Raw genomic sequence first — 110,475 nt, 5'->3', positions numbered from 1 at the left:
GGCGGGTTTATTGGCGCGGGACGCCGCACGGCTGGCGCGGGAAATCCGCTCCGGGTTCTGCCCGGCCAACAGAGCAGGGTCTGACCCGGTAATGGCCATACGCGCTGCACCTGCGCGAAAGCCTTCCGTCATCCCTTTGGCCAGCCACTCCGCCGCGGTATCAAATGTCTCGTCCTGTGCATAACGGTAACGGGCCAGCGTGGCTTCGGCATCTGAATAGAATGTTGTGACCAGAGACGCCCCGGCTTTGTAGGCATGCTCGGTCACCCGCCGCACCAGCGGAACGGCTTCAAGCGGTGCCGTAATAATCACCTGCTGGCCGGGGGCGACATTCAGCCCGGTACGCACCGCAACTTCACCCAGACGGTCCAGCATGGTTTCCAACTGCGCACTGCCGGGGGCATAGGCCTGTGCGCTTCCTGTTTTCTGCTCATGTGCAGCGTCTGTCATGCCGATCCTTCCTGCTGCGGGAGGACTCCCCTCCCGTTACTCATCACCGCATCCTACCGCCAGAACAGAGGACACAGCTTTACAATCGTGATCGGATACTGAAGCTGATCATCCGTCAACTCCCGGTAGGGACAAGCCTGCCTTCAGAACAGTACACTTCTCAGAAAAAAGCGACGTGAAGCAGGCTTCAGTGCCCCCCACAGAAGACGCAAGGCTCAGGTTTTGGGTAGCAGAACCGGCTTGAGGGCGGCAGGCAGATAAAGAGGATGACAGGGGCGCCCATTGGCCCCTACCCGCATGGCATAAACCGGTATGCCGTGCTGCTGAAGCATGCGCACCACTTCTGGCCCCCGCTCCCACAACGCTTTGAGGTGGGGAGAACCATAAGCCGCAATCACCAAATCAGCCTCACGCGCCATGGCCAGCAAAGCGGCGTCATTCTCCGGGCCAACCGGGTCTGGCGTTTCAAGCAGACGTTTCTGATCTGTACAACGATAGGCAAAGGTATTGCCCACCAGAATGCTGCCATACCCCCATGCCCGCGCATAACGCTGACACTTGGCCACCGTACGGTCATCTCCATATTCGGTCGCAACGGAAGGGTTCATCATCAGCCACATGACAGCGGGACGGTTGGCATCCCACACCCGTTTCAACTGATAACGGTAGCAGCGGTCCGGCCCCCCGTAGGTTGCCGTGCTGACAACATCATCAGACAAAGTCAGTGGGCGGGATTCTCCCACATGATGGGCATCAAAAAGGTCCGTCATGGTTTTTCCGGTTGGTCATCACACAGCACTGTAGCGCGCTGGCCCTGTTTTACCCGGAACGCAGACTGATAAAAGCCACTTAAACGCTGCCTGAAGGGTGGCAGACATAAAAAAACCGCCCTAAAGGCGGCAAAACCGACACCGGACTGGCGTCATTCTCACAGGAATGACGGTCCGGGCACCCCTGCACTGCCATATGGCAGGCGGGCGGTGCATTTGGCTAAGCGGGAAAACCCAACTCAGGCAACGCGGTCTGACACGGCGGTCGCAACCATCAGCGTGGCGACAATCGGCAGAAAAGCAAGCATGGGGGCAACCGTAGCGAAGTTCACAACAGCGGCAACCATTTCATTCACAATTTGCATAGACATTATTTGATATCCTTCGATTTACTTCGGTGAAGGGCTACAACCACACTTCCCCCCGGCGCGACAACAGAAAAGTAGAAGCTGCCAGATATCGAAAAAACGCATACTGAATACTTAAATTCTACGCTGTTTTTAAAGTAACCAAATGGCATTTATTTCGTATCAAATAGCTATACACCATGAAAATATGTAGTTTAAAAAAGATGCAGGCTCGGGAAAGACTCCCCTTCCACCTTGGCTGATATGCCTATTTTTTAATCAAAAGATCACTTCTTGATCCATCACGCTTTTATGATGAAAAAACGCAGTTTTCTGCCATTTCCCGCTTTTTCGTAGGCCGCTTTGTCAGCGCTGAGCCATAAAACGCGCGCTTGTTTTTCCGAGAAATCTGACGATTCGCCCCATGTCAGCGCCCATTGGCGGCGCAGGACCTACTGCTTCCTGACGCTTGCTTCCGGCTGCTTTTCATCCCAAGAACAAAGCCCTTCCAGTGATGATAAGCACGTGATGGACCAGCGATACCGCATTCCCCCTCTGGCAGCCCTGAATGCCTTTGCCGCCTTTGCTCGCACCGGGGGAATACGCCGCGCCGCGGCAGAGCTGCGTGTGGACCATGCGGCTGTCAGCCGCCATATGCGGGATCTGGAACAGATGCTCGGCATCACGCTGCGGGACCGTGCCACAGGCAAGCTGACCCTGGCAGGGCATACTTATTACAGCCAGATTGCCCCGCTGCTGGAAGGGCTGGCGCGTGCCACTGCCGATATCCGCCAGCAAACACCGCACCTGACCATAACCTGCGTGCACGGCTTCGCTTACCACTGGCTGGTGCCCCGTTTGGCCGCGTTCAGGCGGAATCACCCCCACATTGATCTGTTGCTACGCCCGGTTGACGCCAACACGACGTTCCATGGCAACGGCATAGAAACCGATAGTCATGCCGATATTTTCTATGCGCGGGATGATGCGCCATCTGCTGCACTGCGTACCCTGCGCAGTGTTGCCTTTGCACGCCCCCCTGTTTTTCCCGTGGCGTCACCTGCCTGCGTGGCCGCCATGGGGGGCCAACCCGCCCGACTGATTGATCTGTTACACGCGCCGCTGTTGCAGGAAGAGGACGATGCGGAATGGCGTTTGTGGTTCAACGCCCACAACGTGACTATCTCTCATGTTCCGAGTGCGGGCCGTTTGTGGCAGGCACATATCACGCTTGCCGCCGCCCGCGCGGGAGAAGGCATAGCACTGGGCAACGCGTTTCTGCTGGGGGATGATCTGGAAACAGGCCGGTTGGTACGCATCATCCCCACGCGCGAACCGCTACAGGAAACGCCTTTGGGATCTTACGTTCTGCGCGCTTCTGATCGCGCCTGGGAGAAGCAGTCCCTTTCCATTTTTCGCGCCTGGCTGCTGGAGCAGGTGGCTATTCAGAGCGTCCACACACCCTCCTGACAGGTGACGATTTCATACCGGATTGACCCGCAAAGAGCCGTTGCTTCATGAAATGAGACACAAAATGGTGTGCATTGATCACCATAGGTGCGAGAAAAAATCGCCTCCTCCTGTCCCTGAAAGTCGCTTACGAACCAGAGGTGACCACACCGGGCTTATTCCCGGTATCTCTCTTTTTTGCCCCCATAAGGAGCCCCTTTGGCATGAGCACCACCAACAAGGACCTTCTCACCCGCCGCGCCAATGCCGTGCCGCGTGGTGTTGCCACAGCTACACCTGTGTTTGCAGATCGCGCTGAAAACGCTGAACTGTGGGATGTGGAAGGTCGCCGCTACATTGATTTCGCAGGCGGAATTGCGGTGCTGAATGTGGGCCATCGTCACCCCAAGGTGTTGGCTGCGGCCAAGGCTCAGCTAGAGCGTTTCACTCACACGGCGTTTCAGGTTTCAGCCTACGAATCCTACATCGAACTGGCCGAAAAACTGAACGCCCTTGCGCCTTTTTCTGGCCCGGCCAAGACCATTTTCTTCTCCACCGGCGGGGAAGCGACGGAAAATGCCGTTAAAATTGCGCGCGCTGCCACCGGCCGCAACGGGGTGATTGCTTTCTGCGGCGGGTTCCATGGCCGCACGCTGCTGGCCTCTGCCATGACGGGCAAGGTTCTGCCCTACAAAGCACCGTTTGGCACCTTGCCGGGACAGGTTTATCACCTCCCCTTCCCTGATGGAGACGTAACAGTAGAAGACAGCCTGAAAATGCTGCACTTCCTGTTTGCGTCAGACATTGGGCCGGAGCAGGTTGCCGCCATTATTATTGAACCCGTGCAGGGTGAAGGTGGCTTCCGCATCGCGCCGCCTGCCCTGCTGAAGCATCTCCGCAGCCTCTGCGATGAACACGGCATCAAGCTGATTGCGGATGAAGTGCAGACCGGTTTTGCCCGGACCGGCAAAATGTTTGGCATTGAGCACTCCGGCGTTGAGCCTGATCTGGTGTCTGTCGCCAAGTCTCTGGGCGGTGGCTTTCCCATTTCCGGTGTGATTGGACGAGCGGACCTGATGGATTCCGTGCCGCCGGGGGGCCTGGGCGGCACCTATGCCGGGGCACCGCTGGCCTGTGCCGCAGCGCTGGCCGTGCTGGATGTGATTGAAGAAGAAAAGCTGATTGACCGTGCAAACACCATGGGCGAACGCCTGAAGGCACGAATCAATGGCTGGCACAAACGCAAGGATATTCTCCCCGTCAGCACCGCACGCGGACTGGGCGCCATGATTGCGTTTGATATTCTTGAAAACCATGCTGGAGAAGAACAGCGCGCAGGCTTTGCCAGCAAAGTCTGTGCCAAAGCCTGTGAAAAAGGGCTGATCCTGCTCTCCTGTGGAGTAAAGGGCGCCACCATTCGTATTCTCACCCCGCTCACCGCTTCCGATGCGCTGGTGGACGAAGGGCTGGACGTGATTGAACAGGTTCTGGTTGAACTGGCCTGACCGACACATTCTCCTTTGAGACAAAAAAAGAGAGCCTCCCGTGGGGCTCTCTTTTTTGCTTTTGAACTCTCTGCGTCAGACATATCTGCTCAGGCAAGACGGTCTGCAAGCCAGCAATCAAACCAGCGATAACGAGGGCAGCCCCATTATAAGAGGGTAGAAAATCTTCCTGCTCAGTATTTCTGCCTTATCTAATGAAGAAGCTGCATAGCCCCTTCTGCTTTTACGCTTGCTCTGCTGACTTGCCGGAAAACAGTCGGAACAGAGGACCTGTAAGAGAGGTGGAAATAACCGCCAGCACCATCAGAGCAGCAAAGGCGAACTCCGAGATCATACCTTGCGCGTGAAGAATGGTCGCGGCCACAATTTCCATCAGCCCCTTACATTGCAACAATGCTCCCACGCTCAGCCGCTGGCGCGATGTGAGACCGGAAGCGGGAGGGAAAAGATAGACTGCTCCCATCTTGGTCACGATGGAGACCGCCACCAGCGCCAGAGAAGCCGCCAGAGAAGGCCATGTCAGGGCATCGCCATCAATTTTCAGGCCACTATGGCCAAAGAACATGGGAGCAAGCCAGATAAGGGCAAAGGTGCCAACTTCCTCCACCGGCAGGCGACGCACCCAGCTTGGCGGCATGATAGCCCCAGCAAAGTAAGCCCCAATCAGTTCATGCAAACCAAGCTGCTTGCTAGCCCATGATCCGGCAGCCAGATAAACAGGCACTGCGGCCCAGATCACAATAAGGGGGGGATGCCGGAAATGCCGGGCCGCCCAGCCGCCAGCAGAAGCCAGCCCAACCAGCAGAAACACCGCCAGAAATTCCAGCCAGGACCAGCCATGCAGCGCAGAAGGTCCTTTGGCCATGAACTGCAGAATGGCCAACCCGATCCAGAGGGCAGCATCATCCACCACCGCCAGCTTCAGGGCCAACTGCCCCACTGCGCGGTGCACAGGTTCAAGCTCACGCACAATGCCTATCAGCACCGGCAGCGCGCTGACAGCAATACACAACCCCAGGGAAACAGCCCCCATCAAGGGAGAGACCTGCGGAGCCGCCCAGCCGTGAAGAGGCAGAAAGAACTGATAGACCACCAGAGAGCCGATCAGAAACGGCCCTCCCAGCGCTACGACAGCACCGCCAAGCAGCCGCCCCAAAGAGGGCGAAGGAATGGCCTCTTCCGCTCCTTTGCCGTGGTTTGGGTCCACCCACATTTCCAGCCCGGCCGTAAATGCCAGCACAAGCACGGCTACCCAGCCGATATCATCCCCATAAACAGAAGGAATTCCCCACTGCTCAACAGGCACATGCCAAACTGCCAGCAGAATACCCAAAAGTATTGGCAAAACGACTATTGGTAATACTCTACGCGTTACACGCCACAAAACCCACGGAAAGAGAACAAAAACACCAAAATCCGCAAAAAGAGATATTATTTTTTCCATTCTTGCCCTCCCTTTTGGATTAAAAAATATACATTATCTGTCTTTTTATCATTATAAATTGATATTTCCAACCAATACCATCCTATCGACATATTCTCTTCATTTTTTACCTAGAGAGTGCGTTGTATCATTGCACGCCAACACAACGTCACGTTTCGCAGTTTCCCGCGTATTATCTTTATAATTCACTGTATTAAAAGAGAAATTCTTCCCCTCTTTTCTCGCTCAGGCAGGAGAACGAAGACGAAGAGAACAAAATGTAATTTTTCTTTTAATCGGCCGATCCTGTCCGTTGTCGGACAAAAGAGCACCCGCGCCCAAGCTCCGGCTGCGAGCACGTTGCGCAGCGTCTCCTCACTGCTGAAAACCGTCTCAGCCATGCAGTGGGTCACTCATCATCGCTTTTGAAGCATCAGATCACAAGACCGGGTTCGATCTGAGACGACGCAAGCTTTCAAGAAAGCGCCACCGATGAGAGACTTCCCTATCATCGGATAGAATGCACAAAGAAGCTGAGATCAAACGCACCCGTCAACACCCCGCCCCTAAGCATGTGTTACCGGAGAACGGGAGCCACGCCCCTCGTTCACGATGCCCGTTGAGCAAGCACAACCCATTCTTCAAGAAAGAGGCAGAGGCAGGATAACGTGCGGCGTGTTACCCTCTCACGCGGGCAGATGTAAAATTTTCCAGACGTCTGACAAAATCTTGCAGTTCATCATGGTGCAGAAGAAATATCTTGTTTGTTTTTGCCAGTTGCTGCGCGGGAATTGTGTAAGGGGCATTTGAAACAACGGCCGCAAAACGTCCTGCATAATGGTGTCTGGCGGCAGCTACCTGCTGCACGGCATCATTCCCGACAGCCCTTGAATAAAGCTTGCACTGCAGGATCAGACGCAGGCCTTTTTTTGTCGCAACAATATCTGCTCCCTGATCTCCACATTCCGATGTGACGATTGCATCCCACCCCGCTTTTTTAAGCAGCTTTGCGCAATAACGTTCATAATCAAACGGGTCCATATCGGGGGTATAGATATCAGGATTACTGTTCTTGGCCGCAACAGCATGCGGCTCCTTGAAGGCAACCTGATCCAGATATGTCAGCAGTTCCGGTGTGGCTTTTTCAAAATATTTTTCGTACCCATGCTTGCTCAGGCAGGCATACATTTCCCGCCGCATGAATTCGGATTTTTCCTTATTCCATTTATCATAAATGGTTGTGCCATATGCGTTCTGAAAAACCAGTTGCTTGCGCCGGATCTGAAGCCGATCAGCCAGAGTATCAATCAGGCGTTTTCCGGTTTGCACCGTATTTCTAAACGTACGCCGCCGCCGATAAGCTCCTGCCGCTTTAAGCAGAACATACAGACCCACGCCCCATTCAATGACTTTTACAAACCCATTATGCCATCCTATCTGCGCAGACAGTGTGGACATTTTTTTCCAAAGAGCCTGAAAGCTGTTTTTGACACTATCGATTACAGGTTGCCCCCCCACAGAGCGGGCGGAAAATGTCTCACTCTGCGTTTTGTCAGCTTTATGCGAAACAGGTTGCCTTTGGCTGCTGGCAGAATGCTCGGTACGGAATGACTCAACGGTATGAATCAGATCCTGCTCAGCTTCTGACGTTTCAAGAAGAGGTGTGACAGCACGTCTGGCAAAATACAACGGAGGCAAGCCGGGTGTTGGTGGTGTTTTGCGCAGCAACAGCACATCACCATTTTCAGCTATTTCATCCCATCGGCCGGTATCATTTATAATGCGGCAATCATACAGTTTCTGGAATCTTGAGAAATCATGCCCATGCAGCATCGCCTCATTGGCATCCCGCGTGGCGCTAGGGGTGGCGCAGGCCAGAGTTGGCGCTGTTAACCGATAAACCGTTTCCGCTTGCGCCGGGCTCACCACAAACGCAGCAACGCTGACGATATACCGGATTTTCACCTTGTTGCATCCCTTCAGTCTCGGAACCCGCAGTGCGGCGCAACGGACACGCAAAGGCGTAGACTCACAGGCTGCAACAGGATCGGGTAAATTCACTTATCATTTTGGCTCAGATTACAAAAAAACTAAAGCCGGAAAGCGCATAACACCTTGTGAAAACGACTTTTCTTGGAAAAAAGAGGTCCTGATTGCGTCACTTTTTATCTTATGCCGCCCTCTGGATGCCCGTTTTAGGAAAAAACAGGTGAGAGAATCGGAAAAAGCGTTCTTCTCTCACATCAAGTTCAAGCGCTTACAAAGCAAAAGACCCGATCCTGACTACCATCTCCCCTACCCCAGAGGCCTGGTGCACACACCATGGAGACCGATTGAACATCAGAAAAAGACCGGGATGGTTTTCACAAGATGCACGCTGAAAACGTGGGCAACACAACAGCCCTACCCACAACAGAAGGCTATTCGTCTTCTCCCATCCCTTTGCCACCGGACATCCTGATGGCGCCTATCAAGAAGTAGCCATCACCACAGGCATGGGTTGAACAAGGCTTCACAAAAACACAGAGTTTGCAGAAATCTCGCGGCTCTTGAGGTTCTCACTCGGGGCGTAGAGTGCCTGTCATCATTTCAACGCATCTACGCGTATGTGAATAACAATACATTCTGCCTCGACAACAGAAACACATTTTCAGGCGACCAAGAACCCTCCCTACAGAGGAGGTCTTTAAGACACTGTTTGATGGTCAGTGGCTGTAGCAGAGGCAGAGGCAGAGGCAGAGGCAGAGGCAGAGGCAGAGGCAGAGGCAGAGGCAGAGGCAGAAACTGACGAGAGTTATTTTAGGCTGAAAAGGCAAATTTGCAGGCTTGAGAGGGCCATAGAAACAAAAAACCTACATTTTCCGCCTCACCGAGCCTCATCTGACCCAACCTGACTGATTTTTCAAACTCCCGTAGCACATCCCCTCAGACGTATGGGCGGCGTGACCCGCGATAGCGATACGGGAGAATATCTTTCTAACAACGCTGATCCTATCGCATGCAGCACATCAACACAGACTGCGAAAGCCGAGACTGCCTTCTCGATCATCCCATCGCCTTTTAAGCTCATCTCCCCCGGGCTCCAATTCGGCCGTTCAGAAGCAACGGATACGCGGGTATCTATGTCGCTCTCGTCACGTGCGCCACAGCAGCGTTAGGGTGACGGAGCAAAACTCTCCCTAGGCTACCCGCAATAGCGGAACAGGAGCGCGTCCAACTCGCAACGAAACAAGGGAGTATGGAACTCACCAACCTCACAAAGGCCCCCACATGCCATATGAGGAGGCTGAGAAAAGCCCCCACAAAACCCATTTTATGAGGCTTGGATGCCGTGACTTAAATCAGGGAGTTGTTGGCGGAGGGGAAGGGATTCGAACCCTCGATACAGTTTAACCCGTATAACGGTTTAGCAAACCGTCGCCTTCAGCCACTCGGCCACCCCTCCGCAAGAAGAGTGTAAAGATACACGACGTTTGCATTGGTGCTTTTAGGAGGTTCTTTGCTTTCCGTCAAACCCCCTAAACGCTTATTTGAGGGGATTTTTTACATCCCCTCACCCCTTATCCGTTCAGTTTGGCTTTCAGAGCCTCGTTCACCAGAGCTGGGTTGGCTTTGCCTTTGGTTTCTTTCATGACCTGCCCCACAAAGAAGCCGAACAACTTATCCTTGCCAGAGCGGAATTCTTCCACCTTGTCCGCATGTTTGGCCATGATGGCGTCCACAGCGGCGTCAATCACGCCGGTATCCGTTACCTGCTTGAGGCCTTTTTTCTCAACAATGGCGTCCGGGCTTTCCCCCGTTTCCACCATGTCTTCAAACACATCCTTGGCAATCTTGCCGTTGATGGTGCCATCGGAAATCAGGTCCAGCATCTTGCCAAGCGCTTCCGCGCTGACAGGACTGTTTTCAATGGTGCGCCCGGTGCGATTCAGGGCAGCAAACAGATCCCCCGTCACCCATGTCACCGCCAGCTTACCATCACGCCCTTTGGCAACGGTTTCAAAGAAATCCGCCACAGACTGTTCCGCCACCAGCACCCCGGCATCATAAAACGGAATGCCGTAGTCTTTCTGGAAACGGGCACGCTTGGCGTCCGGCAGCTCCGGCAGGGCCGCTTTAAGGCCATCCACCCAAGCCTGTTCAATCACCAGCGGCAGCAGATCAGGGTCAGGGAAGTAACGGTAATCATGCGCGTCTTCCTTGGAGCGCATGGTGCGGGTTTCCCCACGGCCGGGATCAAACAGGCGGGTTTCCTGATCGACCTCGCCGCCATTTTCCCAGATTTCCACCTGACGCGCAGCTTCCACTTCAATGGCCTGCATGACAAAGCGGATGGAGTTGACGTTCTTGATCTCGCAGCGCGTACGGAACGGCTCACCCGCTTTCCGAACAGACACGTTCACGTCCGCCCGCATGGAGCCTTCTTCCATGTTGCCGTCACATGTGCCCAGATAACGCAGAATCTGGCGCAGCTTGCGCAGGTAGGCCCCGGCTTCTTCTGGCGCACGGATATCGGGTTCGCTGACAATTTCCATCAGCGCCACACCGGCGCGGTTCAGGTCCACAAAGGAACGGGTGGGGTCCTGATCATGCAGCAGCTTGCCCGCGTCCTGCTCCATATGCAGCCGGGTGATGCCGATCTGGCGGGTTTCACCCCCTGCCAGTTCAATTTCAATCGTGCCTTCCCCAACAATGGGGTGGGCAAACTGGCTGATCTGGTAGCCCTGCGGCAAATCCGCATAGAAGTAGTTCTTGCGGTCAAACCGGCTTTCCAGATTAATGCGGGCATTCAGGCCCAGACCCGTCCGGACAGCCTGCGCCACACATTCCCTGTTAATAACCGGCAACATGCCCGGAAAAGCCGCATCGACCAGACTGACCTGCGTGTTGGGCTCTCCGCCAAACTTGGTGGACGCGCCGGAAAACAGTTTGGACTGGCTGATGATCTGGGCATGCACCTCCAGCCCGACCACAATCTCCCAGTTTCCGGTTTTACCTTCAATAACGTAGCTCATGCACCTGCCTCCGCATGCAGGGTGGGCGTGTGGGCAAAGCCCGCAGCAGCCTCAAGCGCGCCGCCAACAGACAGCACGGTTTCCTCATCAAAATGCCGACCAATAATTTGCAGCCCCAACGGCAGCCCTTTTGCGTCCAGCCCCACGGGCACGGACAGCGCAGGCACACCGGCCATGCTGGCTGGCACGGTAAAGATGTCGTTCAGATACATCTGCACCGGATCATCCATATTTTCACCCTGCGCAAACGCAGCACTTGGCGCGGTTGGGGTCAGCAGCACGTCCACCTGTTCAAAAGCCTGCACAAAGTCACGCTTGATCAGAGTGCGCACTTTCTGGGCCTTGAGGTAATACGCATCATAATAGCCAGCGGACAGCACATAGGTGCCCATCAGGATACGGTTGCGCACTTCTTCCCCAAACCCTTCGGCGCGGGTCCGCTCATAGATGCCATCCAGCGTGGGGGCGTCCTTGCGGGCACCAAAGCGAATGCCATCATACCGGGCCAGGTTGGATGAACACTCAGCAGGTGCAATGATGTAGTACGTGGCAAGCCCATATTTGGTGTGCGGCAGGGAAACATCCACAATCTCGCACCCGGCATCCCGCAGCCAGGCAATTCCCTGCTCCCACATGGCGGCAATTTCAGCAGGCAGACCAGGCGCACGATATTCTGCCGGAATCCCGACCCGCAGGCCTTTTACACTTTTGCCAACAGCCTGAGCAAAAGCGGGAACCGGGCGGTTGGAACTGGTGCTGTCTTTTTCATCAAAACCAGCCATGGCTTCCAGCATCAGCCCGGCATCTGCCACGCTGCGCGTCATGGGGCCAGCCTGATCAAGGGAGCTTGCAAACGCAATGGTACCCCAGCGACTGCACCGGCCATAGGTAGGTTTAAGCCCCACAATACCGCAGAAAGCGGCAGGCTGACGGATTGAGCCCCCCGTATCCGTGCCCGTAGCCGCCAGAGCCAGACCAGCCGCTACCGCAGCAGCGGAACCACCGGAAGACCCGCCCGGCACCAGCGCGGTTGCCTCATCCCCTTTCCGCTGCCACGGATTGAGAACCGATCCGAACGCGGATGTGATGTTGGCCGACCCCATGGCAAATTCGTCCAGGTTGGTCTTGCCCACAAAAACAGATCCGGCATCCAGCAGGCGCTGCGTCACGCTGCTTTCATACGGCGGTACAAAATCGGCCAGCATCTTGCTGGCAGCGGTTGTTTTAACCCCTTTAGTGCAGAACAGATCCTTCACGCCAATGGGCAGCCCTTCCATGGGGCGGGCTGTGCCATCAGCATAACGGGCATCTGCGGCATCAGCCGCTGCCAGAACATCTTTTTCCGGCAGAACGGTAATGTAGGCGTTCAGTTTGGGGTTCAGGCGCGCAATGGCCTGCATGTGCGCCGTGGCGAGGTCTCGCGCAGAAAATTTGCGGGCGGCAAGGCCAGTGCGCGCTTCGGTCAGGGTCAGTCCGGTCAGCATCTTATTCAACAACCTTGGGTACAGTGTAGAAGGGGCCAGATGTTTCCGGCGCGCAGGACAGAACGGCCTCACGGCAGTTTCCGTCTGTCACCACATCTTCACGTTGGCGCAGGGCTTCCATCTCCGTGCCCACCATGGGGGGCACGCCCTCAACATCCACCTCGGACAGTTGATCAACCCAGCCCAGAATGCCATCCAGCTTCTGGCGGACGGATTCAAGCTCAGCATCTTCAAGGCCGATGCGGGCCAGTTTCGCAATACGTCGGGTGGTCGCGAGGTCAAGCGACATGAAAGCAGACTCTCTTCAGACTGTTTAGGGGAAAAAAGCCCTAGCATAATCGGGCGCAAGGCAACATACCGTGCAGACATGGCACTCCTTAATCTGACCGACCTGACCGCCGCTCTGGCCCGCAATGACCGTCTGCTGGGCATAGATCCCGGCCGCAAGCAGGTCGGCCTTGCCCTTTCCGATGTCTCACGCATGGTGGCCACCCCGCTGGAAACCGTAAAACGCGGCAAACTGGGCGCCATGGCGACCCACATCCGCACGCTGGCCGACCGGCACGGCATTGGCGGAATGGTGATCGGCATTCCTCTCTCCCTTGATGGCTCGTTCGGGCCAGCCGCACAGGCGGCAAAGGACTGGGCCATGGCACTTTCTGATCAGACCGGTCTGCCCGTCTGTCTGTGGGATGAACGCCTTTCTTCTTCCGCCGTAAACCGGATGCTGATTCAGGAAGCAGACCTGTCACGCAAAAAACGGGAAGGTGTGGTGGACCAGCTGGCAGCCGCCTATATCCTGCAAGCCGCGCTGGACAGCATACCCCGGCCTGCTCTTTTTTGACGGCTCCCGCCCTGTGACACAGGGTCGGCACAGCCTGTTCTCATATTTGCCATAAACAGTTTCCATCTTCATACGATTGAACGAACAGCATTTGGAGATTTTTTATGGCGCTTATGACGATCCGTACGTTCGCAACGACCCTGCTTGCCACCGCGGCGTTTACTCTCTCCCTGCCCGGTGCGCACGCTGAAGAACAGGGACCGATCAACCGCGCCTGGAACGATACCCGCTCCACCACCACCAATGCGTGGGACAAAACCAAGCAGGGTACCGCCAAAACATGGGACCGCACCAAAGAGGGGTCCGAAAAGGCTTGGAACAAAACCGAAAACGGCACTTCCGAAGCCTGGGACAAGACAAAGCAGGGCACTGCCAAAACGTGGGACCGCACCAAGGATGGGTCCGAAAAGGCATGGGATAAAACCAAAAACGGCACTTCCGAAGCTTGGGACAAGACAAAGCAGGGTACCGCCAAAACGTGGGACCGCACCAAGGAAGGGTCCGAAAAGGCATGGGACAAAACCAAAAACGGCACTTCCGAAGCCTGGGACAAGACGAAGGAAGGGACCAATCACGCTTGGAACAAAACAAAGAACGGCACGGAAGAGGCTGCTGACTCCACAAAGAACTGGAGCAAACGGACCGGCAAGAAAATTGGCAACTGGGGCAAGGAAGCTGGACAGGACATCAGCAATACATTTTCTGGCAACAGCAAATAAAACAAACGGCCCCATTGTTTGAGGGAAGAGCAGCACGCTCTTTCCTCCCGAACAGAGAAAACCCCCACTTCCAAACGGATGTGGGGGTTTTTTATGGACCTGCGGGAAGAAGGTTAGAGATCACAACCATGCTTTTCTTCTCCCTCGTCTTTTGATCAGTTTTCGCCAGAAGACAGAAAAACTTCGGGAAAAGACGTTTTTCAGAGTTATCCAATAGTCTTGAAATGCTGTCATCAGCCACTCCTTTTTCTTTTGTTTTCCAATAATTTCATATCTCCATGGCACGAATATGACCGAAGTTCTTTTTCAGTTCATTTCCGAAAAGACAAGAGAGTTTCATGGAAACGTCACACCGTTGGAGGAAAAGAGAGGCTAAAAGGCCCTCGCACGTAAGCGCACAGGAAAGCACAATGCCCCGTTTTAACGAGCAGTCCCTCACCCCTGCCCCCAATGAAAAATGGCGCGAAGCCGTTCGGGAAACATGGCGGCAGACACTTCTGTATATCTGGGAACAGCCGACCGATCTGCCTGCCCCCCGACCAGCCCGTGCCAAAAGCGCGTCCTCCCTGGAACGGCTGACACCTGCATATAGCCAGAACTGAGCTCCATAGCGGCCTTTCGGCGGCTGAGACACAGAGCAGCCTCAGACAGTTTTTTATACAAACATCCGCTCCGGCTCTCTCCTGTTTCTCTTCTGGAAAAAAGACACAGAGAGCGATAACGACCAAATAGAGCAGGCGTTCTATAAAATAAAAGTTACGCTGCCGCTTGACGATTTCATGCGGAGTCTTTCTACAGCATCCAGTATGATCGTGTCATAACAACAAGAACAGAAGTTCTGACAATGGCACAATCTGACACACTCCTTGCGAACCCCGCCCCCCTTGGGCTGATGGGTTTTGGCATGACCACCGTCCTGCTGAATCTGCACAACGCAGGACTGGTGCCCATGGGCGCCGCCATTCTGGGCATGGGCCTGATGTTTGGCGGCTTTGCCCAGATTATTGCGGGCATTTTAGAATTCCTTAAAGGAAACACCTTCGGTTTAACCGCCTTTACGGCCTATGGCGCTTTCTGGCTGTCCCTTGTGGCGCTGATCGCCCTGCCCAAGCTCAACATTGTTGCTGCAACTGACCCCAGCCTGATGGGTAGCTACCTGCTGGTATGGGGGCTTTTTACCTTTGTCATGTTCCTCGGCACGCTGCGCGCCACCCGAGCACACCAGACCATTTTTGCATCGCTTGTGGTCCTGTTTGTTCTGCTGGGGCTGGGGGATCTGCTTGCCCAACCCAACCTGACCGTAATTGCCGGTTATGAAGGTATTTTCTGCGGTTTGTCAGCCATGTATCTGGCGGCAGCAGAAATTCTGGAAGCCCAGTTCCACTACGCAGTTCTTCCCGTAGGCCACGCAGGCCCCCGCCTGCGTGTTGCGATGGCCTGAAGCATCAGTCTGCACTCAGGCCACTTAAAACGACGCATTGCTCCTGCCGGAGCAATGCGTTTTTACAGGAACACCCCACGCCCCTTCTCCCTTCGGCGCATACCGGCTCCGCCCAATACGGATGGAACCCCTTCGGCAAACCAAACGTTTTTCCTTGTCTTAGCCAATCATGATTTTGCGTGAGAAAGGAAAAAGGCCCGGCATGCATGCTCTTGCCCGAATAACGTTTGGTGCCGCCAGTGTTCTGCTTATGGTTCTGGCAGTCCTTCTAGTGGGCTTTGGCATTTCCGACCTTATAAAGCAGCTCTTCAGTCATTCCTGGCAGACAGCCCAGACCGCCGTGGTACATGCCATCAGTTATGTGGTGATTGCTTTGGCTGTATTTGACGTAGCCAAATATTTTATGGAAGAGGAAGTCATTCTTTCACGCGGCAAGCATACTCTGGCAGAAGCCCGCGTCAGCCTTACCAAATTTATTACCAGCATTATTATCGCGGTGTTTGTAGAAGGACTGGTAGGGATTTTCGAGACACGAGGCGATGGTCCCGCCACGGTTATTTATCCAGCTTCCCTGCTGATTGTGGCCACGCTCATGGTTTTCTCTCTGGGCATCTATCTCAAGTTGAGCGTTCAGGCTGAAGGCGAAAAGAAGAAAGAGCAACTGGAGGACTGAGGCCCTTTCTTCCTCCATAAAGCTTTTGGGCCCCGAAGAAACCTCTGCCCTCTTGGGAACACAAAGCGGCACTGACCTGAAATGGCAGCAGCTCTGGCGCAATACCAAGACAACAACAGCTTACACAAAGCAGAGGGCAGTGGCGTACCGAGAAAGCATTATCGACTGGTGATAAATCGGATTACCGCTTAATCCTTGGACAAGAAAAGCTGTAACCAGCTTCTAACCAGTTTGTGCATAATTCCGCGAATAGTTGTGCATCGACGCGTAACGTTACACTACGGATCGCACGCAACACCTCGACAGAAAGTCTAGAGAAACCAACTGTCAAAGGGAGCGGATGAGCAGCAATGAGTAGCGCTGCCCGTTGTGCAGAGAAGATACGTGGCCCCGTATAAGGTGGGACTCTAGGCATGATAAGACTGCCACAACGTCACGGCTCTGGCACGGATTCCGTAGCCTCTTGGGTCCATTTCATGGTGCCAGACAGCATGAAGCCGACAATGAGGATGGGAAAAGAAAACACCAGAAATGGCTGTTTTCAGCCGGTCAAAGATGGTGGGCGCAACAGGGATTGAACCTGTGACCCCTACCATGTCAAAACCGGCTGACCCCAACAAAATCAGAGACTTACAGAGTCAAACACGTTCAAAAACGGCACGCACGATCAAGGAAAAATCGTGCAATGCGTGCGAGCAGCGTACTAGAAACTAACTCTATTGTCACGGATCTCCGGGCCTTTCAGGCAAGTTTTTTTCATCGCGTTCTGGTTTCGACCGGGAGTGCAAAGCGATGAGCCGCCATGCTTCCGTCAAGGCGGCTTTCCGCAAGCAGGTTCTGAGCCTCTATTTTGACCACCAACTGAAGCCTTCCGAAAAATCTGTGCTTATGACGCTCGCCACCTTCCTCGGGGCGGACGGCCTCTATCCGAGTCATGATGCCATCGCTCGAGCCTGTCGTTATTCGGTGCGGACGGTCATCCGGGCACTTGAACGGGGCTATGAGCTTGGACTGATCGAGCGAACCCACCGGCGCAAACGGGTTGAAGGACGATGGGTGAGAACCAGCAATACTTACAGACTGCTTATCAAAGCCAGTGATCAGGTTCGCGCGGCCGGAAAGCATATGGCCCGCGCCATTTTCCGTGGCGTGCAGGTTGTAAGTGACAGGATGGCGCAGAAGGCGTCCAGAGATATACATATTGAGGAGAAACGGCTGCTTTCAGGGCGTCGATACCCGGAGCCGCACGGTCCAAGCCAGTTTTCACCTGGCGAATGGATCGAAATCATCAAAGGCTGGGAAACCATCTGACCTGCAATTCAGTCTGATCAGCATTGCCAAAGGGGTATTTGCGCTTGTCACCCCTGATGCGCTCCTGTTACGTATTACGACATGTAATATGGAGATGAACCCATGGAAACGGTCGTCGTTCGCAAACAGGGTAATTCTGTGGGTGTCACCCTTCCAGCGGAGACACGTATCCGCCTTGGTCTTGAGGTCGGGCAGGAACTCACGCTGGTCGAAATGGCCGACGGAATCAAGCTCGTGAAACGTAATCTCAGGCTTGAACGCCAGATGCAGATGGCGCGTGAGACACTGCGTGAGCAGGCAGACGTTCTTCAGGAGCTGGCCAAGCGCTGATGCCGGATGTGCCTGAGTTTCTGGAACCTGACGCGGTGCTGTTCATGCACGATCAGGCCCTGAAGGAATACGGCGGAACCCACGGGCTCAAAAGCGAGGATCTGCTGTTCAGCGCGTTAGCCCGCGCGGAAAACCGCTGGCACTATGCTGAAGAGCCTCCGCCGGACACCGCGACTCTGGCTGCTGCCTACGCTTATGGCATCGCTCGCAATCATCCCTTCAATGACGCCAACAAGCGGACAGCATGGAGCTGCTGCGTCCTTTTCCTGCGGTTGAATGGCACGCGTGTGCAGGTCGGCGCTCCGGAAGCTGTCGAAGCCATGGTAGCTCTTGCGTCTGGCGCAATGGAGGAAGACGCGTTCGCGGTCTGGCTCCGGCAACATTTTCAAAACTAGTGATTCCACACTTTCGATATCGGACCAGATTTTCTCATGAGCACGCCCTCCCGGACCGCCTCCCTGTCCTCCATGATCTGGCAGGTCGCCGATCTTCTGCGCGGTGACTTCAGACCAGCAGAATACGGTCGGGTCATCCTGCCCTTTACCGTTCTGCGCCGCCTTGATGCCGTGCTGGCCCCAACCCGTGACAAGGTGCTGAAGGAAAAGGAGAAGTGGGAGAGTAAAGGCATCGACGCCATGCCTTTCATGGAGAAAGCCGCCGGTCTGAAGTTCGTGAATACGTCCGACTTCACTCTGAAAGGCGTGCTGGGCGATCCGGATAACCTGACCCAGAACCTCTCCGCCTATATCAACGCCTTTTCACCCGCCGCCCGTGACATCTTCGACCACTTCCGCTTCACCGAGCAGACGGACCGTCTGGCAAAGGCCAACCTGCTCTATCTGGTGCTCGAAAAATTCGTCAGCTTCGACCTTAGCGATAAAACCGTCGATAACCACCAGATGGGGCAGGTGTTCGAGGAACTGATCCGCAAGTTCTCGGAAGCTTCCAATGAGACGGCCGGTGAGCACTTCACCCCGCGCGAAGTCATCAGGCTGATGGTGAACCTGATCTTTGCCGAGGATGACAGCCTGCTGACCCCCGGCAACGCCGCCGTTCGCACCATCTACGACCCGACGGCGGGCACCGGGGGTATGCTCTCCGTCGCGGAAGAGTTCCTGCTCGACCACAATCCGGACGCCCGTCTGACCATGTTCGGGCAGGAACTGAATCCGGAATCCTACGCCATCTGTAAGGCCGACATGCTGATCCGCAATCAGGATGTCAGCAACATTTGCCTCGGCAACACACTCTCCGATGACGAACTGGCGAACCACAAATTCGATTACATGCTCTCCAACCCGCCTTTTGGCGTGGAGTGGAAGAAAGTCGAGAAAGCCGTTCGGGCCGAGCATGAAAAGCTCGGTTATGACGGGCGCTTCGGCCCCGGCCTGCCGCGCATCTCGGACGGCTCCATGCTGTTCCTGCTCCACCTCGTCCATAAGATGCGTCCGGCGAAGGACGGCGGCGCTCGCTTTGGCATCGTCCTGAACGGCTCCCCCCTGTTCACGGGCGCAGCCGGGTCCGGCGAGTCCGAAATCCGCCGTTTCGTGCTGGAAGAGGATCTGGTGGAAGCCATCATCGCGCTGCCAACCGATATGTTCTTCAACACCGGTATCGCCACCTACGTCTGGGTGCTGACCAACCGCAAGCCGAAAAACCGCAAGGGTAAGGTGCAACTGATCGACGCCTCCTCCTTCTGGCAGAAAATGCGGAAAAGCCTTGGCTCCAAACGCAAGGAAATGGGGGAAGACGACATCACTCTCGTCACGCGCCTGTTCCAGGACGCGCAGGAGGCTCAACTTGCCACCATTACCGCCACAGACGGCACGCAGACACGCGCAGTCGTGATGCAGGATGAAGCGCCACCGGAAGCGCCCGAAGGCAGCAAGGTCCGGCTCGCGCCGCTCAGCCGCATCTTCAATAATGAGGATTTCGGTTATCAGACCATCACCGTGGAACGTCCGCAACGCGACGAGGATGGCAATATCGTCCTCGGCCAGCGCGGCAAGGCGAAGGGCAAGCCCGTACCCGATAGCAGCCTGCGCGATACGGAAAATGTGCCTCTGAATGAGGACATTCAGACCTACTTTAAACGCGAAGTGCTGCCCCATGCCCCGGATGCGTGGATTGATGAGGACAAGACAAAGATCGGCTACGAAATTCCGTTCAACCGATATTTCTATGTGTTCGAGCCACCGCGTCCGCTTGCAGAGATTGATGCGGATCTGAAAGAGGTGACCGCAAAAATCATGGCTATGCTCGGGGAGCTTTCGGTATGAGTTTTCCGAAATATCCAGCGTATAAGGATAGTGGGGTTGGTTGGATTGGAGAAGTTCCAATCGGGTGGAATATCGTACCACTCAAACGAATATTTTCTTTAAAAAACGGAGCAACTCCAAAATCCGATCAGAGTGATCTCTGGGATGGTGAAATTACGTGGATAACCCCTGCAGATTTAAATTCTGAACAACCCGAGATTATCACGCATTCAAAAAGAACTATTTCTGCAAAAGGAGCTGAAAGCTGCGCTGTCAGTATTGTTCCTAAAGGCAGTATTATTATTTCAACACGAGCGCCGATAGGAAGTATCGGGCTTTCTGGGATCGACCTGTGTACGAATCAGGGCTGTCGTTCCCTAGTTCCTGACGAAGGAGTGTCGTCCAAATTTTTCCTCTATTTTCTTTATTCAGCAGTGTCTGAATTGCAAGTTCTTGGAAAAGGCACGACCTTTCTCGAATTATCTTCTGATAGTCTGGCATCATTTCCATCATGCTTTCCTTCACTCCCCGAACAGCAGGCAATAGCCAGCTTTCTGGACCGTGAGTGCGGGAAGATTGATGCCCTGATTGCCGAACAGGAACGGCTGATTGCCCTCCTTGCGGAAAAGCGGCAGGCCGTCATCTCCCACGCCGTCACAAAAGGCCTGAACCCCAACGCCCCCATGAAGGACTCAGGCATCCCGTGGATCGGGATGGTACCGGAAGGGTGGGAAGTTAAAAAGGTTTCTCATGATTTTACAGCAGAGAAAGGGAAAAATGGACAACTCCTAACAAAAGAATATTGTTCTGAAATTTCTGGTGATTTCCCCGTTTACAGTGGTCAAACGGAAAATAACGGAGTTATGGCATCCATAAATTCTTATGAATTTGATTTTGATAATGGTGTTATTTTTTCAACGACAGTTGGTGCTAAAGCCATGTCATTAAAATTCTTGTGCGGAAAGTTTAGTCTCTCTCAGAACTGCATGATAATTTTTCCAAAAAATAATATTATTCCTGAATATTCGTATTATGCATTCATGCCGTTATTTGATTATGAGCGAAGTTTGATCCCTGATCATATGCAGCCGTCTTTCAGAATATCTGATTTATATAATTTTTCTTATGTGATGCCTCCTTTTGATGAACAAATAATGATATTGAATTTTATTAAGAAAAAAGAAATGAAATTAACATCAACAGAGAGAGAGGTGCAGAGACAAATCACTCTCCTCAAAGAACGCCGTGCTGCTCTCATTTCCGCCGCTGTTACGGGCAAAATCGACGTGCGCGCCGAGAGCAAGGCCCTCGCAGCATGATCGACACCAAGGGCCGCTCTCTGGAGCTTTTTTACATCGACGGTCATCCGGACGGCATGATCACCGCCGAACTCTTCAACTGGACGGGGCATGTGTTCGTTACGCCGCGCACACGCCTGACCGAAGCGCTCAGACGGGAGGAGGCCGGTTATGCCGGGGTCTACCTGTTGCTTGGCGAGAAGGATGGGCAGGACTTCGCCTATATCGGGGAGGCCGAGGATCTTGGTGTCAGGCTGAAACAGCACGCGGCGGCGAGTGACAAGGACTGGTGGGAAACCGCTGTTCTGGTCTCCGCCAGCGCGAACCGGCTGAACAAGGCGCATGTGAAGTATCTGGAAGCGCGGCTTATCGTCATGGCGCGGGAGATTGGACACACACCGCTGCACAACGGCAACTCTCCGAAACCGCCGGGGCTGACGGAGGCAGATATTGCCAAGATGGAGGCGTTTCTTGCCAGTCTGATGGTGGTGCTGCCAGCCATCCGGGTGGATATGTTTATCCAGCGCAGCCGTCCAGCAGGGTCCACAAATGCCGTCCCCCCTCAGCAAACAGTCAGCGTCAATAGCCTAAACTCAGATCCGGTAGCAGAGTTCACGCTCAAATATCCGAAATACGAAATAGAGGCGCATGCTGTTCTACAGGATGGGGAATTTATCGTTCTAACCGGTTCCCGCCTTTATGCGTCTTGGCAAGGGAAAGAGGGAACGGGCTATCACCCGTTACGCGAAGAACTTGAGAGAGGGGGCGTTATAAAGCCTGAAGGGCAATTTGCTGTATTTGTGAAGGATTATGCTTTTTCCAGCCCAAGTGCAGCTGCATCAATCATATATGGACGCCCCGCTAACGGCCAAGAAAGTTGGCATGAAATTCGCTCTGGCGTCACTTATAAAGAATGGGAAAACCGTCAGCTTGATGCACTTCCCGTAGAGGACGCTGAAGCATGACCGACCTTCACAAAGAGCATCATCTGGAATCCGAAATCTGCGAGTATCTTGGTCGTTCCGGCTGGATTTACGAAGACAGTTCGGCGGCCCGATATGACGTGGGGCTCGCACTGTTCCCTGAAGACCTGCTGGCGTGGGTGCGCGAATGCGAGCCCGAGGCGTGGGAAACGCTGGAAAAAACGCATGGAGCCTCGGCTAGCGCAGTTTTATGCCAACGGGTAAGGGACGCGCTGAACACGCGGGGTGCGCTCGTCGTCCTGCGGGACGGGCTGGACATTATCGGGCTGACAAAAACGCTGAAGATCTGTCAGTTCCGTCCGGCCCTGACGATGAATCCGCATTTGCAGCATCGTTACGATGCCAATCGCCTGCGCGTTGTGCGGCAGGTGCGTTATTCGGCCAGTAACGGCAATGAGCTGGACCTTGTCCTGTTTCTGAATGGCGTTCCGGTTGCGACCGCTGAGCTGAAATCAAACTACACTCAGTCAGTTCAGGATGCGGTGGAGCAGTATTGCACCGACCGACTACCGAAACCGCCCGGTAAGCCTGCTGAGCCGCTGCTTTCGGTGCCGGGTGGTGCGGTCGTGCATTTTGCTGTCAGCAACAGTGACGTGATGATGTGCACCCATCTGGATGGCGCGCACAGCCGCTTCCTGCCGTTCAATCAGGGGAACGATGGTGGTGCAGGCAATCCCGGCACTACGGCGTATCTGTGGCGGGAGGTATGGCAGCCAGATTTATGGCTGGATATTCTTGGCCGTTACATCATTCCGGCAAAAAAGAGGGGGAAGATCACGGGCTGGATCTTTCCGCGCTATCATCAGCTTGCCGCCACACGGCTGCTGGTCTCCACCATTCTGAAGGAGGGGCCGGGGCAGCGTTATCTGATCCAGCACTCTGCCGGGTCGGGCAAGACAAACTCCATCGCGTGGACGGCGCATTTTCTGTCCGATCTGCATGACGCGCACAATCACAAGCTGTTCGATACTGTCATTGTGGTGTCAGACCGCACGGTTCTGGACCGGCAGCTTTCGGAAACCATCGAGAGCTTCGAGCGCACGCGCGGGGTGGTGGCCTCGATCTCCGGCAACGGGGGCAGCAAGAGTCAAGAGCTTGCGGCGGCTCTCCATACCGGCAAGAAAATCATCATCTGCACGATTCAGACCTTTCCGTTCGCGCTGGAGGAAATCCGTCAGCTTGCGGCGGCAGAGGGCAAGCATTTCGCTGTGATCGCTGACGAGGCTCATTCCTCGCAGACTGGAACATCGGCCAGCAAACTCAAGGCGGCTCTTTCAGCCGGTGAACTGGCGGAGCTTGCAGACGGTGGGGAGATCAGCACCGAAGACCTGTTGGCGGCGGAAATGGCGCAGAGGACTGCGGCGGATGCGGGCATTTCCTTTATTGCTTTTACGGCGACGCCAAAGGCCAAAACGCTGGAACTGTTCGGGCGTCTGCCGCATCCGGATCAGCCCAAGGGGGAGGGCAACAAGCCTGAGGCGTTCCATGTCTACTCCATGCGGCAGGCTATCGAGGAAGGCTTCATCCTTGATGTGTTGCAGAATTATGTGTCCTGGAAACAGGCGTTCCGCCTGAGCCAGAACGGGCAGATTCTGGATGACGCGGAAGTCGAGGCTTCGGAAGCAAAGAAAGCACTGATGAAGTGGGTGCGACTGCATCCCACCAACATCGCTGCGCGGGTGCAGATCGTGGTGGAGCATTTCCGCCAGAATGTGCAGCCGCTCCTTGGTGGCAGGGCGCGCGCCATGGTGGTGACGGCCAGCCGCAAGGAGGCCGTGCGCTGGAAGCTGGCCATGGATCGCTACGTGAAGGAAAAGCATTATCCCTTCGGGCTTCTTGCGGCATTCTCGGGCGAGGTGGATGATCCGGAAAGTGGCCCGGAGCCGTTTACGGAAAGCAATATCAACCCCGCGCTGAAAGGGCGCGACCTGAGGGAGGTTTTTGCCGAAGATCCGTGGCGGATTCTGATTGTGGCGAACAAGTTCCAGACGGGTTTCGATCAGCCATTGCTGTGCGGCATGTATGTGGACCGGAAGCTTGGCGGGATTCAGGCCGTCCAGACGCTCTCGCGCCTGAACCGCTGTTATCCGGGTAAGGACATGACCTTCGTGGTCGATTTCGAGAACGACCCGGAAGACATCCTCAAGGCGTTCCAGCAATATTACACGAAGGCCGCACTGGCTGATCTCAGTGATCCGAACTGCGTGGTGAACCTGCGGCACAAGCTGGATGATGCCGGGCTCTATGATCAGCCTGAAGTGGATCGGGTAGCTCATATCCTCACAAATCCGAAAGCGTCACAGCAGCAGCTTGATGCGGCCATTGTGCCGGTCAGTTCCCGTGTGCTGGGCCGCTATCGTGAGGCCCGGAAAATCGTTCGGGATGAACCGGAAGGCTCACAGGAGAGGAAAGGGGCAAAGGAACGCATTGACGGCCTGGTTCAGTTCCGGAGCGATCTGGCGTCCTATGTGCGGATGTATGAGTTTTTCAGCCAGATGCTGAACTACGGCAATCCGGATTATGAAAAGCTGTACCTGTTCGCAAAAATGCTGTGGCCGCTGCTGAAGTTCGACCGTGAGCGCGACACGATCGACACCACGGCCCTGCGTCTGACGCATCACCGTATGAAAGACCTTGGCAAGCAGAAGCTTGGGCTGAAAAACGAAGCTGGCGACGGGCTGGAGCCGATAAAGGAAGCCGGATCGGGGCAACCGCAGGACAAGATGAAGGTTCAGCTTTCCCGCATCATTGAGGCAATCAATGACCTGTTTGAGGGCGATCTGACGGACGGAGACAAGGTGGCGTTTGTCGCCGGGCTGGAAACCAAGCTGGCGGAATCTGAAAAACTGCGGGAGCAGGCAAAGGCTAATACAAAGGATCAGTTTGCCAACTCACCGGATCTTCAGGAAGAAGGGCTGAATGCGACCATCGAACTGATGGAGGCGCATGAAAAAATGGGCAAACAGATGCTGAATGACAGCTCGCTGTTGCGTGCCGTTATTGCTGCTATCGTGAAGCAGGGCGGGCTATGGGAGGGACTTCAGGGGTAATAGCTGGCCAGAAAATCTGGGGCTGGTCATTTTGAGTGTGGGGTAATGGCCCCGACGTATTTGTACAGCGTTGTCCGTGAGACATCATACCGGCGCGCCACGTCTGCTACCCGGATATCAGGATCGCGCAATAACGCCCTGATTTCTCGTAACTGCTTGTCATGGAGTTTGGGTTTCCGACCTCCAGAGCGCCCTCTGGCGCGCGCTGCGGCAAGTCCGGCGTAGGTTCTTTCACGGATCAGGCCGCGCTCAAATTCGGCCAATGCAGCGAATACATGGAAGACTAATACCAATTTGTCTTTGCTATGACTTATGAGCCCAGTTGCGTAATCCGAGTGACATGATTCTCCAAGGTTGGTCGATAAGTTTGTTCCATGCGTGACAGCAGATATCGACGATATCGTCATAGGTTTTGAAGATTCTGTTTGAGAGCCATGTATTACGGATAAACTGCCAGACGTTTTCGACCGGATTGAGTTCGGGAGAGCGTGGTGGCAGCGGCATGATGGTGATGTTGGCGGGAACCGTCAGTTTCAGACTGGTATGCCATGCGGCCTGATCAAGGATGAGGACTGCGTGACTTTGCGGAGCAACCGCCTGGGCGATTTCTTTGAGGTGGAAATTCATCGCATGGATGTTGCATGAAGGGAGAACAAGAGCGGCCCCTTTCCCCTGAGCGGGGCAGATTGCTCCGAAAATCCAGGCAGATCTGGTCCGTAGGTCGGCTGTCGCACGGGGGCGGGTGCCACGCTTCGCCCAACGCCGTGTCAGCTTCGTTTTCTGGCCGATCCGCGCTTCGTCCGCCCACCACAGTTCGATATCTTTTCCGGGGTGACATGCCCTGATGGCAGCAAGGGCTTGAGGGAAGTTTTTTTAAAAACGCTCTGGGCATCCGGGTTCTGGGCATAGTGCCGGGGACGAGCTGTCAGCAGACGAAAATTCTCACTCCGGACGATCCTGTTCAACCAGGAGACAGACACGCTGACCCCATGTTCCTCATGAAGCCAGGCGCACAGATCACACAATCGCCAGCGCACAACACCATGAGCAGCAGGAATGGGGCCTTCTTCAATCCGCTGCGCCAGAGCCTCCATGACAAAAGGTGTGATGCGGCGGGCAGCACCCCCACCATGACGATCAATCAGACCCGCAGGTCCCTGTGCGTTAAAGCGCAGAACCCAGTCCCGAACAATCTGTCGGTCCGTTCCCGCAAGACGGGCCGCTTCACCACGCGTCGCCCCGTCATAAATCGCCGCAAGGGCCAGAAGCCGCCGGGACTGGGCCGCGTGTCTGCTTCGTCGGGCAATACTGCGCACCCTCGATGCGTCATAATCCTCGCGCAGTGCAATAGCCTTGCTCATCTCGGATACCTTCCTTCTTCAATGGTATCCGGTGAATCACATTTCTACCTTTTTGGGTACCCCCCATGAGTCACAACCACGACAAATTGGTATAACTTCCCAGCGGCACTTTCCGTTTCTATCTTCTCGGAAAGGCTCTCAAAGCTCACTCCACCGCGTTCAAGATCTGCCACGATATTTACGAGGTCAGGCAGACTGCGGCCAAGTCGGTCAAGCCGCCAGACGACAAGCGTGTCACCACTCCGCAAAGCCTTTCGGCATTGCTCAAGCTCGGGGCGTGCCGCATTTTTGCCGCTGGCGGCCTCCTCATAAATAACGCGGCAGCCTGCCTTTTGAAGGGCATCGCGTTGCAGGTCCAGGTGCTGGTCTTCCGTAGAAACACGCGCATAACCGATTCGTTGATTCATTGGCATATCCTGAACATAGAAAACCGGACGGGAATGTTGACAATTTGAGTACGATCACGCGACATCAAAAAGCGCATTTTTGTGATGTCCAGAAAACCACCGTTTTCTGCACACGTGTTGCTGGGCGGCCCCAAATTTGTTGATTCTAAATTGTCTCGGGGGATGCTGCGTTCACGTGAGCCAGCCAAACCTTTTTGACATGACTCGCACTGCATCCTACCAGGCGGGCCGTTTCTAAAATACTGGTGCCGCCTATTCGGAGAGCCACAATCCGTTCATGAACTTTAATGTTGGGCTTTCGCCCTCTGTATCTTCCGGATGCCTTTGCCTGCTCGATACCTTGCTTTTGACGCTCGCGCCGGTCTTCGTAGTCTTCCCGTGCCATTTGCAGAGAAAGACGCAAAAGCATTTCCTGCATGGCCTCCAGGACCAAACGGGTTACGCCTTCAGCTTCTGCAAGAACCTCAGACAGATCCACCAGTCCGGGAACGGCAAGCTTCGCCCCACGCTGCCGGATTGTCTGAACCAATCTATCTGCTTCACCCAGTGGCAAGCGACTGATCCGGTCCATTTTTTCGGCAATCACCAACTCTCCCGGTTGGAGATCTGCGATCATCCGCATCAGTTCTGGGCGGTCGGAGCGTGCGCCCGATGCCTTTTCTCTGTAAACTGCTGCCACATAACATCCAGCCGCACGGGCGTCTTCAATTACCCGCTCCTGCCTTCGTAAATCCTGTTCATCAGTGCTGACGCGGAGATAAATACGGGCAATTTTTGGATGAATGACTTCACTTCTCTGTTGGTTGATATTTGCCTGGCTCATTAGGGTATACCCAATTGCGCCATGTGAGATTACATGGCTCTTTAATGAAATTCCCATTCCATAAGAGCTACCCTCTACGGGCGGACACAAAGAAGCCTATGGTTATGGAATACGGCGTCAACTTTCTTCTCTTCTCATGCCCTTCTCGCTTGCTGGCAAGTGATAGTAAGTGCGGGCGATAACGCCTTCCTCATCCTGTTCGCTTCCTGATGCAGCCGTCTTATGATTGGCGTCTTTCTGGATACCCATCGAATTTCTTCATCTGCTCGCATTTCACGGGTCAGGGCTTGCATGCAGTCGGTGAAGACGATCTTCCGCGCCGGAAGGCGTCTGTCGCGCCTGACTTGCCGTATGGCACAGTTTACAGCCCAGAGTTCTGGGTAAGCTGGTCCCGTCAAAGTCCGCATGACCTGGCCGATGGTCGAGATTTTCATCTCACCGTCGCGGAAATGGGCGATGATTCCCGCATAGGAGGCGCGGTCACGGTCCGCTGATGCGTCCACGGCGATCAGAGTCGCCAGTGGGTCAAACAACTCTTGGAACTGAATTCCCCATTCCAGGGCGAGGCGGTAGGCATTATCCATCTTTCACGTCCTGAGTGGAGAGGGAGAAGCAAATTAATGCTTCTCCCTCGGACCTGTTGACCGGTCAGCCATTCCCAACGGGACAGCCGAAGGACTACCCGCGCAACGCGCAGGCCCCAGGAAAGGGGCGTCCTCTTTTACCGCAGGTTTTGCCGGTTACCCGGCGTACAGAACTCGACATCCTCATAAGATCATCTCCTTATTGCTGCATGTGTATTGATTGCTGACTGTTGAAAAACAGTCAGTTTTAAGGGGAATGCAGCCAACATTCCCTTTTCCCTCGGTCGATCGTGGTGCCACCCACGAGGACCAGGAACATCGTCACCGGGTGCCGCCAAGCACCCTTGTATTGCGACTCTGTCGCATGGACCTTTCGAGACTTTGACAGGACGAGGAACCATCCTCGAAATCCCTGCCTCTCCCCAACGCTTCGGATAAACCGCGAAGGGGATTTTCACTCTACTCAGACCGCTCCCAGGCATAGGCTATCGCGTCGGGACCACCCGACGCAGCCCTTAGCCCTTCCCGCGTTATTCAGACGGATTTTAACGAGCAGTACGCGAGCATCTCACCATGACTGCTAGGCTCTTGGAGCCTTTCGACCGTGCCAGGGCACAGCCGATTTGGGGGGACCGAACATCCAAAGCGTCTCCCTTACTCACATCATGGTTTCCAATTTTACCCACCGGAACACTGTAGGCCCCGGCACTCGCACTTTCTCTCCGCGCAGCGTCCTACTGAACGCCGTTACAGGCTTGAGCTATCCGACGATCCAGGCGGCTTGCGCCCCCTGGTACCGCCTCATCCAGGTTTCCCCTCTGAGGCCCATGACGGTTTCCCGCCATGCCGTCGCCCACCTGCGCGGCACACGTTCGACAATCCCTTGCCGCCCGTGGAACGGACTGGATACCGTTTCTCCCATCTAACAGGCTCACCCCTTGCCGAAACCGGCAGGGGTGGCCGTGTCCGCGTCGCCCATCTTCATCTTGAAATGTCAAAGAGCGGATTGGATCGAACGGGGGAGTTTCACCCCCGAGCGCCCGTTGCAACCGGACGAGCCCGATTAAAGGCATCCGGCTACAGCAACAGATCGGGCGGGGCTGGTTAGGCCGCGCCCTGCTTGCCGATGGTTAGACGGCAGGCGTGCCCCGACTGGGGCGGCAATACGAAGTGACGTGCTGGGGTGGTGGTTTGTAGCCTGGCCCTCTCCTTTCATGGGGCCGGATTGGTGGGGTGCTGTTGGCGCAGCACCGGAAGGATGGCGAGGGTCGGTCCTGATGCTTGGCGGGCATCGAAGATCGACCACGAGGGACACGATTTCGACGACCAGAATCAGGAACCGGAACGCCGGTTCTTTCGGTGTGCCAGCGACCGGCACGCATTACGGCTTTCCATGTGAGGATCGGGTGTCGGCATCCAGCCGCCCCGCGTATGTCAATCAACGCACATGCAGGACGTGGAGGCCCTGCCAGGGCAGGATGCCTCACCCTGATTCCGCCCATCAAGTAATTTTTTATAGGATGTTCAAGTTATGAAGTATCCGAACGGCCTGCCGTTCGGATTCCGCTTATTTTATATGAAGTATACAACCCACCTCGCAAGAGGTGGGTTTCTGCCTGAAATATCATTTTAAATCAATTAGTTATTCTAAATCGAACGCAAATGAACATATTTGAACGAAAATGAACGTTTCTGAACGCCTGCCGCGCCTTGGTCGCCCGCTCACTCCGGGCATTCCTCGATTCAAGTATATATCTCTTAATGTATCGCGATACATTAGGAATGTATGGTCAAATCCCTGTATCTGTATTTTGACACTACCTTATTTTTTAATTTCTGTGTTACGGTTCGTGCGCGGATTTCTCAAACTTAAAGTGTATTTAAGTGAGTATTTTATTGCCGCTTAAATATGCCGGTTGAACATAGAAAACGCGGCATGAACATGACTGAGGATATGCGCGGGAGTGCAAAAAATATGACCGTAAATATGTTCAAAGGTGCTTTGGCAGTCACGATTTTTGCGCTGTGCAGCATATCCGTTGATGCAAAAGCGCAGGTCATAGTGACCGATCCAAAGACCGAAATTAGTACCGACCTGGGCTATCTTGAAGCTGCCAAGTCCTACCTGCAACAAGGTCAACAGTACTACATGCAGGGAGAGCAGTATTACGAACAGCTAGAGCAGGCGACGCAGGAAATACAGAACGCTAAAGGTCTAGCTAATATCGCTTCATTGGGAGGCGGATCACTGGATTCCGATATTTCCCGCCTTGAGAGCGTCACGGATGACCTGAGTGATCTTTATTCACTGAACGGGTTTAGTGGGAATTTCTCTCAGGAAGCGAGAGAAGTTCTTTCCAGAACCTACAATCTGCCGGGAAGCACCAGCGCCCAGGCGAGTGCGGCCAGCCTGATGGGCCTGGCATCGGATAGCCCGACAGATGCCGGATACGATCGGGCGGCCCGTGATACCAACCAGTCCATGCGGGAGGCCGCATCTCTGGCGTCAGTGAACGAGTATCGTCAGGCATCGGCCCAGGCGATGCAGCGACAGGACGAGGCTCTGGCCGACCTGGGGGATGATGATGTGGGGGCGTCCACGCAGCTTATCGCGGCCGAGCAGTCCACTGCGTTGCATCAGAACGACGCCAGCTTGCAGCTACAGCAGACCACGGCGGACATGGCTTTTCAGCAGCACATCCGGCAACTGGAAGTCGAGAACGACATTGCCGAAAAGAATCTCAAGCATCTGCAAAAGGTGCAGGCTTTTACAGCATCGAGTGACTGATATGAGACAGGCTCTATTGTTGGCCGTAGTGGTGGCCGGGTTGGGTGTGGGCGAGATCCACGCGGCTCACGCGCAGGTCATAGATCCCGAGTGGCAGGCGACACAGGCGGCCATGAAAGCCGATGAGCAGCGGCAATGCCGGCACATGACACTGACACGCAAGTTCCAGTGCCAGGAGCAGCTACAGGAGACCTACAAGGCAAAGGGGCTTGTGCCAGGCACGATGCCCTATGTGCGTCGGCGGTTTGGTGGGGAGAGCGTCCAGGGGCTCGACCAGGAGATACGATCCATCAACCGGACTTACGGCCAGGTGCGCCGTTTGAATGGTTACGAGCATCCATTGCCGGGTGAACTCACCGCAGACATGCAGCAAGACAACGTCAGCTATCTGAGCAAGCTGATAGAGGAAAAGGGCGGTATGCCGCCGCTTCTGCCTTTCGGGAACCGATAGGGGCCGGAGAGAAGGCGAAGAATGCACCACGCCCCCAATGCTCAGACGATCTACTGTATCCCAACCCTTACCGGAGTGACGCAGTAAGCGCGGAGCAGCAATAAAAATCTTACTCCTCTGTCTCTCGTGGAATTTGGCCTTTAAATACAAGGAAAGAAGGAAAGAAGGAAAGAAGGAAAGAAGGAAAGAATACTTCGCGTGAAGAAGTAAAGAATAAATATACGTCAAATATATTTTTGACACGCCTTAAAACGCTTGATAACGTTTGCTCTTGATACTCGTAAACTTTGATTGATCCAGGTGATCGCAGCGAACCGATGGGCGTGCTTCAGAAAAAACCTAACTTGCCAATTCCAAATGGTACGGGCGCATGTCGTTCACTTCTTATCCGCCACGTTGACGACCTGCGCCGTTTTCGTGACGAGGAGTGGTCATACGAATCGATTCATCGGGCATTTTTGGAGTGCTACGGTGAAGTATTCGCGATGTCTTTGCAGGTTTTTCGAGAAAGAGCGAGGCGCGTTCTCAAAAAAAGAACAGAAAAAGAAGTATTCCTTCCCAGGCAGGCACAATGCGCGAGGTTGCGTGAATGATGGCGAATTATCTATTATACACAGAGCCGGAAGCCGCTTCTCGCCTTGGCATTTCTTCAATTACACTGCGGCGAGAAAGGCAGGAGGGCCGGATCGGTTATCTGAAAATCCGTTCGCGAGTGCGCTACGCCGAAGTTCATTTGATAGATTACCTCGCAAGGAATGAAAGATGTCCGAGACTGACGCCGTGTTCCGAATTGGACAATACTTCCTTGGAAAACGTCCAAACTCGGATTCATGGTGCGCGTGCTGGTATGATCCCAAAACCAGACAAACAAAGCGAGCATCTCTTGGCACAAATGTTCTTCAAGAAGCGAAAATAAAGCTCGCAGAATATGTAACAGAATACGCCAAGAGAAGAAACGAACCAACGTCAGAGACGGGTTTGGCTTCTGTTTTTATGCGATATTTCAAGCATCATAGCGAGAAAACACGGAGTGCTGGTCCAAACAGAAGGGCGCTGGAGTTGATGCTGGATAGCATGGAGCCAGGCGCTTCCGTTGCTGGGTACACCGTGGCCGAACAAAAACGCATCGCCTCGTGCTTGCGTGGCAAGGGTTATTCTGCCGGTTATACCCGCCGCGTCATGGGTATCGCCGCTGCCGCCGTGAACTGGGCTTGGAAGAATGGCGAGATCGATCGTCAGATCCCGATTGTGCTTCCACCTGAAGGCGAGGGGCGCGAGCGCATTATGACGATTCAGGAGATGGCTCGGCTTTGGGAGACAAATATGCCGCCCCATCTTCGCATGTTTCTTGCACTTCTGATTGGAACGGCGTCACGCCCTGAGGCGCTTCTGCAACTCACTCGTGAGCAATGCGATCTGGGGCACGGAGTGATTGACCTTAACCCGCCAGGCCGTGCTCGAACGAAGAAGCGGAGACCACGTATCCCGGTGCCGGAGTTTTTGAGGTCATGGATTGAGAGCGTGGCCTCGGGTCATCTCGTGACCTACAAAGACAAGCCGATTCTCAAGATCAATGGAGCTTGGCGCGCCGCGCGTGAATCAGCAGGACTGCCGTCAGAAATCGTGCCCTACACAATTCGCCATACTATGGCGACCGAACTGATTACGCGTGGCGTACCAGAGATAGAGGTTGCCTCTCTCATGGGCCATGCCATGCCAAATCTTCGCACCACAGGACGTTATGTGCATGTGCGTCCGGACTTCCTCGCAAACGCCAAGCGGGCTATTGACGAGGTCGCAAGCGCCATCGACCGGGTGGCAGCCCGATCGATGGTAAATTTCAATATGCGTGCTAACAGCGTGCTAGACTCAAGTGCAAAGGATGGCAGTCCGATGCATAAGCCTCAGAAAACCGTTGGTTTTCTGCCGGAACGGATGGTGGGCGCAACAGGGATTGAACCTGTGACCCCTACCATGTCAAAAAACAGGACAAGCCATAAATCACCAAGGGTTCCCCTTGGTCCCGTATATTTTATGGCCTAACTCCTCGGATTTTCCTCGCTTTTATTTTTCTCTTGTACGTCCTCCAAGATGCAGAGGCTCACGGGGATGGCAGCTTCCAAGCCTGAGCCTTGATATGATCAGACACAGCAGGGAATGGATCGACACCGGTGTTGCGTATAAGGGTCTGGATTGTCACTTGTGTGCAATGCGGATGCTGTTGTGCATTACGGCATACGTAGGCGCCCGCTCGCCGTTTATTCGGCGAATAGACCGCCTTCCATGTCGAGCTGGGAACATATACGCGGTCATGCCCAAGTGTTTCGATCGGCTTGAGGTGGAAGGCGGGGCCGGTGACGACGTAGAGGTCCCCTTCTTTCTCAGCTATACTCCTCACCCGTCGCTCCACTCTGGCCCAGATACCCTCATTGAGGCTAGCAGTCTGCGGGACAATGTTCGTGAGTGCGTACGTCTCAGCCTGTGCCTGCTCAGTCGGCTGATCTCCGCTGGGTGCCATGTGGCCGCGATCGTAAATCGAGTTGTAGTAGTCCAGCAGATCTGAACCGCCGGAGACTCGCGTATCCTGATAGAATCGGCCTGTCCTCTTAAGAGACTGAGCCGTCTCTACATCATCCGACCACAGATGCTCGGCTGCCCACAATGGGCCATGTGACACACTTGACGCCAGAACGGCGTAGCCTCGGTTGCACAAAAGCTTGGTGCCAATGGCAAGCTGCTTATCGACTAACTCGGGAAGGTGGTTACCTGAGCCGAATGCAGAGCAATTGGTTTCTTCGGCGACAGCATAGACAGGCACAACAGCGAGTATACAAAATAATAGCAACGTTCTCATGCCAAGCCGCTGCCATTAAGGCAGACAAGTGTAAAGACTAATCATTACACCATAGGGAAGATACTCCGAAAGCGAATCGTGTCACAGCACTGGCTGGGACGGTTTGGGGGGGAAGCGGACCGGCAGCTTTTGGGCAGCGAACGAGAGAAACCGCTACCAAATTAATGACGTTTTGTGCAGATCGTCTGGGCAGACTTCATTATGGGATGATATTGGGTCACAGACTGAAATCATAGGGCGGTTCAGGTCGATTTGATCATCAATGAACAACCTTCTGCATTCAATAATGTGCCTCAGTCGAGTTGTTGTGCCATGTAAACAGAGAGGGTTACCTTGCAACTTCTGTTTGAGTGCTCAAACGCACTGGGGCGCCCTTGCATGACAAGAAATTTGATCTATTGAAATTTAAGAGAATATTTCGGAGGACGGAATGGCCACATCAATAGCGTTCTTTAATAATAAGGGCGGGGTGGGAAAAACGACATTGCTATGCAATGTAGCCGCCTATACAGCTGACGAATACAAACTTCGCGTCTTGGTGATTGATGCAGACCCACAGTGCAATGCGACCCAATATATGTTTGACGACAGGAAACTTACTTACTTTTATGATGAGACTTCATCTTTCACGCTTCAGAATGTGATACGGCCGCTCTCACTTGGTAAAGGCTACAGCAAAGAGTTCAATGTCAGCCCAAGCCCACGTTTCGGCGTGGATGTATTGCCAGGAGATCCTAGACTAGCTCTAGCTGAAGATTTGCTTGCGAAGGACTGGGGGGCGGCGATTGGTGGCGACCCGCGCGGCATGCGAACGACGTTGATGTTCGCAGAGCTCATGAAGCGCTGCGAGGATTACGACCTCGTATTTTTTGATGTGGGCCCATCACTTGGTTCTATCAATCGTTCTGTTTTGTTGGCTAGCGACTATTTCGTGGCCCCCGTGTCCATAGACATCTTCAGCGTTAAGGCGATCGACAACATCGCTGCATGGATGTCTAGGTGGCGAAAGCAATGGATTTCTGGCGTTGAGAACGTCGATGATCCTGATGACGTCGGCACAAATCTCGCTAGGAGTATCGGATTTCTCGGCTACGCATCTCAACACTATATTGCCAAAGCAGACGCTTTTGGTACGAAACGTGCTGTGAATGCTTATGAGAAAATTATGAAGCAATTCGAGAGCATAGTGTCTTCGAATCTATCAACAATTGCTCCGCCTCCCAGTACAATTACTCGCTTCCTACTAGGTTCAATTCCCAACCTCCATAGTCTTATCCCCATGTCGCAAACCGCTCGCGCCCCGGTGTTTGACCTTAAGGCGAGTGACGGCGTAAGAGGCGCGCACTTTTCGAAGGTAAAGGGTGCTCGTGAAACGTTTGGCATAGTCGCAGAAGAAATTCTTGCCCGGGCGGGGTTGAAGTAATGATCAATTGGCCAGAACAGCTGAAGCGCGATCTTATATCTAGGCGAGTTGTCGTTTTCCTCGGTAGTGGTGTTAGCAAAAACTCGGTGGGTAAAGACGGTAAAACGCGTCCTCCATTATGGGGCGAGTTCCTTGAACGTGGTTTGGCCAAGATTGGACCTCAGGGCACGGCTCATATCAAACGAGCGATCAAAAATAATGATTTGCTACACGCTTGTGAGTGGATCAAAAGCAGGATGGAAGAGGAATGGGAACACTTTATTAGGGAATGTTTCATTACGCCTGCGTATGCGCCTTCTGAGATACACAAGCTAATATTTAACTTGGACCAAAGAATATATTTGACGCCAAATTTCGATCAAATATTTGAAAATTATGTGCTGGGCGAGACTGGTGGTCAAGTGACGGTTAAACGGTATTTTGACCCAGACGTGCACAATTTCTTGCGAGAGGACCGGACCCACATTATTAAGGTCCACGGATCAATCGACCACCCCAATGAATTGATATTCTCAAATCACGATTATGCTAAAGCGAGAGTATCTCACTCAGCGTTTTATGACGTTCTAGATGCTTGTCTCTTGTCTCATACTTTTTTAATTATTGGATGTGGCATCTCAGACCCCGACCTCAATATGCTTCTCGAAAACCAGCGTTTCAATTTTCCAAATTCACGACCACATTACTTAGTAACATCATCGCGCATAGCGCCAGACATGGTGAAATCGCTGCGGTCAAATCGGAACTTAAAGTGTTTGTGCTATGATCCTGCTGATCACCACGCTGATCTGGTAAAGTCACTCGAAGAGCTTGCCGACTTGATGGATCAAGTGCCTGCCCAGCCCCTTATCAACTAGCAATTGTTGCGAGTTCTCTTACGTAGTTGTTGTCATCCTCTACTGCTGACACCTACTCATCGGCCTCGTCACACCGGAAACTGAGCTCGGATAAACCGGATCGTAGTACTAGAATTTCAGATATCGTCGTCGAAGGCTGCTATTCTGGATGCTTTCGATGCATATCACAGGAATTCGATAGGTTCTCTACTTTGTCGATTTGACATAGTAGATGCTTGAGCAGAACGACTGCTTTTTAGGAATTCGCATAGCTAGGCTGAATGGCAGGAATGAGGGCGATAGCTGACATGGCTACGTCTTTCCCTTGGTAAGGGAGAGGTCGACAGTTCAATCCTGTCCAGCAGCACCATGATTTCCCTAGGTTTTTAAATTCGGAGGCGTCTAGTTCCCTCGTCCAAGAGAACTAGAAAACATCATCATAGAATCCAGTGATGATGTTTGTAGGCCTCTGACCCTTCCCTTTAGTATCACCCCGCCTGCACAGCCGCATTAGCTGCATCAAGCTGCTGGCGGGCAAAAGCCCATTCATCGGCCGTTGGCTCACGACCCTCCTTCAGCGGGCGTAGCAGAGCGGAGATATCCTCCACAATCGTGGGGCCATTCGTAACCGGCCGTTCTGTGCCGCCTTGATTATGCGGCCTTTTTGTGAAGCGTATTCGCGGGTTGCCAGTTCCATGGCAACAATTCGTGGAGGCGGTTGATCTTGTGTTCGTTGATGCGGGCGAGAACATCGGCGAGGTAATCGTGCGGGTTGAGGCCTGAAAGTTTTGCGCTTTCGATAAGCGTCATGGCATCAGCGATGTTGTCGCCCCCGGCGTCTGAACCGGCAAACAGATAGTTTTTCCGCCCGACGCATACCGGTCGTATGGCCCGTTCGGCAGGATTGTTGTCGATGGCAACACGACCATCTTCGAGGAAGAGGGTAAAGGCTGCCCACCGGTTGAGCGCATAACGGATTGCTTTTGCCAGTTCCCCCTTGCCAGGGATACGGGCGAGCTGTGTTTCGCACCATGCGTGGAATGCTGTGACACGAGGGCGGCTTTTTTCCTGTCGGACAGCCAGACGATACGGAGCAGGAGACCCGGTGAGCTGCCGCTCGATATCGTAGAGTTCCCCGATCTGCTCGAGTGCTTCCCTTGCGATTGTCGAATCACTGCCCTTCCAGACATCATGGAAGGCCCTGCGGAGATGAGCCCAGCAGGCCGCTTCGCGCACATGCACGGTTCCCGTTGCATCGGGTTTATACAGATCCCTGAACCCCGCGTAGGCGTCAGCCTGCAGAATGCCCCGGAACTGTGCCAGATGGGTCTGGGGATTGATCCCCTTGCGATCGGGAGAGAACCAGTAGGCCACGGCGGGCGGATCACTCCCGCCCCAGGGGCGGGGATCGCGCAGATAGGTCCAGATCCGCCCTTCCTTCACACCACGTGGTTTCCCAGCCTGGCGCAGACGGGAATCAAGAACCTGGATGGGTGTATCATCGGCATGCAGCAGGTCTGCCTTTACGACATCCTGACGGATCAGATCTGTGAGAGGACGCAGAACGGCAACGGCCTGACCACACCAGTCGATCAGGGTTGAACGGGGAATGTCCACACCCTGACGGGCAAAGATCTCGTTCTGACGATAAAGCGGGATATGGTCATCGAATTTCGAGACCAGGATATGGGCCAGAAGCCCGGGGCCAGCCATCCCCCGTGGAACAGGGCGCGACGGTGCTTCAGGCTGCACCATCGTTTCGCAATGGCGGCAGGATTTCTTCAGCCGTGCCGTTTCGACAACTTTCAGTTTTGCCGCAATAAAGTCCAGTATTTCGGTGACATCTTCGCCTACAAGACGCAGAGGACCGCCACAGGCAGGACAGGCCTCACCCGGGTCGAGAACAATACGCTCCCGTGGTGTCGTGTCAGAAACCTGTGGTTTGCCACGCTGCCGTGGGGGAGAGACTGCATCATCGCTGACATCATGCTCCCTGATATCAGGAGAAGGATCGGCTGCCGCGATGGCGATTTTTACATCTTCAAGGAGCAGTTCGAGCTGTTCAATCTCACGGTCTATCTTTTCTGAACTGGCCCCGAATTTCTGTTTCTGAAGGCGTGCGATCCGGATTTTGAGAGACTGGACAAGAGCCTCATACGCACGGGCCGACGCAGAAAGCCGGGCCACTTCGGTCTGCAGGGAAACAATCATTTCCCTCAGGATATCCGGATCATCAGGCAGGACCACGGGTGCAGGCGTCATTATGAAAAAATAGCAGAAAATCTAAGAAAATTCAAAAGGTTCTACACGATCACGCCATAAAAATCAGGCTACGCGAGACGGTGGTGCAGACCAGGAAGGGCGTCTCCACTCCATGCCTTCCCACAGCATGGCCATCTGTGCTGTCGTCAGGCGTGCAACGCCCTCTGCCGGAGACGGCCATGGAAAACGTCCCTTCTCAAGCACCTTGTAATAAAGACAGAACCCCTGACCGTCCCACATCAGAAGCTTGATCCTGTCGCCACGGCGACCACGAAAAGCAAAGAGCGCCCCTGATGTCGGGTTCTGACGCAGCACGTCCTGTGCCAGTGCTGCCAGACCCGATATGCCCTTGCGCATATCGGTCACCCCGCAGGCCAGATAGACACGCACGCCGTTGCCCACGCCAATCATGCCGTCTCCGCAATCTGGATGACCCGGGCCAGAAGATCTTCGGCAGGATGTCCCGTCACCCTGATACTACGGCCATTGCGCAGCACTATGGCCAGTTCGTCAGGTCCACCGCCAGATGTCACAGCAGGTGTCGTCACTGAAGCAACAGGAATAAACGCCACAGACTGATCTGGCGAAGATAGTCTTTGACGGAATGAACTCCGCCATTGGTAAAGGTGTTGGCGGGTCAGGTCATGCCGACGTGCCACATCCGATACACTCGCTCCATCCACACCAACTTCAGACAGTATCGCCAGTTTGCGTTCATCCGACCAGCGGCGACGGCGTTCAACACCAATCAGGATTTCCTGGGCCATTCTTACCTCTCAAATGACGTCAATAACGACGTCGTTAACGACGGTAAGTTACCAGTCACAATCTTTAATCATAAGGCGGCCTCAAACGGCCGGTTACGGCCATTCTGGATCAGAGCTTCAACGGCCGAAATAGCGATCTGAGTGTAATTCACTGTCTGTCTTCCTTGGTTTAATGCCGATTTTTGGCGGTGCATGAAAGGGTGTCGCTATTACCGACACCCTTGGCGATCATTTTCCCGACGCCAGAAAAATGATCAGTTGGCGGTGGACGGCAACAACTTGCGGGCCGCATCGAGCGCAGCCTGCGCCGCCTCAACCGTGGCCTGCGGCAGCGGATCACCCTTGGCGGCCGCATCATCCAGCGGAGCAATCAGGTCATGTGCCTTTTGAAAAGCAGGCTTGAGCTTGGCGACCACGGCAGGATCCGCAGCCACGTTGTGCTCATAGTCGGCCGCCATCTGGGCAGCGGCTGAGTAGGACAGGCTCAGGCTGTAAACTGCCTGCTTGCGCTGGATAAGCTGATCACCGCTGCACGCCACCAGACTACCGGATAGGCCGATCAGCAGGAGCAGACCAGCCGTACCGCCGCCGATTCCGCTGGCCTTTTTGGCCGGCGCGCTGGCGGCAGCCTGCTGCTGGACCAAGGCAGATGCGGCCGCCGCAAGCAGCGCCCCACCCGGCACAGTATCGGATGCTACCTTGATGGCGGCCGGACCAATATCCTTGTGGGTGGTGAGGGCATGCACAATGGCAGCCAGACCATCCCGATCTGCCGAGAGTTTTGCCAGGATTCCGCTAGTGTCGGACACAGCCAACAGCGGCAGGGATGCAGCCAGCAGGGCAATGGAGGTGCCTTCTGGCAGCGCGCCAAACCAGTCGGCAACGCCCGTGCCAAGGACAAGCCCCAGCGCAATGAGGGTGGTAGGCTGGCGGAGATAAGCGCCGATTTTTGCGAGTTTCATACGTCTTCCTTCACGCGGCTCAGTTCGGCCGCGTTGAGATCATCAGTGGGATTGGAGGGAGTGGGACTGGACGGCACGGAGGATCCGGCACCAGTTGCCCCGACATAGAGATGCCATTCGGCCTGCCTGCGCCTGGTCAGACCAGGCACGCGGACCAGATGGCCGTTACGGTGCATGTGATCCCACAGCAGCAACTGCTCTCCGGCCGCGATGGTCTGGCCGGAATTGAGCAGCCGCAGCAGCGTGGATCCGGCAATCACGCCGGTGCCCAGATTGTATTGCCAGTCCAGGAGCGCCGCCTCCTGTTTGGCTGTTACCGGCACATGGATCAGGGCACGCAGTTTCACGCGCAGGCCTGCGAGGGTAAACAGCAGCAGATCTTCCGCCTGCTGTCTGGTGATCGGCGGCGTGCGCGCCGTGACGGCGGACCCGTCGGCCAGGCAGCGGTTGCCGTAGCCGATGGTCCAGTAACCGGCCGGACAGACGTACGGACGCAGGGACAGGCCTTCGTATTCGCGCGCCAAAGCAGCCGCGAGAGCGATGGAAGCATTCATTTGGATTTCCGGGTATAAAAAAACCGCCTCAGCGGGCGGTCTGTTGATCTGGGTCAATGTGGAAGCGGGGCGGCTCCGGCACGGTGATTCTGGGTGTGGGAGCACCTAAACTGGATGAGTGAGGCAGGACGGTCCGCAGGGGAGCGGGCCGTTCTGTTTTTATGGCGCGCTCCCCCAACCCAGGACATGCATGATGCCCTGGACGAGCCCCCAGCCGACACCAATGCCGCCGGTGATCAGGAACTGCCTCCAGCCACGCATGGTCTTCAACTCCGCCTGAATGGTGGCGATGCCGCTCTTGATGCTGGCAACGTCTGATTTCGTTTCCGTCTGATTGGCCTTGGCCAGAGCCATATCGCTCTCAAGGATCCGCACGCGACCATCCATCATGGCAAACTCACCCCGGCCGATAAAATCACCGGGCGGATAATTGGTATCAGGCATCTGGGCCCTTTCGGCAGACATAAAAAAACCGCCTCACCGGGCGGCAGAAACAACAGCAGGACGCTGTATCAGCTCATGATATTTTTTGGCCTGTCCGGCAGTTTTGTGCTGGCAGTGTCCGTGCCATCGGCAATAGCCTGAACCGCCTTCACATACGCTTTCATATCAGATGTAAACGTCTCTCCCATGGCAGCCGCCATTGACGCCTGTGACGCAATCCATGTCTGTTCGCCCTGCGCCTGGATAGGTAGCGGGACAGGTGGTGTGTAATCAACAATCTTACCGTCCTGCACACCTTTGCCTGAGTATGCGTGAATTTCAGGGTTATTCCAGTCCGCCTGCGATACAGCCAGCATCTGCTCGGCGTCCGGGAGGAGCGATACGTCACTCAGTGCCCATGTATCAAACCAGCCGGTAATGTCCGTTGGCTGTGCAGCTGTTGTGTCATACCGAACGTAATACCGTGCCGGATAAAGCAGTGCACCATTCTGGATGCGAATGTTGTTAGCACCTTGCGCCATTACATACTGATCTGCTGTCAGCGCGATCATGTCGCTTGCTGCAGGAAGCGCGTTGACTTTTGTATCAGACGCCTGTGTGTCGATAACAGCGGTTGCATGCGTCACACCTGTAGCTGACTTATCATATTGTGCATAATACCGTGCAGGATATGCCGCTTTAACAATATCAGCACCTGTTTTGGGTGTTGTCGTAGTTGATGTGTCAGTCATTATCGTGGTCCCCATGCTGTTACACCAATATTACCAGTCCATGTGTTTGCGTTCCAAAAGGTGAACCCACCGGAATCTAAATCCGTCCACCAAGTATCCGTATGGACCGTTGGCGTCAGAACAAGGCAAGTAGGGTATCCGCTAAATGCCTGAGGGAAGTTCACGCGGCCCCCCGAGCCAGCAGACACAATGAAATGAACACATCGCTGCCCGTGTGGCAGGTTGGTGACCTGAGAGCCCCCATCTGGAAAATCGTTGTTAAAAAAAGACTCTTTGTAGATATCCGTAGGAATATCACTGATGAAGGCTACATTGCCCTTTGTGGACTGCCCAATGGACCCATCAGGACCGAACCACCAAAATTGCTGCTGCTGTCCGTTCCACTCATAGACCAATACACCGCAAGCCGTTGAGCCATCCCCCACCTTGTCCTGAGAGAACAAGGAGAAGCCTGCACGGGAGTTCGTATATGACCGGAATGAAGGGGAATAGTTATAGACCCCCGTGGTCAGGTTGGGGTCGTTCCAGTTATTAAGCTGCCCCTTCATGCTATCCCCGGAGCGATTGACCTTGGCTGCATCCAGCCCCGCAACAGCATTCGCTCGGGCCGTCACCTCAGCATTGACTGCCGCGTTAGTGGCGTAATCGCCTGCCTGTTGCAGGTTGGTAAATCCGCCGCCTGTATGCAGCCATGGCACGCCAGTCTGTTTGTTGATGCCAGCACCATCAACCCGGCTGTTGGCACTGTCATTTACAGATTTGACATACCGCCCCTCTGCATCCGCTGCACCCAGCGCCTGCCGCTGTGTCCAGTCCGTGATGGATTTGACGATCAGATGGCCGTCCGCTTCCAATATCGGCACATATTCTGCCGGTATTTCGTTATAGACTTCCACGGAGCCGGAGAAATTGAGCGCCGATGCGCTGCCGCTTGTGGTGCCGATAATCGTGGTGCGCGAGAGCGTGCTGGGCGTGCCGATGGTCAGCGTGCCCACACCCCATTCGGCGCTGGATCCGTCATCAGCAAAGTAGAAAACGCTGCCGCCGTTGGGAAATGCGGAAGAGAAGCTGCGGCGGCTGGTTTCCGGGCCGTTGAGGGTAAAGCTGCCCGTACCGGGCGCTGTGGCTGTCTCCAGCACATAGTTGCCAAGCTGTGGTGCCATTACAGGCGCTCCGTGAGGGTTAAGGTCAGGGCATGCCGGTCAGCAGCGCCAAAGGGATTGGACAGATCACTGCCGCTCAGGCCGCCAAACAGCGCCTTCGCTGCCAGCACGTCTGGCGTGGCGGATGGGTCTGGCAGAAACAGGATGTTTTGGCCGGTGGCTGCCACACGCAGGATCCTGTCCAGGACAACGGCGTCCGCATCGCCATAGGATTGATGGGCGATGCTCAGCTTGCGCTGATACCAGCGGGTGGAGACAAACTCAGCACCACCGAGGGTTGTCACGCTATCCTGCCCCAGCGTGCGGTCTGCCGTGCTGTCCGTGCTGTAATTGCGCATCGGTTGCCAGATCGGGCCAGCATAGGCCAACGGGATAGACAGAAACCCGTCCGGATTGGCGGTATCCGTGATCTGGATGGTGGCTGTATCGCCCGTAACGGCCATTGGCGCCACCAGCAGGATCTGCCCATTGGCTACCGCCTGCGCCGTGCCCTGCCAGACCGTGTTGCCGCCTGACAGGACGGTGACGGTGATCTGGGCCGTTGCTGTCAGGTTGGTCCGGAACAGGCCAAAGGCGCGCCAGGGACCGGCAGGCGGGTGGCTGATGGTGAGCGTAGCCGCCGTGCCTGGCACCCGCCAGCCAAGGCTTGCCGCCCCCTGCTGGTTGCGCAGGTTTTCGACAGGCAACGCCGAGACCTGCGCAGAGGCCGTGAGCGCCGCGTCCAGAACGCGGTTCTCCCAGCCCAATCCACAATTTTCCATTTTTATCCGTCTTTAAACGAGGATCTGAAAGGTGACGGTCTGATCCGTGGCCTGCATGTGCTCACTCACCACGCGGGCGAGCTGCCTGTCTTCCAGCCCCGGCGCCGGCGCGGAGATGCCGATGACATCCCCCAGATCAATCCCCCAGGCGAGATCCTGCGGGATGGTGACAGCCCAGAGCCGCCGCTGCGTGCCCCACAATGCGCCATGCAGTTTGGCAATGGTGGTGGCATCCGTCTGGCGGGCCAAGGCCGTGGTGACCAGTGCCGGATCATTGGGCACCCGCCAGCGGCTCTTGATATCCGGAGACCACCAGATGGCGGCCCGATCCGCCACCGCGATGATGGCCTGCCGTGCGGCCGGAGCCTGCGGGTGCAGATTGGATCCAGTGGTCTGCACCGTGAAATTATGCTGCCAGCCAATGCGCCAGCGCCATGTTGGCGGATCCAGCGAACTGTCCAGCGTGGCGGCTGCAATCTCCGTGATCACATCCGCATTCAGCTCGGCGGCCGGTGTCTCGGCCGGGTCCGGCGCTGTCAGCAGGATGGGCAGCAGCGTGCCGGTGCGGGTGGGCACCAGGGTGATGCACAGCCCGCTGAGCAACGTACTGACCGCCTGCTTGCCGGTGATGGTCTCCGAACCATCCCAATACCAGCCACCCGGCCAGGGCGCGATCGAGGAGGTGGCAGGCCATGCGGCATCAAGATAGGCCGCAGGCATGACCAGATCCTCCAGCAGCATCTGCCGCAGGATATCCAGCACGTTGGCGGGTGCAGCCCCGGAGCGGAATTTCCCCACGGCGTCCACCGTGATGCCATAGACCGGCTTGGTGCCCAGCCTTAGCCAGGTGCCAGCGGAGCCGGTCTGCACGGTGTAAGTGCCGGGGCTGGGGCTGGCGGCATAGATATCCGCCACCGTGCCAGCCGAGGCGATGCCACCCGGATACCCGCCCTCATACAGCGCCGTGACCGAGGCCGGGCCGTCCGAGATCTGATAGACATAATTGACGCTATCAATCAGCACCGGCGTGATGTTGCACACACTGCCCCGGATCCGGGGCATGCCCTTGCCCGCCACGTTGCTGTCTCCATCCAGCTTGCCTGCCCCGCCATAGACGGAGACAGGCATGCTGCCCTCAAGCCAGTAGGTGGCGTCCAGCAGATCAATGGCCACGGATGTGCGGTCCGGCCGCCAGCTCCTGCCCAGACCGGCAAACACAGGCCGCAGGCTGGTGCTGGCAGGATCTTTCCACACCCGCCGCACCCCATCCCAGATCTTGCTGCCGGTGTGGATCCGCACCGGCAGATGATCATTGACGCGGGTGGTCAGCAGGCTGTCCAGCACGCCATCAGGATTGGCCAGCGTGATGGACCCGGCCGAGAGCGCACCGCCCATGGCGTCCGCCGTGAGGGTCAGCCCCCGGTCCAGGGTAAAGGCATCCGTCACATAGGGCGGATACGGCGTGCCTGACTCATCCACATACCCACAATCAGAATAGCGGATGGTGTCCGTGGCTTCCGGATTATGGGCGCGCCGACGCAGAGTGCCGTGCGCCCGCGTGCCGTGGCCATAGGTGGCCGCAAGCGTGCCAGCGGCAGGCTGGACAATGTCCAGCTCTACCGTGCGGATAACTGCCATTTTATGCTGCCTTTGCGCCTACGGCCTGCATCCGGATCAACCGTTGCAGGGTCGCGTTCATGGTCTGGATTTCCTGTTTGACCTGGAGCGTTGCATCCACCTGCTGCGCTGCCAGTTGTTTGGCCAGGTTGGCCGTAAATGTGTCAGCGCCCAGATTGCCGATGGCCTGCAATTTGGTCAGCATGTCCTGATAGGCCTTGCTGTAATCCGTGCCGGAGCCCAGCCATTGCTTATCGACGGACAGAGCCGTCTGGGACTCTGACTGGAGGCGCGTCAGCGCATCGTAATCCCCACCCATGGCTGCCTGATAATCCGTATCAAAATTATCATTGGCCAGTTTGTACTGATCCTGCACGGACAGGGGCGAAGCATCGGACGTGCCCAGACCCTGCACATAATCGGCAAGGTTTGAAAACGCAGACGCGACCGAGGATTGCGCCTGAGAGAGATATTCCGCCTGCTTTTCGGCCGCTTCCTGCTGCGCTTCTTCCTGATCTGCCAGGGCCTGGGCTGCATAAGTCGCCTGGATCTTGAGGCGCTCGGCCGCAAGGGTCTTGTCCAGGTCTGCCATCTGATCCGCATATGTCTGGCTGCTCGCGTAACTGTCCCCCAGATAGCTACGCCATTCATCATCCAGTTCCTGTTTCTGCTGGGCTGCCGATACATCAAAATTAAGGAGATCAGCGCCTTCCTGATCCCCCGTTGCGGCCAGATAACGGGCCTGCACGGACTGATCAGACTGCTCCAGCTTGCGGTTTTCATTGGCGATGGTCATCTCCGCAATGGCGTTGCCCTTGTCCAGGATGACCTGATAATCCAGCCCATAGGCTTTGGCCTGATCTGCTGCCTGCTGGTACTGGACCTTGAGGTCCTGCACCTGGTCAACAATGCTTTCAGCCCCGCTGGCCGTAACATCCAGCAAAGTCTTGAGGCTGCTGATCTGGCTTTGCAGCACATCGGTCGAGACAGTCTGACCGTCGAAACCGGACAGCACCTTGGCCAGATCTCCGGTATAACCGCTGATGCTCTCAACCGACACATGGGTCGCGTCCGTAAACTTGCTGACATGGACACCAAGCGCATCCAATGCGTCAGACGTCTGCTTGAGCTGCTGCACCGTCTGCGCGTAAGTATCAACGCTGTCAAAGGATGATGGCATGCCGCCTGCCAGCGCTTTTGCAAAAGTCGCATCAGAACTGGTCAGATCAATATCCGGCAGGATATCGGCCAGCGTCTGGTTGCTATGCTTACCCCTATAGCGCTTGGCATAAACCTGCCCGACAACCCCACTGTCAGACACGGACGCGCCAACGTCCGAATAAAGCTGATTCAGACTGTCCAGATCATCCTGCAATCCGGATGTGATCGTATCCGTATTGCGATGGTTGTGCACCCGGCTGATGCTGAGAGTCCCGTTTTCAGCAGAGACATCATCAATCGTGTAATGATGTTTTCCGCCAAAGAGACTTCCGAGAATACCACCGCCAGCACCGCCGATAATCCCGCCCAGCACCGTGCCCACAACCGGGAAGATGGATCCGACGATCGACCCCACACCCGAGCCTATGGCGCTGCCCAGCGTGCCATCGGTGCCCTTGCCGACATGACTGAACAGGGAGCCAACCGCCATGCCAGAGCCGACACCGGTCAGCAGGCTGCCAACGCTGGCTGTGCCGAACAGCTTTGTGGACATCAGGCCGCTCAGGCCGGAGCTTCCGCCCTGACCTGCGCCAAACAGTTGATTAAGGGCGCTCTTGTCCTGCTGATCAAGCCCGTCGGTTGAGCTCTGGCTGCCGCTTTGTGTTTTCTCACCAAACCAGTTCTGCAGGGCTTCCTGATCCTGCTGGTCCAGACCCTTGTCTGTGCCCGCGTTGGACGCTGATGACGATCCGGACAGCATATCCGTGACATCATCCATCGTGGTGCGCGTGCCGCCATCAATCTTGTTGAGCAGCGGATTGATCAGCGCCATTTTGGCCAGCATGCCCACAATCTGGGTTGTAATCCCCTGGAGCGTGGACTTGAAGGACATCCCGGACGATGTGCCCTGCAAAAACCCCTGCGTGACGCCATCCGTCAACTGGTCCGTCATGTTTTCCAGACTGCCGGTGACATCCTGAAGCACCTGCTGATGATGCTCATAGGCGGTGGTGGCATCCGAAAGCGCATCCACACTGGCCAGATAAGCCTGCACAGACTGGTCTTGCAGAGAGTTTCCTTTCTCCGTCTCTGCATTTTCAGCCTGCATGCGGTTGATGAGTTTGGTGCGCGCATCCGCATTCATGCCCAGAGTATCGGTTTCCAGGCCGATCAGCTTGATCTGGTTGTCGTTGGCAAATGTTTCCTGACTGAGAGCAGTATTGCGCTTTGAGGCCGAGAACGCATCAAGTTCTGCGGCCATGGCTTTTACTTTCTCATTGAAATCAGGCGCATTTTTACTGAAATGATCCAGAGCGTAATTATAGGCCTCCACATAGTTGGTTGCATGATCGGCCGCTGCACCACCTTTGGCCCAGGCAGCCGTGATGCCATCCTGCAACTGCGTGTTGCGGTCTATGACTGTCAGGTTGGTTTTGTATTCCGCCGCCAGAGTGCGGGCCGCAGCGGCCTGCACCAGCGCTTTTTCGCTGGCTGAGGCCATGCCACCCGAAAGCTGGCGTGCAGCATCGTCCGCCTGCTGGGACGCCTCTACCATCGCCTTGTCATAGCCTGTCAGCGCTGCCGCAGACTGGGCAGCGTGGTCCTGCTGCTCAATCAGATCCGCAAACGGCCCACGCAGGCCGCCCAAGGCAACATTGGCCGCGGTGAGCTGGCCATTGAGGTTACGCATGTCGGTGGCATATTCTTCATCAGCGATCTTTCCAGCCGCATGCAGTTCATTCAGGTCAGATACAGCAGTTTTCAGACCTTGAATTTTGCGTCTCTGATCATCCAACTGGCCGCTGAGGCTACTGTCAGAACCGATTTCCGCATCCACGGTCTTTTGTAGGTCAGCCCAGTGAGCAGAGAGGCTTGTTACGGCTGCATCCTGTGCTTTTAAGGATTGAGTAGACGGCACATTACCAGAACTGTCATTTGTTCCGCGGACATCCCCCGTAGCGTTGGTATTGGTGGGCATGGAGAACTGCGGGTCAGCCGTAGTTCCCTGTGCCATGAGGTGCGACAGATTGGTGGCCCCCAGCAGGTTCAGGCCACCCTCTACTCCCCCTTCCAGCTTTCCACCGACCCACGTCATGCCGGAGGCTACGGAATCCCAGATGGATTTGGTGGCTGTTTCAACCTTGGGCGCAATCTGTTCGATGAGCTCAATCAGCCCTGTGAGCCCTTTGATCCCGGCCGTGGCCATACCGACAATGCCATCCCCCATATGCTGAAAGGAAGAGACCACGGCATCTCCCACACCGCCGGTTTCATCTTTCAGATCCTTCAGGGACTGCTGAAACGGTGTGAGCGCCTGCTCTTCCGCGTTTTTAGTGGTCTGCTCCAGCACTTTGAGAACGCTATTCAGAGCGCCGGTGCGATCCCCTGCCTGCGCCATATGTTGGACCATGAGCACCAGACCGGCGTTGAAACCAGGCATGCCCTGCTGGGCAAACCCTTCCGCTGCCTTGGCAGGATCCTGCAAGGCGGACGCCATGGTCTTGGCGGCCTCCGGCACCGTCTGCCCCATGACGGCCGCCAGATTGCGGGCGTCCGTCATGTAACGCTCAATCTGGCTGCTATCCACGGTTGGCACGGAGACAATGGTCTGCACGGCCGTGCGGCTGTCTGAGAGAGATAGGTCACTGTCAGACTCATGCAGGCTGCGCGCCGCTTTTTCCGCAGCATCCGCCATATCAGCGTAATCCGTTCGAGTAGCCCGCAGATGGGTGCTGAGCTGCGTGAGCTGGGACTGCTCGCTCTCGGCATAGGAGCCGAGTTTGTAGATGGCCGCACCCGCTGCGCCGGCTGCCAGAGCGATACCGGCCGGACCGACAAGCAGACCGCGCACGAGCTGGAGGCTGTTGCCAAGGCCGCCCATGATCTGGACGGCATTGGGCACCTGATAGAACGCCGCCTGGAGCGGGTTGCCCCCTGCCAGGATCTGATCAAAGAATTTGTGCGCCTCATCCATCAGGATGCCAATCTGGTATCCTTCCAGCTTTGTGGCATTGGTGCTTTTGGACTGCACAAGCGTCTGCTCTTCCAGCGCCGTTGTCAGTTCATCGGCTGCGGCACGGGCCTGCTTTTCCAGGTCAATCTGCTGCTGGAGCGCATCCACACGCGCCTGCTGGGCCGCTACGCCATAGTTGGCATCATCATCGGATAGACCATTGGCCGTGGCAGCGCGGGCCTGAACCTGCATCTGCTGCAAGCGATCCTGCGCCGTTTCCAGCCGCAGGGTCAGCTTGGCGACTTCATCCCCCGCAGAGGCGGCCATACGCAGGAAACTTTTGACGGACGTATCCATCCCGGCAGACAGGCCAGTGACAGCAGCGTTCTGGGCGTCAATCACCCGAGACGTACTATCTCCCAGGGAGACCATGGCGCTGCGGCCTTCTGTCAGCTCACCATTCCATGCTGCCTGGGCATCTGCCGCTGCATGGGCCTGCCGCTGCGCCCGGTCCATCTGGATGGTAACGCGCGAGATCTCGGCATTGATGTTTTCCAGCTCGGTGGCCGTGCCCTCTGTGCCCAGACCGGACGCACCTGCGTTGCGGGTGGCATCCAGAAGCTGACTGCGTTTTTCCGTGAGCAGATCCAGCTCTTTGCCGAGCTGATTGACACGGGAGGCGGCAGTGGTGCTCAGGCCGTTGAAGGCATCCGATGCCGCACCAACGCCTTCAGCCAGCGCCCGTGTGGCCTTGCCCCCCGATGCGCCCATTTCGGCCATGGAGCCACAAACGGCCTCTGCCTTGCCCTGCAAGGCATCCATATTGCGGGCCGCACTCTCGGTACCATCGGCAGTCTGATCGGTAACATGGATGATGTTATCAATCTCATTGATCTGCTTGATGGTTGCCATTTTACTGTCCTGGCTCGGTAAGAATTAAGGTGGGATAGAGCATCTGCTGGCCAGCCTGCCGATCTGCGCGGTTGCTGGCGTAGGCCGCGTGCTTGCGGCTCCATGTTTTCGCTTTTTTGTTCCAGGACATGCCGGATGCGATGCCAGCCTGCCTGAGGACGTAAGGGATGGGCTCACCACGGGCATCACGGCCGCCCTGGAGCGGCTTGTAAGCCTTGTCCGCCCTGATGCTGCCAAAGCGGCGTTGCGTGGCCTGACGGACCGCCTCCACGATGCCTGGTGGCACACTGACACGCATGCCGCCGACTTCAATCTTGCGGGCATAGGGCATGGTGTTGACGATCCAGACCGTGCTGCCCTTGGGTATTTTTGCGGGAGCCTGCTGCCAGGCTATGCCATCCACCAGGATGACCCAGCTATCCCGATACGCACCGCTGCGAACGGGCGAGCGCTTGCGGCACTGATCCAGCGCCCAGTTGGCGGCCTGTGCCAGGGCGCTGAAAACGTAGACGACAAGACCGCCTTGCAACATGGCGGTTTCTTCTGCGGCATCGCGCTTGCCGTCCACGTAGGTGGTGTAAACCGGAGAGGCGCTGCCCTGCGCGATAAGATCATCCCGGTTCTGGCGGCATTGATCGGCCACCATCTCATGCAGCGCCGTGCTGGAAAGCGCCTTGGCGGTGTTGAGGTGGATCTGCTCACGCAGGACATTCGACCATCTCATTTGCCAAGGCTCCTTTTCAGTTTTTCTGACCAGTGCGCGATAAACACCGCATCCATGGCGATGAGGCAGCGATCCAGCAGCGCCATTTCCGCCTTGCTCAGATCATGATGACCTGCCCACGCCAGCACGGCGCGCCAGGGGATGGCCGTTGGCCTTCCCTTGATGATCATGCCGCCCATGGGGACGGAAAATCCCTCAGCAGGCCACTGACGTTCCGAGGAGAGCCGGTGCCAGGCGCGCCAGATCCAATGCCATTCCGGCAGGGGATCAACGCGGGCTTCATCACCTTCCAGCTCCGGCCAGATGTCCTCATATTCCGGGTCACCCCAGACCAGCCACCATCTGAGGGCGCGGGTTAGTTTCCCTCAGCCTTCTCCACCTGCTCGGCTGCACCCGTGTTGACCAGGGCAGCCGCGTCCCAGCAGGCATCCGCCAGATTGCGGTAATCCGGATTTGCCAGGAGGTTTTTGAACTCTTCCAGCGTGACTGGAACGGTTTCCGCATCATCACTGTAAAGGCCATCAACATTCACGATCAGAAATTCTGACAGCAGGCCGCTGTTGATCTGGCGACGCACAGCAAAGGGGATACGGCTGACATCATTGCGGAATTTCTGGGCGGCCTGCGCCAGACGGCGTGCCTGGGCATCGCGGAAGGCATCGGTGAAGCCGCGCACGGTGATCTTGAGGCCCGGATACTGCTCAACAGGGACAGTCACACCATCGGCAATGGCGGCGGAATCAATCTTGATGTCGGAAAGACGAGCCATGAGGGCTTACTCCACTAAAAAAAGGCCGCTCAGTGGCGGCCTGTGAGGATGGAAAGAAGAAAATTCAGAAAGAACGCAGACCGTCAGGACGTTGGCGTGATGCGCGTAATGGCGAACGTGCCGCCGCCCGGCAGCGGGTTGCCCGTGACGGAAATGGTGGTGACAATGGTGGCATTCTTGCCGCTGATCGGGTTTTTCGGGTTGAATATCCGGCCATTGAGGAGGGTGAACTGATAGCCGTAGCCATCACTCCCCTTGATTCCCACCGAGACTGGACCCTTTTTCCCGGCCTGCCATGCCAAAAATTCGGTATAATCCTTGAAAAAATACTCGATATCCATGGACGCCTTGAGCGCGCCGAACTGGATACCGCATGCTCCAACATGACCCATGCCAGTATCCTGCCCGGAGCCATCGCGTGCCAAGGTAATGGTGGCGGACTGAATGCACCCGGCTGGAGACTGGCCAAAAACGGAACAACCCAGAAAACCACCCACTACGTCCATCAGCGGGCTTTTGGTTGCCGCATTGACGGCGCTGGAGACATCCACGGTGGTGACGGTCATGTCTGAGCCGATAAAATCAATCTGGACGGTAGGAACCTGACCCTTTTGCAACTGGATCTGGACCTGATTGACCATATTCCCGGTAAAGACCTGCCATTCTCCGGCAAGCTTTTTCCGGATAGTATAGGTTTTGCCAAGACCGCTGTTAGTCACCCCGTTGTAGATAATCGACATGGTGGCCGAGGGGCTGATTGATCCAATGGCAGACAATGCCCCCGCCTGGAAAATGAGGGTGGAACCGGCATTTTTACCGATAACAACTGCATACAGATCGATATTGTTGGCCGGGTCCAGTATGCGGACATATGCCCCAACCGGCACGCTGCCAAAAACTGACAGCGACGTTCCTGCATTACTTGCCCAGATGGTGGGCAACCCTTTCCATTGCCCGGATCCACCTGCTGCACGGTAAATTTCCCAGGGCTGGGCGTGATAGCCGCCAGAGAGGTAAAATCCGCCCCCAGCACACCCGCAAGGAAATCATCATAGGTGCCGTAGGAGAGCACGCCGTTGACGCTGCCGCCGGTAGAGCGGCCAGTCAGAACTGTTTCGGCCACCTCTGGCAGATTGTTGATTTCGTCAGGCGTGGACGTACTGTCCTGCGCAGCGAGACTTTCTCCCGTTAACCGCAGACGCTGATACGTACCGGCCGGTGCGATGTTGTAGGTGACTTCCTGCGCGTAATCGACAGGGCTGGTGTTGGTCTGCTCACCGGCCGCATAGCCGGTTGTGGCACCCGTAGCCATTGCGTTGCTCCAATAAAAAAGGGCCGCACTGGGCGACCCTTGAGAAAAACAGAGATGTGAGGTGGCGGATTACGCAGCCGGGGCGGCTGTGCCACCAGAGACGACGGAGCCACCATCAGACGGCGCGGATCCGCTGCTGCTGGTGCCGGAACTGACCGTGCTGGATCCTGTGCTGCCCGTGTCAGGCTGAACGGCCGCAGGCGCTGCCTTTGCATCCGTAGGGATCAGGCCCAGCCGGTAACCGAAAAACTTTTGGAGCGACAGACACATGCCCGCAGCATCGGCCCCGATGGAGGCAAATACCTGCCCATTGGGCGAAAACTGGCCCGCAGTGCCCCCCGGCTGGGCCAGAACGTTATATTGCCGACCATTTTCGGCATCCGTTGGCGCAACGGCGGATGGCGTGCCAGAGATCATCTGGTACGGCCATACACCGGTGCGGCAACCTGCCGGAGCAGATTTTTCCGCCTGGGTGACGGCATCAGATGTGCTTTCAGCCTCAAGCTCGGTGCTGCCCAGAGCATACAGGCCGGTATTGGCTCCGGTTTCGTAGAGAGCGAAATACTTCATGTGAGGATATCCTGAAATTCATAATCTATGCCGAGAGAAAACCGGACACGGTTTCCGTCCTGGTCAAGATCGGGTGGGTCAAAACTATGGCCGTGATAGTAGAGACCAACTGGCAACCATGCGGGCCGGATGGTTTCGGCCTCTTTCATCACGGCGCGGAACGCATCTGACATGGCCTTGCGGCTGGTCAGGGCCGTGAGCGTGCCTGTGCCGCGCGGCACCATGAGGTGCAGCCAGACGGTGCCATCCTCCAGGTTGACTGGCTCACCGGCTCCGGCACGGTCTGACGTGCTGGATGCTGTTTCCATCAGCCAGTAGGGGCCTTCTGGCACGGATTGTTTCTGGGCTGCTGGATCCAGCAACTCCCGGCCATCTGCCTGCGCGGCTGCCAGGGCGATGGCCCAGGCGCTGGCCCATACTGCGGGTGAGGTCATGATGTTTCTCCGCCCGCCGCTATGAGCGTCCATCCGCAGAGGGTTGGGCCGTCATAAACCGGCGTGGCATCCGTCAGGGTGTAGAGTTTGGGGCCATCCTTGAGCCGATCCATGGCCGCAGGTGAGCCGTAGCCGGAGGAGGCAAGCTCATCATTGGTGATCTGGCAGATAAAGGAGGCCTTGACCGTGGCATCCATGATGTCAGCCGATTGAGCTGGGGGTGCGTATCCCTGCACAGTGACTGAGGTGTTGCCATCAACCCGCCTGAGCACCATCTGGCGGCCCTTGGCGCTGATCTGGCGGCGACGAGAGGTTGTAACCCAGCCCATTACATCAGCTCTCCGCGAAAGTTATCCAGAAGATCGGCAGCCGCCTGCGGCATGCCGCCAGTCCCGGACGCACTATTCCAGGTTGTGGCGCCCACACCCTGCACCGTTTCTGATTTCATGTTCGGATCTCGGCTGCCGCCCAGAAAGAGAGCGGAAGCAGTCATGAGAGCCGCCTGGCTGATGACCCTGGGCAACGTGCCTAGTTGAACCACATTGTTTGCATCAACCGAGGGCGGCACGTATCCAGCCTGAAAGGTGATGCCGTAAAGGCCCGCCCGCCAGAAGGGATGCCACTTTAACGGCAGGGACAGGAGCCCTGCCCTCTTGTCCAGGATAAGGTCTGCCATCTGATCCGCAGACCAGTCGGTCCCGTTATGGGATACCGTCTTGATCTCCGTTACCGGCACAACACCCAGAACGATCTCTTCAATCCGTTCTGAGGGACTGAGACGGAATTCCTCAGTCCACTCTCCCGACAGGATCGGACGGCCGATATAGGCCAGCACCATGCTGGATGCGGTCAGCAGAAGGCGCTCAAGGCGCAGATCATCGCTGCTGTCCGTGATGTCCAGATCCGCCTTCAGGTCCGCGACAAGCGCCAGCGGGACATCTGCCGTCGGACCATCAAGGGAAAGGCTTATCATGGGCTTTTCCGTAATCAGCCGCCTGCTGTGCCAGGCATGACCAGTTTCTTGATCGGCTGGGCCGCAGACGGCAGGCCACCACCGAAGCGGGCATATCCGAAGTAACCGGTCTGCAAATAGTCAGCATACCGCTCATTCAGGCGCACCACGGAGACCTGGTTGACCATGCGGAACTTGTAGTTCTTCAGGTTGCCAAACAGGATGGGCGTGGCACCGGCCGCAATGTCCGGCATGCTCTCATTAACCTCAATCGGGTAACCCGCAAACGTATCGGGCATACCGGTGACGAGGCTCGGCACCCACAGCGGGCGGCCTTGATTGTCCTTCAGCAGATGCAGGGCCTTGGTGCTGTTGTCATTCATCATGAAGACGGCACCGGACCGGTAAGCCCGGTTGACGCTGTGGATCAGCTCCACAAAGTCATCATACACCAGGTCTGCACCCTTGGCCGTTGGTCCGGCCGCTGCTGCTGTCAGAACACCCTGCGGCATCCCCACACCAGTACCGATGGTCAGATCATCAGCCAGTGTGCGCCCGAACGCCGTGGCAATAGCAGTCCGGATGAACGCATCCAGATCCATGAAGCTGTCCTGCATCAGCGTCCAGGGCACCAGAATGGCGTCCGTCGCATACAGGAAGGCCTTCAGGCTGACCTGCCCGAAGTTCATGTTCCCCTGACCGACCTGCTGATTTTCGCCAATGATCTTGGCGCGACGGGAGGTGTCATCATTGGTCGGCCACGGAAGATCCGCACCCGTGCCGCCTGTGATTTCATCAAACAGGTTCAGGGCCGTGAAGTAGTCCTTCAGCGCAATCAGCAGTTGGGCTGCGAACGCAGGCGGGACGAGATAGCCGCCACCAGGGCCGGTGCCGGTGCCCATGTCACCTGCGTTCTTGAAGTTCGCCTGATAAGCCTGAACACGTTGCATGGCAAAGGCGCGATCTTCACCCGCAAGCGCATCAATGCCGCCACGGAGCCACGCCACGAACACCCGTTCATGACGCTTCTCGTCCTCTTCCTGCTCATCAGGACTGGTGCCATTGTTTTCAGCACGGGCTGCAATGCCTGCGGCCAGTTCCTTGTTGGCCGCATCCGCTTTTTCAATACGGTCGATCTGGCCCTTGATCTGATCCGCTTCGGCCATCATGGCATCGAACTGGGTGACCTGCTCGGCTGTCATTGTCTCGCCGTTGGCCAGAGCGCGTGCGTCTTCAATCAGCTTCGCCCGTTTGGCGCGCAGTTCCTTGGATTTCATCAAATTGTCTCCGGTGAGGGAATGAGAGTGAACTGTCCGGAAAATCCGGAGAGGTGGGCGTCAGCTTTCGGCTTCGGCCAGGCGGACCATGCGGCGACGCGCTGCAATGTCCGGTACGGAAAGAGTATTGGATGGCTGTGCTGGCTGGTGCTCAAACACACCGTTTTTCAGGGCGGGCTGGGCCTTGTTCTGGCTGGCATCCAGAATGGTGTCGATGAACCCGGCATCCTTGGCTTCCTGCGCGGTAAACCATGTTTCCGCGTTCATCATCTGAGTGATGGCCTCCGGCTTCTGCCCGGTTTTATCGGCATACAAACTGACAAGCTGACCGTCGATCTTGCCCAGAACATCGGCCGTATCCGTCATGTCTCCCTTGTTGCCGACCACCACGCCCCAAGCGTTATGGATCATGAGGAAGGCGTTAGGAGCCATGCTGATGGTGCTACCAGCAAGCGCGATAAAGGAAGCAGCAGAGGCCGCTAGACCATCCACCACCACGTTTACCGGGCCGTCATGCGCTTGCAGGGCTGCGAAAATTGCCAGCCCGTCAAACACATCTCCGCCTGGGCTGTTGATATGCATGTCAATCGGCCCGGGCCCGATTGATGCAAGGATCTGGGTAAAATCCTTGGCTGTGGTGCCCCATAAGCCGATTTCATCATACAGATAGATGATTGCGGCCTCATCCGCTGCTGCACGTGGCCGCATATCAAGTTTCTGAGGAAGTCCGGTCTGGGCGTACGTCAGCAGCGCGCGGTTGGAGAACCGTGCCGCCGGTGAATGATATCGATACATATGGCCTCATGTTTTTTGAGGTGGTGAAGGCCTCTGTGGCTGCGGATCAGCCTTCTTGCTCGCCTGCTGCTCCAGCGGCACGTTAGTGCTGTTCACCAGCACGGTGTCACCGCCTTGCACGGCTGGCAGGTTCCGCTTCTTTCGGCTCTCGTTAATGGTCAACTGGCCGCTGCTGATCTGCTGTGCCGTTACAGCCGCTGCTTTCTGCGGGTCCATGGAGAGCAGGCCATCACGGTCAAACTCCACAAAATACGGTGTGCCCAGAAACAACTTCGCATTGAGCTCCCCTTCAATGCGCTTCAGATCCGCATCAAGGGTGAAAATCAGATACGCCAATGTGTTTTCAGAAAGGCCGGATCCCCACGATGTGGTTTTATCCGTCTCATTCAGCAGGTGTAGCGGCACGCCAAAAAACCGGGAAATGTCCGCAACCTGATAGCGTCTGGCCTCAATGGTTTGCAGATCCTGTGGGCTTAACTGGAACGGCGTATATTTTGCCCCATCATCCACAATGATCGTGCGGCCCCATTTGGAAACGCCTGAATAATTGTTCTCGATCTGCGCTTTCATGCGCCGGAACGAGGTATCATTCATTTTGCTTGGCACCTGCATCACCCCGCTGGGGAGTGCTGCATTCTGATGCAGGCGGCCGGTGCGTTCCTCCATGGTCTGCGCCAGACCGACTGATCCACGCGCAAAGGACTGGATGCGGGAAAGTCCCTTGACCCCATCAAAGCCCGGCCCCGGTATGTGCAGCATATCTTCCTGCAGAACCGTTTCCACCCGACCATCCAGATGGGTGCAGACGTAGAAATTCACGCCAGGCATGGACGGGATCCGGACAACCTGAACCTGCCAGGGCATGAAGGTTTCAAACCCGATCACACGGGCGGCACCATCATACCGGATGGCGCTGTAGTGGTTTCCCCACAACAGCAGGTTGAGCCCCCAGAGTTCCCGCCAGGAGAACGCCGTCAGGGATCTGCCCGGATAGGGCATGACATTCAGGAGCGGAGCGAGCCTGTGCCTGGCCGCTTCTTCCCGTTCCCCGTTGTCCTTCTGCTTCCAGATCTTCAGCGGCAGTCCGGCGATCACCCCGGCTTCCAGCGTGACGCAACGGTAAACGGCGGAGCATGCCATGGAGGTGGTTTCCCGCACCCGTGGCATCCACTCCTGCCCGCTTCCAGGCGTGCCGAGAAAATCCTCCCAGCTTGCGATATCGCTGAGCGGTGTTGTTGGATTTTCCGGGTTGCCCGCATTGCTGAAATGCGGCTCCTGCCGATCTGCGGGTGGTGCAGGCGCGCTACCGAACAGGCGGTTCAGGAGTCCCATAGTTCCTCACGATCATAGATGCTTCTGGTAGGAGGCTCCGGATTGCGCGCCATGCAGGAAACGGCATCAAACAGGGCCATCAGCGGATCAATCTTCTTGCCGCCCGCCATCTGCTTGGTGATTTCCACATTGTTCCCTTTGGCCTGCGCCTTGGCATTCCCGACAGCCCACGCCATGATGGGGCGGTTGCCATGAGAAAACGTGCCGTCAGCCAGCTTGCGCTCCAGCGTCTTGATGGCTCCGGTCATCTTCCAGCCCTGACTCACCCCGACAATGCGGTCCTGCTCAATGCCCTTCGCATGCAAAGCGAACACGATTTCAGCCACACCGGCTGGATCCAGACCAATCAGCGCCAGCTTGTCGGTCTCGTCGATCTGCTCAATCACATCCGCCAACTGCTGGTTGTCTTCTCGCATCTCCTGGGTGATGACGAGATCCCCCTCCTTCTGGAAATCCAGATAGCGCGGGGCCTCTTCCTTGCGGTGCTTCAGCACGTCCTTGAAAACCCAACTGCGCTGCCAGTGCAGCCAGTCCTGGCTTTTCGCGTCCCGGCCCAGAACAGCCAAGGAGAGAAAGTCATCCAGACCGCCGCCGTCGATACCGCAGACAATCACGTCCGAGCACTCCAGCAGCAGTTCCAGCGTGACCTGCGCATTCCCCTGGCGCTCCCAATACTTGGCTCCGGCCCAGGCCTTTTCCCGCAGGGACATGCCCACCTGGACGTTCAGGTGCTTGGCCGTCCACACGCGCAGCACTCCCTCCCCTGCCTCTTTGGCCTGGGCGTATTTGTCACGCAGGAACTCTTCTGACACCGACACACCCAGATTGGGGTTGGTCATGTACCAGTTGTCCGGGTTGTGCTGGCCGTTCTTATCCAGAACCTTCTGCGGGAATTCATAGATCACCGGCAGGAAACGCGGTGCCACGATCTTCCCGTCTCGCACTGAGCGGGCATAGTCCAGACGGCTCTTGAACACCCCGGCCGGTTCTTCATCCGACTGGGTGCTGAGATAGATGACAAAGCCTTCCGGACGGGACGCAATGCCGCCGGTGGCTTCCATCAGCATGTTTTCAGCAGTCGGTTTCTTCCCGAACTCCCACAGCTCATCCACCAGAATGCCGGTGGCCTTCTTCCCCACAACCGAGGATCCGTCAGCCGCTACCACCTTCAGGGTCGCACCCGTTTCCAGGTGCGTGATGATGCGTGTGTAATCCTGCACATGGAACAGGGCTTCAAGATCCGGATCCGCCCGGATCATATCCCGCGCTGGCTTGAACGCGTTGTCAGCAGCTTCCTTGGTAGGTGCCAGAATCAGGAACTCAGCGGACTGCCGCCAGTTCAGGATCAGCACCGTCAGCATCACACCGGCCGCAATGGTGGACTTGGTGTTTTTCTTGCTGACCAGCAGGAAGAACTCGGTAATCAGACGGGTGCCGGTATCCGGGTCATATGACCCGAAAATGGCAGCCGCAAAGTCCTTCAGCCAGTCCCGGCAAGATTCCCCGATGGTCGGTTCATACAGAACGTCCACGATCTTGAGCGCATTGAAGACCGCCATGCCCTGCTCGGCCGCCGCTGGAAAAAGCGGCTTGCACGGCACAAGGCTTTCGCCTGCCGTGATCCGCTTTTCCCAGTCCTTGCACGCCGTGCTCCAGACCGGCTTTCCGCTTTTGTCTGGTAGCGTCACAGCCCGCTTGCGTGTCCGGCTGGTTGTTGCCTTCTTCTGGGAGGCCGGAGCAACCTTGCACGCACCTGATCCTGTCTTCTTGGGAGATTTACTTACCATTGTTTACAACCAACTTCGGGGAAGGCATGCGGGCAAACCGGCCCTTCGCAGCTTTTTCTGCTGCTTCCTTGCGTTCTTCCTTCACGCCTTTCTTTCCCGCCTTCCCTGATTCCATCATGTCGATCTGCTTCAGGGTGCGCAGCGTCTCGGTCCGTTCTCTGGTGCTGATGGCCTTGAGCATGGCCTGCTTGCGGCGGGTGCTCCGGTCTTCAGCCGTTTCATCCTCAATGGCGTCCGCGATTTCGCCCAGGTAAGCCGTGGCATCCTCCAGTTCACCCATCAGGCGTGATGCCAGTGCGCTGATCCGCTCATTCAGGGGATGATCGGCACTTTTCCGGGGGATGCTGGCCTGTTTTGCAGGGGCTGAGGGACTGGTGCGCACAGGTTGGTGCGCACTTTGCGGTTTAGTGCGCACTTTGGAGGCATTGGTGCGCACCCATCCCTCAGCCTTGATGCGCTTGCGTATGGAGCTTTCCGCAACGCCATACTTCTCCGAAAGTTGGCGGTTTGACTGGCCTCCGGCGCGAAAGTCAGCTTCAACCGCTGCCCAGTCGATGCTTGATTTTCTGGCCAACAGCCCCTCCCTTTGCGCTCAAAGTGCGCACTTTAAAAACCCAGAAACGGAAAATTTTTCACGCGTGGGACGGGCGCGGTTACGCCCCTATGCGCCGGGCGAAGATTTACCCTCCCCCCCCATGCTCCACGCGCATGTCGCAGATCACCAGATTCGGGCGTTCCGTTCGGCCCGCACGCTGGCTGTTTTGGCCGTGTGACAGGAGCCGCACAGCAACTGCACGTTGCGTTTGTCCAGCTTCGCGCCGCCGTCCTTCAGCTCCACGATGTGGTCGCCAAAGAGACGCGTGCCGCTCCGCCCGCAGCGTTCGCAACAGTTGGGCCTCTCGCGCTTGATCTCAGCCATAAGAGCCCGCCATTCAGGGCTCGTATAAAAGCTGTCAGCACGCTTGGGCGGCTCCTTGGCTATGCTGGTATCCAGAACACCGACAAGCGGCTTCAGGCAGCTCAGTGAGGCATGTTTACGGCTCACGCTCACAGCTTGGCCATGTCGAATGGCACAAGCTCCCACTTACCTTCTACGTTGCCGCGACGATGCAGGCGCACATAGTCCTTCGTCACGTCTAGACGCACGCTGTCAGAAATGGCGTTCATGGCGCGCAGCCACCGTTCATCCTCAATGTTCAGACGACGGAGCCCAAGGATCTTGCCAGCCTGGAGCTTGCCCTGCTGACCAACGTCAAAGGCGTCCATGACGATAGCTTCAAGATTGGGGTTGCCGCCCTTGGTCCACTCTTTGAGGCATTCATCAATGATGGTCTTGGCCGACTGAATTTCCGGGCCGAACGAAATGCAGTTGCCAACCGCAACCGTGACGCGGAGCGTGCCATCGTAACTGGTGAGCGTGACGTTGCCTTTCTCACCACCGATCTTGGTCGCGTACTGCTCCGCCACCAGTTCAAGGAACGCATGCACTTCTGTGAAACAGGTGCGCTTGAATTCCAGCATGAACTGCCGCACCGGCTCACCCTGAGCATGCAAACGGCGTACAAGATCATCCTGCAGCTTGTCAGATGGCCGGACGTTCGCCTCTGGCACCAGCCGCCCGCGACCGTCCCGCATGTAACCGTCAGGCACGGTTGTCATTGTCGTCCTCCGTCGTTGTCTGATGTGCCCGCGCTCGGTGCGTCAGGCGAGAAGATCCGCGCCAACGGTGTCCGCGCTGGCGTGGCTGTAGCGTGTTGTCGTGGCGAGCGAGCTATGCCCAAGCTGGGCTTGCACCCAATGCACGTTTTGCCCGGCATCCAACTGGTGCGACGCGAAAGCGTGGCGCAGCCAGTGGGCGGACGCATCCGGCGCAAGCCCAGCCCTCTTTGCGGCCCGCTTCACCACGCGATGTGCTGCGCGGATGTGAAGCGGGCCGCCATCGTGGCCGGGGACAACAGGCGCATCCGGCCCGTCATCAACCCTGAGCGCCACGAGCTCTTTCCACAAAGACGCCGCGACCTGGACGTGCCGGGTCTTGCCGCCTTTGCCGAAAACCGTTGCGATGCCGCCAGACTGGCGGCGTGTCATGTCGCGCCAACGCAGTGTGCAGGCCTCCGAGAGCCTCACGCCGGTTCCATACAGCAACGCCAGCAAACCATGACGACGCGGATCAGCCTCGCCCGCAATCATGGCGAGCACCTGCGGCCGCGTGAGAATGCGCTCGTTCAGACTGTCCCTGCCGCGCTCCAGGCGAAACGCCATTCCCGCGTCATGCGGAAGGAAGTCCAGCTTGTGGCCGTAGGTCAGCAAAGACTTCACGGCGCTGAGCTTCCTGCGCCGCGTGCTGTCTGACGCATCGCTCATGCTGTCATGCCACGCCTGGAGATCCTCCAGGACAACATCAGCCATGGGCTTGGCAACAAAACGGGCGAACTCTGCAACGTCCGCGCGGTAGGCCCGCACTGTATGGCTGCTGCGGTTATGGAGCCACGTTTTGACGAGCGGAATGTCTGCCCTGTTGAGACCGTCATCCGGGGCTGCTGGCGCGGCCGATCTGGGCTGATCACCGCTAACCATTTGATATTCCTAAATTATAGGGTCGTTTCCAGACCTCAAAAAGCGTCAGATAACTGCCGTTATCTGACGGGTTTGAGAGGGTATCTGCGGGTTATCTGACACATTGCCCGGCAGGCGGTGTCAGATAACTCCGCGTTATCATGACGCTTTTCAGTCCGAAGGTGGGCCGCCGACCTTCCGGCCACGGCTCCCAAAAATCGGGCGGCAAGTTGACTTGATGATACCGGGTGGCAGTTGCTCACCTACGCGGGAAACGATCTCTCGACGGATGGCCTCATCCACGCGCGCCATATCCTTCTCACCGAAACGCACACTGGTGGTTTCGTTAAGCGGATTCAGACGCGAAAAAATTTCGTGTGATAGATCCGCGCAACGCGCTGCTGTCATACCAGGCCCCGCAAGCGGTGGCACGGTCACATCAGCACGATGGCGCGGGAGGCTTGCAGGCCGAAGTGGGACAATAATGGCCCCGGCTTTTGAGACTGCCACAACCAGAGATGGCTTCCCGGAAGACAGAACGACAGCACCACGGCAGAAATTCTGCCCGTGTTTCATTGGCTCTACTTTTCAGGAAACATAAAAAAAGCCGTGAACCCAGATGGGCACACGACTTCGAAGATTTTATAAAAATATGCCGATTAAGGGGGGCATGTCAACAAAAGAACCGGAGCAGTCGTTCTCTTCTGACTAATCAGCCGCACCTCACCTCATCGTATTCCTGTTCGGTTTCTGTGCTTGCCAGCTCCAGACGCAGCTTCTTTATCTCTTCTGGATAGCGATTAATGAGAAGAAGGTAAGCACGCGCACCACCGAGCGGCCGAGAACGGCCCTGCTCCCAATTTTTCACCTGATCGACATTAAAACCGAATGTGGAAGCAAAGCTATCTTGGGTAAGTTCTGTTTTCTGACGAATCGCCCGGACGTCAATCTCAGGGGCGACATGCATGCGGGCAGGTTCGGCATCTCCCTTTGCCACGGAGAGAGCTTCGACCAGACCCGCCTGGATCTTTTCGAATGCCGTCTTTTTCATGCTCTTGTGCTCACTTTCACGATTTTCTGTGCATATACTTCTACAATCTGAGACGTTAGTTTCGACAAAGAGTTTCGCTCAGACTGTGAAAGATCATCACACTCCCCCTTGGAGAAAACGGTAATTAAAAAAAGTGGCAAATTTGGTCCGGAAAAAAAAGTTATGGTTCTGTAACCGCCGCTTTTCCCTTTTCCTCTTCCAGCCACTCTTACCTTACGACATCCTCCAGTTCCCTTAATTACGTCTCCTGCCTCTGGATCTGCTGCAAGCATATCCACAAGGTTGGAAATCTCTTCTTCCGTCATGCCGGCGTCCTGAGCATCTTTCCGGAAGGTTTTCAGCTCACAGACAGAGTGAAGGGGAGAGGTTTCGTCCATACAGCGGACGCTATACGCATATTACGTAGCACGTCAACAATAACGTGGGCTGAGCGATATGACATTTTTGCGGGGCACTCTGCGCAACGACAGTTACTGCGGAGTGACAGCCCCCGTGGACGCTTTCCACATTTCAGGAGAATAAACGCTATTAGACTTGTCTTGTAATGAGGCAATTCTGGCCTTCAAAACGATGTTAGATTGCGCGCTGAATTGGTCCTGAATAACCCTGTCATCATATTGTAAACAGACCTCGGCTAAACTCCAGATGGCACTGCAGACCAATCTGCGAAGAGATTCTCCGGCATGTTGGTATAAGCCTCCGCTAACTGAACCAGCAGTAGGTCCAACATGCCTGCCACACGGAGTTTATCATATCGTGTAGCTACTGGCTTTTTAGGGCGACCCTCGTCATCTACTTCCGGAGGATGGATTGCCATTGCCATGTTGTTTAAAGACAATCCGTCGATCATAACTCTGATCAGCAAAGTCTCACTAAAAGCCCCGAGAGACTTACGGATATAGCGGCACCGATCTGCTGCGGCTATGCGCGAAAGAATGGCATATTCTGCATCCGGACACCCACTCTGCTTGGATGCTTCCGGATCCTTCCCGCCTAAAATCCCAGTTTCATAATCACGAGCCCAATCTTCCGCTGCCCCTAGCTGCGCATCAGAAATACTTCTGGCCGCATGCAGAGCATAAACTGCCCCCACACGGCTGCACATGTGCGGTTTTGACCTTTTATCAAATGTCACTTCTACAGTCGTGACATCACTTTTTTCTAAACGTTCTGCTGTTGCTTTAATCTCTCGCATCTTGCCCTACCGCCTGTTCGCGTATACCGTCCTCTGGCGTCACGGGGTTGTGGGCGTAAATTTAAGCGGTGCGCCATGCTGGCTTCCAATTCGGCATTGGCGCGCCGCTTTTTTTGTTCCATTCGCTGGGTGCGCAAAAACTGCACAATTTTCTGCCTGATCATGCGGCCTCTGGTGGCGGGAAATAGTAAGCCCGGTAGGCGTCTCGGCTGAATGGAATATCTGGCAGACCATTTTCCTGAGCAAGAGTTGGCCATTGCCTGGTAACGGCACCAAAATCCCGGTTTTCCGTAAATGCCGTCTTCCATAACTGGCTTGCCCGCGCCCAGTTATCCTCAAACTCCTGCTCCTGAGCCGTAAGAGCACGCTGTTCCGGCGCATCAGATGCAGCCTGTTCCACAACGCCTTGGGCTTCAATGGCCCGCAACACCGCTGCCTCAAACACCTTCAGGCGTCTGGGTGTTTCGCCATTCTTGGCCATCGTGCTCTTGTGCGCCCGAATAGCAGCAACAATGCAATCCGGCGTTGCCCCTATGCCCAGCCACCTTTTGGCGAATGACACAGCATACCCGACCTGATCATCCCCAAAGCCCGATGCGGTGAGGATCTTTGCCGCAGTCTGCTTGACCAGAGCTTCTGGGATCTCCGGTTTTGGGTTTTCGGTTTCCCCAGAAATAGAACCAGAAGGAATATATGTATCTCTCTCTGCTTCTAGATCTATGGAAACCGAAGAAACCGAATTTTCTGAAACCGAAAACCCATTGGGTTTTTTGTTTGGGTTTTGGGTTTCGGTTTTCCCGCCAGCAACCACGCCCATGAGCGGCATGTTCCGCTGAGCCTGTTGCGCAGCAATTTCACGGGCGCGGCGCGCATCACGTTCTTCCGGGCTCTCACCCTTGCGGCACCGGCCGCCCTTCATCCCGTTCATGCGTGCTGATATCTGCTTGCGTGTAAGCCCCGGTGGTAGATCACCTGTTTCTTGCACATGCTGCCAGGCTAGATCTGCCTGAGCCTTGCGCGCTTCCCGATCTTCCTTGCGCAGCAACCGACCGTATAAATGCGGGCTGAACAGAGCGCCTTGATCATCGCGCGCCATAAACCCCGCCTTGATAATCTCAGGCAGCGCCCACTCAAGATCTGAGAACTCTATCCATGCCTGCCGCGCTATCTGCTCGTCTGTCAGCACAAGGCAGCCTGCCCGGAAAACACACGCCCGCAACTCCTTGAGCGCATCATGCAGATTTGTCACGATCCCCCGCAACGCAGGTGACATTGAGCGCAACATTTTGAACGGCGTAACAGCGTCCAGATCAAATTCAGCCACATCTGGGCGTATCATGGCACTAGCCATTTTTTACCCTCCCAGGCGTAATGGGTTTCTTGCGGCGGAACATTTCAACACGTTCCAGGCCCAATGCTTCCAGGCAAGCGTCACTTACCTCCCGGTTGCAATTGGTCCAGTTGGAAACTGTGCCCTTGTTCCGGCCATGGAGGCGGGCAAAGGCGTTGTTTCCGCCAGCGCGCGCCACCTGTGTATTCAGTTCTGAAAACACTTGTTGCAGTGTCAGCAATTCCTCAGCCATGAGCGGCCTCTCTATCAGAGACTATGTAAGGCTGGTTGTCTTTCTGCACCCGATGCACGCGCGCCAGGGCGCGTTCAAGAATATGCTTGCCCTGCATCAGTTTGGGCGCGATCTCACGCGCCTCATGCGGATCTATGCGGCCGTCCTCAAGGATACGCACTGCCGTGCCAAGCACATCTCCAGACGTACGGGCAAATTCGCTCATGTCCTGGCCAAAATCACCTGGGCCGACATGCAACGGGATAACAACAAAGCCCAGTGCATGTGCCATTTCCATCAGGTGGATTGGCTTTTCTGCACAATGATCAAGATCTATCGCCACATCCAGCGGCACCACGCTGGGCTGGTTGCGGCTGGTATAAGCATGCAGTTGCGTTTCCTGCACGCGGGTGAATCCTGCAGCAGAACGAAAGTCCCCTACAGCCTGAACGGCCGTTTTGGTTGCCGTCTTGATAGCTGCGAGGAAACGGGCGGAAAACGGAGCCGTCATGTATCCTCGGAAAGAATGCTAGAAGGAAAAAAGCTTCTAAGTGTTTTCATTTTTGAAAACACCTTGGTCTGTTTGGGGCAGTTCCTTTGCTGGCAGCGGCATTGGGCGGTACGTTGCCGCACCGCCCGCCATCGTCCATCATGCGCTTGGAACCAAACATGAATGGAGACGATTCTTTATGAAACCCGATTTTATTGCGCATCCAGAAGACCAGATTACGCGCGAAGGCCTTATTGCTCGGTTTTACAATGCCTACAGCACAGACGTAAAAACCAAGGATGAAGCCCTTAATCTTGTTTCGGAAATTGCTCAGGCAGTGGATGGCCGCAGAACAGATGCAAGGTACAAACCTATGCAGCCGCCCACGAACCCTCCCAAAACTATTTGAGGTAGGCTTTAGCAAGCCTTCTACCGTGTTTATTTTGTGCTTCCATTCTTCGTAAGAAGCGGAATGCTCATCTTGGCACAAAACAACGGCACGGTATCTGCGCTGTTCACGAATGATGCGGGCAGTGCAGATAAAGGCACTGCTGGCTAACACTAGGCCCACATAAACAACCCGAACACCGTTCAGATGACAGGCTTCAGGCCCTGCGGCATGGTTGGTCCCATTATGGCCGCTCATGCCGCAACTCCTGATTGTTTTTCAGACCTTTTCGCATCAGCGGCATTGGGCGGTACGTTGCCGCACCGCCCGCCATCGTCCAATGTGTGATTGTCGAAAAACACAACTGGAGATTCGAATATGACTGAAGGCGTCAAATTACAGTCTGTAAAGATCCGTAAAGACGGCAAACTAAAAGCCAAAATTCCCTTTAAATGTAAGAAAACCGGCATCTCCTTCGTTCTGACCGCAGTGTATCCAGCCCATGAAGATGGCGGATTTAAAGAGATCTCACTCTCAGCGAAAAACACTCTGGAAGCAGGTAAAACTGCTATCCTTGATTTGTTCCGCGCTGAATAATAAAAGTTATGCATCAGGAAACACCTGAAACTGACGGCGTTTTATAGTCCCGAAACAGTATTTCTATCTTAGAGTATCCGCCTTCCTGCATAAGAATAACACCTGAAACGCGGGAAGAGCGGATCATACCGTTTAATCGCTCAACCACAGCCTGAATAACAGCGTCAGCTTCATCTGAAGTCAGGTTCTGGAATTCAAGCCACTCTTCACCGCAGAATTTCTGGCTCCAGAAATCCAGGGCGCGTTTAGCCGCAAGCTTCCGCTCTTGGGCAAGGACCTCTTGCAAAGCCGCATGCATCTCAGCCCGAACACCGTTCGGCTGACAGGCTTCAGACCTTGCGGCATGATTTTCCTCATGAGATGTCATGCCGCAATTCCTTTTCCCATTTCTGATTTCTTCTCATGCAGGTAATCGTAGGCAGCTTGGAAAGTGCGCAGCGTCACGTTTCCTGCTCGAAGTCTGCTAAGGAATTTTGGGTTTCCTGTTGCAGCAAGACTGAAGGCACGCTCAGACGTCGCAGTCTCTGCACAATAGGTATCAATCTCTACAAGCAAGCGTTCGCGGTACGTCATAGGACATATATGTCCTATTTCTGCCGCGCCAGCAAGAACATTCTTGTCCCATGCGCTTTAAGCAGGTGTGAGGCATAATTGTCCTATGAAGGCACCCACCACCATCTTAGGAACACGCCTCCTGCGTCTTATAAAAGACAAGGGAACAAGCATGCGAAAAGTCAGCTTGGATGCAGGTTTAAGTGAATCGGGCGTAAAGCATATCATATACGGGTCATCCGTAAGCCCGCGCATGTCGACTCTTGAGCGTATTGCAAGCGTTCTAGGGGTGTCTGTAGCCGAGATTGTTGGCGAGCAATCTTTCTCTGCGGCTGAACCTATGCCGCTTTTGAGGGTGCCTGTTATAGGCAAGGTGCAGGCAGGTGTGTGGCAAGATGCGCTTGAAGTGCCCTTCGCAGAGCGCTACGCCATTTCAATCCCGAACGTCGGAGATTACCCCGGCCTTCCCCGGTATGGGCTGAAGGTGGTCGGTGATAGTATGAACCGCGTTTTCCCTGAAGGTACAATCGTAATTGTAATCAACTTCTATGATCTTGCGCGACCGCCCCGGCATGGCGAATATGTGGTGGCTGAACGCCGCTCGCCAGGTAGCGACTGCTTTGAGGCTACGGTCAAGGCCGTACAGATCCGGGACGATGGTAGAATATTCCTTTGGCCAAAAAGCACGGATCCAAACTTCCAAGCTCCTATTGAGGTCGACAATGGCGGATGGGAAGACGGAGACGGATGGGGTGTCCCAGATGTGATCATCAAGGGGCTTGTTGTTGCTGTGTATCAAGTTCCCACCATAGCCACATTCTGAACAACCGTTAAAAAACGCATAGGACATTTCCGTCCCGAGTAGGACATTTTTGTCCTTGCATTCACGCTCAATGTAGGTCATTTATGTCCCATCACAACCCGTGATGGAGAAAAGCGGTGACAACCAAGCGTAGCTACAAGATCGAACAGGACGGTGAAAACTTCGTTCTGGTCGAAACATCAGACACCTACGGAAACCCCGTAGTGCGTGTGCCCTATTCCATTCAGCAGGAAGCGGAAAGCGGCATAATCGCTGTATCTAAATCACATGATTTCGTTAAAACCTGCCGCAAAAAGACTGCGCTCGATGTCGCCAGAGGTTTGACCGATTTTTTCATCAAGTCTGATGTGACAGCAGAAAGCCTGCTGAAGATCCGCCAGCGGGTGGAGATTCTGATTACGGCATCTATTGCTGAAATCCGCAAGAATGCAGGAATACCTACGCTATCACAGGAAGTGGCGGAACAAGATATGGAACCCTCTAACAAGGATATCATGCGCGAAGTACGCAGAAATAGAGCCCTTGCCAGAGGGGGTGCTTAATTCACTCTATGGAAAACGTTCCATCTTTGAACTTGGCGCGTAATCCCTCAAGAACTTCACCATAACTTTCAAGTATAGATTCAAGAGTGTTATGGCGGTTTCTTGCTTCTGATACGCGCCTTCCAAGTTCTTGGTCTGGAATATTAAGGTCATTTTCGAGCCCCTCAATATCTTTTTCTGCTGCCGTCATCGCTTTGTTTCGATGATACGTGCGTGTCAGTGCGCCAGCGGCCTGAATAAGAGCGCATTCGATATCTCGAGGTAATTCTTTTGTCATAGGTTTCTCCTTCTGATGACCAGACATCTTCAGAATGAGGGAAAGAGGGAAGGTCAGGCAACTGACTCTCCCGCATGGGAGCCAATAAGGATGAATATCCAGCCTTCTACACAGCCCCGGTCTCACCTGGCATCAAAACAGAATGGAAGAATTGTGCATGCCGTCATGCCAGTTAATATGGCGGTATCAAGGATAGGTGGAATTTATGGTGCAGCAACCAGAAAACGGCAGCCTTTGGCGCTTTCAGGAAGCGCTAAGGCAAGCAGAGAAATGCGTTACTGCCCAGCAAACGCAACTTGCTTGGGTGCAGGGACGCGCAACAACAACACTAGGCTGGATCAGTGCCGAACTATTGGGAGCTTTGGCACTGGTTGGGGCCAATATGTCCAAGGGCCTGCACAACTCGGAAACCTTATATTGGCTGGTATTTGGGGTAAGCGTTCTTATCCCGGCTTCTATTTCAACGCTCTACCTCATCAAAGTTCTTCCTCTTATGGAATGGAACTTCGAAGGGCTACAGCCAGAAGGCATACTCTTCACAAAAGGCATAGAAACCCAAGAAGAGATGCTGCATTCAACGGTTCTTGGTCTGGAAAATGCCAGACAGGAAAACGATGCAACCATCCGCAAAATGGTAAGAAGCTTGCGGATAGGCTGGATATGGTTTCTTGTCATACCGCCCATAGCCATTCTATCCGCACTTCTCCTGGCAGTCGTTACTCTTTACCGTTAGCACTGCCCTTTGTTGGAATAAGACCACCTAAAACACTTTTATTGGGTGTTTGTGGCGGCGGTGGCGGCTTGGGTTTTGAATCACCAGACAAAGTTTTCCTCCTCGAGTCTTTTGACAACCCGAGAATGGAAAAAAAGGGAGGGCTGGGCAACCAGCTCTCCCACATGGGAGGCGCTGCATGAACACGCAGGCCGCCCCCACAAAGCGCAATCACGTCATCAGCGCCGAGGACAACGCGCTGATTGAAAAGATCGCTGCACGTGTAGCGCCCCGCAACAGCCACAAACGCGCGTTTGATCTGGCCTGCACAATTCTGACGGAATGCCACCGGCTGTGCCGCCCTCTAGCGTTGCAGCAGATGGCTACGGCGGATGCTGATCAGATCCGTACCGATCTGAGCACGCTGCGCCAGCACTTTGACATTGGCAGTTGCACCCTGCCCCACACCGTCAACCTGCGCTTTGAAGCCAGATTCTGGCTGGAAAAATCATGACCCCCGAACAGGAACGCCAGCAGCATATCTGCGCGGCCTACCGGGCTGCACAGAGCGCTATCCCCATGTTTGTGGTCTATCGGCCCATCACGTCTGACCACCCCGGCAAATGGGTGGCCCGGATGCATCTTACTGAACCTGCCGCCGCAACTGACTTGCTGATTGAGGCAGACACACTAGTCGGTATCCGCATCCAGTTGCCGCCAGAAGCCGTGAATATTGGCCGTTATTTTTACGATAATCCCGTAATCGAGGAGGTCTGGCTGTGATCCCGACCACGCAAAACAACGCCCATGTCCCTGTCCTGCCCAACATACAGGCCCGCATTCGTGCCGCAGGCATTCTCCGGGCGCAGGCAGATACCCTCTTTATTGAGTCTGACCGCCTTGAGAATTACCGCCGCAACTGTGCTGCCAGCAACAACCCGCGTGGCGCCGCCATATGGCAGCGGCTGGCCAACCATTTCCGTACGGAGGCAGAAGCCTGCGTGTTTGAAGCGGATAAGCTTGTGGGAGCCCGGCCATGAACACGGTGCCGCAGACAAACACACTGCAGGTGCAGGCAGACCGCGCCGCAGAAAATACACTTGCACACTGTGCGGAACGCGCCCTGATCTGGGCCGCAACACTGGCTGGCAAGGCTGTGGTCACCTATCGCGGGCTATCCCGCACCATAGTGGGCGAGATCACCAACGCGCTTGCCTTTATCGCGCTGGGCACCGTGCTGATCTGCTGCACGGATACCGGCTGGTGGCTGCTTGGCCAATGGGCAGATGGCGTAACGGCCGCAGTCCTCTATCTGGAAGGCGTGTCCTGATGGTACCGCACCATGCACCTGCCCTTAACCGTGCTCGTCCGCGCTTTGGCTTTGTGTCTGCTCAGGCTCTGCGCCTTGGCGCTCCTGCGCCACGTGGCGCCACGCTCATTGATGACGGCCGACAGATCGACCTGGAGGAAGCAACAGGCCGTTTCCGGCCCAATGAAGCCGCAGAACTCAAGATGCACCGCCACATCGGAAGACGCCTGCGCCAGAAACGGCAGGAACGCGGCCTGAGCCTGCCAGCCCTAGGCAAACGCGTCGGCCGCTGCGGTCAGCAGATCCAGAAATACGAGATAGGGCGCGATGCCATTAAGGCCGCCACCCTCTTCCAGCTTGCCGATGCCCTAGGCGTGCCCATGGCATGGTTTTTTGAAGGGTTGATGTGATGACCACCGTCACCATTGATGTGGATGTTGATGTCGATATTTCCGACCACCTGGACGAATGCACAACATCTGAACTGGCAGAGGCGCTTTCTGACAAGCCGCGGACAGAAGCAATGGCAGCATTGCAAGCGGTGGGCCTCCTCAGTGTCACTGACGAAAACCCGGAAATGAACGATCTGGAAAACATGATTGCCGCTTTCAATTCAGGTGACAGAGACCTGTTTGAAATTTCGCTGCGCAATCTATTCCCAATCGCCAAAGAGCAGATCGCATTTGCGATGTGCCACAAGCAGTTGAGCCTCGCAGCATGACGTTTGAAGAAGAAGAAGACTTCGACGGCCAGAACGATCCTGACCGCGTTACTGGCGGGATCTCTGCTGATCGGCTGCGCAGCATTATTGAGCGCGTTGAACGTCTGGAAGAAGAACGCAAGGCTTTGGCTGGGGATATCAAGGATATCTACACAGAAGCCAAGTCTGCCGGGTTTGATGTGAAAGTCATCCGGCAGATCATCCGCCTGCGCAAACAGGAACCTGCAGAAATTGAGGAGCAGGAAACCCTGCTCAGTATCTACCGCCGCGCACTGGGTATGTGAAAATGAACGAAGACCAGAAAAAGAAGATGATGGAGCGGCTCAAGAAGCTGCTTTCTCTAAGCCGCAGTGCCAACGAGAATGAAGCTGCTGCTGCCCTGGCAAAAGCCCAGGCGTTAATGCGTGAACTGGAAATCACGGAAGATGACCTGCAACTGGTGGACTATGCCACGGTTGAAAGCCCGGTTATCCTGATGCGTCCTGGTCACCGCCTGCCAATTTATGGCGGCATGCTGACTGGCACCATCGAGAAAGCGTTTGGCTGCAAGGCTATTTTCTCGGATAGCACAATTATCTGGCTCGGCCCGAAGTCAAAAGCAGAGATCTCGGCATATAGCTGGACCGTCCTGGCTCGCTTGCTCAGCTCCAAGCGGGCAGAATATTCCTTTGTGATCATGCTCCAGGAGCGGAACCCCGGACGCCGTGCCGCCAAGGCTGACACCAACTGTGAAGGATGGGTGTATGGTGTTGGCCAGAACATCATTGAGGAAAAACTGTCTGAAAAGGAAAAGCGCCTGACGAGCCTTTTCACAAAACAGAAATTTCCCCGCCTGCGCACAATGCAACAGCGCGGATCCGGCCTCAGCAGCGACGATTCAGGCGATGCCTGGCTAGACGGCATAAAGGACGGCAAAAACACCCGTCTGCACTCCGGCGTCCAGGCCGACCACAAAGGCCAGATCCGCGAAACCCGTTACCTGGGAGCGGGCGCATGACAAATCATCTTGCAAAACAGGAGAAAATCGAAGCAGCACTGGCGCACCCCGTTGAGCTGGGAGGGGAGTATGGGTGAAACACTGCCTGATCTTATGACCATCAAGGACGTGCTTAGCCGCCTAAAAGGCAAAATAGGCCGCTCCAGGCTGGTAAAGCATTTGCATGAAACACCCGAATACAATGGTGGCCCCACGCATAGAAAATGGGGCGCAAAGTATCTTTTTTCCGCTCAGGATTATGAAAGGCTCATTGAGAGCATAGAATGCCCCTCAAGCTCGTCAAAACACCAAAATCGCAAAACCTGTATCTCCGCGGCACTGTCTCCGGCAAAAGCGTATTCGAAAGCACTGGAACGTCTGACAGAAGGCTCGCAGAGGAAATCAGGCGCAAGCGCGAAGCGGAACTCTGGAACGAAACAATTTATGGGAAGCGTGCAGTCATAACCTTTGCGGAGGCTGTGACTGCTTACATTGACGAGAAACCCAGATCACCCGCCACCAATCGTTACCTGCTGCGGCTCCTCAAATATTTTGGAACACGCAAGCTCACAGATATTAATCAGCAGTCTTTGAAGGGCGCTTACGAAGCAATCCTGCAGGATGGAGAGAACGCGAGTGCCGCCACTAAGAAGCGTGCCGTGCGTACGCCATTGCAGGCCGTTCTGGAATTTGGTGCAGTGCAGGGATGGTGTGACAGGCCAGCCTTCGCGCCGATTTCCATCAAAGCAAAACCAAAAAAATTCTTACGGCCCGAAGAAGCAACACGCCTTGTGGAGAACGCGGCTCCTCACTTGCAACCCCTATTCGTGTTCCTGCTAGGAACTGGGTGCCGGATGTCCGAAGCCCTAGACCTTGAATGGAAGGATGTTGATCTCTGGGGCGCACGCGCCATCGTGTGGCAAAAGCAGGGAAGGCAACGCCACGTAGATCTGCCGCCAGTTGTAATAAAATGGCTCACGACAATTGAATGGCGTGATGGTCATGTGTTCCGACCAGTAAAAACCACCCGCAAAGGTTCGGAGATTGGAGAACGTTACCATGATTCCGGGCGTCAATATGGTGGCCAGATCAAAAGCGGTTGGTCTGGAGCTTGCCGCCGAGCGGGCCTGCCTGGCCGCGTAAGGGAATGGATTCCTAAAGGGGAGGAGAAACTAAAAGAATGGTTTGTGCCTGATTACACCCCGCATGCTCTACGTCACACTTGGGCGTCTTGGCACTACTGCGTGCATAGGGACATTGTCCGGCTCCAAGCCGATGGAGATTGGAGCGACATCAAGACCGTGATGATCTACACCAAGCTTATGCCCGATGCTTACAAAGAACAGATTGAGGAGTGGTGGAGAATCGGGCCAGATGCAGGAAATGCGGCCTAGAAAGCTCCACGGATTTTCCACAGTGACAAGTGAGAATCGGGGAGAAAATACACATATTTATGGAAATGTATGATGGAAGAATTTTTAGGGAATAAATTCTCAAAACCCGCAGAAAACTGCCGGTCAAAGATGGTGGGCGCAACAGGGATTGAACCTGTGACCCCTACCATGTCAAGGTAGTGCTCTACCGCTGAGCTATGCGCCCATCCTTAACCGTGGGCGCGTTCTATCCTTCTTGCGTTCAAAGCGCAAGCCCACAATGATACCCGAATGAAAAATATTGCCCACACGCTTATCCGACGTGGCCTGAATCGCGTTTTTCCTGGCGGTGAGGGCACGTCTCACCCAGAAACGGACCGGGTTGCCGCGCCGCCGCCTGTGCTGGTTTCGGGCGCTGTGGAAACGCCGCTGGTGCTGGCCTCGCCCCATTCCGGCTGTTTTTACCCGGAAGCCTTTGTGCAAAATAGCCGTCAGCCGCTCCATCGTCTGCGCAGTGGGGAGGACAGTTATGTGGAAGAACTGGCGGCAGGCGCCCATGCGTTGGGGCCGGTCCTGTTATCCGCCACCTTCCCCCGTGCGTTTTGTGATGTAAACCGGGCCGCGTGGGACCTTGATCCGCGCATGTTTGACGGACCCGTGCCCAGCTTTGTCAAAGCCACACATCGGGGACTTTCCGGGTTGGGTTCCATTCCGCGTATTGTGGCCGATAACCGCCCAATTTATCACACCCGCATCCCGTTCATGGAAGCGGCGTTGCGCATCCGTGACTACTGGATGCCTTATCACGCAACTCTGGCGGAAACTCTGCGCCTGACCCACGCCCGGCATGGCATTTGCCTGTTACTGGACCTACACTCCATGCCGGATGCGCCTGAAGCAGGATCACCCGATTTTGTGTTGGGAGATGGCCACGGCACAAGCTGCGACAGCCGCTTTGTGACTACGGCGGAAGATACGCTTACAAACCTTGGCTACAAAACCACACGCAACAACCCGTATGCAGGAGGGTACATCACCCGCCATTATGGACGCCCACGTGAAGGGCTGCATGCCTTGCAAATAGAAATCCGGCGCGGTCTGTATATGGACGAGGCAACACGCACGAAAAACCAGGGCTTTGAGACCCTTCAACACACATTGACCACCCTTACGGCACAGCTTCTGCAAAGCCTTTCCCGCCGAACGATGACATAAACCCTTCTTTATTTTAAACAGATTTGAGGAAAACTGACGGAATACGATGCAGCGCACTTTCAGTTCCGGTTTCAACAAGTGCGCGTAGATCCAGACTATCCAGATCGGCCTCCTGCCGTTTGCCCTGAAATCCTTCCAAGAAACGGATCATGCTGCGATTGGAAACCCGATGTGAGCCACCATGCCCTGTTTGAAGGGCCCGTGCGCTCCATTTCAACTGGCGGGTCAACGCCAGACGCTCCAGCATATGGGTCTGATCTGCGTATTTCAGATGAAACATCCATAAATCCGTATCCAGCACGCTCGGCTGCTGACAGGTATGGAACCCCGGATTCCACGCCAACGGCACGGAAGACAGCAACGTTTTGCAAGACCATGACCGCACGGCCCCATAAGGACGCTGCGCCAGAATTGGTGCCTCCCACTGCACAGGGGGCAAACCGGCTTCCTGCTGCATGACATCCACCCCCACGCACCGGATGGTTTTATGAGGGGTGTGCGCCACATAATCCTGCAAGGACAGATAGTGAGACGGACGCGCCACCAGAAGTTCATCACAGTCTGTAAAAAGAACAAATTTGTAGCGCTCAAGAAGGGTCTTCTGAAATGCAGCCACCTGAGCAGCACGGTCTATTTCATCCAGCTCATCTCTTGGCAGTGTGATGATCTGGCATCCCGGCAAGTCAGGAAGATGATCGCTGCCATGATCCAGCACATACACATTTCCCGCCCCCGCCTGCCTGACATAATGGCGCGCCCATACCGGCAGCATCTGATGCTCATTATAGACCATGGTGAAGACTGCCAGACTCTTCCGGCCTTCCTGAGGCGTCTCCGCTGCCTTGGCAGAACGGGACGACTGCCCTCTCCCGGAAAACCGCTGACCCAGGCCCTGAAGGACTGACTTGACTGCACGCCACACTGAACGAAACTCCTTTCAGACCGTTCTGTCATTCTCTCTCGGTTTTGTTTCCGGCGCCACCTTTCATCACCAGCGTCTTCCGCAGGCGGCTGACGCGTGCGACAGAGGAAGGGTAAAGTCATCCATTTCAGGAATTATTCTTCCATGAGACACCCTTTGTTTTCCGGTTCGTTCCTCTCCCGCCTTCGCACCGGGGCCGCACTGGGGCTATGCCTTTCCGCTTTGGCTGCCTGCCAGACACCCTCACCCGCCACGGCAACCCCGACCGAGCAGACCAACACCTCAGCGCCCCCACAGGCAGCGCAGGCTGTCAGCCCCGAGGTCAAATCCCGCACGCCGGTAATTGGCATGGCCAACCCTGCCTCCGTCCATTGCCAGAAGGCCGGTGGCACTCTTGAAATCCGACAGGGAACAAAAGGAGCTTATGGCATCTGTCACATGCCTGATGGCCGCATGTGTGAGGAATGGTCCTTCTTCCGCACAGGAAAATGCAGTGCCGAGTCTCTGAAAAATTCGTAACCTTCGGGCTCGGAACCTATTGAAAACGTTTTCCTTTCATCACATCTCCCTAGAGCGCTGTGCAAACAGCGCCTGAACATATGCAGAAGGCGGTAGTCTTTGGCCTGCGGGTGAAGGGTGCCGTGCTTGTGACGCAACAGACGACGCAAATTTGCGAGGACCACGACTGATGACAGATACAGCCAAGGCTGCAACCGGCAGCGAAACACGGGAATTCAGCGCCGAAGTCGGGCGGCTTCTCGATCTGGTTGTTCATTCCCTGTATTCCGAGCGGGAAATCTTCCTGCGTGAACTGGTGGCCAACGCGGCTGACGCCACGGACCGCCGACGTTTTGAAGCCCTGACCGACGGCGCACGCGCCCTGCCGGAAGATGCCAAGATCCGTATCAACCCGGATAAGGACGCCCGCCTTCTGACCATCAGCGATGATGGCACCGGCATGACCCGGGAAGAGCTTGTTTCCAACCTTGGCACCATTGCGCGCTCTGGCACCCGCGCATTTGGCAAACAGCTTCAGGACGCAAAACCGGAAGATCGGCCCAACCTGATTGGCCAGTTTGGCGTGGGCTTCTACGCTGCGTTCATGGTGGCGGACAAGGTCGATGTGGTCTCCCGCCGGACGGGATCTGATGAAGCCTGGCGCTGGACATCAGACGGCAAGGGGTCCTACACGCTTGAACCTGCCACGCGCGAAAAAGCGGGCACCGACATTACCCTGCACATCAAGACCGATGCGGACGAGTTTCTGGATAGCTGGCGCTTGCAGGCCATTATCCGCAAATGGTCTGACCATATTGCATGGCCGGTTTCCATTGTTCGCGACGGCAAGGAAGAAGCCGCCAATGAAGGCACTGCCCTGTGGCGCAAGCCCAAAAATGAAGTAACGGAAGAACAACTGAACGAGTTCTACCGCCATATCACCCACAATTTTGATACACCGTGGGACACGCTGCACTGGCGCGCGGAAGGCACGCTTGAATTTTCAGCCCTGCTGTTTATTCCCGGCAGCCGTCCCTTTGAATTTGCCGAGCAGACGCGCGAGAGCCGCGTAAAGCTACATGTGCGCCGGATGTTCATTACAGATGAAGCCGATATCCTGCCCCCATGGCTGCGCTTTGTGCAGGGTGTGGTGGATACGGAAGACCTGCCCTTGAATGTATCGCGTGAAATGCTACAGGCCACCCCTGTTCTGGCGCGCATTCGCAAGGCTGTGACCAGCAAGGTGATGGGCGAACTGAAAACCCGCGCCAAGGATGCTGAAGCCTACGCCACCTTCTGGGAAAACTTTGGCCCTGTGCTGAAGGAAGGCATGTGGGACGATGCCGCACACCGTACAGAAGTTGCAGGCATCAGCCGGTTCCGCTCCAGCGCGGTGGAGGGGCTTACCTCTCTTGATGATTATATCAGCCGCATGAAGCCAGAACAGGACGCCATTTATTACCTGACTGGCGATAACGCGGAAACATTGGCAGCTTCTCCGCAGATTGAAGGCTTCAAGGCGCGTGGCGTGGAAGTTCTGCTGCTGTCTGACCCGGTTGATTCCTTCTGGCCGGACCGTTTGTCCAGCTATGAAGGCAAAGCACTGCGTAACGTGGCGCAGGGCCAGAATGATCTGGAAAAATTCGGCGCACCTGAAGAAACAAGCGCCGAAAAAGCCGATATGGACACCCTTTTGCCTGCACTGAAAACAGCACTGGGCGATGCGGTATCAGACGTGCGCGCCACAGATCGGCTGGTCAACAGCGCCATGGTGCTGACTGCGCCAGAAGGCGGCCCGGACCTGCAACTGCAAAAACTGATGCAGCGGAGCGGCCAATCTCTTCCGGCCGTAACACCGGTGCTGGAACTGAACCCGGCCCACCCGGTTGTTCATAATCTGGCGGAGAAGGTGAAAGCGGGTGAGCCCATAACGGATCTGGCCCACATCCTGTTGGATGTCGCCAGTATTCAGAGCGGAGAACCCCCCAAGGATGTCAATGCGTTCTCCCGCAGGCTGATGGATTATCTGGCAGGCTCCGCTCCCGCAAAGGATGCTGAACCCGCCTGATCTTCAGACCGTTTTTCTCACGTTCAAGAAGCGTCCGGGTAATGCCCGGGCGCTTTTTTTATGGTGTAAGGAGAACAGATACCCCTTTCCCTGCCAGGAGACCTGCTGCAATGGGCGCGCCGCCAAAGCTCATCCAGTCCATTGAGCGTTCCGCTGCCATTCTGGAAATTATTGCACAGGAAGGCGGGGGCGCACGCCTGCAACAGATTGCCGCCATTGCAGGAATAGGAAAAACCACAGCCCATAACATTCTGCAACCGCTGGCCCACCTGGGCTATGTGCAGCGACGGCCCGGTGATGTGCGCTATCATCTGGGAGGCCGCATTCTGAATCTGGCCCGCATTGCCGGAGATGACAACACTCTGCGCCGCCGCCTGCGCCCCGTTCTGGAAACCATTGCCCACAAGAGCAATGCTACGGTGTGGCTTGCCGTGCCCAGCGGAGATGAAGCCACCTATCTTGATATTCTGCCCGCACCCGGCCACCCTGATCCTGTTTCTTCAGGTGTTCAGCAGCGGGAAAAACTGGAAGGGTCCGCAGTAGGGCTGATTTTTCTGGCCTTTGTTCCGGGTCTGGGCAAACGCGTTCTCACAACCCGCACGCCGCAAACGAATGACGATATTCTTGCAAGAATTGAGACCGTACGCACCAGAGGGTACGCGCTGGACCTTGGGGGGTACCGCCCCGGCACGCATGGGGTTGCCATTCCCTGGCGGGAGAAAGGAGAGGTCCGGGCCAGTATCTGCCTTACCGGCACAGAAGACCACCTGCCCCGCGCGCGGCTGGTCCGGTTGGCCTGGATGATGATGAAAGAAGTGGAAACCGTGCCGTTCAGCAATGTTGAATAAAGAAAGATTTGATGACGTTATGTATTCCCACTCTCACCATCATAGCTAATCTGCGCCTTTTTCTTAGAGAACAAAGATCAGCCCCATGAAACTTTCCTGCGCCACTGCCATGCTGAATACCGCACTCGCCGAGGCGCAGCGGATGGGCGTGCAGGTTTGTGTCTCGATTGTAGATGCAGCCGCCTGGCCTGTCGCTTTTGCCCGGATGGAGGGTACACCACTTGGCTCCATTGATGTGTGCAACAAAAAAGCCCGTACGGCCGTGCTGTTTCACATGGACAGTGCAGATTTTGGCCGCATTGCTCACCCGGATGGCCATGCCTACTCTTTGGAAAACACCAATGGCGGCCTGACCAGTTTTGGCGGTGGTCTTGTTTTGAAAACAGCCGATGGTGCTGTTGTGGGCGCAATTGGTGTTTCTGGTGCCAGCACGGAAGATGATATTGCCATAGCGCGCAAGGCAGCCAGCGCCCTGACCACCTGACGACAGCCCTTTTTTAATCCGAGACCCGTTTATGACAACAGAAACCGTGCTGCCTGAAAACAGTGTTCCCCTGGTCGTGCCCCCGCGGGGCAGAACGGCTGCCCTCCTTACCCTTACCTTTGGCACCTTTGTTGTCGGCACTGGCGAATTCGCCATTATGGGCATGTTGCCTGAATTTGCCGCTTCACTTGGTCTTTCTGATGCCGATGCAGGCCATGCCATTACTGCCTATGCGCTGGGGGTTGTGATTGGTGCGCCACTCATCACCATTCTGGGGGCGCGTCTGTCCCGGCGGGAACTGCTGCTCAGCCTGCTGCTGCTGTTCTGCTTTGGCAATTTCCTCAGCATCGCCATGCCCTCGCCGGGGCTGGTGGAAGTCGCCCGCTTTATAACCGGGCTGCCCCATGGTGCCCTGTTTGGTATTTCGGCGCTGGTCGCTGCCTCCATGGTGGAACGCTCCCGCCGAGGCTGGGCGGTTGGGCGCGTGCTGTCTGGCATTGCCATCTCCACCTTGGTGGGCGCGCCTTTTTCCACATTCGCCGCAGACCATTTTGGCTGGCGCATTGCCTATCTGATTATCGGGCTGTTCGGCTTCCTGACCTTTCTGGGCGTCTGGCGCTATATCCCGGCAGACCGACCCAACCGCTCCAACTCGCCATTGCGGGAAGTCACCGCCATTGGCAATACACAGGTGCTGCTCACTCTGCTGACTGCGGCCGTGGGGTTTGGTGGTATGTTCGCCATCTACACCTATCTGACCAGTGTTTTGCAGAACGTCACGCTGGTGCCGGAGTGGGAGATCATGGTGTTCATGGTTGTCTGGGGGCTTGGCATGCTGGCGGGAGCCAATGCTGGCGCATGGCTGGTTGACCGCAATCTGGATCTGGCGGCCATTCTGGCCCTTTCTGGCAGCGCTCTGGCCATGCTGGTGTTTCCCGTTGTTCTGCACAGCACGGCAGGCCTGATGCTGGACGTGTTTCTGGTGCCCACCTTTGTCAACGGTCTGGGCCCGGCCCTGCAAACCCGCCTGATGGATTTTGCCGGAGACGCCCAGACTCTTGCCGCCTCCCTTAACCATTCTGCCTTCAACATCGCCAACGCACTGGGGGCGTCACTGGGCAGTGTGCTTCTGGCCAACCACTACGGATATGGTGCTCTTGGCGTAGGGGGAGCGCTCCTCTCCGTCGGTGGGCTGCTGGTTTACCTTCTTGCCATAGTGCTGCTGAAAAAGAGTGGACTGACGGAAATACGCGGCCCCATCACCTGAGCAGGCTGAAAGAAGAGACACCCTGCCTTTGGTTATGGAAGGGTGCTTTTACAGGTTCACTTGATCGAGATAAAAACCGTGCTGCCCATTATCCCAAAGCGCCCCGCCTCTTATACGGACGCTTTGGAAGCCTGTTTCCAGTCGGAAATTTTCTAAACCGCACCCGGCAACCTAGAGGGTTCTAAAAACCCTCTTTTTCCGCCTGTGTGAAAATCGTAACCCATTGATATTGCAGCCATTAGAAAAATCAAAAATAAGGGTTTTAGAACCCTCCACCTGAATAATTACAGATCACTTTCTACATCATGCGCGGAGCGTATCGTCCGCTGATGACGGCGATGGAGAGCCGGGCACAAACCCTTCATTTTTCTGTTCGCTTGACTTCGTTCCAGATGGCATCAAGTTTTTCCACCGTCTGATCCTGCATGGACAGGCCTTTTTCCGCCAAGCACGCTTCTACACCTTCAAAACGACGGGTGAATTTGTCACATGCCCGCCGCAGGCATGCTTCCGGGTCCAGATCCAGCCTGCGGGCCAGACTTGCCAGAGAGAACAGCACGTCTCCCAGTTCGTCCTGCATGCGGTCTTTGTCACCCGCTGCCATTTCCACGGCAAATTCGTCCATTTCTTCATGAACCTTGGCCACCACTCCCTCGACCTCAGGCCAGTCAAACCCCACCCGTGCAGCACGAGACGCAATTTTGGAAGCACGGATCAAAGCAGGCAACTGCGGCGGCACACCAGCCAACGCACCGGGCCGTTTGCCCGGAGCAGCGCCAGCCCTGCGTTCCTGTTCCTTCAGCTTCTCCCACTGGCCCGGCACTGCGGCTGAAGCCTTGCCGCGCACCTGTGACTGACCTGCCTGCGGGCTTGCATCATCCTGTGCGGCATCATTCTCTTGTTGTGCGCAGTCTCCCAATATATCAGGGCCAAACGTGACATGCGGGTGCCGGCGGATCATTTTCTCTGTTACCATCCGTGCAACGGTCGCCAGATCAAACTGCCCTGCTTCCTGTGCCAACTGAGCCTGATACACCACCTGCAACAGCAGATCTCCCAACTCATCGGGAAAGGCCTGCCAATCCTTGCGAGTGATGGCGTCAAGCACCTCATAGGCTTCTTCAATGGCGTAAGGCGCTATGGTTTCATGCGTCTGCTCCTGATCCCACGGGCAACCTTCCTTTGGGTCACGCAGGCGCGCCATCAACGCAGCAAGACGCGTGATCTCCCGCGCGACGTTGTTCCCGGTTTCATCCGTCATGGTTGAAGAGCAGACGCTATCAGCCCCTGCCACGGAGCCTTCATGATGCTGTGAATCCATATGTATCTGCCCTCGCTCCAGACTTTTTCAACACTGCGGCCATTGGGGAGCAGAAACACGGTGCCGCCCTCCGCCTGTTTCTCCCCTAATGGGTCTTTGCCCCATACCGGCCTTTGCAGAACAGGTGTGCAGGAAACGGTTTTGGAAACTGCCCCCTTTTACCTGCCGACTATTCCCCCGTATATGCGGTAGAAGACACACGCAACAACCGCAACCAGCGGAACAGCCCCAACCGGCACAGAGTCCCCCGCTCTGCAAAGGAGAAAAGGTATGACACAGCACCCCGTTGTTTTTATTGATGGCGAAGCTGGCACCACAGGCCTTGGCATTCGGGAGCGCCTGTCTGCCCTGCCTGTTACGCTACATTCCATTGACCACGCCCGCCGCAAGGACCCCGCGGCCCGCAAGGAGGCCATGGCCGCGGCAGATGTGGTTGTGCTGTGCCTGCCAGACGCGGCCTCCCGCGAGGCCGTGGAAATGGCGGACACGCTAGGAGAGAACGCCCCCCGCATTCTGGACGCCAGCACGGCTTTCCGCACGGCACCGGGCTGGGTGTATGGCTTTCCCGAACTTTCCGCAGCACAGGCTGCTGCCATTACGGGCGCACCACGGGTTTCCAACCCCGGCTGCTACCCAACGGGAGCCATTGCGCTGCTTCGCCCCCTGATTGACGCCGGTATTCTGGATGCCCGCTACCCTGTGTGCATCAATGCCGTCAGTGGTTATTCGGGGGGTGGCCGCACCATGATTGAAGCGCATGAACGCGATGGTGGTCCGGCTTTTGAATTGTACGGGCTGGGCCTTGAGCACAAACATGTGCCCGAAATTCACCTGCACGCCGGGCTGGAACGGCGGCCGGTTTTTGTTCCCTCCGTTGGCCACTTTCCACGCGGCATGATTGTATCCATCCCGCTGCATCTGGATGATCTTAACGGAGGTGTGACTGGCGAAGACCTGCACACGGCCCTTGCAACCCGTTATGCGGGGCAGGCGAACGTGCACGTGCTGCCGCATGACGCAACCCTTTCAGCCGAAGCGCTGGCCGGAAGTGACAAAATGGAACTGCGCGTGCATGCCAGCACCCATAACAGGCAGGCCGTGTTGACGGCCCGGCTGGATAATCTGGGCAAGGGGGCCTCTGGCGCGGCCCTGCAGAATATTGCCCTGATGCTGGGGCTTTAAAAAGATCCTTCCTAGCATTTTCAGACATTTAAGGAGACTGACATGACAAACCCTGTCGCTATTGTAACAGGTGGTAGCCGCGGTATTGGCGCGGCCATTGTAGAACAGCTTGCAAAAGACGGTTTTGATATTGTGCTGTCGTACGCCCGCAACGCTCAGGCTGCGGAAGAAACCGCCGATAAGGTGCGTGCCCTTGGCCGCAAGGCGCTGGCAGTCAAGGCAGATGGTAGCTCGGTTGCTGGCAACAAGGCCGTTATTGCTGAAACGGTGAAGGAATTTGGCCGTTTGGACACACTGGTGTGCAACGCGGGCATCTACCCCTACGGCCCCATTGATGAAATGAGTGTGGAACAGATAGAACAGGTGCTGAACCTGAACGTGCGTGGCGTTATGGTGGAAACGGCCGAAGCCGTGAAACACATGAAAAAAGGTGGCCGCCTGATCTTTATCGGGTCCGCTTTTGGCGCACGCGCACCCTTCCCCGGAATTTCGCTTTACGCGGCCACCAAGGCAGCCCTGCGTGGCTTTACGCAAGGTGTTGCGCGTGATCTTGGGCCAAAGGGCATTACCGTAAACGTGGTGGAACCCGGCCCCATTGACACAGACCTTAACCCGGCCACCGGAGAAGGGGCAAAGGTGATCAGCAGCTTTGTCGCCACTGGCGCTTACGGCACTGTGGACGATATCGCCAACATGGTCTCTTTCCTTGCCAGCCCGAAGGCCGGTTACATCACGGGGGCAGCCCTGCCTGTGGACGGTGGTCTGGAAGCCTGAGGCAAACCGCCTCTCCGTCACTCTGTCCTGCCTAAAGAAAAGGCAGAGCGGCGGAGAAGCTTTGAACATGGTGAGCAAGGCTTTCAGCCCCTCCACCATTGGGTCTGCAGCTGGATCACCCTGCATCTTTACCCAAGATGCAGGGTTTTTCTTTTGTCAGCCGGTTATACTCGAAGCATCCCGGCTTTCGGCAATACTCTCAGGGGGTTTTTACAACCACCCGCCCCCTGACTTTACCAGCCAGCAATCGCTCGGCCGTGGACACAACCTCTGAGAACGGAATTTCAGAGGTCATCTCCTCCAGTAGGTCCTGATCCACAAGCTCAGCCAGGGCGCTCCAGGCCGCACGGCGTTCCGCATTGGGGCAATTTACGCTTTCAATCCCCACCAGCGTGACACCGCGCAGAATGAAAGGCGCAACCGTTGCGGGAAAATCCATGCCTGCGGCAAGTCCGCACGCCGTAACAACACCATAAGGCAACATGGACGCACAGACCGCCGCCAGAATGGCACCCCCTGCCACATCCACCGCCCCGGCCCAGCGCGCTTTTTCAAGAGGGCGCGTCATGCCCCCAAAAAACTGACGGGGAATGACGTCTTTTGCTCCCAGCTTTTCCAGATAAGGCTTTTCTTCCATGCGGCCCGTTACGGCTGTAACCGCATACCCCAGCTTTGCCAGCAACATGACCGCCACGCTGCCCACACCACCGGAAGCCCCTGTGACCACGACTTCTCCACTGCGCGGTGTCACACCCTGCTTTTGCAAAGCCTGTACGCACAACATGGCCGTGTAACCAGCCGTTCCCAGCGCCATGGCCTGCCGGGGGGTAAATGCTTCCGGCAAGGGAACAAGCCATTCACCCGGCACCCGAGCACGGCCTGCCAGACCACCCCAATGCTTTTCTCCCACCCCGTACCCGTTCAGCAGCACTTTCTGCCCAACAGAAAAAGCGGGATTGCTGGAGGCTTCAACCGTGCCTGCAAAATCAATGCCGGGGACCATGGGGTAAGACCGAATAATCGGCCCCTTGCCAGTAAGGGCCAGCGCATCCTTGTAGTTGAGGGTGGACCACTCCACCCGCACCGTCACCTCTCCGTCGGGCAACTGGTCTTCTGAGAGAGAACGCAGGACGACTGACGGAGTGCCTTCCGCATTCTTCTCCACGACATACGCATCGAACATGCTGTTTTTCTTTCCTGGGGTCTGACGGCTCATCTGATCTGCATCTGAGGCCATTGGCTCCTCATGAGCAAAACACGTCCTGTTTACGGACACGCTACCGGCCGCAACGCGAAACAGACGGAGGGGATGCTGCCCAGCCCTGAAGACGCGCGATTAGCTGCCACCTGGCCGAATATGAAGCCTGCGGCTTCCCCCGTGCTCACCACAGAAAGGCCGGAGGTGTTATCCGTTTCCGCACATGCCACAAGAAAATGGTCTTAAAAGAAGAGAAAGAAAAAGATCAGCCGGTAAACCGCCCGCCTCTCAAGGGAAAAGAAACTAGGCGGCACGCGCTACACAAGTTATAGCTTACGGGATATTTTCATTTTTCTCTCGTTTGCAGAGTTTTCTCTTGATCCTGTTCCTGCTGGGCATTCTGGCCCTTGTCCTGCTGATTGCGGTCAGCATCCTGATTTCTCTGTCCGAGATTTCCTTCGCGGCAGCGCGGGAAGTCAGGCTTCGCTCCCGTGCGGAGGCTGGAGACAAGCGTGCGCAGGCCTTTCTGGCCCTGCGTCGCAACAGCGGGCAGGTGATGACCGTTCTTCAGATCTGCCTGAACGGGGTTGGTATTCTGGGCGGTATTGTCAGTTCGGAAATGCTGGCGCCCCCCAGTGCGGCCCTGTTGATGCAATGGGGCCTTTCCTCCGGGCTGGCGCAAAATCTGGGGTCAGCTTTCAGCTTCGTGTTGGTGACAGGTGTGTTTGTCCTGTTTGCTGACCTACTCCCCAAACGGGTGGCCATGAATGCGCCGGACAAGGTCGCGCTGGCCATTGGGTGGTTCCCCAAATTCGCACTGCGGGCGCTTTACCCTTTTGTCTGGATTTTCTCCAAGGTGTCCGATGCTGTTCTGCGGGCCCTGAAAATCCCTGCGGCCTCAGCCGTGGAACCGGTTACCCCGGAAGATCTACGCGCCATTCTGGCCGCAGGCACGGCCTCTGGCGTGTTGCTGGAGCAGGAACACCAGATGATCCAGAACGTGCTGGGCCTGCAGGACCGTTCCGTTACTTCCGCCATGACCCCGCGTGATGAGATTGTGTATCTGGACGTGCAGGACACAGCCCAGAGCAACCATGAAAAAGTACGGGCCAAACCATATTCCCGCTACCCGCTGTGCAATGGCGGGTTGGATACGGTTATTGGCTCCATTCGCTCTGAAGACGTACTGGCCTCCGTGGTGGACCCTTCCATTACGCCCGCTGCCGGAGAGATTGCGTTACCCAACCCCATTTTCCGCATGCGGCGCGATGTCCTGTCCGTGCCGGAAACCCTCAATTTATGGGATACGCTGGCTCAGTTTGATACGCATGGTGTGGGGTTCGCCCTGATTGTAAATGAATATGGGCTTGTTGTGGGGCTGATCACCTTCAAGGATATCATGGGGGCGCTGATGGATGGTCTGGCCAACCCCTTTGAGGAACAGGCCATTGTGCGCCGGGATGAAAATTCCTGGCTGATTGACGGCGCGGCCCCCATTGGCGATGTGATGCGCGAACTGCATTTGGCCGAACTGCCTGACAGTGCACAGTTTGATACCATCAGCGGCTTTGTCATGCATCGGCTGCGCCGCATGGCCCGCAAGACAGACCGGGTTGATGAAAGCGGCTTCCGGTTTGAAGTGGTGGACGTGGAAGGCTTCCGCATCAACCAGCTCCTGGTGACCCGCCTTTCCTGACAGAACGCTGACCTGATTTCAGCAATAGCACGGGGGCTGTCGCCTGCCCTTATTTGCAGGTGATCCTTCAGCCCGCATACACTGGCACCTTTCTTCTTCTGCTGCTGTCTGGTGCCATGCCTGTTCTGTCATTTGCCTATCTGCGCTTTCTCTCCGGGCAGAGGCATATCTTCCCGACTGTTTTGCCCGGTCTCCTTCTTTGCCTGCCGCTTTTACTCCCGCTCAAAGCTCAGGCTCAGGCTCAGGCTCAGGCTCAGGCTCAGGCTCAGGCTCAGGCTCAGCAAAATACTGAACAGGGTGCCGTGCTCAAACGGGTTATTCTGGTAACCCGTCACGGTATCCGTAGCCCGACCCAAACGCCCGAATCCCTTGAAGCCAAGACAGGGGTTATATGGTCTGCATGGCCTGTCCCTCCCGGTGAACTGACCGAACATGGCCGCACGGATGTAGCGCGTCTGGGTGCATTTCTTCACCGCTATTATCAGGCTTTTCTCCCTCAGAACGCTCGCCCCTGCGCAACACCTTCCTCTCTCTTTGTCTGGGCAGACGCGGCAGATAACCGCACACGGGAAACCGGAAATGTGCTCTCAAAAACCCTGAGTGCCGGGTGCCTGAAGACGGCAGCCTCTCTCCCTGCCGGGCAGAAAGATCCCCTCTTCAACGCTCTCGCCAGCGGCCATGAAACCCTTGATGAACACAGTGTTCTGAGCACTCTCACTCAGACACTACCGCACGGTGAGGCTGCACCGGAGGACGTGAGGCAGGCGACATCTTCCCTCCAGACGCTCTTCGCGCCACAGGGATGTATCCAATCCAAAGGCGTCTGTTTTTCCGCCCCGGCCAAATTGTCATGGAAAAAAGGAGCGCCGCATGTAACCGGCGGGCTGGCGCTCGCCTCAACCGTTTCCGAAAACCTGCTTCTGGAATATTGTGAGGGCCTTGCTTCCACCGTTCAGACGTCTGCCGTCACAGGAGAGCATGTCTCCTCCGCCTCCCCCACCCTAGGTAGCCACGCGCTCCCGCATCAGGCTGCTCTGTTGGCCACGGTCGTTCCCGCACATACCTACCTGAGCCATCTGACCCGACGCCTCCCAGCCATCGCCATACCGCGCGGCAGATATCTGGCGGACGCCATCGGCAGTTTACTGACAGACCCAATCACCCGCCTGCCAGACAGAAGCACCATACCCGCCTCCAGCCGCATGGTTGTTTTTGTCGGACATGATACAACGCTGGATATGCTGGCCACGCTGTTCGGGCTGGACTGGACCTTCACTGATCAGCCAGACCCAACCGCGCCGGACACAACGCTGGGATTTGAGCTCTGGCAGGATGGTACGGGCGCGCCATTTGTCCGATTTGTGGTGTTTCATCAAAGCCTTGAGCAACTTCGCAACGCAAGCCCGGTTGAAGACCGCACGGACGGCGGAAACCCTGTCATTCTGCGCAGTTCTCTCTGCCCGAAAGGGAAAAAGGATGAGAAATGCAGGCCATTAGTCCTCATGCACTCCCTGCGGTCAGAAGAGGGCCGGATGCTTCAGAAATCTCCCTGATTCCCCGCTGTTTTCAGAACAATCTGGTTGGCATGATGAACTTCAGGGACTGCCGCGCGTTTGAAGTCTGTTGTTTGAAAATGGTCGGGGTGCCTTAAAAAAGCTAAACTAATCTGATACTTCGCTACCAACTGACAATAAGAGTTTAAGACCTATGAAACTTGGACATGCCGCCTTTTTCCTGGTTCCTGCGCTGCTGCTGGCAGCCTGCGCGGAAACTCCCATGGGCCCCACCGCCCTGGTACTGCCAGGCCCGGGCAAGGACTACGCAACGTTCTCGCAGGAACAGAATTTCTGCCGTTCTCAGGCTGCCAGCAGCGTTAGCGGGCAAGCTGAACGCCAGAATCATCGCGCCATTTATGGCGGTCTGGCCGCTACGGCGCTGGGTGCCGGGCTTGGTGCAGCCGCAGGTGGTGGTGTGGGCGCTGGTATTGGTGCCGGTGCGGGCGCGCTGGCTGGAACGGCTGGCGGCGGTGCTTATTCCAACTCCCGCCAAGGCAGTATCCAGCAGCAGTATGATAACGCATACGTTGCCTGCATGATTGCTTACAAAAACGTCCTTCCGGCCCGAAACTACTAAAACCCTCTCTCGAAAGCCACGTTCTGCGGCTACCGTATGAACGAGACTTTTCTAGCTGAAAGCCCCGCATGGTCGGGGCTTTTTGCTGTTGGTGCTGCTCAGGCCCCCGCTACCATCAGCCAACGCAGGAAGCGGGCGCAAAAGATCTTGCCCTATCCTGCGGCGTACAGGACTCTTGGCGTATGATATCTTTCCCTTCACACCCCCGCGTTGCCGCCATCATTCTTGCTGGTGGCAGGGGCCTGCGTATGGGTGGGCGCGATAAGCCACTTCTTGCCCTGAACGAAGAACCTCTCCTCACGCATCTCATCCGCAGCTTGATACCGCAATGCACGGCTCTGGCCCTGAGCGCCAATGGAGATCCCTCCCGTTTTGCACCCTGGGGCATACCGGTTCTGCCAGACACCATGCACGACTGCGGTCCCCTTGCGGGTGTATTGGCCGGGCTGCAATGGGCGCGAACCCAGAACTGTGACACCTTGCTGACCGTGCCGGGAGACACTCCGTTTATTCCCCCAACACTGGCAAGCGCCCTGCTGCCAGCCCCTGCTGTTGCTGTCTCGGGCGGAAGAGAACACCCGCTGGTGGCAACATGGCCCACCGCGTGCCTGGAGCAGTTACAGGACTGGCTGGCACAGCCGCCTTCCCCCCACAGGCTACGCGTGCGTTTTTTTGCAAAAACTCTTGGCGTGCGAGAAGTCCCTTTTGCAGACCAGACACCTGATCCGTTCTTCAACATCAATACACCTGAAGACTACGCCGCAGCATGCCGCATGATTGAAAAAGGACTGATCAATGAGTGACCCACTCGTGATCTCATGGCCAGCCGAGAAACTGACTGACACAGACCATACGTCTACCCACCTGAGTCTGGCGGATGAGACCCCGGTGGGGTTTGTTTTCAACAGCGTGCCATATGCTGTGATGATGGCGACAAAAGAGCATCTTGAAGATTATGCTTTTGGTTTTTCCATAACAGAACGGCTGGTCTCTACACCTGCGTCCATCCGCTCCGTACGTGTGGAGGAGGCCGAAGATGGCGTGACGCTGCATCTTTCCATAGCGGGAGAGGATTTCAGACGCCTTCTCCAATCACGCCGTGCCATGACCGGCCGTACAGGATGTGGCATCTGCGGCAGTGATGATCTGAAAAGCCTACATACGCAACTTCCAAAAGTGCCGGCGGCCCCTCCTGTTTCCCTCAAAGCCATACAGAAAAGTCTGACGGAACTTGCCAGCCATCAGGCTTTGAACGCACAGGTCCATATGGTGCACGGCGCGGCATGGTGCGATGACACAGGCACTGTAAAGTTGATACGGGAAGATATTGGCCGTCATAACGCACTGGATAAACTGATAGGCGCAGGCTTACGGCAGAAGGCTGATTTTTCCAACGGGTTTTGCGTTATTACCAGCCGTTGCTCTTATGAAATGGCACAAAAAGCCATTATGGCGGGCTTTACAACGCTGGTCGCTATTTCCGCCCCCACCGTACGAGCCCTAAATCTGGCAAAAGAGGCCGGCCTGACCATTGTTGGTCTGGCGCGGCCTCCTGCACAGTTCTTATTTACCGGCACAGTAGGATGATACAGAACATCTGCATCATCCTTTTTAAAGCCGGAGGATTTTAGAAACCGGCCTGAACACGGGCGGCAACAGAGTTGCCCGTGCGCCCATAAATGTTGGTTGCCTGCTCGCTGCGAGACACGATGAAGTGGCTGAAATCAAGCATCAGACGGAAGTGACGGTTGGGATACCAGTTCAGGCCGCCCGTCCATACTGTCTGCTGGCCTCCACGGATCACGTTCTTGGCGTTTGCATCGCCCAGGTTGCTGTTCAGGTCGATCACGCTGTAATGACCCACAACTTCAAGCGCGCCCCAGTGGTTAAGAGCGGGATTGAATTCCTCGTTGTCTTTCACACCCGGAGCGGTGAACGCGCCGCTCTTTTCGCTATACATACGCGGTGTGCCGAAAATTGTGTAAGCTGCTGAACCATACCAGCCCTGGAACCCGGCAGATTTCAGGCCAGCACCTTCGCGCTGAACACCGACATGATAGTATTCGCCCTTTACGAGCAGACGGTTCCAACGCACCCCGAGTTCCGGACCTGCTGCCCAGACCTGCTTGGCGTTGCTGATAGCACCCGTTGCCGCAAGATTGGCTTCCCCGATATCAAATTCAGGACGCTGCCCAAAAGACGTGGAGCGGGAGCAGGAAGTCGCCGAACCGGAGTTAGATGACGCTGCGTTACACGCCAGACGGAAGGCGGAAATACCGGATGCACCAACGTGAACATCCCAATCTTTCGTGGCAACCGGACGACCGGCAACACGCAATGTGGCCCCTGTCTGGCTATCCATGGTGGTGCCGCTGCCGCCACCATAATAGGTGGAGCTGCTGTCAGACGCGTTGCGGTGGCCCCATTCCTGTCCGGTAAAGTAGCCTGCAATCCACCAACGTTTTTCGTAATGCAGAGCACCCACGCTGAAGCGTGCGTCACCCGCCGCAATGTTACGAACCATGTCGGTAATGCTGGGACGTTCAAGGGTGAAGAAGTCGTTGGAGCTTTCAGAATCTTCTTCAGTAACGCGGGGCTGGAAGTAACCAACCGTCAGAATGGTATTCCGCAAGCCGGTGTAGTTCAGGTTTCCTTCATACAGGCCGACATACCCATCATTATGGTTGGCCCCGAAATCTGGCGTAACCGCAGCAACAAAGTTTTTATAGCGGAAGGTAAACGGAATACGCAGGCGCCGCATGTTGCTTGTAAAGCTGTTGAAGGCACCGCGGCCTTCTCCACGACGCGGGCCAGCATTAAAGAACCCACCAAAATCTTCATGGAACGCTAGGCCAATGGACAATGCATAAGCTGCGTCTTCAGAAGCGATGGTAAAGCGGCCTTTGGGGAAGCCGATGATCATGCCACCAACATGCACATCTTCATCACTTGCCGTAGCTGCCTTGAAGGACTTCCAGGACATGATATCCCCACGGTCACTTGTGGGGGTGCCTGAATTGGCAAGGTGAATACGGTTTGCGCCGGGAGCAGGCTCAGCAAACTGCACGCTTGGGTCAACCGGCCCAGACGTGATCACGCGGCGGGTGGCCCGGCTATTCTCAGCGGCAGTGGTGGCAGTGCCTGCACGCCCTGCATGATGAGCCGTTGCTTCACTACGTGCCAGGCGAACTTTCAGGGTAGAAATCTGCCCCATCATTTCCTTGCGCATTTGCGCCATTTCCAGACGGAGCGCACGGATCTGCGCGTCATCCGAAGGAGCCGCAAAAGCGGAGGATGCTGCGCTGCTCAATAAAAAAGAGGCAAACGCAAAGGAAGAAACAACAGCTTTACAACGCATCAGGCCATTCCCTGAGAGAAGACGATGAGCGCTGAATACGTCGTATTCTGTTTCTTGTGCGTGATGGTTTCGTGATGGTTTCTTTACAGTTTTATGAAAAAGGGCCGCCTGATATTCAGACGGCCCTCACTTATTAAAATAACTTTTATTTATTACGATAATCTAAAAAATAAGTGCTTATTTCCAGGAAGACAGAATGGCGCTTTTCACTGCCTGCGGCAGAGCCACGTAGTCAAGTTTGGCAGCAATGGCATCACCCTTTTCAAAGCTCCAGGTAAAGAAGCTGCGCACGGCCTTGCCGCGGGCTGCATCTTTGGGCGGAACCGGGGTCAGCACATAGGTGGCGGACACGATGGGCCATGCGCCATGGCCTGCGGTATCCAGCAGATCAACAGCGAAGTGAGAGGCATTTTTCCAGTCAGCAGATTCAGCGGCATGCGCAAAGCTGGTCTGGTTGGCTTCAACATCTTCGCCCGCATGGTTGCGCAGCTTGATGGTGGTCAGGTGGTTGCGGCTGGCATAGGCATATTCAACATAGCCAATAGCGCCTTCCGTGTTCTGCACGGTAGCGGCAACGCCATCATTCCCACGGGCACCCAGACCACCGGGCCAGGAGATGGACGTGCCAGCACCCAGATTGTTTTTCCAGGAGTCAGAAGACCGGGCCAGGTAGGATGTGAACACAAACGTGGTGCCAGAACCATCAGCACGGTGGATCGGCGCAATGGCCAGATCAGGCAGTTTTACACCCGGGTTCAGGGCTGCAATCTTGGCATCATTCCATTCCGTGATGTCACCTGCATAAATACCAGCCAGCACTTCACCGCTCAGGCGCAGCGCGTTGGCCTTCATGCCCGGAATGTTCACAACAGGCACAATGCCACCCATAACGGTGGGGAACTGGAACAGATGTGCAGACTCAATTTTCTGCGCATCCATCGGGGCATCAGACGCACCGAAATCCACCGTTCCTGCCAGAACCTGATTCTGCCCGGCGCTGGAGCCAACGCTCTGGTAATTGACAGCAACACCCACAGCCGTTTTGGCGGCTTCACCCCAGGCTTCATAGATCGGGGCGGCAAAGCTGGAGCCTGCTCCCGTTACGCTTTCGGCCTTGGAGACGCCAGGCAGCGCAGCAGCAAGGCTGGTTGCCGCGAGCAGAATGGCAAGTGGCCGGAATGAAAGATGCATTTCGGTATGATCCCTGAACATCATCAAAAAAACACAGCGAAGCTGCGTCTGCCCTCTCCCTTAATGGGTCTGCCCCTTAAAAGGTAATGACGTCTTTAAGACAGTTTTATTACGTTTTTATGACAGCCGTCGCGTCACCCAAGGGCAGCCAGATTTTGCAGGTTGTGCCCTCTCCCACAGTGCTGTCCACCACAAACCGGCCGCCATGGCGGGTGATGATATGCTGCACAATGGCAAGCCCCAGCCCGCTTCCCTGCACGATGGCGGATGTTTTGGGCACCCGATAGAACCGTTCCGTTAAACGTGGCAGATGCCGCGCGGCAATACCCGGCCCATTATCCGCCACCTGCAGAACAACGCCCGGCCCCGTTGGCCAGCCGCCACCCGATGGCACCTCCGCACAGCTTACGGTTATTTTCAGCGCGCTCTCCCGTCGGTCCTTGCCATGGCAGGCGCCGTATTTCAGAGCATTTTCAACAAGGTTGATCAGCACCTGCAACATCTGGTCTTCATCGCCCGCCACACACAGGTGCGGATTATCCGGGGGCACAACAACCAGTTCTGCTGCATTCTTCTGCCGAAACAGGATGCTCGTCTCGCTCTGGAGTCTGCTGCACAGTTCCACCAGCCGTATCTGTCCGCGCGGGCGCTGATGTTCCAGCATCTGCACACGGGAGAGGTACAGCAGACCATCAAGCAGCCGCTGCATGCGACGACCCTGCGCGGCCATGATACCCAGAAACTCCTTTTGGGCTTCCGGATCATCCGCTGCCGGGCCTTGCAGGGTTTCAATAAAACCCATCAGGGCTGCGAGCGGGGTTCGGAGTTCATGACTGGCAAAGGCGACGAAATCCGCATGCTGGCGTTCCGTGATCTCGGCCTCGGTCACATCATAAAGAACAACAAAGGTCAGCAGAACGGTGCGGCGTTCCTCATTCCTTTCCTCTTCAGACGCAAAAATGTTCTTGGGAAATGCTTTTTTCTGGAAAAACCCTCGCACGATGCGATGCATGGGCACATCGAGAACAATGCGGGCTTCTTCTATTTCTTCTCCCCGGGTGGGACTGCGCGTCGCCAGCCGGTCCAGCGCCCCCTGAAACGCCGGATGCCGTTCAATACTGCCTACGCTTTCTCCAAATTGTCGGTATGCCTGGGGGGAAGCATAAAGCTGGCGTCTGTCCTGATCGAGCACCAGACTGGCCGCCGGGAGAGAAGACACCACCTGCTCCACAGCCATAAGCAGTCGCGCTCTGGCGGGAAGAAAGGGCGGAGGTTCCGGCAGTTTTTCTGGAACAGGGTCCTGACCACGCCGTAAAGCCAGCGCCGTCAGTCCGCTTGCCAGCAGCCCCCCCGCCAACGCACCACCAGCCGCAAAAAGCAGGGCGTGCATCATGAGTCAGGCCAGTTCGGGCAATCGGACAAAATCAGTCCTGCGGCAGATCAAGCGCGTAACCGCGCGCCCGCACTGTTCTGATCAGGTCTTTTTCATCCCCTTCATTCAGCGTCTGGCGCAGACGACGAATGTGTACATCCACAGTACGTAGTTCAACGTAGGAACTGCGCTCCCATGCGTGCTCCAACAGTTCCTCGCGGGAGAAAACCTGCCCAGGATGGCTCATCAGAAATTCGAGCAGCCGGTATTCGGTTGGGCCAAGCGCCAGCAGACGACCATTGCGTTCAACCTTGTGCGCTACCCGATCAAGCACCAGCGTTTCAAACTGCAAGGTTTTGCTGGGGGGGGGCACACGCCGCAAAATGGCCTTTACACGCGCAAACAGCGTTTCCATGCCAAAGGGCTTGACCAGATAATCATCCGCGCCGGTATCCAGCCCGCGCACGCTATCAGTCTCCTGCCCACGGGCACTGAGCATGATCACGGGCAGCGTACGGGTTTTGGGCTGCTCCCTCAAACGGCGGCACACTTCAATGCCGGAAACCCCAGGCAGCATCCAGTCCAGCAGGACAAGATCAGGCATACGGCGCGCAATCTGCTCCAGCGCGTCCTGCCCATCTGCTGCCAGCCGGACCTCGTAATCCTGTTTTTCAAGATTGTAACAGATAAGCCGGGAGAGTGCCGGATCATCTTCAACCACAAGAATGTTCGTTTTCTGCGTCATGACCTACCCATAACGATTCGGACGGAGAATAGGCTGTGGCCGGACAAAAAAACAACTGCATGGCGGAAATCCGCCACCGCTGCCGCCCTTGCGAAAAACACCCTGCTGATGTGCAAAATCTTTATATACATCACCAGACTTCCTGGATTATGGGACCGGAAAGGAGCTGGACCGGCAATCGTGCCGGATGCACCTCCAGGATACGCTCGCATGAGTATTTTTCGCACTTCTCTGCCGCATAGCGGCAAAGCGTCCCGCCCCTCCGTGACAGTTTTATTAAAAACCTTCGGGAAGCAGTTTTCCCAGGCTTTCTCTGCACGCGGCATGCTGCAACTGGGTATGCTGGAAGGCATTGTTGCCACGCTGGATGAAAATGCCCGCAAAGAGCGACTGCATGCCCTTTACCCCACATCCCGCGTGTTTGGCGGGTTTGCGGAAGGTCCGGCTGCCACGGCCATGCAGCAGAACCCTGCCCAGCCGCGCTGATACAAAAAGCCCGGCTCTGCCACTTCCGCGCCAGAACCGGGCCTTCACTATACCTTGACCCAAACGTGCTTCCCTTAGCCTTAGCTGGCCAGGGGAAGCTGTCTGTATGCCTCAGTCTTCAAACGGGTCACGCATCAGAATTGTATCATCCCGGTCAGGACTAGTGGACAACAGGGTGACCGGTGCACCTACCAGTTCTTCAATCCGACGCACATATTTGATGGCCTGCGCAGGCAGTTCTGCCCAGCTCCGTGCTCCGTGGGTTGTATCTTTCCAGCCTTCAACCGTTTCAAACACTGGTTTGATACGGGCCTGAGCCGCCGGAGAGGACGGAAAGCGATCAATGGTCTTGCCGTCCAGTTCATACCCAACGCAGATACGGATTTCATCAAACCCGTCCAGCACATCCAGCTTGGTCAGAGCCAGACCGTTCACGCCGCCAACACGCACGGCATGACGCACCAGAACAGCATCAAACCAGCCGCAGCGACGCGGGCGGCCCGTAACAGTGCCGAATTCATGCCCACGCTCACCAATCTTGCGGCCCACATCATCATGCAGTTCAGACGGGAACGGACCTTCCCCCACGCGGGTGCAGTACGCCTTGGCAATACCCAGTACAAAACCGGCAGCACTTGGGCCCATACCTGAACCCGTACCTGCGTTGGAGGCAACCGTGTTGGAGCTGGTGACAAACGGATAGGTGCCGTGGTCCACATCCAACATGACAGCCTGAGCGCCTTCAAACAGGATACGGCTGCCTGTGCGGCGGGCTTCATCGAGAATGTCCCATGTGGGGGCGGCAAACGGCAGCACCTTGGGGGCGATATCCGTCAGGAAGGCCAGCAGGTCTTCCTTCTTGAAGGTTGGTGCGCCAAGCCCCGCCAGAAGGGTGTTATGGTGCAACAGCAGTTCGTCCAACTTCCAGTCCAGCGTTTCCGGCTCGGCCAGATCACACAGACGGATGGCGCGGCGGGCCACTTTGTCTTCATAGGCGGGGCCAATGCCACGGCCGGTAGTGCCAATCTTGCGATCGCCGCGTGCTGCTTCACGCGCACGGTCAAGCGCACCATGCACGGGCAGAATCAGCGGTACGTTTTCCGCAATTTTCAGGGTATCGGGGGTCACAACCAGCCCCTGTTCCTGAATGCGGCCAATTTCTGCCAGCAGAGCCTGCGGGTCCACCACCACGCCGTTGCCGATCACGCCAATCTTGCCGCTGACAACGCCGGAAGGCAGCAGGGAAAGCTTGTAAACCTGATTGCCCACCACCAGCGTATGGCCCGCATTGTGGCCGCCCTGAAAGCGCACAACAATGTCTGCCCGGCTGGCCAGCCAGTCAACAATCTTACCTTTGCCTTCATCGCCCCACTGGGCGCCAATTACGGTGACGTTGGACATAAACAGTCTGCTCCTGGAAAATCTGCCTGATTACGCCCCGCATGGGGCAGAGAGGCCGCCTGAGGCTGGCGGCCGTTACTCAAGCTCCGTGCACGTGGCACCTGAAAGAATATGGCTGCACCCAAGGCGTCTGGCCTCGACCCGATCATACTCCGGCCCGTGGGCTTCTGCCTGTGTGGAAGCGGCTCCCTTTGCCCCGACGGCAGAGACGCCTCCAAGGGCCGCAAGCGTGGCATAGCCCTGCTTACGCAGGCTGGCCGCAACCTGACGGTCCGCCCCTGGGGCCAGATAGACACGCGGACGCGCTGCAGCGGGCGGAATCATGCGGAACAGCACGTCTGGCCGGAACGTAAGGCCACAGGCGGGTTCGTTATCATTGCACAGGTAGCGTCCGCCCCGGCCCAGTTCTTCAGACCGAGCAACGGCAAACACCGTAACGCATACGCCGGTGTGGTACTTCCAGCCCCGAAACTCAACCGGATCAACTGTCAGGCGCAGGGTGGGGTTCAGCGCCCGAACCGCTTCCACCGTATCAGCGAGACGCTGGATAATAGCGCGGGAGCGCGGCGGCAGATTGATGCGCGCCAGCAGGCTGACAGCTTGTTCCGCCGGGCCAGCCGCACGCAGCAGGGTAATCAGCGTTTCAGCCAGAGTTCCCCCAAGTTCCGCCACGGCGGCGGCATCCTTGCGGTCCAGCGCACGCATCAACGCAGGGCGCACGGCCGCAGGAACCTTTGCCTCTTCAAGCAAGGCAGGCACAAAAGGAGGCATGGTCAGGTCAAACGAGACACCCGGCACACCCAGTTGCGCCAGCGCTTCTGCCGCAACGGAAACGACTTCCGCATCGGCCTGAGGCGTATCCGGCCCGATCAGCTCGATCCCTGCCTGCATGATTTGGCGGCCGCTTTCTTCCGCCGCTGCAGGCAGAACCACCACGCAGGAACCGGAATAGGACAGACGCAGCGGGCGCGGGGCGCCACCAAGGCGAGTCGCAGCCATACGGGCAATCTGGGGTGTGATATCGGGCCGCAGCACCATCATGCGGCGCGTATCCGGGTCCATCACCCGGAAGCTCTGGTCAGCCAGAGAGGCCCCAGAGCCCGCCAGCAGAGTTTCTTCAAACTCCATAAGCGGCGGCCGCACCCGGTTATATCCGTGTGAGGCAAATACGCCCATAAGCGCGTCCACACCTTCTGCCTCGGTCCGGGCATCAGGCGTGAGCAGATCTACAAAGCCGGCCGGCAGCAAGGCCGGGCTGAAAGGCGGGTCATCCGTCATGCTCCGGGCTATAGCACCGCAGGCCGCGCCCGTCATGCCCGCAAGGCGGCACTTTTTTGCGTATTACGCCTGCGGCGCGCCGGGCAGGGTTTCCCAACCCGGACCAATGACCGTAATCACCCGGCGGCCCATGCCATCCGCCTGCAAGACAATCACGTTGCGGTCTTCCAGCCATTCCAGCAAACGGCGCGCTCTGCCTTGCGAGACAGTGCCATACACCCGGGCAATTTCCGCATCTGAGGGGCACGGCTGCCGATCAATGGCCGCGCGGGCCAGAAACAGAAACACGGATTGCAGATCTTCCGGCAGAGCATTGGCCAGCGCTTCTGCCTGCTGCCATTCCGGCGTGACGGACAGATCTTCTGTCACACCGCTCCGCGCCGTGGCCAAAGCGCGATTGAAGCCTTTCAAGTCCAGCGCATTGCGGCCCAGCCCGGCAATACGGCACCGCACCAGAAAATCCTGATACAGCACGGCAGCGGAGCGAAATGCTGTTTCATCATCCGCCAGCATGTCCCGCACAATGGCGGCCATGCGGGACTCGCGTTCGCCCTGATCTTCCGGCGTTTCTTCCTGCTCCTGCTCCACCTGTGCGGCTGCCGCCTGCGCCTCGCCATGGGCGGCAAGCTGGGAAAGCAGATCAGGCGGTGGGGTGGCAGGCGCTTTTCTGGGGCGCACAAATGCTTCCGCCGCAGGCAAAGGGGCCAGAATCAGATCATGCAGCGGCTCGGAAGGGGGCTGAAAGGGTGTAAGTACCGGCCCGGCGGAGCGGCTTTCTGTTTCAACCGAGCCTATACGCACGGGTGTTGGCCTACGGCACATTGCCGGACCCAGCGCCACAAACGTGCCGCGGGGCAGATCACGGAAGGCTTCCGCCTGCCGCCGCTCCATGCCCAGAAGGTCTGAGGCACGGGCCATATCAATATCCAGAAAGGTGCGGCCCATCAGAAAGTTAGACGCCTCGGCCGCCACGTTCTTGGCCAGTTTGGCCAGACGTTGGGTGGCGATAACGCCTGCCAGCCCACGCTTACGGCCACGGCACATCAGGTTGGTCATGGCCCCCAGCGAAGACCGCCGCGCCTCGTCCGAAACCTCAGCCGCCGCTGCGGGAGCAAAAAGCTGGGCTTCGTCCACCACCACCAGAACAGGGTACCAATAGTCACGCGGGGTTTCGAACATGCCCCCCAGAAACGCGGCGGCCCATTTCATCTGCTGGTCGGCATCCAGCCCTTCCAGATTCAGCACGACAGAGGCGCGATGCACGCGCATCCGCTCACCCGCCGCATGCAGCGCCATTTCAGAACATTCGGCCCCATCAATCACCAGATGGCCGAATTTGTCGGCCAGACTGACAAAATCGCCTTCCGGATCAATAATGGCCTGCTGCACCAACCGCGCAGACTGCTCCAGCAAACGCCGCAGCAGGTGCGACTTTCCTGAACCGGAATTGCCCTGCACCAGCAGGCGCGTGGCCAGAAGCTCGGCAAGGTCCATCTGTGCGGGACCGCCGCCCGGCACTTCCCCCATTGTGATCATGTTGGTCATGGGGCATCCGATACCGTCAGGAACGGGTTTCCCGCAACCATTGCAATGCACCCTTTGCGGCAGCGCGCCCCGTAGCAAGACAGGCATGCAGCAGATAACCGCCGGTTGGAGCTTCCCAATCCAGCATTTCGCCTGCAACAAAAACACCCAGTTTGGCGTGAAGCATGAAATTTGCCTCACACGCGGCCTGAGCCACACCCCCAGCCGAGGAAATAGCCCGTTCAATAGACTCGGGCCCAGTGAGGAGAACGGGAAGTGCCTTGAGCCGCTCCGCCAGCGCCTGAGGGGTGACGGGAACCTCACCCTCCTCACGCAGTAACGCCGCGACCACGGGCGGCAAACGCAACGCCTTGCGCAAACGGTTGGACAAACTCTCGCGCGGGCGCACTTTGGCCAGTCGGCTCGCCAGAGTCGCGACACTCAGATCAGGCCGTAGATCAAGAAGCAGTTCTGCCTGCCCATGCTGGGAGATGTGGTTCCGCAGCACGCCAGACAGCGCATAAAGCGCGCCGCCTTCCAAGCCAGTGGCCGTCACGACCACCTCCCCACGCACGGTATGGTCACCAAACCGCAGGGCCACAGGCTTGAGCGGCGTTCCAGCAAAACGGTCCCGCATGACCGCGGACCAGTTGGTACGAAATCCGCAATTGGCTGGCTGCAAGGGCACCACGGTCGCACCCTGCGCCTGCAATGCTGGAACCCATGCGCCGTTGCTGCCCAACCGGGGCCAGCTTGCGCCACCCGTAGCCAACATCACGGCATCCGCTCGGCAGGGTTCTACAAGGTCAGGCGGCAGATCAGAGCGCCCTTGTGCCGGTGTAAAACTCAGCCTTCCGGTTGTGGCATCCCAGCCGGTCCAGTCCACGCGGGTATGAAACTGCACGCCCTGCTGCTGCAAACGGGCAAGCCACGCCCGCAGAAGCGGAGAGGCTTTCATGCTTTTGGGAAAAACACGCCCGGAGGAACCGATGAAGCTTTCCTGCCCCAGTGCGCTCATCCAATGGCGGATATCATCCGTTGTCCATGCTGCCAGTGCCGGGGCAAGCCACGGGGCTGCCGCACCATAACGCGCCAGCAGCTTTTCCTGCGCTTCAGAATGGCTGATATTCAACCCGCCCCGCCCGGCCATAAGGAATTTACGGCCGAGGCTGGGCATGCGTTCCACAACATGAACCACACACCCGGCATCAGACAGCACTTCAGCGGCGGCCAGACCGGCTGGGCCGCCCCCAATAACGAAAACCCGATACGGTGTGCTCATCCGTTCAGGGCTGAACTGCGCAGGGTCATCAGGCGGTTTGGTCCGCAGCGGGAACACCGGCGCGCACGGCAGCAGCCAGATCGCGGATCTGCTCCAGCACGCGCGGCAGGGTTTCCGCTGTGGCTTTGCCATCCGCATCCAGCGTTTCAGCCAGAGTTGCCAGCAGGACAGAAGCGACAACCGCGCCATCTGCGATACTGGCCGCCGTTGCTGCCTGTTCCGGAGAGCGAATACCAAACCCGATGGCGACTGGCAGATCTGTTGCCGCACGCAGACGTGGCAAGGCTTCTTTCAGATCATGCTTGCTTGCCGTGCGGGTGCCCGTAATGCCAGTGATGCTGACGTAATAGACAAAGCCAGAGGCATGGGAGAGCACGTAGCGCAAACGCTCATCAGACGTGGTGGGCGCCACCAGCCGGATAATGTCCAGCCCCGCTTCCTCGGCAGGTTTTTCAATCACATCCGCTTCTTCGGGCGGCAGATCGACAATAATCAACCCATCCACACCAGCTTTGGCGGCGTCTGTGCAGAACCGGTCGTACCCGTAGGCTTCAATCGGGTTGAGGTAGCCCATCAGGATGACGGGCGTTTCCGCATTCTCCTTGCGGAATTCCGCCACCATGGCCAGCACGCCCGGCAATGTGGCTCCTGCCTTCAGTCCCCGGCGTGCTGCCGCCTGAATAACCGGCCCATCTGCTGACGGATCGGAAAACGGCATACCAACTTCAATCAGGTCCGCCCCAGCGGCAGGCATGGCCTTGAGCAGCGCCAGAGACGTTTCAAGATCCGGATCATACGCTTCCAGATACGGGATGAGCGCGCCGCGCCCTTCGGCGGCCAGAGATTTAAAACGGGCGGCGATGCGGCTCACAGTTTCACTCCCAGATGTTCGGCTACGGTGAAGATGTCCTTGTCTCCCCGGCCGGAAATATTCACAACCAACAGCGTGTCCTTGGGCAGGGTGGGTGCAATCTTGGCTGCATAGGCAATGGCGTGGGCGGATTCCAGCGCGGGAATAATGCCCTCCGTGCGGGTGCAAAGCTGGAAGGCATCCAGTGCTTCCGTGTCCGTCGCGCCCACATATTCCGCACGACCGATGTCACTCAGCCAGGAATGTTCCGGCCCAACCCCCGGATAATCCAGCCCGGCACTAATGGAGTGCGCCTCATCAATCTGGCCATCTGCATTTTGCAGCAGGTAGGTGCGGTTGCCATGCAGAACGCCGGGGCGGCCACGCTCAATGGAGGCCGCAGTCTTGCCGCTATCCAGCCCACACCCAGCGGCTTCCACGCCGATCAGCCTTACGGAAGAATCATCAAGGAACGGATGGAAAATGCCCATGGCGTTGGAACCACCGCCAATGGCCGCCACCACCACATCTGGCAGACGCCCTTCTGCGGCCTGCATCTGCTCCTTGGTTTCTTCCCCGATCACGCTCTGGAAATCACGCACCATGGCGGGGTACGGATGCGGCCCAGCCACCGTGCCCACCAGAAAATACGTATCCGCAACGTTGGCCACCCAGTCCCGCATGGCTTCGTTCATGGCATCTTTCAGCGTGCCGGCACCTGCCGTAACAGGCACCACTTCCGCACCAAGCAGCCGCATACGGAACACGTTGGGAGACTGACGTTCAACGTCTGTCGCACCCATGTAGATCACGCATTTCATGCCAAACAGCGCGCAGACGGTGGCCGTGGCCACGCCATGCTGGCCTGCCCCGGTCTCTGCCACAATGCGGGTGCGACCCATGCGGCGCGCCAGTAAAATCTGGCCCATCACGTTGTTCAGCTTGTGGGAACCTGTGTGGTTCAGTTCCTCACGCTTCATGTAAATCTTCGCGCCGCCCAATTCTTCCGTCATGCGGCGGGCGAACCAAAGCGGGCTGGGCCGCCCCACATAATCCCGCAGGTAGAAATCAAGTTCTTTCTGGAAAGAGGGATCAGCCTTGGCGGCGTTATAGGCCTGCTCCAGCTCCAGCACGAGCGGCATCAGCGTTTCCGCCACAAAGCGCCCGCCATACCAGCCACCAAAATGCCCACGCTCATCCGGTCCATGCCGGAGGGAATTGGCCTGATTTGCTGTTATGCCGTGTTCTACCGGGTCCGCCATTGCTGGTTCTACCGCTCCTGTGCCGCGTTATGCCGGGGCCACCCATGGCCACCTGGCAGTGTTCTGGCTTACCAGAAGCCATTGCAGCTTGCACAGCCCCCGCATGCGCAAAGCGCCATACCCTTGCCAGCCGGATGCAGACACGGGCATATCCCTCAATAGTCTTGTGGGCGCGGCACCCCGCCCGGTTCCACACCCGCACGGCCCGCAGGCTTGATGTGAATGCTGCTAGAATTTCAGGGAGATTTGCATGTTCCTGGCCCACAGGCCCGGCATGCCCGCCCGGGCGGTCGAAAACGAGGCAGACGCCCATGGCGTAACATGGCTTGATCTGCTGAACCCCACCCCACAGGAACAGGCTCTGGCCACCGCCCTGTGCGGCCAGCCCATTCCCACATTTGATGATCTGAATGAAATTGAAAGCTCATCCCGCATAAGTGTCCGCAACGGGGCGGCTTTTCTGTCCACCCCCCTGCTCAAAAAAATTGGCACCGAGTTTCAGACCTCGCCCGTCGGGTTCATTCTTACAGCGGAGCGGCTGATCACCATCCGCTTTCAGGCCTATCCCTCATTTGAAGCCGTAGCGCAGATGGTGGCCGATCACGCTGCCCCTCCCGAACATCGTGCTCCCGAGTCCCTGCCCGAGACCACCATGGCGCTTCCCCCCGGCCATATGGCTGAATCCCCCACGCCTGCGGCCGTTGTTGCTCCCCGGGCAGAAATCACACTCGGTAGTGGTGAAGTGCTGGTGGCCCTTATTGAAACCATTGTGGACCGCTTGGCCGATATTTTGGAAAGTGTGGGCAATCTGCTGGACAAACTCTCGCACGATATTTTCCGACGCCAGCGTGAACAGCCACCTTTGCGCAACGTTGCCGCATGGCAGCGGGATCTTTTGCAACGCGTTGGCAGTTCAGGTGATTTATGCTCCCGCATGCGGGATACACTGCTTGGGCTAGAGCGCATCACCATTTTTCTGGGAGAAAGCAAAAAGGACGGCGCAGCACCAGCCTCCGGCTTTCCGCTGACAACACGCCGATTTGAAGCGGGCGTAACCACCCTGCCAACGGAAAACGCGCCCTATGCACTCTCCGGCATGTTGCGCACCCGCATGACAACCGCCAACCGGGATCTTTCATCCCTTACGGATTATGTTTCACAAGCCGCAGGCAAGGTAGAGTTTCTGCTGGACGCCACATTGGGCTTTATCAGCATTGAACAGAACGGCGTAATGAAAGTTCTGACTGTTGTCAGCTTCATTGGCGTGGCCCCGACCCTGATCGCCGGGGTTTATGGAATGAACTTCAAGGATATTCCTGAACTCGATTGGCGCTTTGGCTACTGGTATTCTCTGGGGCTTATGGCGGCCTCAGTCATTCTTCCACTTCTCTGGTTCTGGCGCAAAGGCTGGCTAGGAGGCATCAAATGAACCGTTCCCTGTTTTCATTCCGCCCGGGTTTTGCGCTGGGCGCTGCCGTTGCCCTGCTACTTTCAGTCCCGGGAGTGACCACACCAGGACGGGCTGCCTCCTCTGCTGCTCCGCAGGAAAATTATCAGGCGTTTTTCAACCAGATGGCGGCAGAGCCCCTCCGTTATGGTGGTCTTTCCTCGCATGGTGATACGCGCATTCTGCTTGGCATGCACCAGACGCAGGGTGGTGGGCTGGAAGGGGAAATGATGCGGCTGGATTCCAGCATGCGCCCGCTGGTTGCCGGTCGCCTGAAAGGGCATATCAGCGCCACGGCCCTGAGCCAGACCTCCCGCTGCACGTTCAGCATCGCCCTGCCCCACCGCACATTGACACTGGATGGCCCCTGTTCCGAGGCCCAGATGTCTGGCGCGCTAACCAACCACCCTCGCCCGACGCAGCTGTGGTCTCAGGTCACGCAGTTCATCTCACCTGATACGTCCATTTCCGAATACTGGCTGACACGTTCGGCATGGCAGGCCGCAACCACATCAGCCACCGCCCGCTGAAAACGGCCCGCCGCGCCATGTTGCAACACGCGGATGGTTGACGAACGGGCCGGTTCCCACTATCTTCCCGGCCCAGACACTGGCTGACTTCACCTGTCCAGTGGCCCTCCTCCCTAAGTCAGGACCATCCTGCGTCGGCACGCTGGCGTAACACGCTGTTGTTATGCACCGGCACCTCCGATGGCAGGCTTTTCCCGGTCCAGACCTTCCCCTTCTGAACTATTGCCAGTCAGGGCATTCCTAGATGCATCTTGCGGAACTCAAGGCCAAATCACCGGCCGATCTTTTAGCCTGCGCCGAAGACCTGAATATCGAAAACGCATCGTCTCTGCGCAAACAGGACATGATGTTCGCCATCCTGAAAGCCTTGGCCGATAACGACCAGGCCATATACGGCGACGGCACGCTCGAGATCCTGCATGACGGGTTCGGTTATCTCCGCTCCCCCGAATCAAACTACCTTCCCGGCCCGGATGACATTTACATCTCCCCCACCCAGGTGCGCCGCTTCGGCCTGCGGACAGGGGATACGGTTGAAGGCCAGATCCGCGCCCCACGTGATGGCGAGCGCTATTTCTCTCTTCTGAAAATCAACAGCATCAATTTTGAACCGCCGGAGGCCGTACGCCACCGCATCAATTTTGATAACCTGACCCCGCTTTACCCTGAGCGCCGCCTCCAGATGGAAGTGGAAAACCAGGCTCCGGCCGTAAGCGAAACCAAGGGTAAAAAAGGCAAGAGCACGCAGGATTTCACGCCGCGCGTGATTGATCTTGTTGCCCCCATCGGCATGGGCCAGCGCGCCCTGATTGTGGCGCCGCCGCGTACCGGTAAAACGGTCATGCTGCAGAGCATTGCCTCCTCCATCAGCGCCAACCATCCGGAATGCTTCCTGATTGTGCTGCTGATTGACGAACGTCCGGAAGAAGTGACCGACATGGCCCGCTCTGTGCGGGGTGAAGTGATTTCTTCCACCTTTGACGAACCAGCCCACCGCCATGTGCAGGTCACGGAAATGGTGCTGGAAAAGGCCAAGCGTCTGGTGGAACACAAGCGCGATGTTGTGATCCTGCTGGATTCCATCACGCGTCTGGCCCGTGCCTACAACACCGTTGTGCCATCATCCGGCAAGGTGCTGACCGGTGGTGTGGACGCCAATGCGCTGCAGCGGCCCAAGCGCTTCTTTGGTGCAGCCCGTAACATTGAAGAAGGTGGGTCACTCACCATCATCGCTACGGCGCTGATTGATACCGGCAGCCGCATGGATGAAGTGATCTTTGAAGAATTCAAAGGCACCGGCAACTCCGAACTGATCCTTGACCGCAAGCTGGCTGACAAGCGCACCTTCCCGGCCATTGACATCACCAAGAGCGGCACCCGTAAGGAAGAAATGCTGGTTGACCGCGCCACCCTGTCCAAAATGTGGGTACTGCGCCGTATTCTGGCACCCATGGGCACTATGGACGCCATGGACTTCCTGCTGGACAAGCTGAAATACAGCAAATCCAACAATGACTTCTTTGAAGCCATGAACAACTGACCATGCGCAGGCGGAAGGGGGCCATGTTTCCCTTCTGCCTGCATCAAGGCCAGCCTGAGTGCTGGCAGTGGTCTCAGGCGGTCTTCGGGCCGCCTTTTTTCTGGATGGTCAGAACCACGCTGCCATCCGCTTCTTCCTCTTCAGAAAGAATAAGATGCCCAAGCGCCCGCACGGACCGGCTGACATTCCTGCGCGGCTCCTCCCCTTCCAGCCTGACAGCCAACAAGCTACCAGGAGGCAACCCATCCAGCGCCAGACGGGTTCTGACAAAGGTCATGGGGCACTTCTCTGCCGTGATATCCAACATCATGGCACTTGGACTGGCCCCATCCTGATGGTCGAAAAGGGCATTATGCATTGTTT

General features: G+C 56.4%; 120 protein-coding genes, 3 tRNA genes and 2 pseudogenes (1 of these 125 cut by a window edge). 54 read left to right on the top strand and 71 right to left on the bottom strand.

Annotation, left to right across the window (positions count from 1 at the left end):
• The 3 genes from ASN_RS09055 to ASN_RS20430 all read right to left on the bottom strand — a co-directional run.
• Positions 1 to 450 carry the start of an aminopeptidase gene (locus ASN_RS09055; RefSeq protein WP_006559599.1) on the bottom strand. Its footprint begins 846 nt before the window's first position, so the window shows 450 of its 1,296 coding nt (coding positions 1-450); it begins with the start codon at positions 448 to 450; the stop codon falls past the left edge of the window.
• Positions 451 to 665: 215 nt separating this feature from the next.
• Positions 666 to 1,220, bottom strand: a complete 555-nt coding sequence (locus ASN_RS09050; protein WP_058987978.1) for a DUF1643 domain-containing protein — start codon at positions 1,218 to 1,220, stop codon at positions 666 to 668.
• A 239-nt stretch (positions 1,221 to 1,459) separates the two neighbouring features.
• Positions 1,460 to 1,591, bottom strand: coding sequence for a hypothetical protein (locus tag ASN_RS20430; RefSeq protein ID WP_254909384.1), 132 nt, complete (start codon positions 1,589 to 1,591; stop codon positions 1,460 to 1,462).
• 504 nt (positions 1,592 to 2,095) lie between these two features.
• Between ASN_RS20430 and ASN_RS09045 the strand changes: the two genes are divergently transcribed.
• Entirely contained in the window at positions 2,096 to 3,037 is a 942-nt protein-coding gene (locus ASN_RS09045; RefSeq protein ID WP_058987977.1) for a LysR substrate-binding domain-containing protein, read from the top strand.
• A gap of 203 nt (positions 3,038 to 3,240) precedes the next feature.
• Entirely contained in the window at positions 3,241 to 4,521 is a 1,281-nt protein-coding gene (gene gabT / locus ASN_RS09040; RefSeq protein WP_058987976.1) for a 4-aminobutyrate--2-oxoglutarate transaminase, read from the top strand.
• 223 nt (positions 4,522 to 4,744) lie between these two features.
• Here the strand turns inward: gabT and ASN_RS09035 are convergent, their stop codons facing one another.
• From ASN_RS09035 to gatC, 7 genes are all read right to left on the bottom strand, one after another.
• Entirely contained in the window at positions 4,745 to 5,965 is a 1,221-nt protein-coding gene (locus ASN_RS09035; RefSeq protein WP_006559593.1) for a cation:proton antiporter, read from the bottom strand.
• 185 nt (positions 5,966 to 6,150) lie between these two features.
• On the bottom strand, positions 6,151 to 6,345 hold the full coding sequence (locus ASN_RS19655) for a hypothetical protein (RefSeq protein WP_157765162.1): 195 nt from the start codon (positions 6,343 to 6,345) through the stop codon (positions 6,151 to 6,153).
• A gap of 277 nt (positions 6,346 to 6,622) precedes the next feature.
• On the bottom strand, positions 6,623 to 7,909 hold the full coding sequence (locus ASN_RS09030; protein ID WP_058987975.1) for a restriction endonuclease: 1,287 nt from the start codon (positions 7,907 to 7,909) through the stop codon (positions 6,623 to 6,625).
• Positions 7,910 to 9,297: 1,388 nt separating this feature from the next.
• A tRNA-Ser gene (locus ASN_RS09025) sits at positions 9,298 to 9,389 on the bottom strand.
• A gap of 115 nt (positions 9,390 to 9,504) precedes the next feature.
• Positions 9,505 to 10,959 carry an Asp-tRNA(Asn)/Glu-tRNA(Gln) amidotransferase subunit GatB gene (gene gatB, locus ASN_RS09020; protein WP_006559087.1) on the bottom strand — a complete coding sequence of 485 codons (1,455 nt, stop codon included), beginning with the start codon at positions 10,957 to 10,959 and terminating at the stop codon, positions 9,505 to 9,507.
• Positions 10,956 to 12,443: an Asp-tRNA(Asn)/Glu-tRNA(Gln) amidotransferase subunit GatA gene (gene gatA, locus ASN_RS09015; protein ID WP_035382089.1), complete on the bottom strand. Its 1,488-nt coding sequence runs from the start codon at positions 12,441 to 12,443 to the stop codon at positions 10,956 to 10,958. The genes gatB and gatA overlap by 4 nt, the downstream gene beginning before the upstream one ends.
• A gap of 1 nt (position 12,444) precedes the next feature.
• A complete protein-coding gene (gene gatC / locus ASN_RS09010) occupies positions 12,445 to 12,732 on the bottom strand; it encodes an Asp-tRNA(Asn)/Glu-tRNA(Gln) amidotransferase subunit GatC (protein WP_006559089.1) in 288 nt (95 codons plus the stop codon).
• 78 nt (positions 12,733 to 12,810) lie between these two features.
• Here gatC and ruvX point away from each other — a divergent pair, with 78 nt between their 5' ends.
• From ruvX to ASN_RS08945, 12 genes are all read left to right on the top strand, one after another.
• Positions 12,811 to 13,287, top strand: coding sequence for a Holliday junction resolvase RuvX (ruvX, locus tag ASN_RS09005; protein ID WP_058987974.1), 477 nt, complete (start codon positions 12,811 to 12,813; stop codon positions 13,285 to 13,287).
• 104 nt (positions 13,288 to 13,391) lie between these two features.
• Positions 13,392 to 14,006, top strand: coding sequence for an endoglucanase (locus ASN_RS09000; protein ID WP_197603271.1), 615 nt, complete (start codon positions 13,392 to 13,394; stop codon positions 14,004 to 14,006).
• A gap of 410 nt (positions 14,007 to 14,416) precedes the next feature.
• A complete protein-coding gene (locus tag ASN_RS08995) occupies positions 14,417 to 14,608 on the top strand; it encodes a hypothetical protein (RefSeq protein WP_045542060.1) in 192 nt (63 codons plus the stop codon).
• Between the two features lie 242 nt (positions 14,609 to 14,850).
• Positions 14,851 to 15,447, top strand: a complete 597-nt coding sequence (locus tag ASN_RS08990; protein WP_058987973.1) for an acetate uptake transporter — start codon at positions 14,851 to 14,853, stop codon at positions 15,445 to 15,447.
• Between the two features lie 202 nt (positions 15,448 to 15,649).
• Positions 15,650 to 16,120 (top strand): hypothetical protein, encoded by a 471-nt coding sequence (locus tag ASN_RS08985; protein WP_035382084.1) that lies wholly within the window; start codon positions 15,650 to 15,652, stop codon positions 16,118 to 16,120.
• Between the two features lie 792 nt (positions 16,121 to 16,912).
• The gene (locus tag ASN_RS08975; protein ID WP_058987971.1) at positions 16,913 to 17,431 is read left to right on the top strand and encodes a helix-turn-helix domain-containing protein; all 519 of its coding nucleotides are present in this window, start codon (positions 16,913 to 16,915) and stop codon (positions 17,429 to 17,431) included.
• Positions 17,432 to 17,533: 102 nt separating this feature from the next.
• Positions 17,534 to 17,761: an AbrB/MazE/SpoVT family DNA-binding domain-containing protein gene (locus tag ASN_RS08970; protein WP_003630907.1), complete on the top strand. Its 228-nt coding sequence runs from the start codon at positions 17,534 to 17,536 to the stop codon at positions 17,759 to 17,761.
• Positions 17,761 to 18,156 (top strand): type II toxin-antitoxin system death-on-curing family toxin, encoded by a 396-nt coding sequence (locus ASN_RS08965; protein WP_058987970.1) that lies wholly within the window; start codon positions 17,761 to 17,763, stop codon positions 18,154 to 18,156. The genes ASN_RS08970 and ASN_RS08965 overlap by 1 nt, the downstream gene beginning before the upstream one ends.
• Positions 18,157 to 18,228: 72 nt before the next feature.
• Positions 18,229 to 20,040: a type I restriction-modification system subunit M gene (locus ASN_RS08960; RefSeq protein WP_058989249.1), complete on the top strand. Its 1,812-nt coding sequence runs from the start codon at positions 18,229 to 18,231 to the stop codon at positions 20,038 to 20,040.
• Positions 20,037 to 21,338 (top strand): restriction endonuclease subunit S, encoded by a 1,302-nt coding sequence (locus ASN_RS08955; protein ID WP_082666630.1) that lies wholly within the window; start codon positions 20,037 to 20,039, stop codon positions 21,336 to 21,338. Before ASN_RS08960 ends, ASN_RS08955 begins: the two co-directional genes overlap by 4 nt.
• A complete protein-coding gene (locus tag ASN_RS08950; protein ID WP_058987968.1) occupies positions 21,335 to 22,282 on the top strand; it encodes a GIY-YIG nuclease family protein in 948 nt (315 codons plus the stop codon). The genes ASN_RS08955 and ASN_RS08950 overlap by 4 nt, the downstream gene beginning before the upstream one ends.
• Complete coding sequence (locus tag ASN_RS08945; protein WP_058987967.1) at positions 22,279 to 25,350, top strand: type I restriction endonuclease subunit R; 3,072 nt, start codon at positions 22,279 to 22,281, stop codon at positions 25,348 to 25,350. The genes ASN_RS08950 and ASN_RS08945 overlap by 4 nt, the downstream gene beginning before the upstream one ends.
• A gap of 26 nt (positions 25,351 to 25,376) precedes the next feature.
• On the opposite strand, the gene ASN_RS18715 is transcribed toward ASN_RS08945, so the two are convergent.
• The 6 genes from ASN_RS18715 to ASN_RS19650 form a co-directional block, all read right to left on the bottom strand.
• The gene (locus ASN_RS18715) at positions 25,377 to 25,643 is read right to left on the bottom strand and encodes a helix-turn-helix domain-containing protein (protein ID WP_269148855.1); all 267 of its coding nucleotides are present in this window, start codon (positions 25,641 to 25,643) and stop codon (positions 25,377 to 25,379) included.
• Between the two features lie 10 nt (positions 25,644 to 25,653).
• Positions 25,654 to 26,711 (bottom strand): IS630 family transposase gene (locus tag ASN_RS18710; RefSeq protein WP_099048300.1). Its coding sequence is split into 2 segments (ribosomal slippage): positions 25,654 to 26,219 and positions 26,219 to 26,711, totalling 1,059 coding nucleotides; the frame shifts between segments, so codons are not numbered across the junction.
• A 44-nt stretch (positions 26,712 to 26,755) separates the two neighbouring features.
• Positions 26,756 to 27,118, bottom strand: a complete 363-nt coding sequence (locus ASN_RS08930) for a recombinase family protein (protein ID WP_231948152.1) — start codon at positions 27,116 to 27,118, stop codon at positions 26,756 to 26,758.
• A gap of 145 nt (positions 27,119 to 27,263) precedes the next feature.
• Positions 27,264 to 27,998, bottom strand: coding sequence for a recombinase family protein (locus ASN_RS08925; RefSeq protein WP_231948151.1), 735 nt, complete (start codon positions 27,996 to 27,998; stop codon positions 27,264 to 27,266).
• 77 nt (positions 27,999 to 28,075) lie between these two features.
• Positions 28,076 to 28,525: a hypothetical protein gene (locus tag ASN_RS08920; RefSeq protein WP_058987963.1), complete on the bottom strand. Its 450-nt coding sequence runs from the start codon at positions 28,523 to 28,525 to the stop codon at positions 28,076 to 28,078.
• Positions 28,526 to 29,588: 1,063 nt separating this feature from the next.
• A complete protein-coding gene (locus ASN_RS19650; RefSeq protein ID WP_157765161.1) occupies positions 29,589 to 29,903 on the bottom strand; it encodes a hypothetical protein in 315 nt (104 codons plus the stop codon).
• 597 nt (positions 29,904 to 30,500) lie between these two features.
• Here ASN_RS19650 and ASN_RS08915 point away from each other — a divergent pair.
• The 5 genes and pseudogenes from ASN_RS08915 to ASN_RS08900 all read left to right on the top strand — a co-directional run bounded on the left by ASN_RS08915 (position 30,501) and on the right by ASN_RS08900 (position 33,807).
• Positions 30,501 to 31,313, top strand: coding sequence for a hypothetical protein (locus ASN_RS08915; RefSeq protein ID WP_099048366.1), 813 nt, complete (start codon positions 30,501 to 30,503; stop codon positions 31,311 to 31,313).
• A 1-nt stretch (position 31,314) separates the two neighbouring features.
• A complete protein-coding gene (locus ASN_RS08910; RefSeq protein ID WP_058987962.1) occupies positions 31,315 to 31,764 on the top strand; it encodes a hypothetical protein in 450 nt (149 codons plus the stop codon).
• 287 nt (positions 31,765 to 32,051) lie between these two features.
• Positions 32,052 to 32,357 carry a hypothetical protein gene (locus ASN_RS19935; RefSeq protein ID WP_167541308.1) on the top strand — a complete coding sequence of 102 codons (306 nt, stop codon included), beginning with the start codon at positions 32,052 to 32,054 and terminating at the stop codon, positions 32,355 to 32,357.
• Positions 32,354 to 32,461: pseudogene (locus ASN_RS20535) on the top strand (hypothetical protein); the annotation flags it as partial. The gene ASN_RS19935 and the pseudogene ASN_RS20535, both read left to right, overlap by 4 nt.
• Before the next feature lie 65 nt (positions 32,462 to 32,526).
• On the top strand, positions 32,527 to 33,807 hold the full coding sequence (locus tag ASN_RS08900; protein WP_082666629.1) for a tyrosine-type recombinase/integrase: 1,281 nt from the start codon (positions 32,527 to 32,529) through the stop codon (positions 33,805 to 33,807).
• A gap of 58 nt (positions 33,808 to 33,865) precedes the next feature.
• Here the strand turns inward: ASN_RS08900 and ASN_RS08895 are convergent, their stop codons facing one another.
• A complete protein-coding gene (locus ASN_RS08895) occupies positions 33,866 to 34,618 on the bottom strand; it encodes a DNA/RNA non-specific endonuclease (RefSeq protein ID WP_058987959.1) in 753 nt (250 codons plus the stop codon).
• Positions 34,619 to 35,048: 430 nt separating this feature from the next.
• Between ASN_RS08895 and ASN_RS08890 the strand changes: the two genes are divergently transcribed.
• From ASN_RS08890 to ASN_RS19640, 3 genes are all read left to right on the top strand, one after another.
• Positions 35,049 to 36,041, top strand: a complete 993-nt coding sequence (locus tag ASN_RS08890) for a ParA family protein (protein ID WP_058987958.1) — start codon at positions 35,049 to 35,051, stop codon at positions 36,039 to 36,041.
• The gene (locus tag ASN_RS08885; protein ID WP_058987957.1) at positions 36,041 to 36,898 is read left to right on the top strand and encodes an SIR2 family protein; all 858 of its coding nucleotides are present in this window, start codon (positions 36,041 to 36,043) and stop codon (positions 36,896 to 36,898) included. Before ASN_RS08890 ends, ASN_RS08885 begins: the two co-directional genes overlap by 1 nt.
• Before the next feature lie 281 nt (positions 36,899 to 37,179).
• Positions 37,180 to 37,247 (top strand) — tRNA-Thr (locus ASN_RS19640).
• Positions 37,248 to 37,528: 281 nt separating this feature from the next.
• Here ASN_RS19640 and tnpC read toward each other — a convergent pair.
• The 36 genes from tnpC to ASN_RS19630 all read right to left on the bottom strand — a co-directional run bounded on the left by tnpC (position 37,529) and on the right by ASN_RS19630 (position 68,616).
• Positions 37,529 to 39,139 (bottom strand): IS66 family transposase, encoded by a 1,611-nt coding sequence (tnpC, locus tag ASN_RS08875; protein ID WP_058986868.1) that lies wholly within the window; start codon positions 39,137 to 39,139, stop codon positions 37,529 to 37,531.
• A gap of 63 nt (positions 39,140 to 39,202) precedes the next feature.
• Complete coding sequence (tnpB, locus tag ASN_RS08870; protein WP_010510701.1) at positions 39,203 to 39,550, bottom strand: IS66 family insertion sequence element accessory protein TnpB; 348 nt, start codon at positions 39,548 to 39,550, stop codon at positions 39,203 to 39,205.
• Complete coding sequence (tnpA, locus tag ASN_RS19210; RefSeq protein ID WP_058986867.1) at positions 39,547 to 39,906, bottom strand: IS66-like element accessory protein TnpA; 360 nt, start codon at positions 39,904 to 39,906, stop codon at positions 39,547 to 39,549. Before tnpA ends, tnpB begins: the two co-directional genes overlap by 4 nt.
• A gap of 254 nt (positions 39,907 to 40,160) precedes the next feature.
• Positions 40,161 to 40,868 carry a hypothetical protein gene (locus ASN_RS08860; RefSeq protein ID WP_058987956.1) on the bottom strand — a complete coding sequence of 236 codons (708 nt, stop codon included), beginning with the start codon at positions 40,866 to 40,868 and terminating at the stop codon, positions 40,161 to 40,163.
• A complete protein-coding gene (locus ASN_RS08855; protein ID WP_058987955.1) occupies positions 40,865 to 41,422 on the bottom strand; it encodes a lysozyme in 558 nt (185 codons plus the stop codon). Before ASN_RS08855 ends, ASN_RS08860 begins: the two co-directional genes overlap by 4 nt.
• A gap of 159 nt (positions 41,423 to 41,581) precedes the next feature.
• Positions 41,582 to 41,887, bottom strand: coding sequence for a hypothetical protein (locus ASN_RS08850; RefSeq protein WP_058987954.1), 306 nt, complete (start codon positions 41,885 to 41,887; stop codon positions 41,582 to 41,584).
• Between the two features lie 47 nt (positions 41,888 to 41,934).
• Positions 41,935 to 42,597 (bottom strand): hypothetical protein, encoded by a 663-nt coding sequence (locus ASN_RS08845; RefSeq protein WP_058987953.1) that lies wholly within the window; start codon positions 42,595 to 42,597, stop codon positions 41,935 to 41,937.
• Complete coding sequence (locus tag ASN_RS08840; RefSeq protein WP_058987952.1) at positions 42,597 to 43,760, bottom strand: hypothetical protein; 1,164 nt, start codon at positions 43,758 to 43,760, stop codon at positions 42,597 to 42,599. The genes ASN_RS08845 and ASN_RS08840 overlap by 1 nt, the downstream gene beginning before the upstream one ends.
• A complete protein-coding gene (locus ASN_RS08835) occupies positions 43,760 to 44,521 on the bottom strand; it encodes a hypothetical protein (protein WP_058987951.1) in 762 nt (253 codons plus the stop codon). The genes ASN_RS08840 and ASN_RS08835 overlap by 1 nt, the downstream gene beginning before the upstream one ends.
• Before the next feature lie 12 nt (positions 44,522 to 44,533).
• On the bottom strand, positions 44,534 to 46,159 hold the full coding sequence (locus ASN_RS08830) for a hypothetical protein (RefSeq protein ID WP_058987950.1): 1,626 nt from the start codon (positions 46,157 to 46,159) through the stop codon (positions 44,534 to 44,536).
• 1 nt (position 46,160) lies between these two features.
• The gene (locus tag ASN_RS08825; protein WP_058987949.1) at positions 46,161 to 51,164 is read right to left on the bottom strand and encodes a phage tail length tape measure family protein; all 5,004 of its coding nucleotides are present in this window, start codon (positions 51,162 to 51,164) and stop codon (positions 46,161 to 46,163) included.
• A gap of 1 nt (position 51,165) precedes the next feature.
• Positions 51,166 to 51,888 (bottom strand): HK97 gp10 family phage protein, encoded by a 723-nt coding sequence (locus ASN_RS08820; protein ID WP_058987572.1) that lies wholly within the window; start codon positions 51,886 to 51,888, stop codon positions 51,166 to 51,168.
• The gene (locus ASN_RS08815; protein WP_231948410.1) at positions 51,885 to 52,067 is read right to left on the bottom strand and encodes a hypothetical protein; all 183 of its coding nucleotides are present in this window, start codon (positions 52,065 to 52,067) and stop codon (positions 51,885 to 51,887) included. The genes ASN_RS08820 and ASN_RS08815 overlap by 4 nt, the downstream gene beginning before the upstream one ends.
• Before the next feature lie 176 nt (positions 52,068 to 52,243).
• Positions 52,244 to 52,657 carry a hypothetical protein gene (locus ASN_RS08810; protein ID WP_058987568.1) on the bottom strand — a complete coding sequence of 138 codons (414 nt, stop codon included), beginning with the start codon at positions 52,655 to 52,657 and terminating at the stop codon, positions 52,244 to 52,246.
• 83 nt (positions 52,658 to 52,740) lie between these two features.
• Positions 52,741 to 53,397, bottom strand: coding sequence for a phage tail tube protein (locus tag ASN_RS08805; RefSeq protein WP_157765159.1), 657 nt, complete (start codon positions 53,395 to 53,397; stop codon positions 52,741 to 52,743).
• On the bottom strand, positions 53,373 to 53,969 hold the full coding sequence (locus tag ASN_RS19635; protein WP_157765158.1) for a phage tail tube protein: 597 nt from the start codon (positions 53,967 to 53,969) through the stop codon (positions 53,373 to 53,375). Before ASN_RS19635 ends, ASN_RS08805 begins: the two co-directional genes overlap by 25 nt.
• A 69-nt stretch (positions 53,970 to 54,038) precedes the next feature.
• A complete protein-coding gene (locus ASN_RS08800; RefSeq protein WP_058987947.1) occupies positions 54,039 to 54,539 on the bottom strand; it encodes a hypothetical protein in 501 nt (166 codons plus the stop codon).
• Positions 54,536 to 54,973: a hypothetical protein gene (locus tag ASN_RS08795; protein ID WP_058987946.1), complete on the bottom strand. Its 438-nt coding sequence runs from the start codon at positions 54,971 to 54,973 to the stop codon at positions 54,536 to 54,538. The genes ASN_RS08800 and ASN_RS08795 overlap by 4 nt, the downstream gene beginning before the upstream one ends.
• Positions 54,970 to 55,302: a hypothetical protein gene (locus ASN_RS08790; RefSeq protein ID WP_058987945.1), complete on the bottom strand. Its 333-nt coding sequence runs from the start codon at positions 55,300 to 55,302 to the stop codon at positions 54,970 to 54,972. The genes ASN_RS08795 and ASN_RS08790 overlap by 4 nt, the downstream gene beginning before the upstream one ends.
• Complete coding sequence (locus ASN_RS08785) at positions 55,302 to 55,946, bottom strand: hypothetical protein (protein WP_058987944.1); 645 nt, start codon at positions 55,944 to 55,946, stop codon at positions 55,302 to 55,304. Before ASN_RS08785 ends, ASN_RS08790 begins: the two co-directional genes overlap by 1 nt.
• A 14-nt stretch (positions 55,947 to 55,960) precedes the next feature.
• Complete coding sequence (locus tag ASN_RS08780) at positions 55,961 to 57,202, bottom strand: phage major capsid protein (protein ID WP_058987943.1); 1,242 nt, start codon at positions 57,200 to 57,202, stop codon at positions 55,961 to 55,963.
• A 60-nt stretch (positions 57,203 to 57,262) separates the two neighbouring features.
• The gene (locus tag ASN_RS08775) at positions 57,263 to 57,997 is read right to left on the bottom strand and encodes a head maturation protease, ClpP-related (protein WP_058987942.1); all 735 of its coding nucleotides are present in this window, start codon (positions 57,995 to 57,997) and stop codon (positions 57,263 to 57,265) included.
• 6 nt (positions 57,998 to 58,003) lie between these two features.
• Complete coding sequence (locus ASN_RS08770) at positions 58,004 to 59,329, bottom strand: phage portal protein (protein WP_058987941.1); 1,326 nt, start codon at positions 59,327 to 59,329, stop codon at positions 58,004 to 58,006.
• Complete coding sequence (locus ASN_RS08765) at positions 59,317 to 61,116, bottom strand: terminase large subunit (RefSeq protein WP_058987940.1); 1,800 nt, start codon at positions 61,114 to 61,116, stop codon at positions 59,317 to 59,319. The genes ASN_RS08770 and ASN_RS08765 overlap by 13 nt, the downstream gene beginning before the upstream one ends.
• Complete coding sequence (locus ASN_RS08760; RefSeq protein ID WP_058987939.1) at positions 61,106 to 61,690, bottom strand: hypothetical protein; 585 nt, start codon at positions 61,688 to 61,690, stop codon at positions 61,106 to 61,108. Before ASN_RS08760 ends, ASN_RS08765 begins: the two co-directional genes overlap by 11 nt.
• Positions 61,691 to 61,834: 144 nt before the next feature.
• Positions 61,835 to 62,161, bottom strand: coding sequence for an HNH endonuclease signature motif containing protein (locus tag ASN_RS08755; protein WP_058987938.1), 327 nt, complete (start codon positions 62,159 to 62,161; stop codon positions 61,835 to 61,837).
• 2 nt (positions 62,162 to 62,163) lie between these two features.
• Entirely contained in the window at positions 62,164 to 62,775 is a 612-nt protein-coding gene (locus ASN_RS08750; protein WP_035381444.1) for a DUF3164 family protein, read from the bottom strand.
• 42 nt (positions 62,776 to 62,817) lie between these two features.
• A complete protein-coding gene (locus ASN_RS08745; protein WP_058987937.1) occupies positions 62,818 to 63,693 on the bottom strand; it encodes a tyrosine-type recombinase/integrase in 876 nt (291 codons plus the stop codon).
• Between the two features lie 150 nt (positions 63,694 to 63,843).
• A complete protein-coding gene (locus ASN_RS08740; RefSeq protein WP_058987936.1) occupies positions 63,844 to 64,248 on the bottom strand; it encodes a hypothetical protein in 405 nt (134 codons plus the stop codon).
• 136 nt (positions 64,249 to 64,384) lie between these two features.
• Complete coding sequence (locus tag ASN_RS08735) at positions 64,385 to 64,723, bottom strand: helix-turn-helix domain-containing protein (protein ID WP_058987935.1); 339 nt, start codon at positions 64,721 to 64,723, stop codon at positions 64,385 to 64,387.
• Positions 64,720 to 65,028 carry a type II toxin-antitoxin system RelE/ParE family toxin gene (locus tag ASN_RS08730; RefSeq protein WP_058989246.1) on the bottom strand — a complete coding sequence of 103 codons (309 nt, stop codon included), beginning with the start codon at positions 65,026 to 65,028 and terminating at the stop codon, positions 64,720 to 64,722. The genes ASN_RS08735 and ASN_RS08730 overlap by 4 nt, the downstream gene beginning before the upstream one ends.
• Positions 65,029 to 65,357: 329 nt before the next feature.
• The gene (locus tag ASN_RS08725; RefSeq protein WP_058987934.1) at positions 65,358 to 65,918 is read right to left on the bottom strand and encodes a hypothetical protein; all 561 of its coding nucleotides are present in this window, start codon (positions 65,916 to 65,918) and stop codon (positions 65,358 to 65,360) included.
• A gap of 160 nt (positions 65,919 to 66,078) precedes the next feature.
• A complete protein-coding gene (locus ASN_RS08720) occupies positions 66,079 to 67,269 on the bottom strand; it encodes a hypothetical protein (RefSeq protein WP_058987933.1) in 1,191 nt (396 codons plus the stop codon).
• Positions 67,262 to 67,501: a hypothetical protein gene (locus tag ASN_RS08715; RefSeq protein ID WP_058987932.1), complete on the bottom strand. Its 240-nt coding sequence runs from the start codon at positions 67,499 to 67,501 to the stop codon at positions 67,262 to 67,264. Before ASN_RS08715 ends, ASN_RS08720 begins: the two co-directional genes overlap by 8 nt.
• Positions 67,494 to 67,991 carry a hypothetical protein gene (locus tag ASN_RS08710; protein WP_058987931.1) on the bottom strand — a complete coding sequence of 166 codons (498 nt, stop codon included), beginning with the start codon at positions 67,989 to 67,991 and terminating at the stop codon, positions 67,494 to 67,496. Before ASN_RS08710 ends, ASN_RS08715 begins: the two co-directional genes overlap by 8 nt.
• A gap of 46 nt (positions 67,992 to 68,037) precedes the next feature.
• Positions 68,038 to 68,616 (bottom strand): hypothetical protein, encoded by a 579-nt coding sequence (locus tag ASN_RS19630; RefSeq protein ID WP_157765157.1) that lies wholly within the window; start codon positions 68,614 to 68,616, stop codon positions 68,038 to 68,040.
• Between the two features lie 120 nt (positions 68,617 to 68,736).
• On the opposite strand from ASN_RS19630, the gene ASN_RS08700 reads away from it, so the two are divergent.
• A complete protein-coding gene (locus ASN_RS08700) occupies positions 68,737 to 68,955 on the top strand; it encodes a hypothetical protein (RefSeq protein WP_058987929.1) in 219 nt (72 codons plus the stop codon).
• Positions 68,956 to 68,968: 13 nt separating this feature from the next.
• Here ASN_RS08700 and ASN_RS08695 read toward each other — a convergent pair whose 3' ends face one another.
• Both ASN_RS08695 and ASN_RS08690 read right to left on the bottom strand, forming a co-directional pair.
• Positions 68,969 to 69,322 carry a hypothetical protein gene (locus tag ASN_RS08695; RefSeq protein ID WP_058987928.1) on the bottom strand — a complete coding sequence of 118 codons (354 nt, stop codon included), beginning with the start codon at positions 69,320 to 69,322 and terminating at the stop codon, positions 68,969 to 68,971.
• Positions 69,319 to 69,528 carry a hypothetical protein gene (locus ASN_RS08690; RefSeq protein ID WP_058987927.1) on the bottom strand — a complete coding sequence of 70 codons (210 nt, stop codon included), beginning with the start codon at positions 69,526 to 69,528 and terminating at the stop codon, positions 69,319 to 69,321. The genes ASN_RS08695 and ASN_RS08690 overlap by 4 nt, the downstream gene beginning before the upstream one ends.
• Before the next feature lie 85 nt (positions 69,529 to 69,613).
• On the opposite strand from ASN_RS08690, the pseudogene ASN_RS20530 reads away from it, so the two are divergent.
• The 3 genes and pseudogenes from ASN_RS20530 to ASN_RS08680 all read left to right on the top strand — a co-directional run.
• A pseudogene (locus ASN_RS20530) lies at positions 69,614 to 69,757 on the top strand (hypothetical protein); the annotation flags it as partial.
• A 3-nt stretch (positions 69,758 to 69,760) separates the two neighbouring features.
• The gene (locus ASN_RS08685; protein ID WP_231948471.1) at positions 69,761 to 70,330 is read left to right on the top strand and encodes a LexA family protein; all 570 of its coding nucleotides are present in this window, start codon (positions 69,761 to 69,763) and stop codon (positions 70,328 to 70,330) included.
• A 116-nt stretch (positions 70,331 to 70,446) separates the two neighbouring features.
• A complete protein-coding gene (locus ASN_RS08680) occupies positions 70,447 to 70,872 on the top strand; it encodes a hypothetical protein (protein ID WP_058987925.1) in 426 nt (141 codons plus the stop codon).
• Between the two features lies 1 nt (position 70,873).
• Here the strand turns inward: ASN_RS08680 and ASN_RS08675 are convergent, their stop codons facing one another.
• Positions 70,874 to 71,149, bottom strand: a complete 276-nt coding sequence (locus ASN_RS08675) for a hypothetical protein (RefSeq protein ID WP_058987924.1) — start codon at positions 71,147 to 71,149, stop codon at positions 70,874 to 70,876.
• 205 nt (positions 71,150 to 71,354) lie between these two features.
• On the opposite strand from ASN_RS08675, the gene ASN_RS08670 reads away from it, so the two are divergent.
• The 11 genes from ASN_RS08670 to ASN_RS08625 all read left to right on the top strand — a co-directional run bounded on the left by ASN_RS08670 (position 71,355) and on the right by ASN_RS08625 (position 76,261).
• Positions 71,355 to 71,882 carry a hypothetical protein gene (locus tag ASN_RS08670; RefSeq protein ID WP_058987923.1) on the top strand — a complete coding sequence of 176 codons (528 nt, stop codon included), beginning with the start codon at positions 71,355 to 71,357 and terminating at the stop codon, positions 71,880 to 71,882.
• 178 nt (positions 71,883 to 72,060) lie between these two features.
• Positions 72,061 to 72,375, top strand: a complete 315-nt coding sequence (locus tag ASN_RS08665; protein ID WP_058987922.1) for a hypothetical protein — start codon at positions 72,061 to 72,063, stop codon at positions 72,373 to 72,375.
• On the top strand, positions 72,372 to 72,644 hold the full coding sequence (locus ASN_RS08660; protein WP_058987921.1) for a hypothetical protein: 273 nt from the start codon (positions 72,372 to 72,374) through the stop codon (positions 72,642 to 72,644). The genes ASN_RS08665 and ASN_RS08660 overlap by 4 nt, the downstream gene beginning before the upstream one ends.
• Positions 72,641 to 72,901, top strand: a complete 261-nt coding sequence (locus tag ASN_RS08655) for a hypothetical protein (protein WP_231948469.1) — start codon at positions 72,641 to 72,643, stop codon at positions 72,899 to 72,901. Before ASN_RS08660 ends, ASN_RS08655 begins: the two co-directional genes overlap by 4 nt.
• Positions 72,898 to 73,191 carry a hypothetical protein gene (locus ASN_RS08650; RefSeq protein WP_058987920.1) on the top strand — a complete coding sequence of 98 codons (294 nt, stop codon included), beginning with the start codon at positions 72,898 to 72,900 and terminating at the stop codon, positions 73,189 to 73,191. The genes ASN_RS08655 and ASN_RS08650 overlap by 4 nt, the downstream gene beginning before the upstream one ends.
• Complete coding sequence (locus tag ASN_RS20060; protein WP_058987919.1) at positions 73,191 to 73,580, top strand: helix-turn-helix domain-containing protein; 390 nt, start codon at positions 73,191 to 73,193, stop codon at positions 73,578 to 73,580. The genes ASN_RS08650 and ASN_RS20060 overlap by 1 nt, the downstream gene beginning before the upstream one ends.
• Positions 73,580 to 73,891 (top strand): hypothetical protein, encoded by a 312-nt coding sequence (locus ASN_RS08640; protein WP_058987918.1) that lies wholly within the window; start codon positions 73,580 to 73,582, stop codon positions 73,889 to 73,891. Before ASN_RS20060 ends, ASN_RS08640 begins: the two co-directional genes overlap by 1 nt.
• The gene (locus ASN_RS08635; protein ID WP_058987917.1) at positions 73,888 to 74,175 is read left to right on the top strand and encodes a DUF2312 domain-containing protein; all 288 of its coding nucleotides are present in this window, start codon (positions 73,888 to 73,890) and stop codon (positions 74,173 to 74,175) included. The genes ASN_RS08640 and ASN_RS08635 overlap by 4 nt, the downstream gene beginning before the upstream one ends.
• A gap of 2 nt (positions 74,176 to 74,177) precedes the next feature.
• Positions 74,178 to 74,888, top strand: coding sequence for a DUF7168 domain-containing protein (locus ASN_RS08630; RefSeq protein WP_058987916.1), 711 nt, complete (start codon positions 74,178 to 74,180; stop codon positions 74,886 to 74,888).
• A 69-nt stretch (positions 74,889 to 74,957) separates the two neighbouring features.
• Positions 74,958 to 75,332, top strand: a complete 375-nt coding sequence (locus ASN_RS20170; protein ID WP_231948461.1) for a hypothetical protein — start codon at positions 74,958 to 74,960, stop codon at positions 75,330 to 75,332.
• Between the two features lie 14 nt (positions 75,333 to 75,346).
• A complete protein-coding gene (locus ASN_RS08625) occupies positions 75,347 to 76,261 on the top strand; it encodes a tyrosine-type recombinase/integrase (protein ID WP_231948455.1) in 915 nt (304 codons plus the stop codon).
• Positions 76,262 to 76,391: 130 nt separating this feature from the next.
• On the opposite strand, the gene ASN_RS08620 is transcribed toward ASN_RS08625, so the two are convergent.
• A tRNA-Val gene (locus ASN_RS08620) sits at positions 76,392 to 76,466 on the bottom strand.
• Positions 76,467 to 76,531: 65 nt separating this feature from the next.
• Here ASN_RS08620 and ASN_RS08615 point away from each other — a divergent pair.
• A complete protein-coding gene (locus ASN_RS08615) occupies positions 76,532 to 77,455 on the top strand; it encodes an N-formylglutamate amidohydrolase (protein WP_058987914.1) in 924 nt (307 codons plus the stop codon).
• 13 nt (positions 77,456 to 77,468) lie between these two features.
• Here the strand turns inward: ASN_RS08615 and ASN_RS08610 are convergent, their stop codons facing one another.
• The gene (locus tag ASN_RS08610; RefSeq protein WP_157765156.1) at positions 77,469 to 78,248 is read right to left on the bottom strand and encodes a glycosyltransferase family 2 protein; all 780 of its coding nucleotides are present in this window, start codon (positions 78,246 to 78,248) and stop codon (positions 77,469 to 77,471) included.
• A gap of 273 nt (positions 78,249 to 78,521) precedes the next feature.
• On the opposite strand from ASN_RS08610, the gene ASN_RS20165 reads away from it, so the two are divergent.
• The 5 genes from ASN_RS20165 (at position 78,522) to ASN_RS08585 (ending at position 83,542) form a co-directional block, all read left to right on the top strand.
• On the top strand, positions 78,522 to 78,896 hold the full coding sequence (locus ASN_RS20165; RefSeq protein ID WP_058987912.1) for a putative hemolysin: 375 nt from the start codon (positions 78,522 to 78,524) through the stop codon (positions 78,894 to 78,896).
• A 169-nt stretch (positions 78,897 to 79,065) separates the two neighbouring features.
• Positions 79,066 to 80,943, top strand: coding sequence for a molecular chaperone HtpG (gene htpG / locus ASN_RS08600; RefSeq protein WP_058987911.1), 1,878 nt, complete (start codon positions 79,066 to 79,068; stop codon positions 80,941 to 80,943).
• Between the two features lie 110 nt (positions 80,944 to 81,053).
• On the top strand, positions 81,054 to 81,791 hold the full coding sequence (locus tag ASN_RS08595) for an IclR family transcriptional regulator (RefSeq protein ID WP_058987910.1): 738 nt from the start codon (positions 81,054 to 81,056) through the stop codon (positions 81,789 to 81,791).
• Between the two features lie 85 nt (positions 81,792 to 81,876).
• A complete protein-coding gene (locus ASN_RS08590; RefSeq protein ID WP_058987909.1) occupies positions 81,877 to 82,275 on the top strand; it encodes a GlcG/HbpS family heme-binding protein in 399 nt (132 codons plus the stop codon).
• A 31-nt stretch (positions 82,276 to 82,306) separates the two neighbouring features.
• Positions 82,307 to 83,542, top strand: a complete 1,236-nt coding sequence (locus ASN_RS08585) for an MFS transporter (protein WP_058987908.1) — start codon at positions 82,307 to 82,309, stop codon at positions 83,540 to 83,542.
• Positions 83,543 to 83,903: 361 nt separating this feature from the next.
• On the opposite strand, the gene mazG is transcribed toward ASN_RS08585, so the two are convergent.
• Positions 83,904 to 84,863 (bottom strand): nucleoside triphosphate pyrophosphohydrolase, encoded by a 960-nt coding sequence (mazG, locus tag ASN_RS08580; RefSeq protein ID WP_058987907.1) that lies wholly within the window; start codon positions 84,861 to 84,863, stop codon positions 83,904 to 83,906.
• 270 nt (positions 84,864 to 85,133) lie between these two features.
• On the opposite strand from mazG, the gene argC reads away from it, so the two are divergent.
• Together argC and ASN_RS08570 are read left to right on the top strand one after the other, a co-directional pair.
• Complete coding sequence (argC, locus tag ASN_RS08575; RefSeq protein ID WP_058987906.1) at positions 85,134 to 86,045, top strand: N-acetyl-gamma-glutamyl-phosphate reductase; 912 nt, start codon at positions 85,134 to 85,136, stop codon at positions 86,043 to 86,045.
• A 42-nt stretch (positions 86,046 to 86,087) separates the two neighbouring features.
• A complete protein-coding gene (locus tag ASN_RS08570) occupies positions 86,088 to 86,819 on the top strand; it encodes an SDR family NAD(P)-dependent oxidoreductase (RefSeq protein WP_006560102.1) in 732 nt (243 codons plus the stop codon).
• A 199-nt stretch (positions 86,820 to 87,018) separates the two neighbouring features.
• Here the strand turns inward: ASN_RS08570 and acuI are convergent, their stop codons facing one another.
• Complete coding sequence (acuI, locus tag ASN_RS08565) at positions 87,019 to 88,002, bottom strand: acrylyl-CoA reductase (NADPH) (RefSeq protein ID WP_039905708.1); 984 nt, start codon at positions 88,000 to 88,002, stop codon at positions 87,019 to 87,021.
• A gap of 391 nt (positions 88,003 to 88,393) precedes the next feature.
• Between acuI and ASN_RS08555 the strand changes: the two genes are divergently transcribed.
• From ASN_RS08555 to fdhD, 5 genes are all read left to right on the top strand, one after another.
• Positions 88,394 to 89,713, top strand: coding sequence for a hemolysin family protein (locus tag ASN_RS08555; protein ID WP_039905704.1), 1,320 nt, complete (start codon positions 88,394 to 88,396; stop codon positions 89,711 to 89,713).
• 116 nt (positions 89,714 to 89,829) lie between these two features.
• Entirely contained in the window at positions 89,830 to 91,266 is a 1,437-nt protein-coding gene (locus ASN_RS08550; protein WP_197603348.1) for a histidine-type phosphatase, read from the top strand.
• Between the two features lie 154 nt (positions 91,267 to 91,420).
• Positions 91,421 to 91,846: a glycine zipper family protein gene (locus ASN_RS08545; protein WP_006560162.1), complete on the top strand. Its 426-nt coding sequence runs from the start codon at positions 91,421 to 91,423 to the stop codon at positions 91,844 to 91,846.
• Positions 91,847 to 92,028: 182 nt separating this feature from the next.
• Entirely contained in the window at positions 92,029 to 92,649 is a 621-nt protein-coding gene (gene mobA, locus ASN_RS08540) for a molybdenum cofactor guanylyltransferase MobA (RefSeq protein WP_058987903.1), read from the top strand.
• Positions 92,642 to 93,433 carry a formate dehydrogenase accessory sulfurtransferase FdhD gene (fdhD, locus tag ASN_RS08535; RefSeq protein ID WP_231948453.1) on the top strand — a complete coding sequence of 264 codons (792 nt, stop codon included), beginning with the start codon at positions 92,642 to 92,644 and terminating at the stop codon, positions 93,431 to 93,433. The genes mobA and fdhD overlap by 8 nt, the downstream gene beginning before the upstream one ends.
• Before the next feature lie 40 nt (positions 93,434 to 93,473).
• On the opposite strand, the gene ASN_RS08530 is transcribed toward fdhD, so the two are convergent.
• From ASN_RS08530 to phoB, 4 genes are all read right to left on the bottom strand, one after another.
• Complete coding sequence (locus tag ASN_RS08530) at positions 93,474 to 95,204, bottom strand: OprO/OprP family phosphate-selective porin (protein WP_058987902.1); 1,731 nt, start codon at positions 95,202 to 95,204, stop codon at positions 93,474 to 93,476.
• Between the two features lie 177 nt (positions 95,205 to 95,381).
• The gene (pstS, locus tag ASN_RS08525; RefSeq protein ID WP_006557886.1) at positions 95,382 to 96,395 is read right to left on the bottom strand and encodes a phosphate ABC transporter substrate-binding protein PstS; all 1,014 of its coding nucleotides are present in this window, start codon (positions 96,393 to 96,395) and stop codon (positions 95,382 to 95,384) included.
• A 109-nt stretch (positions 96,396 to 96,504) separates the two neighbouring features.
• Positions 96,505 to 97,788 (bottom strand): sensor histidine kinase, encoded by a 1,284-nt coding sequence (locus tag ASN_RS08520; protein WP_058987901.1) that lies wholly within the window; start codon positions 97,786 to 97,788, stop codon positions 96,505 to 96,507.
• A 31-nt stretch (positions 97,789 to 97,819) separates the two neighbouring features.
• On the bottom strand, positions 97,820 to 98,512 hold the full coding sequence (gene phoB / locus ASN_RS08515; protein ID WP_006557884.1) for a phosphate regulon transcriptional regulator PhoB: 693 nt from the start codon (positions 98,510 to 98,512) through the stop codon (positions 97,820 to 97,822).
• 210 nt (positions 98,513 to 98,722) lie between these two features.
• Between phoB and ASN_RS08510 the strand changes: the two genes are divergently transcribed.
• The gene (locus tag ASN_RS08510) at positions 98,723 to 98,998 is read left to right on the top strand and encodes a hypothetical protein (protein ID WP_006557883.1); all 276 of its coding nucleotides are present in this window, start codon (positions 98,723 to 98,725) and stop codon (positions 98,996 to 98,998) included.
• Between the two features lie 111 nt (positions 98,999 to 99,109).
• On the opposite strand, the gene ASN_RS08505 is transcribed toward ASN_RS08510, so the two are convergent.
• From ASN_RS08505 to trpB, 6 genes are all read right to left on the bottom strand, one after another.
• On the bottom strand, positions 99,110 to 100,399 hold the full coding sequence (locus ASN_RS08505) for an adenylosuccinate synthase (RefSeq protein WP_006557882.1): 1,290 nt from the start codon (positions 100,397 to 100,399) through the stop codon (positions 99,110 to 99,112).
• A 75-nt stretch (positions 100,400 to 100,474) separates the two neighbouring features.
• Positions 100,475 to 101,713: an ATP phosphoribosyltransferase regulatory subunit gene (locus tag ASN_RS08500; RefSeq protein WP_058987900.1), complete on the bottom strand. Its 1,239-nt coding sequence runs from the start codon at positions 101,711 to 101,713 to the stop codon at positions 100,475 to 100,477.
• A 27-nt stretch (positions 101,714 to 101,740) separates the two neighbouring features.
• Complete coding sequence (locus ASN_RS08495; protein ID WP_058987899.1) at positions 101,741 to 103,222, bottom strand: ATP-binding protein; 1,482 nt, start codon at positions 103,220 to 103,222, stop codon at positions 101,741 to 101,743.
• 16 nt (positions 103,223 to 103,238) lie between these two features.
• Positions 103,239 to 104,483: a TIGR03862 family flavoprotein gene (locus ASN_RS08490; RefSeq protein ID WP_058989243.1), complete on the bottom strand. Its 1,245-nt coding sequence runs from the start codon at positions 104,481 to 104,483 to the stop codon at positions 103,239 to 103,241.
• 28 nt (positions 104,484 to 104,511) lie between these two features.
• Complete coding sequence (gene trpA / locus ASN_RS08485) at positions 104,512 to 105,354, bottom strand: tryptophan synthase subunit alpha (protein ID WP_058987898.1); 843 nt, start codon at positions 105,352 to 105,354, stop codon at positions 104,512 to 104,514.
• Complete coding sequence (trpB, locus tag ASN_RS08480) at positions 105,351 to 106,595, bottom strand: tryptophan synthase subunit beta (RefSeq protein ID WP_006557877.1); 1,245 nt, start codon at positions 106,593 to 106,595, stop codon at positions 105,351 to 105,353. The genes trpA and trpB overlap by 4 nt, the downstream gene beginning before the upstream one ends.
• A 250-nt stretch (positions 106,596 to 106,845) precedes the next feature.
• On the opposite strand from trpB, the gene ASN_RS08475 reads away from it, so the two are divergent.
• From ASN_RS08475 to rho, 3 genes are all read left to right on the top strand, one after another.
• On the top strand, positions 106,846 to 108,024 hold the full coding sequence (locus tag ASN_RS08475) for a magnesium transporter CorA family protein (protein ID WP_231948450.1): 1,179 nt from the start codon (positions 106,846 to 106,848) through the stop codon (positions 108,022 to 108,024).
• Positions 108,021 to 108,572 (top strand): hypothetical protein, encoded by a 552-nt coding sequence (locus ASN_RS08470; protein ID WP_058987897.1) that lies wholly within the window; start codon positions 108,021 to 108,023, stop codon positions 108,570 to 108,572. Before ASN_RS08475 ends, ASN_RS08470 begins: the two co-directional genes overlap by 4 nt.
• 244 nt (positions 108,573 to 108,816) lie before the next feature.
• Entirely contained in the window at positions 108,817 to 110,112 is a 1,296-nt protein-coding gene (rho, locus tag ASN_RS08465) for a transcription termination factor Rho (RefSeq protein ID WP_006557874.1), read from the top strand.
• Between the two features lie 73 nt (positions 110,113 to 110,185).
• Here the strand turns inward: rho and ASN_RS08460 are convergent, their stop codons facing one another.
• Positions 110,186 to 110,470, bottom strand: a complete 285-nt coding sequence (locus ASN_RS08460; RefSeq protein ID WP_082666626.1) for a sulfurtransferase TusA family protein — start codon at positions 110,468 to 110,470, stop codon at positions 110,186 to 110,188.
• Positions 110,471 to 110,475 lie beyond the last annotated feature (5 nt).

Source organism: Acetobacter senegalensis, assembly GCF_001499615.1.
Classification (GTDB): domain Bacteria; phylum Pseudomonadota; class Alphaproteobacteria; order Acetobacterales; family Acetobacteraceae; genus Acetobacter; species Acetobacter senegalensis.
The sequence above is the reverse complement of the archived record's forward strand: the minus strand, read 5'-3'. Positions and strand labels throughout refer to the sequence as shown.

What these genes read in the sequence shown, in the direction of transcription:
- ASN_RS08975 (WP_058987971.1), top strand. Translation starts at nt 16,913, where the DNA reads ATGAGCCGCCATGCTTCCGTCAAGGCGGCTTTCCGCAAGCAGGTTCTG.
- ASN_RS08470 (WP_058987897.1), top strand. Translation starts at nt 108,021, where the DNA reads ATGAACCGTTCCCTGTTTTCATTCCGCCCGGGTTTTGCGCTGGGCGCT.
- ASN_RS08790 (WP_058987945.1), bottom strand. Translation starts at nt 55,302, where the DNA reads ATGGGCTGGGTTACAACCTCTCGTCGCCGCCAGATCAGCGCCAAGGGC.
- ASN_RS08695 (WP_058987928.1), bottom strand. Translation starts at nt 69,322, where the DNA reads ATGACATCTCATGAGGAAAATCATGCCGCAAGGTCTGAAGCCTGTCAG.
- ASN_RS08845 (WP_058987953.1), bottom strand. Translation starts at nt 42,597, where the DNA reads ATGACTGACACATCAACTACGACAACACCCAAAACAGGTGCTGATATT.
- ASN_RS08895 (WP_058987959.1), bottom strand. Translation starts at nt 34,618, where the DNA reads ATGAGAACGTTGCTATTATTTTGTATACTCGCTGTTGTGCCTGTCTAT.
- rho (WP_006557874.1), top strand. Translation starts at nt 108,817, where the DNA reads ATGCATCTTGCGGAACTCAAGGCCAAATCACCGGCCGATCTTTTAGCC.
- ASN_RS08885 (WP_058987957.1), top strand. Translation starts at nt 36,041, where the DNA reads ATGATCAATTGGCCAGAACAGCTGAAGCGCGATCTTATATCTAGGCGA.
- ASN_RS08835 (WP_058987951.1), bottom strand. Translation starts at nt 44,521, where the DNA reads ATGGAAAATTGTGGATTGGGCTGGGAGAACCGCGTTCTGGACGCGGCG.
- ASN_RS08965 (WP_058987970.1), top strand. Translation starts at nt 17,761, where the DNA reads ATGCCGGATGTGCCTGAGTTTCTGGAACCTGACGCGGTGCTGTTCATG.
- gabT (WP_058987976.1), top strand. Translation starts at nt 3,241, where the DNA reads ATGAGCACCACCAACAAGGACCTTCTCACCCGCCGCGCCAATGCCGTG.
- ASN_RS09000 (WP_197603271.1), top strand. Translation starts at nt 13,392, where the DNA reads ATGGCGCTTATGACGATCCGTACGTTCGCAACGACCCTGCTTGCCACC.
- ASN_RS08725 (WP_058987934.1), bottom strand. Translation starts at nt 65,918, where the DNA reads ATGCGAGAGATTAAAGCAACAGCAGAACGTTTAGAAAAAAGTGATGTC.
- ASN_RS08920 (WP_058987963.1), bottom strand. Translation starts at nt 28,525, where the DNA reads ATGGATAATGCCTACCGCCTCGCCCTGGAATGGGGAATTCAGTTCCAA.
- ASN_RS08615 (WP_058987914.1), top strand. Translation starts at nt 76,532, where the DNA reads ATGAAAAATATTGCCCACACGCTTATCCGACGTGGCCTGAATCGCGTT.
- ASN_RS08850 (WP_058987954.1), bottom strand. Translation starts at nt 41,887, where the DNA reads ATGTCTGCCGAAAGGGCCCAGATGCCTGATACCAATTATCCGCCCGGT.
- ASN_RS08765 (WP_058987940.1), bottom strand. Translation starts at nt 61,116, where the DNA reads ATGGTAAGTAAATCTCCCAAGAAGACAGGATCAGGTGCGTGCAAGGTT.
- ASN_RS08650 (WP_058987920.1), top strand. Translation starts at nt 72,898, where the DNA reads ATGAACACGGTGCCGCAGACAAACACACTGCAGGTGCAGGCAGACCGC.
- ASN_RS08610 (WP_157765156.1), bottom strand. Translation starts at nt 78,248, where the DNA reads ATGGTCTATAATGAGCATCAGATGCTGCCGGTATGGGCGCGCCATTAT.
- ASN_RS08630 (WP_058987916.1), top strand. Translation starts at nt 74,178, where the DNA reads ATGAACGAAGACCAGAAAAAGAAGATGATGGAGCGGCTCAAGAAGCTG.
- ASN_RS20170 (WP_231948461.1), top strand. Translation starts at nt 74,958, where the DNA reads ATGGGTGAAACACTGCCTGATCTTATGACCATCAAGGACGTGCTTAGC.
- ASN_RS08985 (WP_035382084.1), top strand. Translation starts at nt 15,650, where the DNA reads ATGCATGCTCTTGCCCGAATAACGTTTGGTGCCGCCAGTGTTCTGCTT.
- ASN_RS20060 (WP_058987919.1), top strand. Translation starts at nt 73,191, where the DNA reads ATGGTACCGCACCATGCACCTGCCCTTAACCGTGCTCGTCCGCGCTTT.
- ASN_RS08795 (WP_058987946.1), bottom strand. Translation starts at nt 54,973, where the DNA reads ATGACCTCACCCGCAGTATGGGCCAGCGCCTGGGCCATCGCCCTGGCA.
- ASN_RS08510 (WP_006557883.1), top strand. Translation starts at nt 98,723, where the DNA reads ATGAGTATTTTTCGCACTTCTCTGCCGCATAGCGGCAAAGCGTCCCGC.
- gatC (WP_006559089.1), bottom strand. Translation starts at nt 12,732, where the DNA reads ATGTCGCTTGACCTCGCGACCACCCGACGTATTGCGAAACTGGCCCGC.
- ASN_RS08500 (WP_058987900.1), bottom strand. Translation starts at nt 101,713, where the DNA reads ATGACGGGCGCGGCCTGCGGTGCTATAGCCCGGAGCATGACGGATGAC.
- mobA (WP_058987903.1), top strand. Translation starts at nt 92,029, where the DNA reads ATGATATCTTTCCCTTCACACCCCCGCGTTGCCGCCATCATTCTTGCT.
- ruvX (WP_058987974.1), top strand. Translation starts at nt 12,811, where the DNA reads ATGGCACTCCTTAATCTGACCGACCTGACCGCCGCTCTGGCCCGCAAT.
- ASN_RS08910 (WP_058987962.1), top strand. Translation starts at nt 31,315, where the DNA reads ATGAGACAGGCTCTATTGTTGGCCGTAGTGGTGGCCGGGTTGGGTGTG.
- ASN_RS20165 (WP_058987912.1), top strand. Translation starts at nt 78,522, where the DNA reads ATGAGACACCCTTTGTTTTCCGGTTCGTTCCTCTCCCGCCTTCGCACC.
- argC (WP_058987906.1), top strand. Translation starts at nt 85,134, where the DNA reads ATGACACAGCACCCCGTTGTTTTTATTGATGGCGAAGCTGGCACCACA.
- ASN_RS08520 (WP_058987901.1), bottom strand. Translation starts at nt 97,788, where the DNA reads ATGATGCACGCCCTGCTTTTTGCGGCTGGTGGTGCGTTGGCGGGGGGG.
- ASN_RS08810 (WP_058987568.1), bottom strand. Translation starts at nt 52,657, where the DNA reads ATGGCTCGTCTTTCCGACATCAAGATTGATTCCGCCGCCATTGCCGAT.
- ASN_RS20430 (WP_254909384.1), bottom strand. Translation starts at nt 1,591, where the DNA reads ATGTCTATGCAAATTGTGAATGAAATGGTTGCCGCTGTTGTGAACTTC.
- ASN_RS09045 (WP_058987977.1), top strand. Translation starts at nt 2,096, where the DNA reads ATGGACCAGCGATACCGCATTCCCCCTCTGGCAGCCCTGAATGCCTTT.
- ASN_RS08675 (WP_058987924.1), bottom strand. Translation starts at nt 71,149, where the DNA reads ATGACAAAAGAATTACCTCGAGATATCGAATGCGCTCTTATTCAGGCC.
- ASN_RS08505 (WP_006557882.1), bottom strand. Translation starts at nt 100,399, where the DNA reads ATGTCCAACGTCACCGTAATTGGCGCCCAGTGGGGCGATGAAGGCAAA.
- ASN_RS08825 (WP_058987949.1), bottom strand. Translation starts at nt 51,164, where the DNA reads ATGGCAACCATCAAGCAGATCAATGAGATTGATAACATCATCCATGTT.
- ASN_RS08740 (WP_058987936.1), bottom strand. Translation starts at nt 64,248, where the DNA reads ATGAAACACGGGCAGAATTTCTGCCGTGGTGCTGTCGTTCTGTCTTCC.
- trpB (WP_006557877.1), bottom strand. Translation starts at nt 106,595, where the DNA reads ATGGCGGACCCGGTAGAACACGGCATAACAGCAAATCAGGCCAATTCC.
- ASN_RS08710 (WP_058987931.1), bottom strand. Translation starts at nt 67,991, where the DNA reads ATGACGGCTCCGTTTTCCGCCCGTTTCCTCGCAGCTATCAAGACGGCA.
- ASN_RS08590 (WP_058987909.1), top strand. Translation starts at nt 81,877, where the DNA reads ATGAAACTTTCCTGCGCCACTGCCATGCTGAATACCGCACTCGCCGAG.
- ASN_RS08925 (WP_231948151.1), bottom strand. Translation starts at nt 27,998, where the DNA reads ATGGGAATTTCATTAAAGAGCCATGTAATCTCACATGGCGCAATTGGG.
- ASN_RS08915 (WP_099048366.1), top strand. Translation starts at nt 30,501, where the DNA reads ATGACCGTAAATATGTTCAAAGGTGCTTTGGCAGTCACGATTTTTGCG.
- ASN_RS08460 (WP_082666626.1), bottom strand. Translation starts at nt 110,470, where the DNA reads ATGCATAATGCCCTTTTCGACCATCAGGATGGGGCCAGTCCAAGTGCC.
- ASN_RS08685 (WP_231948471.1), top strand. Translation starts at nt 69,761, where the DNA reads ATGTCGACTCTTGAGCGTATTGCAAGCGTTCTAGGGGTGTCTGTAGCC.
- ASN_RS08635 (WP_058987917.1), top strand. Translation starts at nt 73,888, where the DNA reads ATGACGTTTGAAGAAGAAGAAGACTTCGACGGCCAGAACGATCCTGAC.
- ASN_RS08545 (WP_006560162.1), top strand. Translation starts at nt 91,421, where the DNA reads ATGAAACTTGGACATGCCGCCTTTTTCCTGGTTCCTGCGCTGCTGCTG.
- ASN_RS08830 (WP_058987950.1), bottom strand. Translation starts at nt 46,159, where the DNA reads ATGGCAGTTATCCGCACGGTAGAGCTGGACATTGTCCAGCCTGCCGCT.
- ASN_RS08780 (WP_058987943.1), bottom strand. Translation starts at nt 57,202, where the DNA reads ATGAAATCCAAGGAACTGCGCGCCAAACGGGCGAAGCTGATTGAAGAC.
- ASN_RS08530 (WP_058987902.1), bottom strand. Translation starts at nt 95,204, where the DNA reads ATGCGTTGTAAAGCTGTTGTTTCTTCCTTTGCGTTTGCCTCTTTTTTA.
- htpG (WP_058987911.1), top strand. Translation starts at nt 79,066, where the DNA reads ATGACAGATACAGCCAAGGCTGCAACCGGCAGCGAAACACGGGAATTC.
- pstS (WP_006557886.1), bottom strand. Translation starts at nt 96,395, where the DNA reads ATGCATCTTTCATTCCGGCCACTTGCCATTCTGCTCGCGGCAACCAGC.
- ASN_RS19635 (WP_157765158.1), bottom strand. Translation starts at nt 53,969, where the DNA reads ATGGCTACGGGTGCCACAACCGGCTATGCGGCCGGTGAGCAGACCAAC.
- acuI (WP_039905708.1), bottom strand. Translation starts at nt 88,002, where the DNA reads ATGTTCGATGCGTATGTCGTGGAGAAGAATGCGGAAGGCACTCCGTCA.
- ASN_RS08660 (WP_058987921.1), top strand. Translation starts at nt 72,372, where the DNA reads ATGACCCCCGAACAGGAACGCCAGCAGCATATCTGCGCGGCCTACCGG.
- phoB (WP_006557884.1), bottom strand. Translation starts at nt 98,512, where the DNA reads ATGACGCAGAAAACGAACATTCTTGTGGTTGAAGATGATCCGGCACTC.
- ASN_RS08585 (WP_058987908.1), top strand. Translation starts at nt 82,307, where the DNA reads ATGACAACAGAAACCGTGCTGCCTGAAAACAGTGTTCCCCTGGTCGTG.
- ASN_RS08960 (WP_058989249.1), top strand. Translation starts at nt 18,229, where the DNA reads ATGATCTGGCAGGTCGCCGATCTTCTGCGCGGTGACTTCAGACCAGCA.
- ASN_RS08785 (WP_058987944.1), bottom strand. Translation starts at nt 55,946, where the DNA reads ATGATAAGCCTTTCCCTTGATGGTCCGACGGCAGATGTCCCGCTGGCG.
- ASN_RS08890 (WP_058987958.1), top strand. Translation starts at nt 35,049, where the DNA reads ATGGCCACATCAATAGCGTTCTTTAATAATAAGGGCGGGGTGGGAAAA.
- ASN_RS08750 (WP_035381444.1), bottom strand. Translation starts at nt 62,775, where the DNA reads ATGACAACCGTGCCTGACGGTTACATGCGGGACGGTCGCGGGCGGCTG.
- ASN_RS08700 (WP_058987929.1), top strand. Translation starts at nt 68,737, where the DNA reads ATGACTGAAGGCGTCAAATTACAGTCTGTAAAGATCCGTAAAGACGGC.
- ASN_RS08970 (WP_003630907.1), top strand. Translation starts at nt 17,534, where the DNA reads ATGGAAACGGTCGTCGTTCGCAAACAGGGTAATTCTGTGGGTGTCACC.
- ASN_RS08820 (WP_058987572.1), bottom strand. Translation starts at nt 51,888, where the DNA reads ATGAGATGGTCGAATGTCCTGCGTGAGCAGATCCACCTCAACACCGCC.
- gatA (WP_035382089.1), bottom strand. Translation starts at nt 12,443, where the DNA reads ATGCTGACCGGACTGACCCTGACCGAAGCGCGCACTGGCCTTGCCGCC.
- ASN_RS08670 (WP_058987923.1), top strand. Translation starts at nt 71,355, where the DNA reads ATGGTGCAGCAACCAGAAAACGGCAGCCTTTGGCGCTTTCAGGAAGCG.
- tnpB (WP_010510701.1), bottom strand. Translation starts at nt 39,550, where the DNA reads ATGATTGGCGTGGGCAACGGCGTGCGTGTCTATCTGGCCTGCGGGGTG.
- ASN_RS08570 (WP_006560102.1), top strand. Translation starts at nt 86,088, where the DNA reads ATGACAAACCCTGTCGCTATTGTAACAGGTGGTAGCCGCGGTATTGGC.
- ASN_RS08690 (WP_058987927.1), bottom strand. Translation starts at nt 69,528, where the DNA reads ATGACGTACCGCGAACGCTTGCTTGTAGAGATTGATACCTATTGTGCA.
- ASN_RS08840 (WP_058987952.1), bottom strand. Translation starts at nt 43,760, where the DNA reads ATGGCACCACAGCTTGGCAACTATGTGCTGGAGACAGCCACAGCGCCC.
- tnpC (WP_058986868.1), bottom strand. Translation starts at nt 39,139, where the DNA reads ATGACGCCTGCACCCGTGGTCCTGCCTGATGATCCGGATATCCTGAGG.
- mazG (WP_058987907.1), bottom strand. Translation starts at nt 84,863, where the DNA reads ATGGATTCACAGCATCATGAAGGCTCCGTGGCAGGGGCTGATAGCGTC.
- ASN_RS08900 (WP_082666629.1), top strand. Translation starts at nt 32,527, where the DNA reads ATGTCCGAGACTGACGCCGTGTTCCGAATTGGACAATACTTCCTTGGA.
- ASN_RS08945 (WP_058987967.1), top strand. Translation starts at nt 22,279, where the DNA reads ATGACCGACCTTCACAAAGAGCATCATCTGGAATCCGAAATCTGCGAG.
- ASN_RS08770 (WP_058987941.1), bottom strand. Translation starts at nt 59,329, where the DNA reads ATGGGACTCCTGAACCGCCTGTTCGGTAGCGCGCCTGCACCACCCGCA.
- ASN_RS08930 (WP_231948152.1), bottom strand. Translation starts at nt 27,118, where the DNA reads ATGAATCAACGAATCGGTTATGCGCGTGTTTCTACGGAAGACCAGCAC.
- gatB (WP_006559087.1), bottom strand. Translation starts at nt 10,959, where the DNA reads ATGAGCTACGTTATTGAAGGTAAAACCGGAAACTGGGAGATTGTGGTC.
- ASN_RS08860 (WP_058987956.1), bottom strand. Translation starts at nt 40,868, where the DNA reads ATGAAACTCGCAAAAATCGGCGCTTATCTCCGCCAGCCTACCACCCTC.
- ASN_RS08550 (WP_197603348.1), top strand. Translation starts at nt 89,830, where the DNA reads ATGCCTGTTCTGTCATTTGCCTATCTGCGCTTTCTCTCCGGGCAGAGG.
- ASN_RS08745 (WP_058987937.1), bottom strand. Translation starts at nt 63,693, where the DNA reads ATGGTTAGCGGTGATCAGCCCAGATCGGCCGCGCCAGCAGCCCCGGAT.
- ASN_RS08950 (WP_058987968.1), top strand. Translation starts at nt 21,335, where the DNA reads ATGATCGACACCAAGGGCCGCTCTCTGGAGCTTTTTTACATCGACGGT.
- ASN_RS08715 (WP_058987932.1), bottom strand. Translation starts at nt 67,501, where the DNA reads ATGGCTGAGGAATTGCTGACACTGCAACAAGTGTTTTCAGAACTGAAT.
- ASN_RS08995 (WP_045542060.1), top strand. Translation starts at nt 14,417, where the DNA reads ATGCCCCGTTTTAACGAGCAGTCCCTCACCCCTGCCCCCAATGAAAAA.
- ASN_RS19630 (WP_157765157.1), bottom strand. Translation starts at nt 68,616, where the DNA reads ATGAGCGGCCATAATGGGACCAACCATGCCGCAGGGCCTGAAGCCTGT.
- ASN_RS08805 (WP_157765159.1), bottom strand. Translation starts at nt 53,397, where the DNA reads ATGTCGATTATCTACAACGGGGTGACTAACAGCGGTCTTGGCAAAACC.
- ASN_RS08490 (WP_058989243.1), bottom strand. Translation starts at nt 104,483, where the DNA reads ATGAGCACACCGTATCGGGTTTTCGTTATTGGGGGCGGCCCAGCCGGT.
- ASN_RS08495 (WP_058987899.1), bottom strand. Translation starts at nt 103,222, where the DNA reads ATGACCAACATGATCACAATGGGGGAAGTGCCGGGCGGCGGTCCCGCA.
- ASN_RS08990 (WP_058987973.1), top strand. Translation starts at nt 14,851, where the DNA reads ATGGCACAATCTGACACACTCCTTGCGAACCCCGCCCCCCTTGGGCTG.
- ASN_RS08775 (WP_058987942.1), bottom strand. Translation starts at nt 57,997, where the DNA reads ATGTATCGATATCATTCACCGGCGGCACGGTTCTCCAACCGCGCGCTG.
- ASN_RS19655 (WP_157765162.1), bottom strand. Translation starts at nt 6,345, where the DNA reads ATGGCTGAGACGGTTTTCAGCAGTGAGGAGACGCTGCGCAACGTGCTC.
- ASN_RS08955 (WP_082666630.1), top strand. Translation starts at nt 20,037, where the DNA reads ATGAGTTTTCCGAAATATCCAGCGTATAAGGATAGTGGGGTTGGTTGG.
- ASN_RS08730 (WP_058989246.1), bottom strand. Translation starts at nt 65,028, where the DNA reads ATGACGGAAGAAGAGATTTCCAACCTTGTGGATATGCTTGCAGCAGAT.
- ASN_RS08475 (WP_231948450.1), top strand. Translation starts at nt 106,846, where the DNA reads ATGTTCCTGGCCCACAGGCCCGGCATGCCCGCCCGGGCGGTCGAAAAC.
- ASN_RS08855 (WP_058987955.1), bottom strand. Translation starts at nt 41,422, where the DNA reads ATGAATGCTTCCATCGCTCTCGCGGCTGCTTTGGCGCGCGAATACGAA.
- ASN_RS09050 (WP_058987978.1), bottom strand. Translation starts at nt 1,220, where the DNA reads ATGACGGACCTTTTTGATGCCCATCATGTGGGAGAATCCCGCCCACTG.
- ASN_RS08735 (WP_058987935.1), bottom strand. Translation starts at nt 64,723, where the DNA reads ATGAAAAAGACGGCATTCGAAAAGATCCAGGCGGGTCTGGTCGAAGCT.
- ASN_RS09035 (WP_006559593.1), bottom strand. Translation starts at nt 5,965, where the DNA reads ATGGAAAAAATAATATCTCTTTTTGCGGATTTTGGTGTTTTTGTTCTC.
- ASN_RS08815 (WP_231948410.1), bottom strand. Translation starts at nt 52,067, where the DNA reads ATGGGCGGCATGATCATCAAGGGAAGGCCAACGGCCATCCCCTGGCGC.
- ASN_RS08720 (WP_058987933.1), bottom strand. Translation starts at nt 67,269, where the DNA reads ATGGCTAGTGCCATGATACGCCCAGATGTGGCTGAATTTGATCTGGAC.
- ASN_RS08665 (WP_058987922.1), top strand. Translation starts at nt 72,061, where the DNA reads ATGAACACGCAGGCCGCCCCCACAAAGCGCAATCACGTCATCAGCGCC.
- tnpA (WP_058986867.1), bottom strand. Translation starts at nt 39,906, where the DNA reads ATGGCCCAGGAAATCCTGATTGGTGTTGAACGCCGTCGCCGCTGGTCG.
- ASN_RS08640 (WP_058987918.1), top strand. Translation starts at nt 73,580, where the DNA reads ATGACCACCGTCACCATTGATGTGGATGTTGATGTCGATATTTCCGAC.
- fdhD (WP_231948453.1), top strand. Translation starts at nt 92,642, where the DNA reads ATGAGTGACCCACTCGTGATCTCATGGCCAGCCGAGAAACTGACTGAC.
- ASN_RS08595 (WP_058987910.1), top strand. Translation starts at nt 81,054, where the DNA reads ATGGGCGCGCCGCCAAAGCTCATCCAGTCCATTGAGCGTTCCGCTGCC.
- ASN_RS08800 (WP_058987947.1), bottom strand. Translation starts at nt 54,539, where the DNA reads ATGAAGTATTTCGCTCTCTACGAAACCGGAGCCAATACCGGCCTGTAT.